Origin of the sequence: Amycolatopsis panacis, assembly GCF_003600245.1 — a bacterium.
GTDB classification, from domain to species: domain Bacteria; phylum Actinomycetota; class Actinomycetes; order Mycobacteriales; family Pseudonocardiaceae; genus Amycolatopsis; species Amycolatopsis sulphurea.
Genome location: NZ_QZFV01000076.1, coordinates 1 through 115,343 on the forward strand (window position 1 = coordinate 1; position 115,343 = coordinate 115,343).

At 68.7% G+C, this 115,343-nt stretch carries 32 protein-coding genes, 1 tRNA gene and 1 pseudogene (1 of these 34 running past the window's edge); 23 read left to right on the top strand and 11 right to left on the bottom strand.

Going from position 1 to position 115,343, the window contains the following annotated elements; genetic code table 11:
* Positions 1-281 precede the first annotated feature (281 nt).
* Positions 282-1,115, bottom strand: coding sequence for an alpha/beta fold hydrolase (locus D5S19_RS12660; protein ID WP_120023660.1), 834 nt, complete (start codon positions 1,113-1,115; stop codon positions 282-284).
* Positions 1,116-1,466: 351 nt separating this feature from the next.
* Between D5S19_RS12660 and D5S19_RS12665 the strand changes: the two genes are divergently transcribed.
* From D5S19_RS12665 to D5S19_RS12730, 14 genes are all read left to right on the top strand, one after another.
* Positions 1,467-1,805 (top strand): WXG100 family type VII secretion target, encoded by a 339-nt coding sequence (locus D5S19_RS12665; RefSeq protein WP_120023553.1) that lies wholly within the window; start codon positions 1,467-1,469, stop codon positions 1,803-1,805.
* A gap of 33 nt (positions 1,806-1,838) precedes the next feature.
* On the top strand, positions 1,839-2,138 hold the full coding sequence (locus D5S19_RS12670; RefSeq protein ID WP_098512683.1) for a WXG100 family type VII secretion target: 300 nt from the start codon (positions 1,839-1,841) through the stop codon (positions 2,136-2,138).
* A 70-nt stretch (positions 2,139-2,208) separates the two neighbouring features.
* Positions 2,209-2,754, top strand: a complete 546-nt coding sequence (locus tag D5S19_RS12675; protein WP_199730469.1) for a hypothetical protein — start codon at positions 2,209-2,211, stop codon at positions 2,752-2,754.
* A gap of 52 nt (positions 2,755-2,806) precedes the next feature.
* Positions 2,807-6,901: a hypothetical protein gene (locus D5S19_RS12680; protein WP_120023554.1), complete on the top strand. Its 4,095-nt coding sequence runs from the start codon at positions 2,807-2,809 to the stop codon at positions 6,899-6,901.
* Positions 6,902-6,929: 28 nt separating this feature from the next.
* A complete protein-coding gene (gene eccCa, locus D5S19_RS12685) occupies positions 6,930-10,943 on the top strand; it encodes a type VII secretion protein EccCa (RefSeq protein WP_120023555.1) in 4,014 nt (1,337 codons plus the stop codon).
* A gap of 16 nt (positions 10,944-10,959) precedes the next feature.
* A complete protein-coding gene (eccD, locus tag D5S19_RS12690; RefSeq protein ID WP_120023556.1) occupies positions 10,960-12,345 on the top strand; it encodes a type VII secretion integral membrane protein EccD in 1,386 nt (461 codons plus the stop codon).
* Positions 12,346-12,365: 20 nt separating this feature from the next.
* Positions 12,366-12,605 carry a type VII secretion protein EccB gene (locus D5S19_RS12695; protein ID WP_120023557.1) on the top strand — a complete coding sequence of 80 codons (240 nt, stop codon included), beginning with the start codon at positions 12,366-12,368 and terminating at the stop codon, positions 12,603-12,605.
* Between the two features lie 16 nt (positions 12,606-12,621).
* Complete coding sequence (locus D5S19_RS12700) at positions 12,622-15,279, top strand: hypothetical protein (RefSeq protein ID WP_199730470.1); 2,658 nt, start codon at positions 12,622-12,624, stop codon at positions 15,277-15,279.
* A gap of 19 nt (positions 15,280-15,298) precedes the next feature.
* On the top strand, positions 15,299-18,619 hold the full coding sequence (locus tag D5S19_RS12705; RefSeq protein ID WP_120023558.1) for a right-handed parallel beta-helix repeat-containing protein: 3,321 nt from the start codon (positions 15,299-15,301) through the stop codon (positions 18,617-18,619).
* A 17-nt stretch (positions 18,620-18,636) separates the two neighbouring features.
* Positions 18,637-19,035 (top strand): YbaB/EbfC family nucleoid-associated protein, encoded by a 399-nt coding sequence (locus D5S19_RS12710; RefSeq protein ID WP_120023559.1) that lies wholly within the window; start codon positions 18,637-18,639, stop codon positions 19,033-19,035.
* Positions 19,032-19,874: a hypothetical protein gene (locus D5S19_RS12715; RefSeq protein ID WP_120023560.1), complete on the top strand. Its 843-nt coding sequence runs from the start codon at positions 19,032-19,034 to the stop codon at positions 19,872-19,874. The genes D5S19_RS12710 and D5S19_RS12715 overlap by 4 nt, the downstream gene beginning before the upstream one ends.
* Before the next feature lie 160 nt (positions 19,875-20,034).
* On the top strand, positions 20,035-97,257 hold the full coding sequence (locus D5S19_RS12720) for a scabin-related ADP-ribosyltransferase (RefSeq protein ID WP_147397378.1): 77,223 nt from the start codon (positions 20,035-20,037) through the stop codon (positions 97,255-97,257).
* A gap of 26 nt (positions 97,258-97,283) precedes the next feature.
* Positions 97,284-98,168 carry a type VII secretion system-associated protein gene (locus D5S19_RS12725; RefSeq protein WP_325050263.1) on the top strand — a complete coding sequence of 295 codons (885 nt, stop codon included), beginning with the start codon at positions 97,284-97,286 and terminating at the stop codon, positions 98,166-98,168.
* A gap of 195 nt (positions 98,169-98,363) precedes the next feature.
* Positions 98,364-98,885: a type VII secretion system-associated protein gene (locus tag D5S19_RS12730; protein ID WP_120023562.1), complete on the top strand. Its 522-nt coding sequence runs from the start codon at positions 98,364-98,366 to the stop codon at positions 98,883-98,885.
* A 385-nt stretch (positions 98,886-99,270) separates the two neighbouring features.
* Here D5S19_RS12730 and D5S19_RS12740 read toward each other — a convergent pair whose 3' ends face one another.
* Positions 99,271-99,735 carry a prevent-host-death protein gene (locus D5S19_RS12740; protein ID WP_120023564.1) on the bottom strand — a complete coding sequence of 155 codons (465 nt, stop codon included), beginning with the start codon at positions 99,733-99,735 and terminating at the stop codon, positions 99,271-99,273.
* Between the two features lie 152 nt (positions 99,736-99,887).
* Positions 99,888-101,033 carry a tRNA dihydrouridine synthase DusB gene (gene dusB / locus D5S19_RS12745; protein WP_120023565.1) on the bottom strand — a complete coding sequence of 382 codons (1,146 nt, stop codon included), beginning with the start codon at positions 101,031-101,033 and terminating at the stop codon, positions 99,888-99,890.
* A gap of 105 nt (positions 101,034-101,138) precedes the next feature.
* On the opposite strand from dusB, the gene D5S19_RS12750 reads away from it, so the two are divergent.
* Together D5S19_RS12750 and D5S19_RS12755 are read left to right on the top strand one after the other, a co-directional pair.
* Positions 101,139-101,435: a hypothetical protein gene (locus tag D5S19_RS12750; protein WP_120023566.1), complete on the top strand. Its 297-nt coding sequence runs from the start codon at positions 101,139-101,141 to the stop codon at positions 101,433-101,435.
* Positions 101,432-101,740 (top strand): hypothetical protein, encoded by a 309-nt coding sequence (locus D5S19_RS12755; RefSeq protein WP_120023567.1) that lies wholly within the window; start codon positions 101,432-101,434, stop codon positions 101,738-101,740. Before D5S19_RS12750 ends, D5S19_RS12755 begins: the two co-directional genes overlap by 4 nt.
* 18 nt (positions 101,741-101,758) lie before the next feature.
* Here the strand turns inward: D5S19_RS12755 and D5S19_RS33085 are convergent.
* From D5S19_RS33085 to D5S19_RS12770, 3 genes and pseudogenes are all read right to left on the bottom strand, one after another.
* Positions 101,759-101,892, bottom strand: a pseudogene (locus D5S19_RS33085) (tRNA dihydrouridine synthase DusB); the annotation flags it as partial.
* 148 nt (positions 101,893-102,040) lie between these two features.
* On the bottom strand, positions 102,041-102,169 hold the full coding sequence (locus D5S19_RS33560) for a hypothetical protein (protein ID WP_267901105.1): 129 nt from the start codon (positions 102,167-102,169) through the stop codon (positions 102,041-102,043).
* A gap of 200 nt (positions 102,170-102,369) precedes the next feature.
* A complete protein-coding gene (locus tag D5S19_RS12770) occupies positions 102,370-102,858 on the bottom strand; it encodes an Lrp/AsnC family transcriptional regulator (protein WP_120023569.1) in 489 nt (162 codons plus the stop codon).
* 199 nt (positions 102,859-103,057) lie between these two features.
* On the opposite strand from D5S19_RS12770, the gene D5S19_RS12775 reads away from it, so the two are divergent.
* Positions 103,058-104,584, top strand: a complete 1,527-nt coding sequence (locus D5S19_RS12775) for an APC family permease (protein WP_120023570.1) — start codon at positions 103,058-103,060, stop codon at positions 104,582-104,584.
* Here D5S19_RS12775 and lysA read toward each other — a convergent pair.
* Positions 104,581-105,918 carry a diaminopimelate decarboxylase gene (gene lysA / locus D5S19_RS12780; protein WP_120023571.1) on the bottom strand — a complete coding sequence of 446 codons (1,338 nt, stop codon included), beginning with the start codon at positions 105,916-105,918 and terminating at the stop codon, positions 104,581-104,583. The genes D5S19_RS12775 and lysA overlap by 4 nt on opposite strands.
* A 379-nt stretch (positions 105,919-106,297) precedes the next feature.
* Between lysA and D5S19_RS12785 the strand changes: the two genes are divergently transcribed.
* Positions 106,298-108,370: a phosphocholine-specific phospholipase C gene (locus tag D5S19_RS12785; protein WP_120023572.1), complete on the top strand. Its 2,073-nt coding sequence runs from the start codon at positions 106,298-106,300 to the stop codon at positions 108,368-108,370.
* Positions 108,371-108,444: 74 nt separating this feature from the next.
* Here D5S19_RS12785 and D5S19_RS12790 read toward each other — a convergent pair whose 3' ends face one another.
* Positions 108,445-109,677, bottom strand: coding sequence for a M20 metallopeptidase family protein (locus D5S19_RS12790; RefSeq protein ID WP_120023573.1), 1,233 nt, complete (start codon positions 109,675-109,677; stop codon positions 108,445-108,447).
* A 76-nt stretch (positions 109,678-109,753) separates the two neighbouring features.
* On the opposite strand from D5S19_RS12790, the gene D5S19_RS12795 reads away from it, so the two are divergent.
* From D5S19_RS12795 to D5S19_RS12810, 4 genes are all read left to right on the top strand, one after another.
* A complete protein-coding gene (locus D5S19_RS12795; protein ID WP_120023574.1) occupies positions 109,754-110,236 on the top strand; it encodes a tRNA adenosine deaminase-associated protein in 483 nt (160 codons plus the stop codon).
* A 23-nt stretch (positions 110,237-110,259) separates the two neighbouring features.
* Positions 110,260-110,700 carry a nucleoside deaminase gene (locus D5S19_RS12800; protein ID WP_120023575.1) on the top strand — a complete coding sequence of 147 codons (441 nt, stop codon included), beginning with the start codon at positions 110,260-110,262 and terminating at the stop codon, positions 110,698-110,700.
* Between the two features lie 43 nt (positions 110,701-110,743).
* Positions 110,744-110,830 (top strand) — tRNA-Ser (locus D5S19_RS12805).
* A 234-nt stretch (positions 110,831-111,064) separates the two neighbouring features.
* Complete coding sequence (locus D5S19_RS12810; RefSeq protein WP_120023576.1) at positions 111,065-111,871, top strand: SAM-dependent methyltransferase; 807 nt, start codon at positions 111,065-111,067, stop codon at positions 111,869-111,871.
* A 208-nt stretch (positions 111,872-112,079) separates the two neighbouring features.
* Here D5S19_RS12810 and D5S19_RS12815 read toward each other — a convergent pair whose 3' ends face one another.
* Positions 112,080-112,649: a hypothetical protein gene (locus D5S19_RS12815; protein WP_120023662.1), complete on the bottom strand. Its 570-nt coding sequence runs from the start codon at positions 112,647-112,649 to the stop codon at positions 112,080-112,082.
* A gap of 4 nt (positions 112,650-112,653) precedes the next feature.
* Positions 112,654-112,935 carry a hypothetical protein gene (locus D5S19_RS12820; RefSeq protein ID WP_120023577.1) on the bottom strand — a complete coding sequence of 94 codons (282 nt, stop codon included), beginning with the start codon at positions 112,933-112,935 and terminating at the stop codon, positions 112,654-112,656.
* Between the two features lie 219 nt (positions 112,936-113,154).
* Between D5S19_RS12820 and D5S19_RS12825 the strand changes: the two genes are divergently transcribed.
* Entirely contained in the window at positions 113,155-114,081 is a 927-nt protein-coding gene (locus D5S19_RS12825; RefSeq protein WP_120023578.1) for a TauD/TfdA dioxygenase family protein, read from the top strand.
* Positions 114,082-114,760: 679 nt separating this feature from the next.
* Here the strand turns inward: D5S19_RS12825 and D5S19_RS12830 are convergent.
* On the bottom strand, positions 114,761-115,343 hold the 3' portion of the coding sequence (locus D5S19_RS12830; protein WP_120023579.1) for a CapA family protein. Its footprint extends 485 nt past the window's final position; only the last 583 of its 1,068 coding nucleotides appear in the window; its start codon lies beyond the right edge, outside the window; it ends in the stop codon at positions 114,761-114,763.

The window sequence follows — 115,343 nt, forward strand, 5'->3', positions numbered from 1 at the left end:
CGGACTCTGAGTCTGTGAAGGGTCCCTTCACAGACCCGAAACCGGTCCGGCGCACCCTACGAGGTGGTCGCACACACCTCCGCATCGCCCACTGCCGGGTCCCCGACGAACTTTGCCGACACCCTGGGAAGATGGTGTGTGCGAAAGCGAGAAAAGACAATACCGCTGCCTGAGGCGATCCCCGCTTTTCAGTGCTGGAAAATGACCAATCGGCTCAACGGGCAAGGGACTCCTCGGGTGGCTATTCCGAGTTGGACAGTCCACTTCGGATAAGGCAGGAATCAATGCCCGCCGAGATGTTCGACGAGCAACGAGGTGACCGCTTCCGGTGCCTCCTCCACGGCCCAATGCGAGACGTCTTCCAGCATCTCGAACCGGTACGGCCCGGTGCACCACTGCTCGGTGGCCAGCGCCGCGGCAGAGCCGAACGCAACGTCCTCTGTAGACCACAGATACAGGGTGGGCACCGTGATCCGGCCGATCTTCCCGCCCGGGCGGCCGGCCCGGTACCAGTTGAGCGCGGCGGTCAGCGCGCCCGGCTCGGTGAGCCGCCCGACGTACTCGTCGACCTTGCTCGGCGGGATCCGGCGGTCGAAGATCTCCCGCAGCGCCTTGGCGTTGTCGGCCAGCATTCGCCGCTCGGTGGCCGGGGTCTGCCGCCATTCGGTCATGTACCCCGAACGCAGGTGCTGGTCCTCGTCGGTGCGCATGGCCTCGGCGAGTGCGCCGGGGTGCGGAGTGGACACCACGGCGAGGCTGCGCAGCCGGTGCGGGTGCTCGTCTGCGGTCCACCACGCCACCGCGCCGCCCCAGTCGTGACCGATCAAGTCGAACCGCTGCCAGCCAAGGGCATCGGCCATGGTGACCACATCGGACACCAGGGTCGCGATGCCGTACTCGGCGGGCTGCTGCGGGCGCACGCCGGGGGAGTAACCGCGCTGGTCCGGCGCCACCGCACGGTAGCCGAGCACCCCGAGCGTGGCCACTTGGTGTTCCCACTCGACCGAGGCCTCGGGGAAGCCGTGCAGCAGCAGCACCGGGCGGCCGTCCGCGGGGCCGGCGGCGATCGCGTCGAAGGATCCGGCCTCGGTCGGGATGCTCAGTTGCTCGATCACCTGCCGCACTCTAGCGCCGGGGCGCGCCCCGGCGCACTCAGGCAAAGGCAGTGGCCAACCGGGCAAGGGTGGTGGCTGAAGAGGCAACCGCGGGTAATAACGGCCGGGGCTTCGTTGTCCCGGTTAGCGGATACCCGAGAAGAACGGAAGGTAACCAGTTGCCCCGCCGTCCGTGACCTGGTGGTCAGAAGGGAACAACGCGGCGACAACGCATAGATCAGGCACTTACCGTAAGACTGCAGGCTCCCCCTGCCCTCCGTACCGGCCGAACGAAGGGCAGTTGCGGAGACCTCGGACCGGCCTGATGCATCGGGCCGGTGTTTCTCGGAAGAACCGACTAGAGGAGAAAGCATGGCTTCGCAGGACGGCGCCCTCGTCGATACCAACGTCATGCGCAAGGGTGCGCAGACGATCAGTGACACCGGGCAGAACATCACTGGTGTGAACCAGCGGGTCGACGGCACCATGCAGTCGCTGTTCGGCACTTGGCGGGCGGACTCGGCCACGGTGTTCAGCCAGGCCATGACGCAGTTCGACTCGACGTGCCGCAAGATCGTGCAGAAGCTGGAGGAGCTCTCGCAGAACGTGCAGACCTCGGCCAGCGACTACGACACCCGCGACTCGGACAACACCTCGGCCGCGCGCAACAACTCCGCCGTCATCGGCGGCGGCGGCCTCCAGGGCTTCTGATCCCCCTTCCCCTTCACGAAAGGACCACATCCCATGGCTTTGGGTCAGTTCCAGATCAGCTTCGCCCAGATGCAGGACACCGTCGGGCAGGCGAAGCAGCAGTCCAACCAGATCACCGAGCTGCTGGACCAGATGAAGGCCGTCATCGACGGTCAGCGTGAGCAGTGGACCGGTGTCGCCGCCGACATGTTCAACGAGACGTACACCTTCTGCCACCAGGCGGCACTCACCCTGCCGCAGGCGCTCGACGCCGCCTCGCAGACCCTCGGCTCGATCAACGAGGGCACCTCGACCACCGAGGGCAACAACGCCAAGCGGTTCGCCGCGCACTGATCCCGTTCTCCTGTGGTGCGGCATCCGGTGCCGCACCACAGGAGAGTTCCGGAAAGGAGGGAGTACGACAGTGGATGGCAACGGCAACGGAGAAAACAAGAGCGCGCTTTCGGGCGACATGTCGGACTCGGAGAAGCCGAAGTTCCACAGCCCTGGCGACCAGAAGCCGCCGGATCCGCAGCACGAGTGGATTCCGCCGGGCAACGTCGGCAAGCCGCCGCCCGTGCCGGGTGGTTCGGACCACCCGGGCAAGGGTGTGACGGCGGTCAACACCGAGGCCATGCGGACGTTCGCGAAGAACCTGCAGTCGCTCGCCGACGGCCCGATCAAGAGCCTGCCGGACAAGCTGGAAGGCGTTCAGCTGAAGCCGGGGGTCTTCCTCACCGCGCAGGAGAAGATCGTCAAGCCGATCACCGGCCCGGGCGGTCTGCGGGACACGACGAAGTCCGCGATTCACGACCTGTCCAAGGCGCTCGACGAGGTCGCCGAAGCGGTCATCACGGCCGCCAAGGCCTACGAGAACGCCGACGAGGTGAACAAGATGTCCGCTGACCAGTACAACCAGTACTTCAACCGGGTCAACGGCCACATCACCAACGCAGGCCAGCAGCGCTGACCGCTCGGGCGGCGGTCTCTCCGGGTTCGACTCGATCGAGGGAAGATGTCGGGTGGGTAAGAAGGACGACGAAAACAGCACCAACGGCTTCACCGCGGACGAGACAGGGGTCTGGCCCGACTCGTCGCAGTCGCCCAAGACGAACAGTGGCGGCGACCCGACGAAGGACTTCGAAGGCCTGACTTGGAAGCAGATCGAAGCCGCGGTGCTCGGCGGGGGTTCCATGCAACCCGGCCAGGAAGGTCTGGACCAGGCTTACGGCAACGTGAACTGGCAATCGTTGCAAACCGCCGCCGGGATCTTCCAGGAGACCCAGCAGAACCTCGCGATGATCGCGCAGGCGATCAAGGAGCAGACCGCCGCCCTTGCGGGACCGGACGGGCCGTGGAAGGGCACCGCGGCCACGAACTTCACCACCATGATGACCACGCTCCAGAACAAGTTCCTCGATCTGGCGGACCGGATCGGGGACAACGGCGGCGCGAACAACGTGCCGAACGAGCTGGTCAACTCCGCCGCCTACCTCAAGTGGGCGCAGGACACCATTCGCTACATCGACCGCTTCTACGCCGCGCAGGTGCTCGCCCAGGGAAACAAGTACAAGCTCAACGATGGACGGGCCTACATCTCGCAGTTCGACGAAGCGGTCAAGATGATGACCGACGACATGAAAAAGGTCGCCGGCCAGCTCGCGCAGAAGTACCACGGCGTGACCGTCAACTCGGGACAGAACACCCCGCCGACCACTCCGAGCCCCACCCCGCCTCCGCCGCCCCCGCCTCCGCCACCTCTGCCCAACCCGCCGCCTCTGCCGACTCCTCCGCCGCCCCCGCCGATTACGGCTCCGCCGGGTGGTGGCCCCGGTGGCGGTGGCCCCGGTGCCAACGGCGGGCCTCCGCCGCTCAACAAGCCTCCGGTCCCGTCGCCTCCGGGCGATCTGGGGGGTAAGGGTCTTGGCGGTAATGGCACGCCTTCGCCGCTGAACAACGCGTCGATTCCGTCGCCGCCGGGTGATCTGGCGGGTAAGGGTCTCGGTGGAAACGGTGGTGCGCCGCCGCCGTTGAGTAGTGCGTCGATTCCGTCGCCGCCGGGTGATTTGGGTGGTAAGGGTCTTGGTGGTGAGGGTGGTGCGCCGCCGCCGTTGAGCAGCGCTTCCATCCCGCCGCCGGGCGATCTGGGGGGTAAGGGCCTTGGCGGTAATGGCACGCCTTCGCCGCTGAACAACGCGTCGATTCCGTCGCCGCCGGGTGATCTGGCGGGTAAGGGTCTCGGTGGAAACGGTGGTGCGCCGCCGCCGTTGAGCAGCGCGTCGATTCCGTCGCCGCCCGGCGACCTGGGTGGCAAGGGCGTTGCTCCGCCTCCGGTGGCCAGCAAGTTCTCGATGCCGCCGTTGAGCAGTCCTTCGCTCCCGGCGCCGCCCGGCGCCAACGGGCAGGGGAACAACAGCCTCGGCAACAACCTCAAGTCCCCGAACTCGCTGGGCGGCAACGGTGGCTCGCAGGCCCCGCCGCCGCTCAAGGCGCCGTCGATTCCCCCGCCACCGAGCGACCAGCTCGGCGGGAGCAACCTCCACTCGCCCAACCTGCCGTCGCCGCCGGGAAGTCCGGGCAGCCTCGATAATGGTGGCAACCTCCACTCGCCGAATCTGCCGTCGCCGCCGGGCAGCCCCGGCGACCTCGGGAGCCTGCAGTCGCCGGAGCTCCCGGCGCCGCCGGGAAGCCCGGGCGGTCTCGGTGGCAGCGGGGGGAACCTGCACTCGCCGTCCATCCCGCCGGCGCCCAGCGCCAACGGGCTCGGTGGCAACAACAGCCTGCCCGGCGACGCGCTCAACCACATGCCACCCGGCATGGCCCCGCCGTCGGACAAGACGCCGGGTGGCGGTGGCATGCCGATGATGCCGCCGGGTGGCATGGGTGGCGGCGGTGGCATGAACACGCCGTCCGCGGATCGGTCGGATGCCTCCGGTCTGGTCGGCGGCATGAAGAAGCCGTGGGTGCCCAGCCCGCCCCCGGGTCTCGGCAATCCGGACACGAACATCGAGACGCCGCCGCTTACCTCGGCCAAGTGGGCGCCGCCGCCCAGCGCGGGCGGTGGGCTCGGCGACGGTGTCGGCGGGCCGGGTAGCCACGGTGCCGGCCCGGGCGGCCTCGGCAAGATCCCGGGCGCGCACGGTGGCAGCAGCCCCGACGCGATCAAGGGTCTCGGCGAGAGCAATCTGCCGAAGTTGCCGGAGCCGATCGTTAATCAGGGTGGAAACCACCAACAGCAGCAGGTTCCGGGTGGTCAGCAGCCGATGATGCCGCCGGGTGGCATGGGCGGCGGTGGTGGCGGTATGAACACGCCGTCGGCGGACGGGCCGGATGCCAAGGGTCTGCTGCGCTTGGGGGACGAGCCGTGGGCGAGCAGTACCCCTGATGGAATCGGTGATCCGGCGTCGCATGGGGACACTCCGCCGCTGGAGTCGGCCAAGTGGGCGCCGCCGCCCAGCGCGGGCGGTGGGCTCGGCCACGGCATCGGTGGTCCCGGTGCGGGTGGACACGGGGAGCACGGCTCGCCCGGCGACGGGTTCAAGGGTCTCGGCGAGAGCAATCTGCCGAAGTTGCCGGAGCCGATCGTCAATCAGGGTGGAGACCATCATCAGCAGCAGGTTCCGGGTGGTCAGCAGCCGATGATGCCCCCGGGTGGCATGGGCGGCGGTGGCGGTGGCATGAACACGCCGCCGGCGGATCGGTCGGATGCCAATGGTCTGCTCGTCAACCCTGGCGAGCCGTGGGTCGGCAGTACCCCTGATGGCATCGGTGATCCGGCGTCGCATGGGGCCACTCCGCCGCTGGAGTCCGCCAACTGGGCGACGCCGCCCGGTGGTCCCGCGAACAGCGCTGGTGTCCCGCACGCCGATGTCCCCGGCTCGCCGGGCGAAGGCGTCAAGGGCATCGGTGAGGCCGGCCAGCCGAAGCTGCCGGGCCAGATCGACGAGCAGGTGGAGAACCACCAGCAGCAGCAACAGGTTCCGGGCAACCAGCCGCCGATGATGCCCCCCGGTGGTATGGGCGGCGGCCCCGGCGGCATGAACACGCCGTCGGCGGAACGGCCCGGTTCGTCGGAGCTGCTGGGCAACAACGGGCAGCCGTGGCAGGGCACCACGCCCGACGGCGTCGGCGACCCGTCCTCGTTCGGTGCCACGCCGCCGAGCGACGCGGCGGCATGGGCCACTCCGCCGGACGGCGAGATCAACGGCCAGGAATCGGTGGGGCAGCCGGCTGAGAACGCGGCCGAGCAGCGTCCGCAGCAGAACTCACAGCCGAGTCCCGGCGCGCCGATGGTGCCGCCCGCACTGGGTGGTGCCCCGGGCATCCCGCCGCTGCCCGCGGCGGGGCGGCCAGATTCGGCCGGGCTGGTCGGTCCCGGGCAGGAGCGCTGGGCAACGGCCGCCCCGGAGGGGATCGGGCACGGGGACACCCCGCCGGCCCCCGCGGCACAGTGGGCGAATTCGTCCTCTGTGGACACTCCGGCGCACCCCGGTGCGGCAGTCCCGGTGGTTTCACCGGCGACCGTCCCGCCATCCGTGCCAGAGGCGCCCAAACCGGCCGAGCCCGCCAAGGCGCAGCACCCCGTCGCTGATCAGCAGAGCCCGTCGAACACGGGCTGGGGCACCGGCACGGACCAGAGCGCCGACGAGGCACCGCACGGTGGCGGCGATTTCGTGCGGATCGATGTGGTGCGGCCAGTGGACTCCGAGGACATCTCCGCATGGGACGTCGGCACCGCCGAGTTCCTGCCCGGCTCGCCGACGGGCACGCCGGGCTCGGGCGGTGACCGGGAAGAGGCGACCAGCACCGAGTTCGTGCAGCGCAGTGCCGACCCCTGGCAGCCGCCCGCCGACGAGCCCGCCGACGAACCGATGCTGAGCACCTACCAGCGGGTTCGCGGCGGACCGAGCGAGGTCATCCTCGACGAAATGCCGACCTGTGGCGACCTTCCGGAGGGCCAGCAGCCGGCGGAGCCCGCCAAGGACGCCGAGGACGAGGCGGCCGACGGCGAGAACGAGGAGGAAGAAGAGGAACGCAAGATGGCCGATCTGCTCCGGCAGGACCACTCGGCCTGGGGCGCACCGGTGAGCCGCAGTTCTTCGGGAGTCCTCGAATGAGTACGGTGCGCATGAGTACGGTGCGCCGATGAGCACGGAGACGGTCAAGCGCGGGCCGCGTGCGGTCGGCCCGGAGCTGCCCGAGGGCCAGGAGGAGTTGCAGGAACCGCCGGTGATGGCGGAACCGGCGGTTCGCGACTTCAACTCGCTGCTGATGATGCTGCCGATGGCGATCGGTTCGCTGGTGATGGTGCTGGCCTTTTCCGGCGCCGCGGGCAGTTCTCCCTTCACCTACGTCATCGGCGGCGGCATGGGCGTGTCGATGATGGCGATGAGCCTCGGGCAGCTGGCCAGGCCCGGTTCCGAGCGCAAACGGAAGATGAAGGCCGAGCGCCGGGATTACCTGCGCTACATCAACCAGGTCCGGGAGCGGGCCCGCGGGACCGCGGAGGATCAGCGGCGGGCGGTGGCGTGGAACAACCCGTCGCCGGATTCGCTGTGGTCGCTGTCGATGGGCTCGCGCCTGTGGGAGCGCCGGGTCAGCCACGAGGACTTCGCCCGGGTGCGGATCGGGCTGGGCACCCAGGAGTCGGCGCTGGAGCTGGTGCCGCCGGTGACCAAGCCGATCGAGGACCTGGAACCGCTGTCGGCGATCTCGCTGCGCCGGTTCACCGAGACCTATCGCACGCTGTCGGGAATCCCGATCGCGGTGGGGCTGCGCAGCTTCACCAGCATCGAGTTCGACGGCGATCCGGACGCGGCGGTCGCGCTGGCGCGGGCGATGGTGGCGCAGCTGGTCACCTTCCACTCGCCGGACGAGCTGCGGCTGGCGGTGCTCACCACGGAGTCCGAGCAGGCGCAGTGGGACTGGGTGAAGTGGTTGCCGCACAACAACCATCCGACCCTGCGGGACGCGGCCGGTCCGCTGCGGCTGCTCGCCGCGGACCACGACGAGCTGATGGACATCCTCGGCCCGGACGTGGCCGACCGCGACGATCACGACAAGACCGTCGGCCCGACCACCACCGAACCGTTCGTGGTGGTCGTGGCGCATCTGGCGCCGATCCCGGAGTCCTCGCGGCTGCTCGGCGCGGGCCTGCGCAACGTGGTGCTGCTGGACGTGACCGGCACGCTGCCGGGCGGCCCGAAGGTGCTGCGGCTATCCACAAAGGAGGATCGAATCGAGTTCCCCGCCGGTACCGCGGTGGGGTCGGCGATCCGGGACGAGCTGTCGGTGACCCAGGCCGAGGGGCTGGCCCGGCTGCTCGCGCCCAAACGCACCAGCGGCACGCTGGAGATCGCGGATCAGCCGCTGGAAAGCGATTTCGGGCTGACCGCGCTGCTGGGCATCAAGGACGTACACACCTTCGACATCGCGGCGCAGTGGCGGCCGCGGGCGGTGCAGCGGGCCCGGATGTCGGTGCCGATCGGGGTGACCGAGGACGGCGAGATCGTAGAGCTGGACCTGAAGGAATCCGCGCAGGGCGGGATGGGCCCGCACGGGATGCTGATCGGCGCGACCGGGTCGGGCAAGTCGGAGCTGCTGCGGACGCTGGTGCTCGGGCTGGCCGCCACGCACTCCTCGGAGATCCTGAACTTCGTGCTGGTGGACTTCAAGGGTGGTGCGACGTTCCTCGGGATGGACCGGCTGCCGCACACCTCGGCGACGATCACCAACCTGGCCGACGAGCTGCCGCTGGTCGACCGGATGCAGGACTCGCTCAACGGCGAGATGGTGCGGCGCCAGGAACAGTTGCGCGCCAGCGGTTATCCGTCGTTGTACGAGTACGAAAAAGCACGCGGCGCCGGTGAGCAGCTCGCGCCGATGCCGACGTTGTTCCTGGTAGTGGACGAGTTCTCCGAGCTGCTGAGCGCGAAGCCGGAGTTCATGGAGCTGTTCGTCTCGGTCGGCCGGCTCGGCCGCAGCCTCGGGGTGCACCTGCTGCTCGCCTCGCAGCGGCTGGACGAAGGCAGGATCCACCGGGTCGAGGGCCACCTGTCCTACCGGATCGCGTTGCGGACCTTTTCCTCGATGGAGTCCCGCAGCGTGATCGGCGCGGGCAGCGCGTACGAACTGCCGCCAGAGCCGGGCAACGGGTACCTGAAGATCGACACCACGAACCTGGTGCGGTTCAAGGCGGCCTACGTGTCCGGGCCGGTGCCCGCCGGCAGCGGCGAGAATTCGGCGGTGGCCGCGGCGCGGGCGAGCCGCGAGGTCGTCCCGTTCTTCACGCAGGCCCGCCCGGCCAAGCTGATCGTGCGTGACGACGAGCCCGAACCGGTCGAGAAGAAGTCCGATGTGGAGGCTTTGGAAGCGACGGTGCCGGGTGGACCGACGCTGGCCGACGTGTTCGTCGAGCGGCTGATCGGGACCGGCCCGGCGGCCCGCCAGGTGTGGCTGCCGCCGCTGGCCGAATCGCCCAGTCTCGACTCCCTGCTGCCGAGTGTGCTGCCGGACCCGGCGCGCGGTATGTCGGTGCAGGACCCGGCGCACTGGGGCAGGCTGCGCGTGCCGATGGGGATGATCGACCGGCCGTTCGAGCAGGTGCGCGAGCTGCTGCTGGCCGACCTGTCCTCAGCGGCCGGGCACGTGGCCGTGATCGGCGGGCCGAAGACCGGCAAGTCGACCATGCTGCGCACGCTGGTGCTGGCACTGGCGATGACGCACACCCCGCAGGAGGTCCAGTTCTACGGGCTGGACTTCGGTGGCGGCGGGATCATGTCGCTGTCCGGGCTGCCGCACATCGGCTCCATCGCCACCCGGCTCGAACGCGACCGAGTGGTCCGGACCATTGAAGAGATCTCGCAGGTCATGGAAGGCCGCGAGGCGATGTTCGCCGAGCACGGCATCGAGTCCATGGACGCCTACCGGCAGCTGCGCCGGGCCGGCCGGATCGACGACCCGTTCGGCGACGTGTTCCTGGTGGTGGACGGCTGGTACAGCCTCAAGAACGACTACGAGGACCTGGAACCGAAGATCGGCGAGCTGGCCTCGCGCGGGCTGTCCTTCGGGGTGCACGTGGTGATCGGCGCGACCCGCTGGTCGGAGATCCGCCCGTACCTGCGGGACCTGCTGCAGACCCGGTTCGAGCTGCGCCTGGGTGACCCGATGGAGTCCGAGATCGGCTCGCGCAAGGCGAAGACCGTGCCGAACCAGCCGGGCCGCGGCCTCACCCCGGACGGCCTGCACTTCCTGGCCGGGCTGCCGCGGATGGACGGCAGCGGGAACACCGACGACCTCGCCGCGGCCACCAAGGCGGTCGCCGAAGAGGCGCGGCTGTTCTGGGCGGGTGCCTCGGCACCGGCGGTGCGGCTGCTGCCGGCGAAGCTGCCGATGGCCCAGCTGCCCCCGCCCGACGGCGATCTGCGGGTCGCGCTCGGACAGGACGAGCAGCGGCTGCTGCCGGTGTGGCACGACTTCGCGGCCACCCCGCACCTGCTTGTCTTCGGCGACAACGAAACCGGCAAGACCAACCTGCTGCGGCTGGTGCTGCGCTCGGTCCTGGCGCGTTACCAGCCGAGCGAGGCGAAGATCGTGCTGGCCGACCCGAGCCGGTCACTGGACGCCGAAGTGCCCGAGGAGTACCGCGTCGGCTACGCGACCACCACCGAGGCGTTGCAGGAGCTGGCGAAGCAGGCGAGCGTGTCGCTCACCCCGCGGGTGCCGGACCAGACCATCACCGCGGACCGGCTCAAGCGCCGGGACTGGTGGACCGGTCCGCGGCTGTTCTTCGTGATCGACGACTACCAGCTGCTCACCGGCGGGCTGGGCACCCCGCTGGAACCGCTGTTGTCCTTGCTGTCGCAGGGTTCCTACATCGGCTTCCACCTGATCCTGGCGCGCAGCACCTCGGGTGCGATGCGCGCGCTGGCGGACGCGGTGGTGCGCCGGATCTGGGAGCTGGGCAGCCCGGGCGTGGTCTTCTCCTACCCCAAGGAGGAGGGCAAGTTCCTCGGCGAGGCGGCGCCCCGGCAGCTGCCCGCCGGCCGCGCGCAGCTGGTCACCCGGCGCGGCGTGAAGCTCATGCAGACCGGGTTCATCCCACTGGAACAAGATCGGACCGGCGAGGGCCTGTCCCGGCTGGCGGGGGATCTGCGATGACGGAACGGGGTGTGCGATGAGCACGTTGACCGGCGAACTGTGCCGGATCACGGTGTACGGGCCGCAGGGCCGGGCGGACCTCGCGGTGCCGCTGTCGGTGCCGCTGACCAGCCTGCTGCCGGTGCTGCTGCAGCACACCGGCGGTCCGGTGGAGATGGGCGACTCCTGGGTCCTGCAGCGCCTGGGCGAACCGCCGCTGGACGCGGCCGGCACCCCGGAGTCGCTCGACTGGAAGGAGGGCGAGGAATTCCACCTGCGCCCTCGCGAGGATCCCCTGCCGGAGCTGGACTTCGACGACATCGCGGACGGTATGGCCACCGCGGTGAGCAGGCAGTCCGGCCGCTGGCGCCCGGAGTTCAACCGCGGCCTGTTCCTCGGTTTCGCGATCTTCTCCCTGGTGGTGCTGGCCAGGGTGCTGCTCTACCCGGGTGCGACCGGGCTGACCGCGATCGGCGGCGGGGTGGTCTCGCTCGCGCTGCTGGTCGCGACCGTGGGCACCGCGGTCCGCTCCGAGGACAACACGCTGCTGACCCTGCTGGGGCTCGGCGGCTGCGGATTCGCGTTCCTGTCCGGCGCGGTCGCGGTGGCCGGCACCGGGCCGGTGCTCGATCTGCGGGGTGCGCCGATCCTGACCGGATGCCTGACCTTCGCGCTGGCCGGCAGCCTGCTGATCGGCGGCCGGGCGGCGTGGGCGCCGTCCATCCCGTTCGTGCCCTTCGGCGCGGTGGTGGCGACCGGAGTGGGCGGTGCGCTCACGTTGTGGCTGCACCTCGGCCTTGACCTGACCACCGTGCAGACGGCCGGGCTGGTCACCACCGTGCTGGTCGGGTTCATGGTGTTCGCGCCGCGGGTCGGCATCCGGTTCGCCCGCATCCGCGGCCCGCAGCTGCCGCGTTCGGCGAGCGAGCTGCAGTACGACATCGAGCCGGCGCCTGCCGAACAGATGGTGCGCCAGACCAGGTACGCCGACGGTTACCTGACCATCGCCTGCCTCGCCGCCACGGCGCTGTTCACCGCATGCTTCCCGTTCCTTGTGGACGGTGGGGTGTTCCCGGCGATCCTCGGCGGGCTGGTGACCGTCGCGGTGCTGATGCGGTCCAGGGCGCTGCTCGGTGTGTGGCAGCGGGTGCCGCTCTCGGTGGCCGGTGCGATCGGGCTGGTGCTGGGCGGGCTCTCGCTGATGGAACCGCTGGCGGAGCACTGGCGCGCGGTCTGTCTGGCCGGCCTGTGCGTGGTGTTCTTCTTCCTGCTGCTGGCCATGTTGCGGCCACCGCCGCGGCGGCTGCTGCCGATCTGGGGGCATCTGGCGAACTGGCTGGAAACGCTCAGCGCGGTGGCCATGCTGCCGATCCTGCTGCAGTTGTTCGGCGTCTACTCGTGGGCCATGGGGCTCTCCGACTGAGCGAAGGATGAGGTGATCCGGTGCAGACGCAAAAGGACCACGTCGAGGCGTATTCGTTCCTGATCGGACGGATGACCTCGGCACTGGTGCTCGGGGATGCGAGCCACCTGGACGTGCCGGCCAAGCGGGCCTGGACCGGGTTGCTGATCGGGCTGGTGCTCGGCCTGCTGATCGCGGTCGGGTTCTTCGTGTACGGGCTGATCGCGCACCACACCGGATCGGGGCCGGCGCCGATGCCGAACCCCGGCCACACCATCTGAGCGGAGGAAGGTGACCATGGAGCTCTCCCCGATCCGGCGAGGCAACGCGCAGGCGGCGCGGGCCGAACTGGACAAGAAGACCGTGGGGAACGCGCTGGTGGTGCACCTCGCGGACGGCATGACCGGCGAGGCACAGGCGCTGGCCCTCGGCGTCGCCGAGGACACCGAGCACGATCTGGTGGTCGTGGACCTGCCGGTGGACTCGCCGATCTCGATGTGGGAGTCGGTGGCCAAGGCGCTGCCGCGCCGGCGCCGCGGGGTGCGGCTGGTGATCGGCGGCCGTTCGCGTGAGGCCACCGCCCTGGCCGGGCAGTGGCTTGCCGAGCGGATCAACCGGCCGGTGCTCGCGCCGGACGGCTCGGTCATTCCCAGCGCGGGCGGCGCGTTGTTCGTCCACTCCGGACGCGGCAGCGGCTGGGTGCGCTTCCGGCCGGGCCGCCCGCCCGCCTGGGAGGCCAAGCGGTTTCCGCGCCCGGCTTGGGATTCCGGGATCACCGCCGAGCTGACCTCGACGAGTTCCCGGGGCGTGGCCGAACCGCTGCCGGGTGGTCTCTGGATCCGTCCGGTCGGGTTCGACGCCCCGCAGCGGCACCACCGCCGTGCGCTGATCTCCGGGATGCCCGCCCAGCACGACACGATGACCATCGTGCTCGGCTGCCCCGGCTGTCCGCCGCTGACTCTGGACGACGCGGCCCGGCTTTGGGTGCGGCTGCCCGAGCAGGTGCGGGCCAAGGCCCGCTTCGTGCAGTACGGGCCGATGACGGTGCCCGCGGAGAGCACGCTCGGGCAGGCGCTGGCCGATCTGCTCGGCAAGCCGGTCGCCTTCTACGCCGGGGTGCCGGTCGGCTCCCCGCAGCTGCCCACCCTGCAGACGGTGCTGTTCGACGGCACGCTCGGCTGGCGTCCGTTCGCGGGGGAACTCGGCTACCAGCCGCGCGAATCCGCCGAAGCACCCGCGCCGTTGCCGGAGCTGCTCGCGCACCGGCCGCCGATGCACGGGCTGGAGGAAGTCGCCCCGTCCGTCTACTGGTACGCGCCGGACGCGGTGATCGAGGTCGTGCAGTCCGGTCTGCTGGTGCGTTCGCCGCAGGACGGCCCGAACACCGTCGCGGTCCGCGGGGCCACGCTCGACGCCGCGGTGCACAACCTCACCTTCGACGCTGCCGATCCGCAGTCCGCGCCCCGGATGCGGTTGCTGGCCGAGGATCTGCTGCGCCGCCTGGACGAGCAGACCCGGCGGCTGAGCCGGGTGCTGCCGGCCGCGGCGCTGCTCGCCGAACGGGCTCGTCCGCAGGTCACCACCCGGGCGCTCGCCGAGATCGGGGCGGGCGACCCGGCCCGGCCCGCCGCCGGGCAGGCCGGTGGGGAAGGCCCGGCCCAGCCCGCGCCTTACCGGCCGGCGACGCCCGTGGCCGCTTACCAACCCGCCGCACAGTCGGCGCTGGGCATCGCCCCTCCGGCGGAAGTGCCCGGTGGGGTCGCTGCCCCGGTCGCGCCGCCGATGCGCCGGGGTGCCCCGACGGACCTGGGCGACGCGGGGCCTGCTGCTCCGCCGCGTGAAGCCCCGTCCGCCGTGCCTCCTGCCCAGGTCGGCAAGCCCACGGCCGCCGCGACCGGAATCTCCACCGTTTCCGAGCCCGCCTCGCCGCCTGCGGAGATCCCGACCGTCTCGGCGGCCGGTCCCGCCGCGCCGGAGTCCACTGTGGACTCGTCGCTCGCCCGGCGGCTGAACCCGGGGGCGGCCGTGCCCCCGGCTTCGATGAACGCGCCGGTCACGATCACCTCCGCGAGGCCTCCCACGCCGGTCGACCCGGAATCCTCGCCGGAGCCCGAAGCCGAGCCCGCGAAGGTCCCGGCACAGCTGAACTTCCAGACGACCCCGGGTGCGGAGGCGACCGCCCTGCTGCCCAAGCGCGGGGTGGACAAGGAACGCCAGTGGCTGCGCAAATCGCTCGGCGCGGAATACGGCCTGATGTCGAACTCGGTGGCGCGGATCCTTTCCGAGCACCCGGGATTCCAGGGCGTGCTGTCCACTTCGTCCTCGGCCGAGGTGCTCACCGACGCGGTCGCCGTGCAGCTTTACCTCTCCGTCAAGGGCGCCTCCATCGACGCCGGCCTGCGCGGCGGGGTGAACGGCCCGCACGTGCCGGTCGCCCGGTGCGTGGTGTCCGGGCTGAGCCGGCTGCCCTCGCACCGCGGCACCGCCACGTTCGCCACCGAGCTGCCCGCCAGCGCGTGGCCGCTGCTGGACGGGCGGAAAGTGCTGACCGAGTGGGGATTCCTGAACGCGCTGACCAAGCCGTCGTCGGCAGTGGACGGTGACACCGACGTACTGGTGTGGTCGATCACCGGGCGTCGCACCAAACTGCTGGAGCCGGCCGAATGCGGAGTGGCGAACCGGGTGCTGTTCGTCCCGGGCACCAGCTTCAAGGTGCTCGCGGCGCGTCAACCGGCCGACGGCGCGCGCGGCATGGTGCTGCTGCGGGAGCTGACCGCGAGCGAGATCGACGACTCCGGCCGGGTGGCCGGCGACCGGGCCTCACTGGACGAACTGGCCATGAACTCGCTCCGGCGCACGCTGGAGACCTGGGCGGAGGCGGGCGAGGAGCCGGCCCGCACGGTGATGGACAAGCAGGCGGCGGAGCGGTTCGGCGCGCTCCCGGGCCTGGCCTGAGGGTGGAGAGGCGGAAACGATGAACCGACAGCTGCTCGTGGTGGCCGGCGACCGGCCGGGTGCGTTCGCGACCATCGGCGCGGCGCTGGCCAAGGCGCAACCGGGCGCGACGATCAGCGTGCACCCGGGCCGGTACGAGGAAAACCTTGTGGTGAACCAGATGGTCTCCCTGGTCGCCGAGCAGGGACCGGGCACGGTGGAGATCGTCGCGAACACGGGCAGCGTGCTCGTCGCGAACGCCGAAGCGGTGCAGCTGAGCGGATTCACCCTGACCGGTACCGATGATCAGCTGGTCACCGTCGACGTGGTGCGCGGTGAGGCGGCAATGGACGAGTGCCGGGTCTCCGGGACTTCGTGGGCCACGTTGCTCGCGCGGCTGGAAGGCTCGCTGGCGCTGCGCGGGTGCACGGTGACCAGTACCGGCGGTGCCGGGGTCGTGGTCGCGTCGCCGGCGCAGTCGACCATCGAGGACACCGAGATCGTGGACGCCGCCTCGTCCGGAATCGTGGTCGCGGAGGCCGGTTCGGTGATACTGCGGCGATGCGTGGTGCGGGGCGCGGAGGGCAACGGGATCTGCGTCAACGGCGAAGCGGTCGTGGTCGTCGAGCAGTGCGAGATCGCCGGCGCGCAGAAGCCGGCCATGGTGGTGGAGCAGAAGGGCCGCGCGACGATCACCGGACTGACCGTTCGGGACAGTGCGAACGTCGATCTGTATGTGACCAGCCAGGCCCGGGTCTCCGTGGCCTCCTCGCAGTTCCGGTCCGCGGCGATGCAGGCCGTGCACGTGGCCGCGTCCGGTGCGCCGCTGCTGCGGGAGTGCGTGTTCGCCGATGCCGGGGTGAACGCCTTGCAGGTTGCCGGGTCGGCGGCGCCGCAGTTCGTGGACTGCACCTTCGAGGGCTCGCCGACCACGATCCTGATCGGCGATCAGGCCCGGCCGCGATTCCAACGGGCGACCGTGCGCGGGTCCACCCAGACCGCGATCGCCGTCGACGGGGAGTCCGCGGTCACGATCGGCGGTCTCCGGATGACGCCGGGCAGCGGCGCCGGTATCGTCCTTTCCGGACGGTCCACTCTGGACCTCGCGGACGCGTCGATCGAAACCGGCCGGGAGAGTGGTGTGCAGGTCACCGACGAAGCCCGGCTGAGCGCGACCGACCTCCGGATCACCTCGACCGCGGAGAAGGCGTTGTCGCTGGCCTCCGCCGCCTCGTCCTCGGCGAAGTCCGTGCTGGTGCGCGGTGGCGGGCTGCTCGTCGCCGGTACCGGGGAAACCTCCTTGCGCGACTGCGAAATCGTCGAGTCCGCCACCGACGGCATCACGGTCGCCGCGGGTGCGGTGCTGACCGCTTCGCGATGCCGGGTGCGAGGCGCGCGAGGCAACGGCGTGCACGTCGGCGCGCGGGCCTCGTTCACCGAATGCGAGATCCTCGGTGCCGGGCAGGACGGCTTCCACGTCGAGACGGCCGAGCCGGTCAGCATCCGCGACTGCGTGGTCAACGACGCGGGTGGCGAGCCGATCGGCGGGAGCGAGCAGCCGGACGTGCGGAACCTCAGCACCGACGCCGCGTCCCCGGCCCCCGCTCCCGCCACCGCCGAGCCGATGGGCGCGCTGGACGGGTTCGGCACGCTCGAACCGGCGCCCGAGCAGAGCGTGAGCGAAGCGGCGGGCGAGGTCCTCGACGGACCGCTGGGTGATCTTGAGGCACTGGTCGGGCTGGCCGGGGTGAAGAAGGAGGTCACCGGCCTGATCAACCTGATCAAGATGTCGCAGATGCGCGAGCGGATGGGCCTGCCGATGCCGCCGATGTCGCGGCATCTGGTCTTCGCCGGGCCGCCCGGTACCGGTAAGACGACCGTCGCCCGGTTGTACGGCACGGTGCTCGCGGAGCTGGGCATCCTGTCCAAGGGGCACATGATCGAAGTCGCCCGGCAGGATCTGGTCGGGCAGTACATCGGCTCCACGGCGATCAAGACCACCGAGGTCGTGGAGAAGGCCATCGGCGGCGTCCTGTTCATCGACGAGGCGTACACACTGAGCGCGGCGACCGGCGGCTCCGGCCCGGACTTCGGGCAGGAAGCCATCGACGCGCTGATGAAGATCATGGAAGACCAGCGCGATTCCCTGGTGGTGATCGTCGCGGGCTACTCCGAGCAGATGGACCGGTTCCTGGAGTCGAACCCCGGTCTGGCGTCGCGGTTCACCCGGACCATCGAGTTCCCGAACTACAGCGTGGACGAGCTGGTCACCATCACCACCGGGCTGACCCGCAAGCACTACTACGAGCTGACCGACGACGCGCTGGCTGCGTTGCGGGAGTACTTCGAGCGCGTGCCGAAGAACTCCACGTTCGGTAACGGCCGGGTGGCGCGGAAACTGTTCGAGGCGATGGTGAACAACCAGGCCTCCCGGCTCGCTTTGCGCCCGCCGGCCAAGGACTCCGAGCTGAACCGGCTCACCGCCGAGGATCTGGGTGCCGAGCTGAACCAGCTGCCGACCGCCGCGGAGTCCGCGGTGGCGGTGTCGTCCGATCCGGCCGCCGCGGTCGGCACCAGCACGGTGTGGCAGCGGCTCGGCGGGCTGGTCGGCCAGGCCACCGTGCGGGAGCATGCCCAGCAGATGCTGATCCGGCTCGGCGAACTCAAGCACCAGCGGCAGCCGCTGGGGCAGCACGCGAACCTGGTGATCAGCGGGGTACGCGGTTCCGGGCGGTCGGAGTTCGCGAAGCTGTACGCGCAGAACCTGGCCGAGCTGGGCTTGGTCCCGGTGGGCCAGCTCGTGCACTGCGGAGTCGGCGACGATCTGTACCCGCGCTGGCCGGGGCAGGCCGAACACCTGGTGCGCACCGCGATGAACGACGCGAGCGGTGGCGTGCTGGTGGTCGACCTCGACGGGGAGTGGGAGGCTGCCGCGCACACCCCCGGCGTGGAGGTGCTGGAGGCGCTGGGCGAGGCGATCGGGCGGCGTCCGGCCGATCCGGTCGTGGTGCTCACCGGCGAATTCCGGCGGGTGGGCAGGCTGCTCGGGCTGGTGCCCGCGCTGCGCGACCTGTTCGCGATCGGCTGGGAACTCGGCGAGTACACAGTGGACGAGCTGGCCGAGATCGCGGTACGGCTGCTGGTCCGCCGTGGACACGACGTACCCGACGACGTTCGCGACGCGTTGGCCCATGAACTGGCCGCGTCCGCCGATCACACCGTCCACAACGCACACAAACTTGCCCGGACGCTCTCGGCCGCAGCGGCATCGCGTACGCTGGCAGCAGCCGACCTGCGTGGAATTCGCCCTTCCGAATCCGGTGCGCTGGCGCTCGGCCAGGGCCTGGCTTCGGTCGGCTGACCCAGGAGGTATAGACCATGACTTCACCGCACCGGAAGATGCTGGAAGAGGCGCTCGGCGCCTACCAGCGGCAGCAGGAGAACTACGCGCAAGTCAAAGAGCAGATGGAGAGCATCCGCAGCACCGAGACCTCCGCGCGACGGGAAGTGAGCGCGACGGTCGGGCGCACGGGTGAGCTGCTCGAGCTGACCTTCCCCACCGCCGCGTACAAGCGGATGGCGCCGGCCGAGCTGAGTTCGATCATCATGCGCACCGTCGCGAAGGCCCGGGAGAAGTCCATCGCCGCCGCGGCCGAGGCGATGGCCCCGATGCTGCCGCCCGGCTTCTCCGCACAGGACCTGATGAGCGGCAACGCCGACCCCCGCAAGCTGTTCGCCGGCCGGGTTCCCGGCTTCGAGGAAGGTGACCGGTCATGAGCGACTCGTTCTTCGTCAACGCCGATGGTCTGGACAGCGCGGCCGGTGGCTTCGGGGACAAGGCGGCCGAAATCGAGCGGCTCTCCTCGGTGATCCGGGCCGCGGTCGAACCGGGCCGGGTCGACCACGCGGCCGGGGACGACAAGGCGGGCCGGGAGTTCAGCGAGAACCACCTGAGCGCGGTGACGCCCATCTTCACCGGGATCGCCGCCTGGTCGCAGGCGGTGCAGGGGATCGAGGAAGCGGTCCGGCAGATGGCCTCGGAGTTCCGCGAGGCCGACGAGAACGCCAACCGGGTGTCGAAGAACTTCCACGACCGGCTCAACGAGGTGGGCGACGAGGTCAGCAAAGGTCTCAGCAACGGTGGCGGGAACCAGCAGCCGGAGCAGACCGGCAAGCCCAAGCACCACTTCGAAGGGAACAACTCCCACAACGAGCCGGGGCAGCTGCCGAGCACCCTGATGCCGGAATTCCGTCACGACGACGGCAAGCAGGACAACGGCAAGCAGGACAACCGTAACCAGGACAGTGGCAACCAGGACAGTGGCAACCAGGGCGGGAACCCGCCGTCGGCGTTCGACCGGACTGTGGTGAACCAGCGGATCGATGGCCAGCAGCCGACGCATTTCGTGAAGAGCGAGCGTCCGGGGAACAGCACCGAGGAGGAGCGTATTTACCGGGATCAGGCCCCGGTCCTGCCGGATTCTGTTCCGTTGTCGCCGGCGGTGCGGAGTGCGCCTGGTCCGGATTCTGTTCCGTTGTCGCCGGCGGTGCGGAGTGCGCCTGGTCCGGATTCTGTTCCGTTGTCGCCGGCGGAGCGGAGTGCGCCCGGTCAGTAATCTGTCCCGCTCTCGCCCAACCCAGTCATGGGTTACCGAGGAAGAGGTGGTGCGTCCCGACAGCGTTGCGCCACCTCCGCAGCAGCACCGACGCTGACCACTATTCGGTCGGTGGCACGGAGGAGGTGAACCCGCGTTGAGTTTAATGGTGGACCCGAGTATGGATTGGGTCTTCTACCCTCTTGCGGGTGACGCCTGGCCGAAGGCCGACGAGGACGCGCTGCGGCAGCTGGCCGCCGAATGGGATCAGATCGCGCAGGAGATCGCGACGGCGAGCGCCGGGTTCAACCGGCTCGCCGAGCAGGTCACCGCGAATGTCGGCGGCGACGTGGCGGCTAATTTCACCGAGTTCGTCGGCAAGCTGAGCACGATCGGCAACGGCTACATCGCGCAGGCCCAGCGGCAGGCGGAGGCTCTGCGGCAGTTCGCGCTCGATCAGGAAAATGCCAAGTACAGCATGCTGATCGCGATCGTGGTGACCGCGGCGGACCTGATCTGGGCGGCGTCGAACCCGTTCACCGCACCGCTGATCCCGGCGATCTGGGGGGCTGGACGCGGCGCGGTGCAGGCGGCCGAGAAGACCTTGATGGAGCGTCTGATCAGCCTGGCCGGCCAGCTGGGCCGCGGTGCTGCGATCGAGGCCGCCCAGGAAGCCGCGGAGCAGGCGCTCGCGGACGTCATCCAGATCGCACAGGGCAACCGGCACGGGCTCAGCGACGCGGTCTGGCAGAGCGCGGTGATCGGCGGCGTCGCCGGCCTCTTCGCCCACGCGGCGCACGGCGTGCTGGGCAAGCGCGGCAACACCGCGCTCGGGGCAGGCGGCGTCGAAGCGGCGACCGAAGTTGTGGCCGGAGTGACCGGTGCGCTCGCTTTCGGCGGCGGTTTCGACAGCCTGGGCTGGGGTGCGCTCAATGGTTTCCTGAGTGGTACGGCCACCCATGGTGCCGGTCGTTTCGGCCAGAGCATGCACGACAAGTACTACGGCGACAGCGCCAAGGCGACGGGGCCGGATGCCGGCAGTTCCACCGGTGACGTCAAGAACGACTCGTTCGGCGACATTGAGATTCCGAACGATCCGGCGCCGTCATACGAGGATCGTCTCGGCGACCAGCTGGTGACCGATGAGCTTCCGCCACCGTATTCGGAAAAGCCCGGTGGTGCTCCGAGCAGGCCGCCGTCCTTTACTGGGGAAAGCGCGCCACCACCGTATTCCGAAGCGCCGCCGCCCTATTCGGAATCGCCGAGTGTCCCCAGGGGCGAGCAGAATACGGCTCCTCCAGGGGTGCATACCGGAAACGAAACGCCATCGAGTGGCGCACCCGTGTTCGGAAATGGTGGATCCCTCGCCGGCGGCGGTGGGACTTTCGCCGCGAATGGCGGCCAGCCGGGCACGCGGAACACGCCTGCCGGGCCGGCCCCGTCAGGTCAGCCTCCCACTGGCGGCGGACAGCCCACCTCGACCGGTTCCGCGCCGGGTAAATCCGGCTCGACGCCGGGGAATGCCCCCGGTTCCGTCGCGCCGCCGGTGGCGGGCAGTTCGCCTGGTGTGGTGAATTCGCCGGTTACCGGCAATTCTCCGGTCTCGAGCCACTCGCCGAGTGTGGGCGATTCTTCGAGCGTTGTGGATTCGCCGCTCGGGGAAAACTCGACCGTGTCGCCTGGCCCGGCGGCGGCCAATTCGCCTGCGACCGGCGGCCATTCCGTTGTCACCGACGTCGGATCGCCCGGAACCGGCACCTCTCTCGACGGTGGACTGCCCGGTTTCGGCGACAAGCACAGCGACGACGGCTATGACAGCGGCTACGAGAGCGGCCCTGAGGGCGACGCGGCCGCTGCCGGTCAGGAGCGGCGCCACTCCGAGGGCACCCCGGAGGCGCTGGACGGCACTCCGGGCAGCCAGGCCGGGAACACTTCAGCGGCACCGGGGACGACTCCCGGCAGTCACTTCGATGGCACTCCGGCCGCGCCCAGTAGCACTCCGGGCAGTCACTCCGGCAGCACTCCGACGGAGCCCGGGTCGACCCCCGGCAGCACCACGACGATGCCCGGGACGACTCCGGCCGGCCACCAGGGCAGCATTGGTACGCCGGAGATCTCGCACACCGGGCCGAGCCTTGGCAGCGGCGAGACACACACCTCCGCCCCGGGCCAGGTCTCCGGCACGGGTCCCGTCCCATCGTCGACGAGCGGCCACCCCGGTTCGGTTGCTCCGTCGCCGGTGGGGGAGCATGCTGGTTCGGTTGCTCCGTCGCCGGTAGGCGAGCACCCCGGTTCGGTTGCTCCGTCGCCGGTGGGGGAGCATGCTGGTTCGGTTGCTCCGTCGCCGGTAGGCGAGCACCCCGGTTCGGTTGCTCCGTCGCCGGTGGGGGAGCATGCCGGTTCGGTTGCTCCGCCGTCGGTGGGCGAGCACGCTGGTCCGGCCGTCCCGCCGGGCACCGCGCACACCGTTCCGCCCGCGACCGTCGGCACGCACGACTCGAACGAGGGCGCCACGCCGGGGTCCTACACGGACACCAGCGGTGTCCCGGCTACTTCGCCCGATGCGGGCCGCGGCGGGTCGCACTCGACCCCGGCCCCGAACACGGGATTCACCGGCGACACCGCGGTCGGGCAACACTCGGGTACCACGCCCGACCAGCACTCGGGCTTGCCTGGCGGTACGACTCCGGGGCACCGCGAAGGCGTCAACACCGAGGTCGCCGGTGGTACCATGGCCGACCAGCGCCCGGGCCTCAGCGACGGTACGGCTCCCGGGCGGCACACGGATGACGCGCCTTCCGGACAGCACTCGGTCGCCACGAACGAGACGACCACCGGGCAGGGCTTCACCGGGAACACCGCGACCGGCCCGAACGCGGGCGTCGAGAGCAAGGTGACCGGTGGACAGAACTCCGGTGTCACCAGCCCGTCCACGAACGTCAACCAGCCGAACACGGGCTCCACCACCGGAACCCAGCCCGCGGCCGACACCGGGAGCAAGTCCGGCGTATCCACCGGCGGGCGGGAGCTGTCCGGCGACCGGGCGACGCCGCCGCCGGTTTCGGGGAGTGTCGACGGGGTCAGAACGTCTTCCGGCCCGGTCGATTCCGGTGTCACGCACGAGTCCTCGACAGCGCACGGCGTGCAGACCAGCACTGACCTGCCTGCCTCGTTGCGGCCCGGCAGCGATGTCCCGGCGGATTCGAGCCAGTCGCACGTCGCCGGGGTCCAGCACCACGGCGAGCCCTCCGGCAGGCAGCCGGAAACTCCTGCCACGCATCAGGATCCGGCGAACGAGCGGCCCGGTCAGTCGAGTGTCCACACTGGACTTGAAGAAGTCCGTAATGGACAGTCGGAAACTCCCGGGACCACTCCGGCCGGTCCTGTGCCGGGCCGGAACGTGGACGCCAAAACGGAGTCTGGCACGAAGGGCGACATCCCCGCCAAGGGGACCACGCCATCGTCGACCGACCGGAACCCGGCCGTCTCGGCCGGTAAGCCGAACGAAAAGGACAGGCCGCGCGCAGAACGGACGCCGGATCCGGCGCCGAGCCTGGCCGTGCAGCCGGTTTCCGAGCCGGAGATCCGGGCGGTGGGCGAGCGATTCCTGCAGCGGTACGAGCCGGCGGTCGCCGATTACCCGCACGAGTTCAGCCCGGTGCAGGAAGACCGCCTGCGGACGCTGCTCCAAGGTTCGGATGGGCTGATTCTGGACCGGCAGGCGATCAGCGATCGATACGGCCCGCGGGTCCGCCTGGTCGTGGACCAGCTCCTGCACGCCGAGGCCGGACGGCCGGGGCAGGTCCGGGCCGTGGCCGAGCGGATCGCGCAGGAGCTGGATCTGGCGCGTCCGGAACGTCCGGGGCTCAAGGGTGGTGCGCCTCGCTCGCCCGGGCGTCAGCACCTGGAACCGCCGCCGTCGCCGCATTCCGCCGGGTCGCCGCGGTCCTCCTACGAGGCACCGCCGGACCGGAGCCGGATGCTCGAGGAGCGGCGGCCGTCCTCGCAGTTGTCGCGCGGCAGCGAGCCCTCGCCGCATTCGAGCCTGCGCCGGGCCGGGCCGTTGTCGTCGATCCCGGCCGTGGTCGATCCGGTCAGCCGGGAATGGGTGTTGCAGGCGGAACTGGAGCAGCCGGCGATCGTCGACCGTCCCGACTGGCGGGACCTGCGGCAGCGCATCGCCTCGCTGACCGGATCGGACGGCGCCACGGTGTCCAAAGTGGACGAACTCTCGGACGAGAACCTGGGCGACTTCCCGAAGTCGCTGGCCGGGATCAAGCTGGAGATCGGCGACTTCAAGGTCGATGTCCGGGTCGTCGGTATCCGGGAAGACGATCTGGCGCACGATGCGAGAGAAACGGATTCCTCCTCCTCGCGGCAGGTGTCCTACGAGTCGCAGCCGGATGAGACCTCTTCCACCGATACCAGGGATCGCACGCCGATCAACCTCTCGGGCGTCGCGTCGTCGTTCATCCCGTCCACACCGGGTGGGAAGCCCGGCTTTTCCGTGGAAGGGCTCGGGAAGGAGACGCACGACTCCATCTCGATGAAGAAGACCCGCGGGCACAAGGTGTCGACGTCCGAGGATCTGCGGAGCCGGACCTCGCGGCGCCATGTGACCTACGAGATCACCGCCACCCCGAAGCCGGGCGGACCGTTCAGCCGCAGCCGCAAGTCCGTCTCCTGGGCAATGGAAATGCCGGTGCGGCTGTCCTGGCCGACGCACCACGTGCCGGCCGAGGGGCTGCCGGATCCGGTACTGCTCAGCTATTCCCCGGATTCCTCGCAGCGCAAGTCGGTTCAGCACATCCGGTTCGCCGGGCTGGGCAATGTCTTCGACACCGTGCGGCAGAAGTACGGGCTGGAGAGCACCGACCCGGAGGTCGAGAAGTTCCGCACCTGGTTGAACAACCTCGGCCCGGACTTCGCCGACGAGCTGATCAACGGGCACGTGGCGGAGAAGTCGTTCCGGTTCAACGAGCCCGGCCCGGTCGTGTTCTCGGTCGCGCTCGCGCCGCCGGACGGGGTGGCCGAGCTGCGCACCGTTCCGGTCGGGGTGGGGCTCAAGCGCATCTCGCATCAGCGGAACGTGAGTGGTGAGTACCGCCAGTCCCATGCTTCGAAAGAAAAATGGGGCGGGTCCCTCACGCATTCGGTCGGTGAGGAAGTCCACGGCGTACCCGGTGTGAAAGCCGGCGGAAAGCTGTCGTACACCAAGTCGAACACCGACACGCGTAACGAGACCGAAGCGTACGGGTCGGCGAAGACCTCGGCGGTCGAAGGAAACTTCAACTCGCACGACCTCGCGTTCGACTACGTGTTGACCATGAAGGACCCGGAGAACAACAGGCCGATCGAGCCTGCTGTCCCAGGCCCGGATACCCGGCGCAGCACCGATGCCCCGTCCGCGACGCGGGTGCCCGGCAGGGCAAGGCTGTGGCTGTCCCGGCCGGGCGAGACAGAGTCGGCCCCGCAATCCGATACGGAATCCGAACTCAGCGGCCGCAGGCCCAAGTCCGGCATTCCCCGCGCCGAGGTGGCCGACCAGTTCCATGCCTCGTGGCTGCTGCCGGTCGAGACGCAGGCCAAGCTCATGCGCGAAGTCCTCGGCCCCGCGCTGCACTCCCTTGGCCTCGATCGCGAACTGAGCGGGGTCCAGCACCGCTTCGCGGAATTCCTCAACGAGAACGCGAAAACCCTGTTCGAGCGGGGCGATCCGGTCCGGTTCCCGCTTCCCGGGGACAAGGATCTGTACTTCGACGGAAATACGGACAACGGTGCCGGCGAGTACCGGGGCAAGGTTCCCTGGCGGGAGATCGACCACAAACTCATCGCCAGTGACGCGACCCAGCTCGACAGTCAGCGGATCCGGCAGATCGGCGCGAATCTCAACGCCGAGGGCCAGGTGGCACTGGCCACGCTCGGCGGGGATCTCGGTGTCTCCCAGGAGCGCTCCGACAGTGGGGACGTCTCCCGGACGGTGGAACTCGAACGCTCCCGCGCGGCCGCGCTGCCGGATCCGGATTCGCCGAAGCGCGGGGACGGCGATGTGCACCGGTACCGCTATTCCGCGAACATCCGGGCGCGGCTCGGCCTGGATGTGGATCAGCTGGACTCGCAGGAGTGGAGCACGTCCGCCGAGGTGCAGATCCTCGCCTTGAAGCGGCGGGGCGAAGGTGTGGACGTCCGCCGGGATCCGGCACGCCGGGAGACCGGCTGGGACGAGGTCGATTCCGTCGACCTTTCCCACGCCCGTCCAGGTGAGCTGCCGCTGGATTACGACCTGGAGGCCATCAAGCCGATTCGCCACCTCGGCTCGACCTTCAAGAGCCTGCTGAAGCCGCCGGACGCGCAGGGGCGCCGCGCGAAGGCGGGCGAGGCGATCAAGCAGTTGGCGCTGGGATCCAGGGCGTCGGCACTGGGTGCGCATCGTGGCGATGCGAAGGACAAGGACGTCTCGCACGACGCGGTGGAGCGGTGGGCGGGCTCGGAGGCCCGGCAGGCCCGCATGGAACTCGCCACCCGCTCGTCGGACGTGCTGCCGCTGGAGAGTTACAACGACCAGGGGTTGCTGGGCAGCCGGGACCTCATCGGAACCGGGTCGCTGACGACGCAGTACTTCAACCCGCGGGTCATCGACCGGGAAGAAGCGCACCAATTCAGCCAGACGAGGAGGGTGCGCACCGAGGTCACGACCTCGCATTCCCGCTCGACCGGCGTCAAGGCGACCTTCAGCACCTCCCTGGACACCGGGGGCAAGGCGAGTGTCGGCGCCGAGACCACGGCGGGCTACAGCCGTGGCCCGAGCGCGAAGATGTCCGTCACGGGCAGCACCGAAAGCACCGAGTCCGATGTGGAACGCGGCTACCTGGTCGAGTACGACGCGCACCACCTGCTGGACGTGTCGGTGCACGAGAGCACCACCGGCCCGCTCGGCGACCAGCATCCGCAGACCTCGGCCGACCAGCGCAAGGTCAAGTTCGTGCCGGACGCGGTGCGGGTCTGGGTGCGGGCCGGCGAGCTGTCCACCATCGGCGAGCTGACCGCACACGATCTCACCAATCTGGATCCCGCGGACCGTGAGCGTTACCTGGCCGCCCGCGCTCCGTCTACTGTGGACTCCGAGGTGGCGCAGGAGAAGCGGCCGCGGTCCGAAACGCAACCGGAAACCGAGAAGGAAACCGAGCAGCAGGACCAGATGCGGCCGGAGACCGAGACCGAAACACCGGCCGGCCTGCCGGAGGCGGCCGAGCGCGGTGCCGGGTCGATCGGGCCGGGGCGCCCGGATGTGGTGCGTGACTTCCAGTCCCAGCTGCGCAAGGCCTTGCGCAGCTGGGAATCGACCGTCGCGCAGCCGGAGGCGCGAGAGAAGTACGAGAAGCTGCACGACAGGTTGGTCGCGGACCTGGGCCGCAAGCTGTCGCAGGGCGGTTTCGACGCGATGGTCCGCGAAATGCGCGGCGGCGGCCTGCCGGTGCACGGCGAGCGCATCGGCGATTCCGGCAAGCTGGAGCAGCTGGGGGTGCTGAAGGCGCGGGTCGTCGGCGGGCGGCACCTCGGCGAATCGGCGCAGTACAGCCAGACCGTCACGGTGAAGACCGGGAAGAAGCCGGTCACGGGCAAGCAGTCGAACTGGACCAAGGGCCTGACGGTGAACGTCACGCCGGCGATCCCCGAGATCCCCGGCTTCTCGCTGCTCGACAAGGCGCTGGCGCCGAAGGCGGGGCTGAGCGACAAGAACACCAAGAGCACCGAATCCAGCGATGAGAAGCAGTACACCACCACATTCCGCTGGAGTGGTCCGGCGGAAGTCCACGGCGCCGATCTGGAAATCGAACTGGAACTGTTCCCGCACGCGCGGTCCGGTATGTACCGGCGGTTCATTCCGTTCCTGCGCCGGGAGCCGGTGAACGGTTCCTTCAATGCGGGCAGGTTCACGCTTTCCGAGAACGCGGTGCGCTTCAAGTCGCCGGAATACCTGCCGGTGCGCAGCGAGCCGGTCGCCTCGCAGGCGGAGGGCTCACTGCGCGAATGGTGGGCGCTCCAGGACGAAAGCGGCGTGCACGGCTTCCCCGACGAGGCGGCGATCGTGCCGTTGCCCGCCTCTGCGCCGAAGTTGCACCAGTGGGTGCGTGACCAGGTCGGCGGGCTGAACTCGCGGCGCGCCTACCGGTTGCTGCTCGGTACCGGATCCGTCCAGGTCAACGAGCAGTTCCGGGACACGCTTTCGCCGCACGGCCTGGTGGCCGACGTTCACAGCACGACGGTTTCGTCGGTGTCGATCAAGAGTGACCTCACCAATCTGAAACTGCTGGGCGAGATTCCCGGCGCCACGATCGAGCACGAGTTCGACGAGCCGCACAAGACGGTGGTCAAGGGCAAGAAGGACACCACCGGCGAAGCGCACCTGCTCTCCGAGGCCGTGACCGCTCTCATGACGAAACCGGAAGGGATCAAGAAGGAACTCGGCAGCAAACAGGCCGAGGCGCGTACCGAGACGTCGGCTCCGAAGAAGTCCTCCGGCAAGAGCTACCTGGTCAGCGCGGAACTGAACTGGGACGTCTCGCGGACGAACCGCAATTCCCGCAAGTCCGTCGAGGAGCGTATCGACCAGGACGGCCAGATCTGGCTCCGGGTGAACGAGGCGGGTCTGAAGGCGCTCGGGTTCGACGTGCCGGCGGTGGTCGCCGAGAAGCCCGAAGAGTCCGGACACGACACCTCGGTCAACGAGGACGCGGTGGGGAAGCCGTTCACGGAAAAGGGTTCCGGGCCCAACGACGCCACGGCCAAGGATGCCGAGCCGGACGACCCCGCGGCCAAGGACCCCAAGGACTCCAAGGACCCCAAGGGCACCGCGCGCAACCTGCGCAGTTTCGGTGCCGTCCTCGTGGCCGACGACGGCCCGTCCGTCGCGCCGGCGCGCCCGGCGCCGGGGGTCACGACGGTGTCCAGCCGGCCACGGGACCCGCAGACCGGGGTGGGCATCGATTCCCATCGTGGGCACGAGGCGGTCCGGGAAAGCAATCCGAAAGCCAAGCCGTCCTCGTTCAACCGGGTCCGGCCCCGCTCGCTGACGGGCGAGGAGCAGGCCGCGGTCGACGCCGCCCTTCGGCATTACGCGCCGATCATCGGAGCACAGCGGGAGAATTCCAGCCGTGCCGGTATCGAGCAGGAAGTCCAGAACATCGGCGGGGTGACGCTCGGGCTGGAAAAGGGCCTTCCGTCGCTGGGTATGGGCGGCGAATACATCGGGTCGCACAAGACGGTCAACCTCTACGCGTCCGCCGTGCTCAGCAAGGAATTCGGCGGTGGCGTGCGGGGCCTCGAAGGCACCGTGACCCGCGAACTGTCCCACGGTCTGCTCAGGTACGCGCTGAAGGATTACCAGCGCCACGTCGGCAGCTGGAATGAGGACGGCAGCCCGCTGCGGCGTCCGGAAGCCGAGCCGCCGATCACGCCGCATGTGCGCACTGCCGCGGACGATTTCCGGACGTCGATCATGTGGCACGAACTCGGCCGCGATCGGCTGGCGAGCCGGTCGCCGCGGCGTGCGGCGTTCGTCGCCCGGCTGGAAACCGAGCACCCCGATGTCTTCGTCCGCGGTGAGAAGGAGCCCGCGTCCGCTTTCGCGACGCGCGTCGCCCGTGAACTCGGTGACCACAAGCCGGAATTCAACGAGCACACCGGTTACTGGCACGCCGACGGCTCGCCCGAGTTCGCCGGTGAACGCCCGATCACTCGCTATGGCACGACGAACCCGAGCGAGGACATGGCCGAGACGGCCAAGTACTACTTCCTCGAGCCGGATCGGTTGCGGGAGCAGGCCCCACGGCGGGCCGAGTTCTTCGACCAGCTGGTGGCGAGCTGGACGCCGAAGGGCAAACAGCCCGAAGGCCCGGTGGCGGTGGCTCCGCCGCCGATGGCGGTGCGTACCCTGCTCGGCCGGAGGGGATCGGCCGACTCCGGCGTCGACGTTTCCCTCGAACGGGAAGACGTCGCGCCCGCCCCGAAGCCCCCGGTCGACGACGAGCCGGGCATCGAACTGCAGGACCTGCCGCCGCGGCGGCCTCAGCCGGAGCCGCGGCCGGATCGGAACCTGCCCTCGATCCCGGAAAACGCCGAGCTGACCCAGGACTCCACTCCGCCGGACGACCACGACGAATCCTCCACCGAGGAGCAGGACCGCCGCCCCTTCGCCGAGCGGCTGCCGCAGTTCGTCCGGGACGGGCACGCGCTCGGCTCGGTCGGGCCGGTCGACGTGCGGGGCGGCCCCGCCGTGGGCGCCGCCATCCGCGGGCTCGTCCAGCGGCTGGATCCGCGGCGGGACGCGATGCCGGAGCCGCGCGGTATCGACGCGATCGTGGACACCCTCAGCGGTCCTGGTTTCGAGTCCTTCATGGGCAAGGGCCGCACGTCGATGGTTCGGGTGCACGACAGGTGGTATGAGGTGCACGTCCGGGCCAAGCCCCACCTGGCCGGGGTCGGCGCAAGCCAGGTGCGGCCGGTCACCACGGCGCTGAACACCGATCTCAAGGACGAGGCCAAGACCACCCATTCCCAGGCGAGCAACCTCACCACCGCGTCCCAGATCGGTACCTCCTACTTCGCGGCGTTCCCCGCGCTCGGCCCGTACGCCTCGGTCGCGGTCTCGGCCCAGCTCGCCACGCCGGCGATCGCGCACAAGTCCACCGTCACCGGTACCGACCAGCGGGTGATCCGCTCCGCCGGGGACCAGCAGCGTGCCGATGTCGGGGTCACCTTCGACATCACGGTGCGCACCGAGACCGGCACGATCACCGGGACCTCGGTGGAGGGCGGGGTCGGGCTGGTGCTCTCCACCGACCTGAGCAAGATGACGGTGCCGGAACTCGAGCGGTCCGCCGGCCCCGAGCCGGACTGGGCGAAGAAGATCGAATTCCTGGTTCCGGAAGCCGTGGTGCTGGACGAGCACAGGCTGTTCGAGCGGGTGCGGGAGAATCTGCCGCCTTCGGTGACCGGTTTCAGTGCACCCGGCCGGGCCGTGCTGCGTGATTTCCTGAGCGGCCCGATGGTGCGCGACGCCATCGGCTCCGCGCTGCAGGGCGGCAAGGTGACTTCGAACGACCTGCTGAGCCCGCACGCCGCGCACCGCGACGCCGTCCAGCTGACCGCGAAGCCGACCGATGCCGAGCTGGTCGGGGTCGTCCCGGGGAAGAGCGAACTGCGGTTCAACGATTCTTCGGTGAACGTCGGCAGTTCCGAGGCCGAGTCGAAGTTCGGCATGGATGTGTCCCCCACGTTCGGCGGCGGCGCATACACGCCCGGTGGCCTCGGCGCGGTCGGTGGGATGACCGGTTCGCTGACCCGCAGGCGCGGGGAGACGTCGGTCAGTGGCAGTACCGTCACCAGCAAGTCTTCGGTGAACGTCAAGGGCGACATCGGCTTGTACAAGCTCACCGTCGACGTCGGGATCACCTCCTCCACCGGTGACACGGTCACCGTCCCGGCCACCGTGTACGCGCGGATGGGGCTGCCCGAGGCCAAGGCACAAGGCCTGCCGGTGCCGAAGGGCACCAAAGGCAGGTTCACCTTCACCAGCGCGCGATACGAACCTCCGTACCTGGTCGCCGCGGCCTCGGCCGGGAACGTGCATGCCGGGACCTTCACCCCGGCGACCGAGCTGCAGCCACAGATCGAGAAGGCGTTGCAGGACCAGCCCGGGTACGCGAAGTTCTTCCCGCGCTGGGACAAGCTGCAGCGGGACAACAACACCGGCGCCAGCCGGGAAGTCGGCGAACGGCTGGCGAACCTGCGCAAGCTGACCGCGGCCTTCTCCCCGGCGGCCCTGCGGTCCAAAATGGACAGCCTGCTCGGCCCCGGCGTCTCGGTGCAGTTCAAACGAACCGGGCTGTTCACCGACGAGTACATCAACGTGACGGTCAAGGCGAAGCTCTCCCCGGGCAGGCACCTCGGGCAGGCCGACGGGCGATCGGTACGGGCCAACGCCGAGACGAAGCCGGAGGTGGGCAGCGCCACGAGCACCGAGCGGGGCTGGTCGGTCGCTCTCGAGGGCCGCGTCGGCCTGCCGACCAACACCCCGCTGACCACCCCCGGCCGGCGGATCAACCCGGCGTTCACCCCGGCGCAGTACATAGACAACCGGACCTGGAAGAACTCCGGCGGCCCGACCATGGCCAGCGCGGTGACCGCGGGCGGCCACCCGAACGCGCAGGTGTTCCGGCACGACGTCGAGTTCGAGGTGGAGATCACCCGCTACACCCGCAACCGTCAGTGGGTGAAGCGCCTGACGCCCGGCTCGCCGCTGCGGGTCACGCCCAAGGTGTCCACGATCGCCAGGACCGGTGATCAAGGGCTGCCGAAGATCTCCGGTGAGGTCGATCTGTGGATCAGCGACAGCGCGGCGCTGCGGAAGGACCCGGCGAGGTTCGCGCCGGGCGCGCCGGGGACCACCGTGGTGCGCGAGGACCAGGCGCCGAGCATCGACGAGCTGCTCACCGAGCACTGGGCGAGCCAGCAGGAAACGACGCCGCCGAAGTTCCTGTATGCGGAGGCCATCGCCAACACCGAGCACCTGCGGGACGAGGCGCTGCGGCAGCTGCAGCGCGCGGCGGGCGGGGACGCGGTGCTGGGCCTGCCCGGCGGCGAGGCGCGCAAGCGCGTGGACCGGCTGTTCGAGCCCGAGGCGTTCCGTGCGAATCTGTCCAGGTTCGTGACTCAGGGGGCGCAGAGCGGCGGGTTCCGCTACCACCGGCGGCTGGCCGACCGGGTCGGTGGGCTCGGCATGGCGGTGTCGCTGAGCAAGCCGAAGGTGGTCGCCGTCACCGATGCCGGCTCCGGCAACGAAAGGATGCACGCCGGCGGCACCAAGTCGGCTTACGAGAAGTCGCGCGAGCAGTCGGTCGAAGGCAACGTCCAGGCCGGTTTCAGCGTCCGCCCGGACCAGAGCGGCTCGTCTCCCCAGGGGCAGATCCACGGCGCGATGAGGTGGAGCCCGTGGACGCGCAAGGTGACCACGAATGCGGAGCTGAGCGCCACCGTCGAGCACCTCCGGGGGATGCCGTCCTCCAGCCGCACCGTGCTCGTCCAGTACGACGCCGATGTGCGACTGGCCGCGGAAAGCCGGTGGGAGAGCCTGATCGACGGCAGTACGTCGAGGGCAGGCGCGCACGTCAAGCTGCCCGGCGCGGTGTTCGTCCGGATGAGCGAGGACCAGGCGCGCGAGCAGGGCCTGCTGCCCGGCGTGGAGCAGCGCCCACGGGTGCCCGGCACGATGGCCACGCCCGCGCTCGTGGGCGGGGACTCCAGCTCGCTCGGCGCCGTGGTGGTGGAGCACGCTCCGGACCTGTCGAAGCTGGTCGCCGACGCGCGGGAGAACCTGGGCCGGATCGGCGGGAAGCTGCTGCCGAAGTCGGTGCTGGACGACTCGATGAACAATCTGCAGCGCACGCTCGACCTGGCCGCGCCGGACGCGGTCACCGCGCTGGTGGACGGCGCGCTCGACGGCGGGGCGTCGGTGATCGTGCACGACACGGGAATTCTGTCCACCGACCGCTATCGGCTGGAGCTGAAGGCGACCGTGGTCGGCACCGATTTCGTGGACGTGGTGCACGACGGCGGCACCATCGGGCACACGGTCTCCACGGCCGGGGCCGGCAAGCGGAAGAAGGCCACGGGTTCCTCCTGGGGTGGCCAGGCGCGGGTCGGCGTGAGCGGCCGGTTCGTCGACGACCACGCCAGGACCAACGGCTACATCGGCTCGAACGCGGGCCTGATCGGCACGCGCGCCAAGAACCAGCAGTACGTGGAAAGCTCCACGGTCACCACGAAAAACGGTTCCACCGCCAGTGGCCCGATCGCGCGCTACCAGCACCGGGTGCGGTTCGACCTGGTCGTTCAGCGCGGTGGCCGCGAGTATCCGGTCAGCTCGCAGGAATCCCGCCTGATGGTGCGGGCTTCGGCCGACGACCAGAAGGTCTCCGGCCCACTGGAGCGCCAGGCCAACCTCCACGCGACGCGGTTCACCGAGCTTCGCCCCGCCGCCGCGAACCCGTGGAACCTGGCTTCCTGGCGCGACACCGGTGTCCCCCGGCTGCCGGAGTCCGCACTCGTCGAAGGGGTGCGTGGCGCCGGTGAGGTCCGGGGTGCCGCGGTGCGGGCGATGCGGCTGGCCGGTGCGAGCAACCGCCTGACCGATCCCGACACCGGCGCGTGGAACACGCTTTCCGCGGCGATCAGCAACGAGATGCTGCAGGCGAATCTGCCGCACATGTCCGACGACCCGTTGCGCCCGCCGCGGTTGCACGAATCCTCGCGGTGGGCGAGGAACGGCAGCGCCACCATCGAAGTGCACTCGCGGCTGGTGAAGCCGAAGCTCGTGGCGCTCAGCGATTCGGTGAAGCTGGAACGCTCGGACCAGCTCGCCACCACCGCCGCGGCCGAGTCGGAGAAGACGGTCGGCGGCAAGAACCAGGTCACGGTCGGCACCGGGGGTGTGTCCACGCCGAGCAAGCAGTCGCATTCCTGGGGTGGCGCGGATTTGCGTACCCCGGCCAACGTCTCAGACCCGACGTCGAGCACGGCGGGTACGCCGCGGACGGTGCTCACGCAGCGGGAGGACCGGACCGGGCTGGTCGAGTACGGCGTCGAATACCTCGTGGTGGCCAAGCTCGGCAACGGCGAGCGGGGGGTCGTCAAGGTCACCGTGCCCAAGTCCGCGCGGGTGCGGATGACCGCCGATGACCTGGAAGCCGTGCTCGGTACCAAGCTGCCGGATGCCCTGACGAGGGCGCAGGACGCGGTCAAGGAAGCCGCCGAGAACTGGCGCGACGCCGAAAAGGAACTGGAAGAAGCACAGCACGCCCTCGATGACGCCTGGCTGGCGGAGAACGAGAGCCTGCGGGCGCTGGTCGAGAACGCGAACAATCACAGTGTCAGTGATGGGTGGCTCACCGATTACGAGGACGCGGGGACCCTGGTCGCGGACGAAAGCGCCAGCGTCCGCACCGGTCCCGCCGTAAATCTCCGCCGGGCTCTGGACCAGGCGCAGGACGAAGTTCGCGATGCCGCCACGGAGCTGCACGAGCGACAGGACGAACTGGCGTACTGGGAGTCGATCGGCGACCAGCACCGCGCACTGGCGGTCACCGAATCGGACCCTGTCGAGCGTGACCGCTTCCTCCGGCTCGCCCGCGAGAACCAGGCGGAGGCGGACGGCATCCGCGCCAGGCTGGCCGAGCGGCAGCAGGTGGCGCGTGCCCGGGTCGACTCGATCGCCGATCTGCTGGACCCGTACCGCAACGACCACTCCGAGCACCGCGCGTTGCAGGAGGAAGCACGCACCAGCGCGGAAAACGCCAGGGCGAAAGCGGACGCGGCGCGGCAGCAGTGGTGGAACGCCAAGTCCGAAGTGGACAGCCGGCTGAACGCGCACCGCTGGCCGCTGCGGACGAGCACCCGGGTCGATCCGCGGGTCACCGAAATGCGGCGGCGCGACGCCGTGCTCGTGCATGACTCCGACGACGAGGGGCCGCTGGGGCCGCCACGGCTGGTGGTGGACGAGGTCTCCGGCACGGCGTCCGACGGGGAGCAAGGGTCGTCGAGTCCGCAGCTGCTCCGGCCCGGACCGCCTCGGGTGGACCTGAACACCAGCGAATTCGGCGGTTTCGTATCGTCCTGGATGGACAGTATCGACGCGCTGGTCCCGACGGTGCCGCGCCGGAGTTCCTGGGCGACCATGGTCTCCCAGGACGACGACGAGTCGCTGAGCAGCGAGCGGCTGAACGGCGAGTTCGGCATTTCGCCGCGTAACCAGCGACGGCTGCGCAACTTCGCGGACCGCTTCGGGGTCGTGCTGGAGGTGCGGCCGACCAACCCGGAATCGGTGAAGTGGCTGGAAAAGGGCGCGATGCCCAAGCCGCTGACCATGAAGGCGAAGACGATCAGCTCGATCGATGTGCACCTGGGTGCGCGCGAGGACCAGATCGGACTGGTCGGCTACTTCCGGCCGCAGCTGCCGCCGGCGGAGGTCCTGGACGCGCTCGACGCCGACGTGCGGGACGCAGTGGCGCGCCGGTACGACGCACGGAACACCGAGTACGACGCGCTGGCCGAGAGCATGGACGCCTACGCGGAAAGCGGGCAGTTCCGGGTGGTGGACGGGGTGGTCGAAGGTGCTGTGGGGCGCGACAGGTTCGTGCCCGTCACCGCGGATCTCGACATCTACCACATCCGCCAGCCCGACGATGGGGAATACCTGTCCGAGGAGGCCTACAACAACGTCTACTGGCTGCTGTCCCATCGCGATGTGGGGGTGCAGCACGGCGCGCATATGTACTGGCAGCCCGAAGATGAGTTCCAGCAGAAGATCTTCGACGACATCGTCAACAAGCATCAGGAGGGCGCCCTCGGCGGCGAGCCGTTGATCCGGTTCGCGCCGGGTGAGCCGCCCACGGTGGCCTACGCCGACCGGCTGGAAGACTCCATCGCCTCCCTGGCGCGTCGCGGTTCCGTGCAGGTACAGGACGCGGTCGCGGGGCCCACCGTATTCTCCGGCCTGGACCACGACACCGGTCTGCCCTACCACTTCGACAGCTCCGAGGTCGAGTCGCGCCCGGTCCTGCTCGACGGACAGGTCGTCGCCGTCTCGTTCCTGCCGGAGAGCGAGCACACCGCGGACGTCGAGGCGGACTGGGTCGCGAACAACTCCGGCAAGGTCGGTTCGCTGCCCGAGGGGGTGACCTCGGAGCAGGTCGACCAGCAGCTGGAGCGGGCTGAAACGCACGGCGTCACGCCGGAGCTGGCGGGCCGCCGCTTCGGCGAATGGGCCGACGAGTCCGCCGCCCCCTGGGACAAGAACTCCTTCACCGTCTTCGGGCACGGCCGCCCGAAGACGGTGAAGCTGCGCTTGCTCAGCGGCCGCACGGTGCGGGTCGACGGGGACACGTTCGCGCAGATCGTGGTGAAGACGGCGGCGTACGCCCAGGCGCAGGCGAACACCCGGCCTTCGGTCACCCTCATCGCGTGCAGTACCGGTCAGGGCGACCAGGCGGGCGATTTCGCGCCAGACTTCCGGCGTGCGCTCAGTGATCTCGGCGGACCCGCGATCGTGCACGCGCCCACGAAGCCCACGACCTTCGGCCAGGAGTCCGCGACGCTGGGGAGGGCGGTGGGTGCGAAGGGCGCTTTCACCACGGTCACCGACGGCGGGCGGTTCCGGACCTTCGGCGGCAGGCCCGGCGACGAGGCGATCGTGGGGCTGGTTCGCGAACTCGCCCGCGACCATCCGGTGACCGTCCCGGGCAACGGGCCGATTTCGTTGTCGGACCGCCCGGGCACCGTCGCGCTGGCGTCCACTGTGGAGCGTCAGCTGGCGGACGAGGTGGCCCGCACCGGTGTGTTGCGGCCGAATTCGGTACGCGAGCTCGTCGCGCGGCACGAGCGCCCGGACGTGATCTTCTCCGCCGTGCTGACCCGGCTCGCCGCGCAGCACGGCCCGGCGCTGCACACCCTGGTCGACGCCGAGCGTGATCCGCGCACCGGGGAGTGGGTGCGCACCGAGCTGCCACCGATGGCGCACGGCCTGGTGACCGTGACCGGCAAGGGAACCTGGACCGATACGCAGGTGTCCCGGCCTGCGCGGTTCAACCCGGCCTGGAGCGCCGGTCCGGCCAGGGACACCGCCGCCGCGCCGGTCCGGCCCGATCCCCGCTCCTACGCCGAAACCCTGGTGGAGCACCACTACGACGGGGTCGAGCCGCCGCCGGTCACCGTCCCCGCCGAGCAGGCCCCGCAGTTCAAGGCCGATGTCCTCGCGGAGCTGAGCAAGCTGCCCCGCATCGATTCGCCGATCGCGCCGGAACCCGACGCGGACCTCGACCCGATCGAGCTGTCCCGGGTCGATTCGGGAATCGCACTGGACGAGCTGGTGGTCGCCGACCCGACTCGCCTGACCGGTCACGTCGACGGCGCGCCGGACACGGTCGTCGAGTTCGCCCCGGGCACCGTGGCCAGCACCGGGCTGACGAACCCGGACGGCACCGTCGGTGGCCTGACCTACCTGGCACCGGACCGAGCGCCGTCGGTGCAGGAATGGCTGCACCAGCAGCGCGGGGAGAGCCTGCTCGTGGAGGCAGATCTCGAGCAGGTGCGGGCGTTCGGCGATGCGGCGCGCGCGGATGCCGGCGCGCGGCTGAACGGCCGGGGCCGCGGGATGGGGGGGATCCGGGTTCGCCCGCCGTGGGCGGATGAGCGGACCTTCATGATCACCGGTCCCGCCACCGAAACCCACGCGCGGATCGAGGTTCCCGGACCAGACGGTCAGCCGGTGGGCGTGTGGGTGGACGGGCGGACGCTCGCCGCGCACGTCGTCTCCACCCCCGAATTCCAGGCCGCGCAACCGGATTCGGTCACTTTCCTGAACGCGGCGGGCCACCGTCGCGAACCGGGCGGGCTCGCGTACGACTTCCAGCAGGCGATGGACTCCTTCGGTGGCCCCTCGGTGGTGCACGCCGCCACCGGCGAGGTGCTTGCCCACCACCGCGTGACCACCGAGACGAGCACACCGTTCGGACCGCTCCTCGGCGCGAAGGACGAGGCTTTCACCGCGGTCGCTCGCGGTGGGCACTGGGAAACCTTCGGCCGCCCGGCGGATACCGGCACGGTCGCCGAGGAACTGGCCGGTGCGCTGGACAAGGGCTGGCACTACGCGCGGACCGAGGCGGGCGAAGGACGAATCCCGCTCAGCGATCGGGCGCGCACGCTCGATCTGGCCACCGAGATCGCCGTCGCGACGCGGGAGGGCAGCCAGCCCGCCGTGCTCAACGCGCTGCTCGACCGGCTTGAGCATCCCGGCGTAGTCCTGGCCGCGGTCGATCGCCACCTCGGCCGTCCGGCGCTGTCGGAGACCCAGCGGAACGCGTTGCAGCTCGCGGCCGAGCGCGGCGCGGCCTTCCACGACGAGAACCGGAAGCTCGCGCAACGGCGGGTGGCCGAGCTGAACCGCACCGCGGGCACCCGGTACCCGGTGGACGACCCGGCGGCGATGGACCGCATTCTGGAAGCCGCGCACCTGAACCTGCGCACCATGGACCTGACCCGCAACATCGACTTCACCAGCGTGCCCGCCGGTGTGCCGCGTGAACCCGGCGAGCGGGCACCGAGCTGGGCGGAGCTTCTGACCCGGCAGGACCGGTTCCCCACGTTCTGGGAGTCCGGGTACACCACCGGCACGCCGTCGCGCTCGGGCCGCGGCTGGGTCGAGGAGCAGCTGGGCTACGGCCCGGTGCTGGGCCGCATCAGCGGGGACCCGGCCAACCGGCATGACGAGACCGCCGACTTCGCGCCTACCGCGCCACACGAGACTCCGGTGTACGCGGCGCTGAATTCCAGGCAGCAGCACGGTGGTACCTACAGTTTCGGCGCGAGCGTCCTGTACCTCAAGCCGGAAGTCCGGGAACGGGCGACTTTCACGCCCAGCGACAGCGCCGCTCGTGGCCGTCAGGGTGTCGAACGGATCACCGACACCGATCACCTGTACGGGCTGCTGGCATACGGGCATTTGGACAACGTGCGGCTCGCGCTCGGCAGCGTGACCGGGTTCCGATACGACCCCGAGATGGACGCCGACATCCGGACCGACGGCCATGCCGCGGTCGGGCGCTCCTTCGAGGCGCAGCTGCACGGTGGCCTGTCCTGGCACGAGGTTTCGCGCATCGTGGTCAACTACGGTGACTTCTACGGGAACGCGACGGGGAACCTGACCCAGGACGAGGCCATCGGCCTGGTCGCCTACCTGAACGCGCACCGCGACGAAAAGGGCTACGACTTCACCGTCGAACTCGGCGAGGAGATCGGCGACCCCGACGGGCTCTACCGCGCGGAACAGCAGCGCGTCCTGGACCTGTTCGACATGACCAAGTTCGGTCCGGACGAGCAGCGCACCCTGGCCGAGGTCGACCGGATGGCCAACACCCGGCCGTTCCCCGCCCGGGCCACCCCGGAGGAGATCCTCGGCCTCGCCGGTCAGTTCGGGTTCGACACTGCGGAGCCGGACCGGGCGATGGAACGGCTGTGGGGCCACGTGTATCGGGCGGTGCGGTCGGGCGGGGCCGTCCCGCGACCGCGTACCGAGTCCGGCTTGTCGACCGCCCCGACGTCGGTGCTGGTGGCCGATCGGGAAGGCCCGGTGGCGCCGGAAACCGGGTTGCCCACCCCGCGGGTCACGCCGTTGCCCACCACCGATACGCCGGTACAGGCGCGGAAAGCGAACATGTACGAGTCCGATCCGCCGCAGAGCCGGGCTGTGGTGGACGTCGTCGATGAGGTGCCGGACGAGGGCCAGCTGAAGGCGATCGCGAAACGTGTCGTGGACAAGAGTGAGCCCCGGCTCCGGCGTGCGCAGGAGATGGCGGATTTCCGGTTGCATCTGACCGGCGACGAATCGACGCAGGACGAGTACCGCCGCCTCGTTCTGCCCGCGCTGATAAACGCGGTGCGTGACGAGGCGAGTGAGCGCAACTTGGACCCGGGTGAGCTGGGTCTGAACTTCCCGGTGGTCGAAGTCCAGAGCTGGGACCAGGTCCGCGCCGAAGTGGTGGAGCATTACGCTCCGCGCCACGCGCTGGTGTCCTATGCGGTGATGACGTCGCTGACCGTGCCCTTTGTGCGGGATGGTGATCACCTGTCGGAGGCAGGCCGGCAACGGGGGGAGGCGATGCTCGGTGGTTTCGTCAGGCGGCTGGTCGCGCTGCATAGGGCGGGTACGGACCCGCGCCATCTGCCGAGGTTCTTTGTCGATCAGCGTTCGGGTAAAAAGCAGGAGGCTGCCCGGCTGAAGAATGTCGCCGCGATGGTCAACGCTGTGGTCCGGGCCGAGTTGCCGGCTGATTCGGCACTCACGCCGGAGCAGGTGATCACCGGCTACATCTTGGCGCACCGGTCGAGGCACGCGGGCAACGTGGAAGGCCTTTTCCTCGATGAGGTGGGTCTCGCGCCGGAGGCGCTCAAACTGCCTGCGGCCCACCGCCGCCGGGTGGACACGTCTGCCGAGGCGGTGGTCGGGCAGTGGAGCGGCCATCCTTCTCCGGACCCGGACCGTCCGCGGACGGTGCTGGACGACGAAAAGGAGGAGATGCTGGATGCGATCAAGAGCTTGGCGAATCAGTCGGATGATCGCCGCCGCAAAGACCTGCAGGGACTGGACATTCGGCTGAGTGTCCGCAAGAAGTCGCCGTCCACGCATGGTGTGCGTACCGACCTGCATCAGTGGATGGAGGAGGATCTGCGGGAGGCGCTCGCCGCGCGTGGTGTGGCGCAGGACGAGCTGACGTTCACCTACACGACGACGGTGACGAAGAGTAACGACCCGAACCCGATCACCATCACCTTCGCCTGGTACGAGACGCCGGACCGGTCGTTGGCGGCTTACCGCGACGGTAAGGTGAAGCAGCTGACCGAGCACTTCCTGCAACAACTGCCGGTGTTGTCGGCGGCGGCCGAGCAGCGGGTGACGGAGTACGCCGTGGGGCACTTCCAGCGAGCGCTGGTTGGTCCGGCCAGCGACGAGATGCTGGTGATCGGGGTGGTGGCCAGCGAGAAGGCGACCAAGTTCGGGATCGGGCCGCGGACGCAGCGAGCCAAGGTGCTTGTGTGGGACGCGGCGGCCCGGGCGCTCGCCGAGTCGGGGAATGTCGTCTCCATCGATGCGGTGGCGAAACTGGTGAACGAGCACGCACTGTTCGAGGCTTACGCGAGCGAAAGCAGCAAAAACGGCGTCTTGCTGGTGGATGTGCGTGCCCCGGTCGTCCCGTTGCCTTCGGTGGACCGCTCGGTGCGCCGGCGCCAGGCCGATGCAAAGAACCGGGTCGACCCGGTCATGGCTGAAACGACGATCGTCATTGCCGGGAACGATCCGCGGCAGTTGTCCGATGATGACCGGGAGAAGCTTGATTGCAGCGCGGAGTACGTTGCCTTGGATATCAAGGATGCTCTCGAGGATGATCTGGAAATGCCGGATGTCCGGTTGCATGTCCACGGCACTCCGGAGCAGCGCCGGGAGTTCGGCACCGCGATGGTCGAGTTGTTCAAGGATCGGGTGCGTGCCGCGGCGCGGGAGTGGGGTGTGGATCTCGATGGGCTGACTCTGGATTTCGACGTCATCGAACGCAGGGGCGAAGGGGAGCCGTCTTTCATTGTCACTGTGCACGGGCCGCCGCAGCAGCCCCTGCGCAGTTATCGCGATGCGAACGCGTTGATCGTGAAGTTCCTGGAATGGGGTCCGCTTCCGCGTGCGGCGGTGCGTCGGCTGGACGAGATGATCCTGAGTTTCGTGGGCTCGCTGGCGGGCGCTGATCGTCCGCCGTTCTTGCTCGTCGATCTGGCTGTCGGATTGAAGAATCTGGACTTTCGGACGGAGCAGGCCACGGAGGTGATCAATCAGGCTGTGCGCAAAGCACTCCCGGCGGGTTCTCCGTTGTCGGCCGAGCAGGTGATCCGCGATCACATCGGGTTCTACCGGGACAGCGAGTCCCCCAGCTACAGCTTCCTCAACCTGGACATCATCAGGAGCGACGAGGACTGGGCGCTCAAGCCGCAACTTCGGCGAATCGACGGGCCTGGGAGGACCGCGAACACCGGGCGGCCCAAGGAAACCTTGCGGGCCTCCGAGCCGTTCCACCGGCTGGGCGTCGACAGTCAGCGGCTCACTGACGACGGTGAGCAGGCCATCGCGCGGTATGGCCAGGACCTGGGGTCCTGGGTTCGTGGGCTGGATCCGGATGTCGAACCGCCGGATGTGCGGGTTTCCGTCCGGTTCCGAACCTCGCCTGATGCGCGAAAGGTCGTGCGGCGGCCGGGGTTGCCGCACGTGGCGGAGGGGCCAACGGTTCGGGAACAGACGCGGACGTATCTCAGTGGGCTGCTGCACGGTGGTATGCGTGCGGCGGGGGTTGGCGATGAGACCTTGTCTCGCCTGCCGATCACCTGGATCGAGAACCGGGGCCGTGGCGGGAATGAGGGCCGTGTGGTGATGCACGCCTATGACACGCCCGGGAGGACCGCGGGCTACTACCGTACGGCCGATGTGGTGGAGTTCAGATTCCTGCCCGGCCAGGGCGGTTTGGGCGGCCGGATGTCGGCGGCTGCCGAGCAGCGGCTGGGGTGGAAGCTGGAGGGGGATGTCGCCCGTTTCCTGCTCAGTTCCCAGGACCGGCGTCCTGGGCTCCTGATCGAGGTCAAGAGGGACGACAACATTCCGCCGGTGCGTGAACTGGTGAAGAAGAAGCTCGGCGACGCATTGGCCGCTGAAGGGGATCATTCGGTCGATGTCCGGACTCTGCTGGGGCAGGTGCGGTTCAAGCATGTTCCGGGTCTTGACCACGGTGTGCGGGTCAGCAGTGTCGCTGCCGATTCCGATTCCGGCAGCCGGCACTCCGACACGGAGATGGCGGATGCGCTCGGCGACGGGCAGCACTTGCCGATGTCCCAGTCGTGGGATTCGCTTGAGTCGCAGTTCGGCTCCGACGTGGAATTGATGAACCAGGACGATTTCGATCTTCGGACACCGGGCCGGGTGGCGGGCACCGAGCCCGAGCCAGGGGAAGCCGAACCGTCTTGGCTGGAAGAAATTCCGGCGGAGGCGCTCGGCGATCAGTTCGACTTCAGCTTCGGGCAATTCGGCGAGATGGTTGCCGAGATCGACTCCGGCCGGCAGACCCGAGCTTTGCCGACGCCTCGCGCGGGGTCCGTGGTGCCTGCCGAACAGTCCCGGGATGACGGGCTGGTGGTGGAGGGTGAGTTCGTTGCGGGGCAGTGGCCGGTGATGTCGGATGGGGATCGTGAGGTGCTGGGTGGGGTCGCGAGGCGGGTTGTCGAGTTGGTTGGGCAGGGCCATCGTGGGTTCAGTCTGTGGGTGTCGTTGTATGGGCCGGATGAGTTGGCTGGTGCGCATGGGGTGATGTTGGAGGCGATCAGTGGTGAGCTTCGGACTGCGGTGGATAAGGTGCTGGGTGTTGGGGAGGCTGATCGGCTGAACTGGTCGACCGGCGGTGATGTGTTGACCGATGCGCCGGAGAGGAACCATTTACGGTGGGGGCTGCGGCTGCGGCTGCAGCCGGCCCAGCCGGTTGGCCCTGCCCCTGTGGTGGATCCGGTTCCGTTGGGTGATGTGGTTTTGGGTTGGCTGGGTTCGGGTGTTCTGCGTGGTGTGAGTGTGGTGCGTTTGGTGGATGGGGGTGGTCGTGATGCGGGGGTGTTTTTCCCGGACCCGAATGCGGATGTGGATGAGGCGGAGGTGGTGCGGGCTGCGTTTCTTGCGAAGCGGGGTGGTCAGGGTGGGTATTCGATTGTTGCGCATCGTGATGAGCAGGGTTTGCGTTATTGGCGGGATGGTAGGGAGGTTCGGGTTGATGATGCTGGGTTCTTGAATTTGCTGGTTGCTGCTGGGGCGCCGGATGGGCCGGGGTGGCGGCAGTCGAAGGCGTTGGTGTGGCTGAGTTGCTGGGAGGCTGACTGGGGCGTGGGCGGTCCGTTGGAGGGGTTGAATGTGCTGGTCCGGGGTAGGGCGCGCTATACGGGTGTGGTGCTGGTGCCGGAATCCGGGGTGAAGGTGTGGGAGGACGGGACTATTCAGTCGGGCCCGTTCGTCGCGGTTGATCAGTATGGGAGGCGGGCCCGTCTGGCCGGCCATCCCTCTGAGGGTAAGGGCCGGGGGGTGGTGCTTGGGCCGGATTCTTCGCGGTCCACTGTGGATCAGCCGATGGGTGGTGCGGAAACCGGGTCGCCCACCCCGTCGGTCATTGCGTTGCCCATCGCCGAGAAGTCGGCGAGAGGGTTGACCGGAGTAATCGAGGAATCCGATTTGCCGTTGGCCCGGTATGTGGTGGACGTCGTCAACAAGGCGCCGGATCAGGGCCAGCTGGCGGCGATCGCGGAACGTGTCGTGGGCGAGATCGAGGAGCGGGGCGAGCGTGCGCAGGAGATGGCGGATTTCCGGCTGGAGCTGACTGGCTCTCCGGGGTGGTGCGCTCCGGAGGACTGGGCCACGACCCTGGCCGAGATCCGGGGCAATGTTGTGCGGGGGTTGAGGGCCGCGGTGGTTGCCGCGGCGAAGGAGCGCGGGTTGAAACCGGACGCGCTGGACCCGGACGCGCTGGACCCGTACGCGGCTCCGGGCGAGGTGGCCTCGGGCGAGGTGGACCCGCTGGATGTGCTGGGTCGGTATGTCGATGTTGTCGAGCGTGTGACCGGGGATCCGCTTCGTGTTGCGGTGGTGGAGCATCGTGATCCGCGGCATGCGCTGGAGTCCTATGAGGGGATGACGTCGCTGACGGTGCCTTTTGTGCGTGGTGCTGGTCGTATTCCGGTGGCTGCCCGTCCCCGGTTGGCGAGGGGGATCCGTGGGTTCACGCGGCGGCTGATTCGGCTGCGCGAGGAGGGTGTCGCTCCGACTGCTCTGCCGGTGCTGCTGGCCGACCAGCGTTCGACGGTGGACGCGGGCTGGATCACCATGCTGGTCAACCAGGTTGTGCGGGAAGAGTTGCCGTCCGACTCAGGGCTGACGGTGGAGGAGGTGATCAAGAATCACTTCCGGTTGTACCAACAGAGGGCGGTCAAGAGTGCGCAAGGACTGTTCCTTGATGAGCTGGGGGCTGCCCTGCCGGAGATCCAGCGGCTGCCGGAAGGCGGGTCCGCCCGGGTCAAGAAGGCTGTCGAGGAAGCTGAAGCCGAGGTGGAGATCGATCGGTGGAGCGGGCGCTACGACAGGGACTCGGAGAAGCTGCTGGGTGGGGACGATGCGCTGGCGGAGATGCGGGAGGCGGCCGGCCGGTTCGCTGACGAGGCTCGCGGAAAGAATCAGGTGGATATTCGGCTGATCGTCTACACGAAAACGCAGAAGGCGGCTGGTCTGTGTACGAGTCCGCACCTGCTTATGGAGGATGAGCTGCGGGCGGCGTTCACCGCGCGTGGTGTGGCGCAGGACGACCTGAGGTTCACCTACTTGACGCTGCGGCCGCAGGGCGGGCAGGACGGGACCGTCGTCAGCTTCGTCATGTACCCGACGCCGGACGTGTCACTAATGGACTACGGCGACAGCGTGAAGGAGCTGACCGAGCGCTTCCTGAACAAGTTGCCGCTGGTGTCGGCGGCGGCTGGGCAGGGGGTCACGCGGTTGGCGCGGTACCTGACCAATCAGAGGCTGGCGGGCACTGACGAGGTCTTGACGGTAAGAGTGGTGATGGTGCGCCAGAAGGGAGAACCTGGAGAATCCGCACTCCGAACGCGTTTAGGGCGTTTGCGGCAGGCCGACACGCTTGTCCGGGATGGTGTGGCCTGGGCGCTGGCCGAGTCGGGCCGGGCCGATGTCACGGTCCAGCAAGTGCTGGACGAGGGAGCGCGGTTCAGGTTCAGTTACGGTTCCCATGCGGCGTTGCTGGTCGATATCGGCCCGCGGGTCGTCGAGGTCCCGTCCGGCCTGGAGGAGGCGTCGTGGGTGTTCTCCAGGCTGGACGCGGGCGGGCAGCGACTCGTCGATGACGGCAAGGGGATGGTGCGGTACGGCCAGGAGCTGGGTGCCTGGATGCTGAAGCTGCGTCCGGACGTCGCACCGCCGGATGTGCGGATTTCTGTCCATTTCCGGGAGTACCACCGTGGATCGTGGGACAAACTGCCGGCGTTTCAGCAGCAGACCCGGGCAAATCTGAAAGGGTTTCTGAACCAGGGTCTGCGTGCGGCCGAGGTCGGCGGCCTGAGTCTGTCCGGCGAGGCCGTGGACAGCCTTCCGATCACCTTGCAGAAGTACCGGTACCGGGGCGAGCATGCGGGCAAGGTGACGGTCCGGAACTATGGCACGTCCGGGCTGACCCCGGCTGACTACCGTGAGGCCCGCCAGGTCACCTTCGGATTCGACACCAGCAGCGACGACGGTGTGGCCCGGATTCCGGTGGCTGTGGGGCAGCGGCTGGGGTGGAAGCTGGAGGGGGATGTCGCTCGTTTCGTGGCCAGTTCGCAGGACCGGCGTCCTGGGCTCCTGATCGAGTTCAGCAGGGACGTCAACGAGAAGTCGATGCGTGAGCTGGTGGAGAAGAAGCTTGACGGGTTGCTCGCCGTGGGGCGTCGTCCGGCCGATGTCCAGCCGCTGCGCCAGGCTCTGCTGGGGCATGTGCGGTACGAGCCTGTTCCGGATCTTGAGCACGGTGTGCGGGTCAGCAGTGTCGGGGGGGATTCTGATGTGGTGGTGGCGGATCTGGTGGGTGGTGAGCCGCTCGCGTTGGACGGTCTTGCGGATGATGTGCTGGACGAGGAGGATTATGGTCGTGCTTTTGGTGGGGGTTTTGTTGCGGGTCCGGTTGGTGTGGGGGGGTCGAATTCTGGCTTTGAAAATGCGGGGACTGTGGTGGATCCGGTTCCGTTGGCGGAGTTGGTGCCTGCTGAGTTGTTGGATGTGTCTGATGTGTATTTTGTGCCGTTGAGGAATCGGGTGGGGCGGGTGTCGGGGGTGTTGTTCCCGAAGCCGGGTGGTGAGGCTGCGTGGGTGCAGGGGGCGTTTTCTCGTCGTCGTGTTGATGATGGTTCTTATGTGGTTGCGGCGCGTCATGATGAGCAGGGTTTCCTGATGTGGCGGATTTCTGATGGTGTGCAGATCCGGATTGATGAGCACGGGATGGAGCGGTTGTTGCTGAGTGCGGGGTTGCCGGGTGGGCAGGGGTGGCTGCGGGCGCCGGGGCTTGGGTGGCTTAGTTGCCGGGTGTCGGATGGGGAGGGCGGTGGCATGCTGGGGCGGTTGGATGCGATGGTGCGGGGTCTGGGTTACGAGAAGACGGTTTTTGGTCCGGCTACGTTGGCGGAGTTGTTCGGGGACGGGACTATCCGGTTCGGACGTTTCGTGGCGTTCTATAAGGATGGGTCGTGGCTGGCCGGTTCGGGTAATACCAGCGGCGGTCAGGGCGAGCCGGTGGTGTTCGATCCGGAGCCCACTGATCAGCCGATGGGTGGTGCGGAAACCGGGTCGCCCACCCCGGGGGACACGCCGTTGCCGATCACCGATACGCCGGTGCGGCCGAGGGCCGCAAGATTCGAACCCGATTTGCCGTTGGCCCGGTATGCGCTGGACGTCGTCGATGGGAAGCCGGATCAGGGCCAGCTGGAGGCGATCGCCGCGGTTGTCGTGGACAAGTTCAAGGAGCGGCGCAAGCGTGGATTGGAGTCGCCGGATTTCCGGCTGGAACTGACCGGCTCGAAGGCGAAGCGGGACAGTATCCGGAACAAGTTTGTGTCGGGGTTGAGGGACGCGGTGGATACCGAGGCGAAGAATCGCGGGTTGGAACCGCTGGGTCGGTATGTCGATGTTGTGGAGGGTGGGAGCAGGAAGCCGCTTCGTGTTGAGGTGGTGGAGCACGATGATCCGCGGCATGCGCTGGCGTCCTATGAGGGGATGACGTCGCTGGTGGTGCCTTTCATGAGTGGCACTGATCGTATTCCGGTGGTTGCCCTTCCCCGGGTGAAGGGGATGATCGGTGGGTTCGGCCGGCGGCGGCTGGTTCCGCTGCTCAAGGCGGGCGCCGTTGGGGATGATCTGCCGCGGTTGCAGTTCGACCTGCGTTCGCCGAAGGGAAAGAAGGAGGAGGCGGGGGATCGGGGCTGGATCACCAGGCTGGCCAATGAGGTTGCGCGGGAGGTGTTGCGGTCGTCCGGCTCAGGGCTGACGGTGACGGAGTTGGTCGAGAGGTGCTTCCCGTTGCACCTGGGGACAGCTGTGAAGGGACGAGGACTGTTCCTTGATGAGCTGGATGTTGCCCCGCCGGAGATCAAGCGGCTGCCGGAAAGCGGGTCCGCCTGGGTCGAGAAGGCTGTCGAGAAAGCTGAAGCCGAGGTGGAGATCGATCGGTGGAGCGGGAGCTACGACAAGGACTCGGAGGAGTTGCTGGGTGGGGACGATGCGCGGGCGGAGATGCGGGAGGCAGCCGGCCGGTTCGCGGACAGGCTGCACGATCGCGAAGAGCGCTATCGCAAAGCGCTCGATGGCGAAGCGCGCGGCCCGTTGCAGGTGGACATTCGGCTGATCGTCGACCAGAACTCGACGGTCCCGGATGGTGTGCGTACGGGTGGGCACCTGTTGATGGAGGAGGCGCTGCGGGCGGCGTTCACCGAGCGTGGTGTGGCGCAGGATGAGCTGAGGTTCACCTACTTGGCGGGGATCATCGCGCACGGGACCGTCGTCAGCTTCGCCATGTATGAGACGCCGGACGTGTCACTGGAGAAGTACGGCAGTGCCGTGACGGAGCTGACCGTGCGCTTCCCGAGCGGAAAGCCGATGGTGTCGGCGGTGGCTGGGCAGGGGGTCACGCGGTTGGCGCGGTGGCTGACCACGCAGAGGCTGGCGGGCAGTGACGAGGTCTTGACGGTACGTGTGGTGGTGATCCGCCAGCGAGAATCTCTCGAGGGCGTATTCGGAAAGCGTTGGCAGCATGCCGACACGCTTGTCCGGGATGGTGTGGCCTGGGCGCTCGCCGAGGCGGGCCCGTCCGATGTCACGGTCCAGCAGGTGCTGGACGAGGGAGTGCTGTTCGAGGTTCACTACGGTCCCTTTGCGGCGTTGCTGGTCGATATCGGCCCGCGGGTCGTCGAGGCCCCGTCCGGCCTGAAGGAGGCGTCGTGGGTGTTCTCCAGGCTGGACGCGGGCGGGCTGCGGCTCGTCGATGACGGCAAGGGGATGGTGCGGTACGGCCGGGAGCTGGGTGCCTGGATGCTGAAGCTGCATCCGGACGTCGCACCGCCGGACGTGCGGATTTCAGTCGAGTTCCGGGAGTACCACAGTGGATCGTGGGACGAACAGCCGGCGATTCAGCAGCAGACCCGGGCAAATCTGCAAGGGTTTCTGAACCAGGGTCTGCGTGAGGCCGAGGTCGACGGCCTGAGTCTGTCCGGCGAGGCCGTGGACAGCCTCCCGATCACCTGGCACAGGTACAAGTACCGGGGCGAGCACGCGGGCCGGGTGACGGTCCGGAACTATGGCACGTCCGGGCTGACCCCGGCTGACTACCGTGAGGCCCGCCAGGTCACCTTCAGACTTGTCACCAAGGGCCCCGGTGCGGGCCGGATTCCGGTGGCTGTGGGGCAGCGGCTGGGGTGGAAGCTGGAGGGGGATGTCGCTCGTTTCGTGGCCAGTTCGGGGGATCGGCGTCCTGGGCTCCTGATCGAGGTCAAGAAGGCCCTCAACATCCCGTCGGTGCGTGAGCTGGTGGAGGCGAAGCTCGGCGACGCGTTGGCCGCTGGAGGGGATTCTTCGGTCGATGTGGGGACTCTGATGGGGCATGTGCGGTTCGAGACTGTTTCGGATCTTGGGGACGGTGTGCGGGTCAGCAGTGTCGGGGGGGATTCCGATGTGGTGGTGGCGGATCTGGTGGGCGAGGGGCCGGGGTCGCTCGCGTTGGACAGTCTTCCGGATGATGTGTGGGGGGAGGTGGAGTTTGATTTCAGCGTTGGCGGGGTGGGCACAGAGGTTGGTTCCGGGTGGGGGGCCGGGGTCGGGCCGGCTGCTCGTGCGGGGTCCGTCGGGGGGGATTCCGATGTGGAGATGGCGGATCTGGTGGGTGGTGAGCCGCTCGCGTTGGACGGTCTTCCGGAGGATGTGTGGGGGGAGGAGGTGGATTATGGTGGAGGTTCTGTCGCGGATCCGGTTGGTGTCGGGGAATCGGACGGGCAGGGTGAGCCCAGGGGCGGGCAAGGCCGGTTGGTGGTGTTCGATCCACAGTCCACTGTGGATCAGTCAGCTGCCGGGCGCGCGGCGTGGGAGGGTGTCACGGAGGCGTGTCGAGTCGCTGGTCGATGGACGTTGGAGCTGACTTCGGGTAGTCCGCCGGAGCTGACCGAGGCCGGTCGTAGTGAGCTGGCCAAGTTCGCGCGACGGTACGCCGGCAACGTCGTAGAGCTCGCCAGGGATCGCCGGGAGCCGCCGGAGGTGCACGCGGAACTCTTTGCCGAGCCGGATTGGCTTCAGAGCCACGGTTCCGCGGCGTTCGACGAGGTAGAGCGGGAGCTGCGGCGGGCGGTCGAGGACCGCAATCCCGAGCCGGTCGAGACGGGGCCGCTCATCGACCGGATCGAGCGGCCGTCCCGTGGCGGCGCGAGGATCGAAATCTCCGTGCGTCGGAACGCGTATCGCACGGCGGAGGAGTATCGGGCCACGCGCCGGTTGGTCGAGGCGCCGATCAGCCGGATCAGCCGGTTCTCGCTCGGCACGCGGCGTCGGCTCGGGTGGCAGATCGAGGGTCTCTGGCAACGGGTGCGGGACAACACCGTGCCGGACAACCTGCCGATGCTCATCCTCAACGTGCACAGCTCTTCGTCGCTGATGGAGGAACGCGCGCGGGAGACCACCGCGCTGGTCAGGGAGATCGCGCCCGCGGTGCTGCCCCCTGGTACGGACCCGGACCGCTTCGTCGGAGACCACATTGTCCTGCGCCGGACCGAGATCTCGGGGGGCCTGCGCCCCCACCTGCGTGGCGAGATCACCGGTCCCGGGCACGCGCTGGACAGCGTGCAGCAGTCGCGGCCGATGAGAGTGCGGTGGGCCGACGCGGACGACGTCCCGGCAAACGAGGTGGTTGGCGAGTTCCACACTCTCGACCAGGACGAGGCGAAGTTGTTCGGAGACGCACTGGGCCGCGTCAAGGAGTTGGGGGAGCGGCTGGGGCGTGAAGTCGCTCAGCTGCCGTCGGAGGCCGAGCTGCCGGATGTCCGGATCTTCGTACGGTCGCAGGTGGGGCCGGATGTTCCTCCTGGCGGTCGGTACGAGTGGAACGACCCGGACCCGCAGGCACCGACGGTCCGGAAGACAGCGACGGCCTACCTCACCCAATTGCTGCGCGAGGCCGGGGTCGACAAGGCCACCGTGGAACGCCTGCCGATCACCTGGTTGTTCAAGCAAGGGGCGGGCGGTCTTGCCGGCCGTCTGAGGATCCAGTACACGAGTGCGTCCGGCCTGAGCAAGGACCACTACCGGGATGCCCGCGAACTGCATGCCCGCTTCATGCCCCGGCAACGCGCGATGTTGCCGACGATCCACCAGCAGCGGATGTTCTCGGCGGCGGAGGGTTTCGTCGCGCGGTGCCCGGCAGATCCGGCCGCTCCGTTTCCGACGCTTGTGGTGGACATCGGCCGTCCCTCCGAGTTCACCCATGACCGGGAGGAGCTGGTCGGGAAATTCATGCAGCAGGCGATCACTGACGCCTGGCATGCGGACACGCGGCGGGGCAAACCGCCGCTGGAGACCGTGCTGGACCACTTGAAGGTCGGGGCCGATCCGGATCTTCGTGAGGATCTTCGGCTGCTGGAGACCTTGCCCGGGGAGACGGGGCCCACCTCGGCTTCGCCGGTGCGGGTGGCCTCGCCGGCTCGGGATGACTCCGACATGGAGATGAACGCCGAAGGGCCGTCGTTCGGTAGTCCGGTCCGGGACGAGGAGATGCCGGACGCTCCGGACGACGCGGCCGTCGCGGATTCCGGGGAGTCCGGAGCCCGCTCCGAGCCTGACTCCGATTCCGACTCCGAATTGGAGGAGGTGTTCGCGGATCTCCCCGTGCCGCTGCCCGCGGCCGGGCCCGGAGAGCCGATGAGTCCGTTCACCCGGCAGCTGATAGCCGACCTCGCGGGCGACCATCCGGCCGATGCTCTTACCCGTGATTCCGACGCGGGTGACGAGCGCGCACCCGAGCCGGTGGACGAGGACCTGCCGTCCGGCCCGACCGGCTATGACTTCGGCCAGGAAATGGTGGGGTCCGAGTACCAGGAAGGCGATTTCGGCGACCTTGTCGCCGGGTTCGACTCCGCCCCGATTCCGGGCACACCGGCCCCGGTCGAGGCATCTCCCGAACCGTTCGCGGGTCTCGAAGAGCAGCTGGACCTCGACTCCCCCGGGGACATCGCGGGCCTGCTGGACGGCATGGTGACCCCCCATGGGGGCCTGGCGGACGACCGCGATCCGGCGGACTTCGATCACCAGGTGGCCGGTGCGTTGGATGAATTGCGGGGCTTGCGGGAACAGATCGCCGAGATCGAGTCCGTACTGGACCGCGCCGAGCGGCGGGACGATGACCAGGTGGTCGGCGCGTTGGATGATCTGCGGGGCTTGCGGGAACAGATCGCCGAGATCGAGTCCGCGCTGGACGGTGCCCAGCGGCGGGACGATCACGGTGCGGGCTCGCGGCCGGAGCCGTCCCCCGTGCCGCGGCAGCCGGCCGACTCGGAAAGCCTGTATGACGCCACCCCGCGGATGCGGCCGAGCGAGCTGCACGCCTCGGCTTTGGTGGTGGAGGGTGAGTTCGTTGCGGGGCAGTGGCCGGTGATGTCGGATGGGGATCGTGAGGTGCTGGGTGGGGTCGCGAGGCGGGTTGTCGAGTTGGTTGGGCAGGGCCATCGTGGGTTCAGTCTGTGGGTGTCGTTGTATGGGCCGGATGAGTTGGCTGGTGCGCATGGGGTGATGTTGGAGGCGATCAGTGGTGAGCTTCGGACTGCGGTGGATAAGGTGCTGGGTGTTGGGGAGGCTGATCGGCTGAACTGGTCGACCGGCGGTGATGTGTTGACCGATGCGCCGGAGAGGAACCATTTCCGGTGGGGGCTGCGGCTGCAGCCGGCCCAGCCGGTTGGCCCTGCCCCTGTGGTGGATCCGGTTCCGTTGGTGGATTTGGTGTCTGCTGAGTCGCTGAATCTGTCTGATGTGCACTTTGTGTCTCTGGTGGACCGTGACGGCCGGGTGGCGGGGGTGTTTTTCCCGGGGCCGCGTGTGGACGTGGATGAGGCCGAGGTGGTGCGGGCGGCGTTCGCTCGGACGCCGAGTCATGGTTCTTATACGGTTGCGGGACACCGTGGTGGGGATGGGTTCCGGCTCTGGCGGCGGTCGGATGGTGCGCTGGTCCGGGTCGAGGCGGCCTGGGTGACGTGGATGCTTGCCAGCGGCGTGTTGCCGGGTGGGCAGGGATGGCGGCAGTCGAGTGGTCTTGTGTGGTTGCGTTGCGGGGTGGCGGATTGGCGGGTCGGCACGTTGGCGCGGCTGGACGTGTGGGCGCGGGGCCAGAGTTACAAGGGTTCGGTGCTGGGGCCTGTATCCGAGGTGGAGGTGTTTAAGGACGGGACCATCCGGTTCGATTCGTTCGTTTCGTTCGAGGCGGACGGGTCATCGAGTACTGGACCTGGCCAGCCCTATGCCGGGGAGGGCCCGTCGGTGGTGCTCGGGCCGGATTCTCCGCGGTCCACTGTGGATCATCCGATGGGTGGTGTGGAAACCGGGTTGCCCACCCCGCCGGTCACACCGTTGCCCACCACCGATACGCCGGTGCGGAAGCGGAACAGCGTCGCCCACCTGCCGTATCCGGCTCTGCGTCAGTTCGAGGCGGAGATCGACGGCTCTCCGCCGGAGATGACGGAGCTGGATCAGCAGCGGCTGAACGAGATGATGTCGAACGAGATCATGCGGCAGACCGTGCGTGAGATCGAGCGTCGTGCCATGCGTGGTCAGGTGATGCAGTCGTTGCGGCTGTCTGTCACTGCTCCGGCGCAGCGGTTGGCTCAGGACGGTCCGGCGCTTTTCGCCGTGCTGGAGAACGTGGTCCGCACCGCGGTCCGGAACCGGGGATTGGATCCGGACAAGCTGGGCCTGGAATTCGACCACATCGAGCAGGAGACCGAGTCCGAGACCACCACCGTCGGCATCTTCGAGCACCAGACACCGCGGCATTCGCCGGCCGCGTATGCGGCGATGACTTCGCTGGACGTGCACTTCTCGATCCCGGGTGGCCGGCTCCCGGCGGCCGATCGGCTTCAGCTCAGGTCGATGGTGGGTGGGTTCGCGCGGAGCCTGCAGCCCGGCTCCCCGCTGCAGCTGGTGCTGGACCTGCGTTCGCCGTCGGCGCTGTTCCCAGGCCGGGCCGCCGAGATCGCGAGAGAGGTCCGTTCGGCGGTGCGGGACGCGTTGCCGCCGGGTTCGGCCATGACGGCGGAACAGGTTATTGACGGGCACATCCGGTTTTACCGGGGTGAGCACAGCCACCTGGTGAATGGGCTCTTCGCCGATGTGATCCGCCCGGCACGCGAGTTCGGCCCGCCGCCCGGCATGATCGTCCGGGGGCGCAACCGAAGGATTACGACAGAGACGATTCTCTGGACCGGGCCGATCGAGGACGCCACGGAGGAGGTCCCGGCGGGGTTGCGGGCCGCAGCCAAGCGGATCGCTCGCGATGTGCATGCCCGGGCGGCGGCCGGCGAGCGGCAATCGGACGTGCGGCTGCAGATTCGCCAGAAATCCGTCGAACCCCACGATGTGCGTATGGACGCGCACCGGTGGGTGGAAGACGTGGTGCGCCAGGAGATCGCGAAGCTCCGCCCCGTGCCGGAGGGGCCGAATTTCACCTATCTCACCAACAATGTGCGCAAGGCCGACGATCCGGCGACCATCCAGCTCAGCGTGCACGAGACACCGGCGCCGGAGCCGGTCGACGGTGTCCAGCGGCTCGACGTGCCCTTCCTGAATAGCCTGCCGGTGCTCGCGGAGGGGACCAGGGAGCAGGTCATCACCGCGGCCGAGCGCTTCGGCCGGGATCTGCTCGAAAATCCGGAGGACGACCGGGCCCTGACGATCAACGTGCTGGACACGGGCGGCGGCCGCATGGCGGACTTGCGGACCCAGGAGGCCCGCACCCTCGTCCTCGACGGTTTTGCGCGGGCGTTCGCCGGTTCGTCGAACCCCTGGACGACGATTGAGGCCCTGCTGGCACAATCGGTGCGGATCAACACTTACGTCGGCAAAAAGGCCCTCCCCACCCTGTCGCTGGAAGTCGCGGAACGGGCGGTGGACCGGCCGACGCCGGTGGATTACACCGAACTGGTCCGGCAGTTGCCCGTGGATCTGGCGCGGCGGTTCAAACAGGAGGCGTCCAGCTCGCCCGTAACCTGGGAAGGTCGGCTGGATCCGAACGAGTTGAGGCTCGCCGCCGACGACGACCGGCGGAAGCTGGATGAGCTCGCGGTCAAGTTCGCCGAGGTGGTCGCCGAGCGCTACGTGGCGGACGAGGAGCAGCTGGATGTGCGGCTGACCGTCATGGCGGTCGGTCAGCTGGCTGTCCATGGCGCCCGCACGGAAACGCACCAGTGGCTTGAGGACGTGTTGCGTGGCGCGGTCGAGCTGCGGCTGGGCCATGTGCCGGACGGGCTGCGGTTCACCTACCTCACCCATTCGGCCGCCAGGGCTGGGACGGCTGTCCGGATCTCGATCTTCCCGACGCCGCGTGGCACCGCGCAGGATTACCGTGACGCGACCACGCTGACCGAGTACTTCGTGACGACCTTCGGTGTGCTGTCCGCTTCGGCGCGGTGGCGGGTGACCTTGATGGCCTGGGGCCAGGCCTACCGGGTGTTCACGGATCCGGTCTACACCGACGTGCTGATCGCCAGAGTGGTCAGTTCGGGCTTGGCGAATGTGAACGCGCAAGTGCGCGAGGTCGAGTCGCTGATCCGGGCGGCCATCGCCGCGGTCCGCGCGGAGCACGGTGACCCGGCCGCCCGGTCGGTCGACGACATCATGCGGGAATTCGTTGTGATCCACCCGTACGTGTTGCGCAACCGGAACGCAGTGCTGCTCGACACGGGCCCGTTGACCGCGAATCCGGAAGAAGCCGGGAACGAGCATGGCGGATTGTCCTCTGCCGGTCGCGCGGCGCAGGGGGGTGTCACGCGGGCGGATCGGGTCGCCGGTCGATGGACGCTGCCGCACGAGGTGACCGAACCGGCAAACGAGGTGACTGGCATATTCCACACCCTCGACCAGGACACGGCGACGTTGTCCGGTGACGTCCAGCTCCGCGTCGAGAAGCTGGGGCAGCGGCTGGCGGGCGAAGTCGCTCAGCTGCCGTCGGACGCCGAGCTGCCGGACGTCCGGATCTTCGTACGGTCGCAGGTGGGGCCGGACGTCCCTCCTGGCGGTCGGAACGAGTGGAACGACCCGGACCCGCAGGCACCGACGGTCCGGAAGACAGCGACGGCCTACCTCACCGAATTGCTGCACCAGCAGCTGGACGCGGCCGACGTCGACAAGGCCACCGTGGACCGCCTGCCGATCACCTGGTTGTTCAAGCAAGGGGCGGACGGTTACGACGGCCGCCTGAGCATCCGGTACACGAGTGCGTCCGGCCTGAGCAAGGACCACTACCGGGATGCCCGCGAACTGCATGCCCGCTTCGTGCCCCGGCGACGCGCGATGTTGCCGACGATCCACCAGCAGCAGATGTTCTCGGCGGCGGAGGGTTTCGTCGCGCGGTGCCCGGCAGATCCGGCCGCTCAGTTTCCGACGCTTTTGGTGGACATCGGCCGTCCCTCCGAGTTCACCCATGACCGGGTGGAGCTGGTCGGGGAATTCCTGCGGCAGGCGATCACTGCCGCCTGGCATGCGGACACGCGGCGGGGCAAACCGCCGCTGGAGACCGTGCTGGACCACTTGAAGGTCGGGGCAGATCCGGATCTTCGTGAGGATCTTCGGCTGCTGGAGACCTTGCCCGGGGAGACGGGGCCCACCTCGGCTTCGCCGGTGCGGGTGGCCTCGCCGGCTCGGGATGACTCCGACATGGAGATGAACGCCGAAGGGCCGTCGTTCGGCAGTCCGGTCCGGGACGAGGAGATGCCGGACGCTCCGGACGACGCGGTCGGCTCGGATTCCGGGGAGTCCGAAGCCCGCTCCCAGCCTGACTCCGATTCCGACTCCGAAGCCCGCTCCGAGCCTGACTCCGATTCCGACTCCGAAGCCCGCTCCGAGCCTGACTCCGATTCCGACTCCGAATTGGAGGAGGTGTTCGCGGATCTCCCCGTGCCGCTGCCCGCGGCCGGGCCCGGAGAGCCGATGAGTCCGTTCACCCGGCAGCTGATAGCCGACCTCGCGGGCGACCATCCGGCCGATGCTCTTACCCGGAATTCCGACGTGAGCGACGAGCGGCCGGATTCCCCGGCGCCGGATACGGGTTCCGGCGAAGCCGCGATGCTTGCGCCGAATCAGGCGTTCGCCGGGCCCGCGGGTCCAGCTTCCCCGGGCAGCTCGCAGGTTGCCCCCTCCCCCAGGGAAACCGGGCCGTCCACTCGCGACGATGCTCTGCTCCCGTCGACCGGCAACCCGCCGCAGATGAAGTCGCGGATCCGGACTACCGGATGGTCCCAGCCGGATTCGGTCCAGCGCCGGTTCGAAGCCAAGGTCGTCGGCTCCCCGCCGCAAATGGCGGACTCCGATCAGCTACTGCTCGGCAGAGCCGTGGCGCAGATTGCCGCGGACATCGCCCGGCGTGCCGCGCGTGCGCAGGAGATGCCGCCGGTGCGGTTGTCGATCGTCGGCCCGAGCGACCGGCTGACCGAAGACGGTCCGCGGATCTTCGAGGTCCTAGCGGACGCGGTGCGCACTGCGGTCCGGCGGCGCGGACTGGATCCCCGAGAGCTGGGGCTGGACTTCGATCGGGTCGAGCAGGAGACCGAGTCCGAGACCCCGGTCACCGTCGTGGGCATTTCCCTGCTCGCGGGTCCGCGGCATGCCCCGGCCACGTATGCGGCGATGACCTCGCTGGAACTGCCTTTGACGCCCGGGAGCGACCGGCTTCCGGTGTCCGTCGTGCGTCAGCTGAAGCCGATGGTGCGCGGGTTCGCCCGGAGTCTGCTGTCCGGTTTCGATCCGGCTCACCCGCCGCGGCTGGAGCTCGCGCTGTTTTCGGCGGCCCCGCTGGCCCGGGACCTGGCGGTGGTCGTTCGTTCGGCGGTGCGGGAGGCGTTGCCTGCCGGTTCGGCCAGGGACCAGGCGCAGGTGATCGACGGGCACATCCGGCTCGATCAGGATGAGCAATCCGGCGGCTCGGACGTGCTCTTCGCCGAGGTGACCCGTCCGGTACCTCCGCCCGGCCGGGCGCCCGTCAAGCTTGCTCGCCGCGTCACCAAGGCATCTGCCGCGCGTCGGCACGAGGAGACCAGTCACTGGACCGGGCCGCTCGTCACCGCATCGCCGGGGATCCCGGAAGGACTGCTGCGAGAAGCCCGCACCATCGCCCGCGACGTGCATGCCCGCGTGGCGAGTGAAAAACCGATGCCGGACCTGTGGCTGCATGTTCGGAAAGACGCCCCGAGCACTTACGGGGTGCGGACGCACGCGCATCGACTCATGGAAGGTGTGGTGCGCAGGGAGATCGCGAAGCTGGGCCCGGTGCCGGAGAACCTGCACTTCACCTACCTAGGGACCAAAACGAGCGAGAAGGAGCGGCCGACCATCCGGCTCGGCGTGCATGAGATCGCCGCGCCGACGCTGGACGACGGTGTCTGGCACCTCAACGAGTTCTTCGTGGAGTACGCGCATGCGCTCTCGGAAGCGGCCAGGAATCAGGTCGTCGAGATGGCCGAGCGGTTCGGCCGGGAACTGGAGGCGAACCCGGACGACGCCCGGATCCTGCTGGCCGATGTGGTGAGCCTGCGTGCGTCATCGGCGGAACTGCGGATTCAGGAGGCCCGCACCCTGATCAGTGACGGCTTCGCGCGCGCGTTCGCCGGTTCGCCGAACCTGGAGCTGAAGATCGAGGCCACGCTGGCCCGCTCGGTGCGGATCAACAGCTACGTCCACGCCCGGGCGGCCGCCGCTGCCCTGCTGCTGAGCGTGCCGCAAGCGGCGGCTCCGGAGGACTCCGATGCGGAGATGGAAACCGGAAGCCCGTCGTCCCCCGGCTCGGTTTCGGATGGCTCGGTTTCGGACGAGGAGATGTCCGAGGTCCAGGGTGCGCCGGTCGATTCGGCGGGCGAGGAGTCCGGCTCGGAGCTGGACGAGATTATGGGGGACCTCCCCGGCCCGGGTCCCCGGGCCGAGCCGGAAACGTCGATGAGCCCGTTCGCCCAGCAGTTGCTGGCCGACCTCGCGGGTGCGCGGCGCGCCGATGATTCCGCCGCCGGATCGGAGGGAGCCACCGAGCCGGAGGCGGGCGTGGTGGACGGCCAGGACGAATTCGACATCTTCGAGTTCATCCACGACGCCGAGTGGTCCGCGGATCCGGGCAGCGATTTCGACTTCGCCGCGCCGACGGCCGAAGCCGGCCTCGATGGGGAAACCGGTATTCCGGAGCGGGTCGCGGAATCCCCTGACCCGTTAGCGGGCCTCGGTGATCAGCTGAACTACGAAACGTCCGCCGAGCAGGAAGCTCTGCTGGAGATCTACCACCCTCCGGTGGGTGACCACGAACCGCTGAGCCCCGAGCACCAGCGCGCGCCGGACCTGCCGGACATGCGGGAGCGGATCGTCGAGATCGAGTCCGAAATCGACGATGCCCAGCTGCCGGGTGAGCGGCCGGCGGAGGATTCACCGGCTTCGCCCCGCGAGCACGAGGTGCCCGCCTGGCGGTCCGTGCCCATCCGGCAGGTGGCCGAGGGCGAGTTCAGCGCTGCGGCTGGGCCGGTGCTGTCCGACTCCGATCGAGCTGAGCTGGCGAAGGCCGCGTTGTCGGTGCACGACGCCGTCCGGCAGGACGGGCACGGCGAGTTCTTCTTCCAGTTGCTGTTGAACGGCCCGCGGGAGGTCATGGCCAATGCGCATGCCCTGATGGCCGAGGCCGTCGCCAACGGACTCACCGACAAGATCAACGAGATACTGGGTCCGGGTGCGACCGACCGGCTGAGGATTTTCAGTGAGCTTGAAGCACGGCCGGATGCGCCGGCAGCCGATTACGGCAAGTGGGAATTGTGGCTGCGGTCGCGGCCGGAATCGCCGGCCCCGCCTCCTTCGATCCCGGCGGCGGACCGGTCGGTTGGCGGGGACGACCTGTATGACGCGACGCCGCGGCCGGAGCCGGCGGCGACGCCGAGCGTGGCCGCGGCCCCGGCGGCCCGTCCGGACGCTACCGCGGTGGGGGAGCCGGAAACGGCGCGACGGACGCGGCTGTCCGGTAGCCCGGCTCTGGCGTCCGGGAAGTTCGCCGATCCGCTCGTCCCGCTGCTGTCCGCGGACGACGCCACGGAGATCCTGGGAGCCGCCCAGTGGATCGCCGACCTCACCCGGCAGGGCCACACCTCGGTCGACGTGCTGCTCACCCTGCACGATTCGCCGTCGAGGCCGGGGGACCACGATGCCGAGTCGACGGCGATCGGCCGTGCGTTGCGGGAGTCGGTCGACGAGCTGCTGCGTGGTGACGATGAGCTGCCGTTGTCCAATGTCGACGAGCTCACCTGGCATGTGGCACACCGGATGGTGGCGGAGGCGCCGGCGGCCGATAGCGGCCGGTGGGAGCTGCGGGTGCAGCCGACCGTGCCGTCCGGTCCGGATCCTGCGCCGGAGACCGGGGTGCCCGGACCGGATTCGGCGGAGCCGGTCGCCGGGCACCGGCCGTTGCCCGATGCGGGGACCGAGTCACTCATTAAGCTGCCCGTCACCGATCATTCCGAGCGGTCGCGGTCCGCGCGGATAGATGTGTCCGATCCGCCGCTGAGCCGGGTCGTGGTGGAGGTTGTGGAGGTTCGTGATGGCGTGTCGGATCAGGATGCGCTGGCCGAATTCAAGGCCCGGATCAAGGATCACCCTGCGCTGGCCGAATTCGCGGCCCGGATCGTGGTCGATGTCGAGCATCGGTTCCGGCTCGGGCAGGAGAAGGCGGATGGCCGGCTGCACCTGACCGGGCCCATCGAGAAGCTGCGCGGGTATCGGGACGTGGTCCTGCCCGTGCTGAAGGCCGCGGTGCGCAAGGCGGTGAGTGACCGTAAACTGGATCCGGATGTCGTGGGCCCGCACCTCTCGGTGGTGGAGAAACCTGACACCGGGCCGGTCGTCATTGAGGTGATCGAGCATCAGGCGCCGTCGAATGCGCTGGCGGCGTATGCGGTGATGACGTCCTTGAGCCTGCCTTTCGCGCCGCACGGCGATGACCTTCAGGAGGCTGCGCTTCCTCGGGCAGCGGCCAGGATCGGCGGTTTCGTCCGATCGCTGGCGGCGCAGTATGCGGCCGGTGTCCCCCGGAAGAATTTGTCGACGCTCCTTCTCGACCAGCGTTCGTCGAAGGGACGGGCGGTCGTCCGGGCGAAGAATCTCACCGTCCTGGTCAATACCGTGGTGCGAGCCGAGTTGCCTGCTGATTCGGGGTTGACGCCGGAACAGGTGATCAGCGGCCACTTCCGGCTGCACCTGGCGTACCGCGACACCAATCCGGGTCTTTTCCTCGACGAGGTGGGCCCACTGCCGGAGATCGGCATCCTGCCCAAGGAGGTCAGCGCCCGGATCAGTGCGCAAGACAACCACCTGATCCGGACCTGGCAAGGCCGGCTGGATCCGGCATGGCAAGACCGGCTGGAGCAGGCACGGCAAGGCCGGCTGGAGCCGGCACGGCCGCGGGTGTTGCTGAGTCCCGACGACGAAGAGATGGGGCACGCGATCGAGCAGTTCGCGGCTAGCCAGGCTGATCGTGCGAAGAAGGGCCTGCAATTAGGGGATATCCGCCAGACTGTTCGCCGATCGGATCCGGCCGTAACCTATGGTGTGCGCTCTGATCTGCATCAGTGGATCGAGGAGCGCTTCCGGGCCGCGCTGGCCGCGCGTGGGGTGGATTCGACCGGACTGGCGCTCACCTATCAGACGCTCCGGACGAGTCGAAAAGCCCCGGCTGCGGCCACCATCGGCCTGGACCTGTATCCGGCGCCGGAGCGGAAGCTGGCGGATTACCGCAGCGGCGTGGTGAAGCAGCTGACCGAGGGGTTCCTGACACTGGTGCCGATTTTGTCGGCGACGGCCGAGCAGCGGGTGATGGAGCTCGTGCAGGGGGTTGTCGAGCGGGAAGTGGCCAATCCGGGCAACGGCGACATCTTGGCGTTCGGGGTGGTGGGCCGGGAGGACGAGGTCGAGAAGACGCACGGGATCGGACCGTGCTTGCAGCTGGCTCGAGTGCTGGCGCGGAATGCGGCGGCCCGGGCGCTTGCCGGATCGGTGAAGCCGTCGGATCTGACCAGCGCCGTCGAGGAAATGCTGGATCGCGCTGTACGGTTCAAGCCGTACTACAGCTTTCAACGCGGATTGCTGGCCGATCTGCGCACGTCGGCCGATTCCGGTCCGGCCGAGAGCGCGCCGAGCGCAGCCGAGGATCGGCCGGTCGGCGCTGCCGGGGATCGACCGCCGGGTCCGGACCCGGCGAGGGTGGGCCGGCCGAAGTCGAGGCAGGTGGCGGCAGGCCAGTTCGGCGGGCCGAAGAGTATCGAGCTGTCTCCGGCGGACGTGGCGGCACTCGCTTCGGGCGCCAAGGAGATCGTGGACCACGCCATGGCGGGGCCGAACGCCGGGTACGAAGGGCTCGACCTGCGGTTCGACCTTCAGGTGGCCCCGGGCCATGGGAATCAAGATCGGTTCCTGCGCTGGCGCGACGCGCTGGAACGAGAGGCAACGCAGGCGCTGCAGCGGGAGCTGAACTCGCGTTATCCGGCTGATCAGTACCCCGATCGGCCCACTCGGTGGCAGTTCACCGTCAGCAAGATGTCCGGTACCCGGCACACCTCCGGAAGCTGGCAGCTCTCCCGGTCCGACAGTCCCCGTCGGAGCATCGATTCCTATCGCGCGCAGGCCGCTTTGGCCATGCGGCTTACCAGCATGAACCAGATGTCGCTGGCAGACGCCGACCGGGTCTCATGGCTGGCCGAAGGTTTCGTCGACGATGCAAAGCATGCCGCGGCCGATCAGCTGCCCGGCTTCAGCCTGACCGCGTATCAGCTGTTGCCCGGCTCGGTCGAGGATTCCCGCTGGAGCCACCCGCACCAGGAGCTGCTCGAGAACGCGGTGCGGCGTAGGTACGCGGAAGATACGGAGGGCTCGTTCGACGTATCGGTCGAGCAGCTGCTCGAGCGGGTATCCGTGGCGATCGAACGGGTTGCGCGGGTGAACGACCCGCGCTTCGGGGTAGTCGTGGTGCAGCGTTGGCAGGCCGGGTCATCCGGGCCGAACCCGACGGTGGATCGTCCGGAGCCTGCTGGGGAACCGGCTGCATCGGCCGCACTGGCCGCACCGGCTGATCGAGGCCGCATCGCACTCTCCGCGGCTCCCCCGGATTTCACCCCCCTGTCGGTCCGTGACAGTGATACCGACAGCTCGGCCGATTCCGGTCCGGCCGAAAACCCGGCTTCCCGGACGCGCCGTGGCCACAGCGTCGTCACGCGTTCTTCGGCGGCCCAGAACCTCACCTGGCCGTCGGACAGTGACAGCGATAGTGACAGCGATACCAGCAGCGTTGCTTCGACGGTTCGCCCCGGCAGCGTGGTGGGCGGGCCGAGTGGTGCTCCCGGCGGGACCGGCGCATCGCTTGACGGGTCGGTGCGCACCTTCGGCATCCACGATCCCCATCTGGTGGACAAGATTCACGAGCTGGCGGACGCACTGAAAGCCTCGATCCAGTCACAGCGGGCCGTGGGACTGCCGGTTCCGCTGGTCGATATCGAAGGCCCGCGCCAGGACGCGGAATTCATCGCTGACATGCTGCGTACCGTCCTTGGCGGCATTCCGGCACTGGAGCTGCCGGACATCGACCTCACATCGGCCTCGTCGGGTCCGGTCACCGTCGAAGTGTCCGTGCCCGTGCGGCCGAACGGTCTGCTCCGGCCGCCGACGGCCAACGCTGCCGGTGGGTTCGCCATCTACGGAAGCAACGGCCGGCCCCCGGCGGCCTGGCAAGCGGAGCAAGCCGCGTTCTACGCCGCCCTCCCGCAGCCGACGCTGCATGCGCTGCCGTTCTATGTCGTCATCGACGAGATGCAGGGCATGCGGTTTCTGGTCAACGGGGTGCTGATCGACGGGGCGCAGCTCGCCGGGCACCTCCGCAACACACCGCATTTCCAGCAGTACGCGGGTCACCACAAGGTGCCAGTGGTACTGGTGATCCCCGGCAGCCCCGGCCTGGACCCAGACGCGATCGCGGCTGTGCAGGAGTTCGCCGAGGCCTTGCGTGGCAACGGCCCGTTCCGTTCCGTGGTCATCGGGTACGACCTGGTGGAAGCGGACGCCGCGACGGGCTACCTTGTACCGGGGCCGGCTCCGGTGTACACGCTGGCGGCCAAGGTCCGGCCGGAGGACGTCGCGTGGATGCCGTTCGTGGGGGCCGACGGCCGCCTTTTCGGTATGGGCTTCGCCACGAAAGCCCGGCTCAACCGGTCGAATGGGGCCTACGCCGGATATCCGCGATCGGCGACCGACCAGAGCAGGCGGGCGCTGTACGAGATGCAGAGCGATGGTTCCTCGCGGGCCAGGCCTGTGGACTGGGCAGCCGAGACCGGTGGCGCTGGGATAGGCCCCGTCGAGTTCGAGCTGGACAGCGTCGGTACGAACTTCTCCGTTCCCCACGAGGATGGGTCGAGCTGGCCCACGTTGCCGGAGGACACCGCGGACCAGATGGTGAATTCCCCGTGGTATCAGCAGCTCATCAACGGCCCGATCCGCCCGAAGGCGATCATCTACAGCTCGGACCCGAAGGCCAAGCCGGACGTGCCGAGCCAGGCCAACGCCAGGCTGCTGGCGAAGCTGAGGGAACTGAGCGGTCCGTTGCGCAGCCACGACTACGCCGGCCCGCTCCGCCGGGAAATCTTCGTGCCCAGCGCAATCGTGGCGAAGGGCGCGAAATTCACCGCGACCGCGCTTGATTTCCACAACCTGGTAAGTCCGAGACTGTCCGACGTGATCGGGTTCCCGGTGCCGGGTGCGGCGCGGAATCCGGCGGACGAGGACGCGGTGCTGCGGAAATTCCAGGACGCATTGCGGAATGGTTCTGCCGACCTGAGCGGGGTGCCGTTGAAACACCCGGCGAAACGGCCGTTGGTCATTTCGGTAGATTCGGTCGACGGCACCTTCGGCCGGGTCGCGGACTCGACCGGCCCGGTGCATGAACTGGGCGGCGATGAAATCGGTTCCGGGCTGCTGGCCACCGATACCTTGCGTTTCCTGCGGTCGGATCCGGAACGGGAGGCGGTGCTGGTCGCGCGGAATGGCGGCAAGCGGGTGAACTTCGGCGGGCTGGGATTCGATTTCGCCGGGGCGCTCCGCAGGGAAGGAATCTTCAACAGAGTTTATGCGCCGACGGGGGACGCGCACATCGAAGAAGATCGGATCGAGCTCGGCGCCGATTCGGAATTCGTGCTGGTGTCCACGCTGCGGGCAGGAGATCTGCGCACGAGCGTACTGAAGAACGGGGACGGCGAGTCGTTCACGGTGTACGTGCATTCTCGGCACGACAACAACTACGAGGCAGCCAAACGGTGGGCCGGGAACGCGACTGCCGATCGGCTGCGCACCTACCGGATCGACGGTGATACCAGCTCGACCGAGGTGAAGTCGCCGTGGCCGTCGGGCACGGTTCCGGTGTTCATCCTCGTCGACGGTGATGTCGGCATCGGCCAGGACGGCCAGGATGTGCCTCTCAACTCGGCCCTGGTCGGGTGGATCATGCGTACTGAACCGCAGGTGCGGGAAATGCTGGGCGACGACACGGAGCGGGGACTCGTGCTGGCCTGGCTGGGCGGAAAGATCACCGAGAGTGCGGGATTCTTCCGGTCCTTCAGCGGCGGTGGGTACGATCGGGTGCTGTACGCGCCGGAGAATACGTTCTACCTGTCCGACGACGGCAGAATTACCTTGCAGAACAAGGGTTTTGTTCAGCATGATCCATCGCTGCCGGACCCGGAGGCTTACTTCGCCTACCCCAAAGCCAACGAACGGCTGGGCACCTACGGGATCTTCTTCCCACGCGATGTGGCGGACCTGCACGCCATGACTGCGCCTTCGTACTCCGAGACGGGCGTGCGGCAGCAGTACTACTTCCGGGAGATCATCACCGGTACCGACGCAGCCGGCCGGCCGGTCAAGCGGTTGGTGGCTTATGTCACTCCGTGGGCGGGGATTCCACTGGACAAGCGGTTCGCCATCGACGGGCACGGCAGCAGCGAGGGTTTCGCACTCGCCCTCAAGACCGACCGGCCGTGGGAGTTCGGTGACATCGTGGTGGCCGGCGGCCGCGACATGGCCCACATCATCACCGCACTCGATCTCTATCTGCAGGCAGGGGTCGATCCCGCCGCGATAAGGGTTGGTCAGTGCCTGGTAAGAGCCAAGGGCCCGGGCGGGACCATCGAGGCGGCGGAACTTTCCGCGGCACTGCGCAAGGTTGTCGGCAACCCGCTATTGGTGTTCTCTGCTGACAACGAGGTCTCGGTGTCTCCAACCAACGCGGCCGTCAAGGCCTGGAACGGTGGCTCGTTCGCCGAGGCGACGCAGGGACCGGATGGGCCCGCGCCAGAGGTCATGTTCGGCGAGCTGTCGACAGGCCGGATCGAACCAGTGTCGATCCGGTTCTCCGAGAAGAGCAAGACGGTCGAGGGCCACGAGGTCGACAACATCCGTGCGATCGTCCGGCAGACGGTTCGCGCCGGGGCCTGGCGCCGGGCCAACAACGCCGGCCTGCCCGTGCTCTACCTCGCCGGCTACAGCAGCAACTACGTGACCGGTCAGCAGCGCGCGGACGCCGTGGAAGCGGTGGCCAAGAGCGAGGTGCGCGAGGAGATAGTGCGGTTGCGCAGGCTCTTGCTCGGGTTCGAGATCCAGCCGGAGGACATCGTCATCCGGACCTTCGATTCCGGAACACACGGTGACTCGGTGTTCATCGAAGTCGACCTGCCCCGTGCCGAACTCGGCGAACAGGCGCTGAGGGATGCCGAGGCCAGTCTCGAGCCGACGGACGCGAGCATCGCCGCGCTCGACAAGGCGTTCGCGAAGTTGCTGCCCGATTCCGTGGCACCTCAGCAGGGTTCGAACGAGGCTGCGGTGGCTGCGCTCGGTGCGGCTTTCGCGCAGTTGCGACCCAGTTCGCCTCAGCAGGGCTCGAACAGGCCTTCAGTGGTCACGCGGGGCGATCGGACCGGCTCCGGCTCGCAGCCCCCGGCGAAGCGGCCGCGAATCACCTCGTCCGAGACGGAACTGCCTCCCACCGCGCACGTTTCCGGTGGTCGCGCGATTTTCGGCAGCGAAATCTTCACGGAGGCCGGCGGCAGCGATCGGATCCTGCTCGGTCAGTGCATGACCAACGGGTCGGTGCCGGGGGGTTTCTCGGTCGCCTACCACATGAAGCGGACCTGGGAGCGGGAGTTCGGACCGGTCACGGTCGGGGGTGCCGACGCGGACACCAGGCTGGCTGTCACCGGCCGGCGGATCGTGACCGACAGCGGCCGGTTCTCCGAGGTCGACGACCTCAACCCCGCCGAGCCGGTGGAGGTACCGGACGCCCAGCCGAGCACCTCCGGCGCGACGGTCACCAAGAGCGGGCGGTCCGTGACGGCCCGGCCGGTGCCACCCGCGCCCGAGTTGACCGACGACCTGCGCCGCGGCATCGGTATGAACATGGCCCAGCAGCAGGGCGAACTGACCAACGCCAGGGCGCTGGACGCGGCGCTGGACGCCTTGCTGCCCGCGGGTGCGCGGCAAGGAGTGGACGAGTTCGCCGCCGCGCTGCGGTCCAACGTGAACAAGTTCCGCGGCATGGGACACGTCGAGGACGTCAAGATCGACGGCAAGCACTACGAACTGCACGGCTGGGCGCACTACGACTGGAACGCCGCGGAATTCGGGCCGGAGCCCGAGGCAGGCACGTCCACTGATCTCGCCGGGCCTGCGGGCAGCGCAGCGCTGGCGACGAAGGCCGGGGCGAGCCAGGGCAACTCGGCGATGGCGCTGATCATCGTCCCGGTCAGTCCCGGGTTCATGGCGCTGGGCTTCGTGCAGTTCTCCACCGACGCGAGCAACGCGGTGAACACGAGTGCGAGCAGTGAGGCCGGCCGCGAGCACGCGTTGAGCGTGCTGGTGCCGATGCGGGCGGTCCGGGTTCCGGTCCGGATCGAACTCAGCCTGCGGGGCAAGCGTCAGCGTCCGGTGGGCGAGCCGGTGGTCGTGGGCGGGCGTCGCCGTCCGGCCGTGAATCTTCTCGTGCCGAGCGGTCTCGGCGTCCGCCCGGCCGGCGCCGAAGTGGCCACGGGCAGGTCCTACGTCGAGTCGGTGGAGGTCGTCGGCCAGCGCGCGGGCAGCTACAAGGACCGTACGCTGCCGCCGACCGCCGACGGCGAGCACCGGCTGTTCGACAAGGTCGCCGGCGCGTTGCCGAAGGCTCTGGTGAAGCCGGGCCGGGTGGGCCGCCGGACGCTGCGGGAATTCCTGGACGACGGGGCATTCGCGAAGCACTACCACCAGATGGCGGTCACCCCCGAGGAAGCCGCGAAGGGCCGCGGCTGGGTCCGGTCGGACATCCTGTTCACCGGCAAGCACCCGTTCATCTCCTGGATCAACACGCCGAGCGCGGTGGAGATGCGGCTGGTCGAACGCAGCGAGCCGGAGGTGCTCGACACCGTCGACACCGCGACGTTCGGAACCGTCGATTCGTTGTCCGCCAGCGCCTCCGACGTCGGTGCCGCGGGCAGGGCGGCCAACACCAAGATCATGGGTGGCCCCAGCTTCGACACCGGCGCGATGGGCGTCACCGTCGGCCCGATGGTGGGCGGCGGCGCCGAGCGTGGGCGGGAGCAGGGTCTTTCGCACAGCGGGAGCGAGGTACACCAGAGCAGCCGGGAGGCACCGGCCCAGCGCCTCCTGCGCCGCTTCGATCTGCAGGTACGGGTTCCGGGCAAGTCGCCGATGACCTTCGCCGACGCCGTGCGGGCCACCGAATGGCGCGAGGTGCGTCCGGCTGTCGAGGACCGGAGTTCGTCCGAGACCACGGACACGACCACCTCGGGCACGACCACTGGTACGACGATCACCGACATGACGGTGCCGGACACCGCTGCATCCGAGACCACTGCGCCGGATCCGGCTGAGTCCACGCACGACACCACCAAGCCGGTCACGTCCACGTCGCCGGCCACCACCGCCGAGTCGGTCACCGCCGAGTCCGAGACCACCGAGTCCGAGACCACCACGCCGGAACCCGTGCCCGTGCCCGCCCGGCGGCTCTACGGTCCGGAGGCGCTGGAATCCGGCCGGGCGCTGGCCGGTGCCACGCTCGAAGTGTCCAAAGTGGCCGATCAGGTCCTCGACCTGATCGAGAACTCGGTGCGCACCGTTCCGGGACACAAGTGGTGGTACCTCAGCAGCGACCGGTTCCTCGTCCAGTTCGACGACAAGGCCGCGGGCCGCAAGATCCGCCGCAAGCTGCAGGAGGGGCTGGAGCGTCGGCAGGCGTTGCGGGACCTGCTCACCGACCGCGAGCTGTCGCTGCTCGCCGACCGCGCGCTGTCCGAGGACGGGCTGCGGATTCCGCTGGCGCCCAAGAACGGCTGGGGGCACGACTACCACGCGTCGTTCACCCTGAAGGCCAAGATCTCCGATCTGCGGGACACCGGCGAGGTCACCCGGCTTTCCGCGCCGGCGGTCGTCTCGACCTCGGATGCCGCGGGTACGGCGCACACCACGAAACGCGCGAAGACCACCGGCATCGGTGTCGCGTCGCGGATCACCACGGCGCTGTCCGAGCGGGCCGTGGTGTTCGTGAACTCGGTCTACGCCGCGTTCACCTGGACCAAGTCGGGTCTCGCCGAGTCCACCGTGAAGCGCACCGACGAGCGCGAGACCGGGACCGCTCTGGACGCCGCGGGCAAGCTCGTTCCCGAGCCACGCCACCGGTTCACCGCGAACGTCGACTGGACGCTCACCGGCACGACCTACAAGCGGCACAACGCGATGGTGCGCGGGCTCAGTTTCGGCCGCCGCGGATTGCACACGCCCCAAGCGAAGCCGATCCCCATCGTGGACCCGGAAACCGGAGTCGCTTCGCCTGAAGTGGCCATCCGGGTGGCTGCGGACATCCAGGTCCCGTCCACCTACGTGACTCCCGACCGGCCCGAGCCGCTGACCGTCACGCGCACCGAGGGACGCGAGCTGCCCGGTCTCACGCTGCGCCCGGACCCGGAGGCGCCGGTCTCCGACGACGCGCTGCGCCGCGGCCTGTCCTCGGACTTCGACGGCATCCGGGTGGTCAGCTTCGCCGGGCTCGAACACGTCCGTGCCGCGGTGAAGAACGGCCTCACCCGGGCGTCCGGTGACCCGGTCTTCTCCTTCCCGGAGAGCGATTCCAGCGTCCACATCGACAACGTCCTCTCGCCGGACGCGATCCGGGCCAATCGCCGGTTGTTCAGCCGTACCACCGGTTTCCGCGGCCTGAACTGGGCGCGGCGGCGGCTGACGCAGTACGGCGCGGCCGAGGTCTCGTTCATGCCGCGCAACGTCGAGGTGCTGTCCGGCAAGCAGTGGCAGCAGCCGACCCTCACGTCGGGCACCGAGTCGAAGACCGGCACCGGCGACGCGCTGAACTGGTCGGTCACCATGGCCGCGGACATGACGAGCTTCGGCTACTACCACAACGCGGCGCCTGAAGGCAGCGACAAGTCGGTGCGCCCCGGTGCGCTCACCGTGTTCGAGATCAACCCGATGGTGCTGGAGGGCAGCAAGTCCACCGACGTATCGACCGGTGTGGCCACCAGCACGACGATCGGCAAGCAGCCCGAGCAGTGGCATCTGGTGCGCTTCGACGTGCGGGTCACCGAAGCGGCCGAGGTGCGCTCGCGGCGGTGGCGCAATGCGTGGGGCTTCATCCGGCCGGGCGAGCCCGGGGCCGCGAACGAGCAGTTCGACCTGCCGAAGGCGGTCGTCGCCTGGGCCACCACCAAGCAGATCGACGCCATCCGGGCCAAGCAAGCCGAAGAAGACGCCCGCGTGCGCGACCTGCCCGAGCTGCTGGTTCGCGAGCCGGACGCCCGGGAGATCCCCGCGCCCGGGGCCATGCGCCCCGGCGAGTCGCTGTCGGTCGGGATCGGCGCTGTGGACGGCAAGGTCGACCTCAAATCCGTGCTGCCGCAGTTGCGTCGCGAACTCGCCCGGTCCCTGGGTAAAGCGCGCGCCCGCCAGCTGATCCCGTCTTCACCGCTGAGCACCGGGCACGACAACTACGCGGCGATCACGTCGTGGCTCGCCGAGGCGCAGACCTCGCTGGAGCATTCGCCGCACGGCGTGCCGCGTCCGCTGCGCCTGGAGGGCCGGCTCAAGGGCGAGACCTACGACGTCGTGATCACCAACGAGCTGCTGGCCGCTCCGGAGTTCACCGGCCTGACCCACAGCCGGCTTAAGCAGACCGTGACGACCACCTCGCTGGGCACCAAGGTGCGGTCCTGGACCCGAACCGCGTTGCGGATGGAGCCGATCGCCCTGCCTTCGGTCGAGGTCGGCGGGGCGCCGCCGAACGAGCACGTGTCCGAGAGCCGGCCCTACGGACTGATTGGCGGCGGGCTCATCGGCGACGTGGTGATCGGGCGCAAGCAGCGGACGGAGAAGGAGTCCCGCAGCACCGTCCACCAGCGCGCGGCCGAGGTCTCCGGTGCGCTGGCCGGCTACCGGGCGAACGTCGGGTTCACCGTCGCGATCGAACGGAACGGCAGGCGGATCGCGGAAGCCGAAGCCCAGCGCACCGTCGATTTCCTGCACCTGCCCGAGGATTCGGCCCCCGAGGGGCTGGCAGACCTGCCCGCCTCGGTGACGGAGCCGCAGCTGCGGACCGAGGACCAGGCGAGCCCCGAAGCGCTCCGGACCTGGCATGGCGCTCCGCAGAGCGACAACACGTGGGTCAGCCACGTGAAGTTCGATGTGGACAGTGCGGTGGACGCGGCGGCGCTGGCCTACCGGGAGAGCACCCGCTCCGATGAGGTGCCCTCGGAGGTCTGGCGCGCCCTGCGGACCGCGATCACCAGCCCGCGGTTCAAGGCGAGGTTCCCGATCTACGCCGCCGCCGGCGTGCCGCTGGACATCCCGGTCGGCTCCGGGATCACCCTCGAACTGCACGTCCGCACGCCCGGCCTGCCCACCCTCACCGGGGTTTCCGCCCGCACCAGGATTTCCGGCAAGTACACCGAGGGGCCGGTGGAGAAGACGCTGGCCGAGGCCTCGGTGGCCGAGCTCGGCTTGGTGGCCGCCCCGCTGCTCGGCCTCGGTGGCAAGCAGCCGCACGGCCACGAGGCGCTGGGCCACCGCGAGCAGTTCGGCGGGGGCGGGGGCCACATCCTGCCGATGAACCCGTTGGGTGGCGTCGGCTCCGAATCCGAACGCGAGGCCGAACACCACGAGGGCACCGGGATCGAGCGGTCCACCGCCTCCGCGGACCTCATCGGGTTCTGGCTGAACGACGCCGACCTGAGGTTCGTCGCCCGGCCGACCGGCCTGATCACCCGCAAGCGAACCGCCGTGGTCGATCTGCCGATCCGCAACGCACTGGTCCTGGCGAACGACTCCCGCCAGGACGCGATCCCCGTGCCGCTGGCCGAGGCCGCGCGGACCTTCGCCGACGCGGACGTCGCGTGGTCGGCCGTAGTGCCGCGGCTGGCGGGCGCGCGGGACGCGGCCGAACGCGGCGACGAGGGCGCCGCGGAAGCACTGACGGCCGTCGAGACCGAGTACGAGGACGCGACCGACGCGTGGTGGAACGCCTTCCACGGTTACCAGGCCCGCTTGGCGGAGACCACCGGCCACTTCGACCTGCGTGCGCCCGCCGAGGCGCACACCCTGCCGCCGCTGCGGCTGGAGTCCGAAGTGGACTGGACCGCGCCGGTGCTGGCGGAATACGGTGCGCCACCACCAGATCCCGATCCCGATCCCGATCCACCCGTCGTTTTCCCGCCACCGGTCCGGGTCGCCCCGGGACGGCCGCTCTTCGTGACCGATCCGCGCCCGCCGCGGACCGTGCTCGCCGAAGGCTTCCCCGCCGAAGGCACCGAGCTGGACCTGTACTCCTACGTCGAATCGACCGACCCGGAAGCGACCTCCGGGTTCGTCAGCGCGTCGTTGGACCCTGAAACGGCCCTCGCGAAGCGGGATGGCCGGTATGTGTACGTGGTCGACGCACCGGGCGGGGTGGACGTCTCGGCGACCCTCGCCCGCTACGAAGGCACGGACCGCGGCCTTGTGGACCCGGCCGATGTGGTGCTCCCCGGTGAGGTGGCCCCGCGCCACGTCACCGGGTGGTTCCAGATCGGCACGGGTCCCGATGGCGAGCCGGTGCTGGGTGCGCGGACCGACAGCCGTCCGGCCGAATCCTCGGACATCGAACTCGCCGGCCCCGCCGATCTAGATCTGACCGTGCCCGAAGAGGCGAGCGTCCTGCCGCTTGCCGATCGGGTCCTGGTCGAGCGCTTCATGGGGAGCTTCGCGGAGTCCGATGAGGACACTTCGTCCGAGGTGACCGTGCGGGCGCGGGGCGACGTGACCGGCGATGGGCCGCGGAACGCCATTTCCTTGGTACAGGCGCAGATCGGCCGGGCCGCCGGCCGTTCCGGCTCGGTGTCGCCGACGATCCGTCCGGAGATCGAGCACGTCCAGGGGCGCGGCGACGTGCAGGTCGAGATCTGGCGCCCGCCCGCGCCGGTGGCCCCCGCGGTCGAGCCCATGCTGGCCAGGCGGCTGGAGCGGGGCGACGCGGTGGCCGGCAAGATCCCGGCGCACGAATACGATGAGCTGCTCGAACAGGCCCGCCGGATCGTGGCCGAGGTGGCGGATCGGCACGGCTGGAGCGCGGCGGCCCGGAGCCGGCAAGAGGACGTCGCGAAGGTCGTCCTGGCCGAGATGCGGCGCACCGACGAGGAGTCGGCCACGCAGGTCGCCACCGAAATCGGTGCGGAACTCGACGGCCGTGGCCCGCTCGTGCTGGCCGATCCGCCCGCCTTCCAGGTGTCGCGGCAGCACGGCCTGCTGCACTTCCCCGCGGAACCCGGGGCCTCCACCATTACCGCCGGCCTCGATCCGGACCGGCCGCTCACCGGCTATGTGGTCCGCGGTCGATCGGGCGAGCAGGCCGAAATCGTGCCGCACTATTCGGCGGACGCGACCGTCCTGGTGGTGGACGCCGTGCGGCCCGACGTGGTGCAGTCCGTGATCGGCTCCGCGCTGATGCGCTGGCTGGCCGGTCGTGATCCGAAGGCACCGGTGGTGCTGGTCGGGCTGGAGTCGAACGAGAACAGCGCGAGGGCCGTCGCCCGCTTCCTGCACGCCGCCGGCTACCTCCGCACGGTCGTCTACGCCGACGGCCCGTCCGGAGTGCTTCCTGCGGAAGGGAAGTACTGGCTCGGCAACGAGGACACCTCGTTCAAGGTCCTGCCGCCCCCCGCTGCCGAGCGGCAGCCGTGGTCGATGCACGCCACGGAGTTCACCACCGAGCAGCAGCGGACGACCAGGCGCTTTGTGGTGCTGCCTTCCAACGTGGGTGACCTTGACGGGCTTGGCCCCGCGTCCGCGCTCAAGGACGCGGACCTGGACTCCTACGGCGTCTTCGACGAGGCAGAGCACGCCACGACCCCGGGCACCGAGCGAACGCGATACGGTGAGTCGATCACCAAGGTGCGGCCGCTGCCCGCGACCGGCGGGGATCGGCTGTACCTGGTCGTGCACGGCGGCGAGAACGGGCTGAAGGTCTCACTCGAGGACCCGGAACCCGGCACGTTCACCCGGGACTCGTTCGACACGTCGGCGTGGATCGCGACCGCCAAGGCGTACGCACGTGGCGCGTTCGAGGGGCTGAGCCCAGATCTCGACGTGGTGCTGCTCGCGTGCAACGGAGCGGCTCCCGATGGCAGCCGCAACGTCGCAACCGCGCTCGCCGGCCAGGACCACGCGGTGCGCGTACAGCTGGCGGCGATGGTCCTCGGCCTGCGGCCCACCGTGCTCGGCTGGCGGAGCCCGGTGCGGCTGGTGCCCCCGGGGCAGGCGGACGGCGTTCCGCTGGTCAACAGCTACGAGCGGGAATTCAGTGGTACGGAACGGGATCCCGCCGTCGTCGTGCACGGCTATCCGGGCCGGCCAGGCATGGATCCCGGCTACTCCGTGCCGGTCGCCGGCCTGTTGCAGTTCGCGAAGCGGGTCGCCGACGCGACCCAGCTGCGGGTGCTGGCCGCGCTCGACAGCGGTCTGTCGTGGGACGAGGCGCTTGATCGTGGTGTCCTGCCGCGGGTCTTCGTGCCGGCCTCGGAGGTCTCCGCGGTCACCGCGGCGTTGCTGGAACCAATGCACAGCGCACTCGGTGAGTTCCCCGGGGCTCCGTCTGAGTGGGCCGTCGTGCATCACATGGTCTCGCCGGCGTCGGAAGCCGAGACGAACCTGGTGGTCATTTTCCCGCGCACGCCGATCAAGGGGGGTGGCCCCGGGCCACGTCCGCTCGGTGACGCCGAGCCGGACTCCCCTGTGGATCCGGTACTGGCGTACGAGCCGTCTTCCGGCGAATCGTCCGTGGACTCCGTGATGGCGTACGAGTCGTCGAGCGAAGCCGGCTCGACGGCGGAGACAACTGCCGTGGCCTACGAACCCAGCGCCAACACGCTGGGCGCGGTGGCCCTGGTGTCGGATCTTGTCCACGCCGAGGGCTGGCCGCGGCGGATGTACGAGGCACACTCCGCTCAGACACCGGAGCGTGGCGAGGAACCGGTGTACGCCTACCTCGAGGCCGATGAGGACGGGTTCCTCGCCGGGGACGATTACCAGCTGGACCCGGACGAGGCAGTCGAAGCGTTCCGGGCGAAAGCGCCCGCGATCCTGGCCGAACAGCCGACCCCGCTCCGGATCGTGGTGCTGGACCACTACGGCGCGGACGACGGCTGGCAGCAGGCGAAGAAGTTCGCCGAAGTGTTCCGGGGAGACGGCCCGTACCGGGAGGTGCACGCGGCGGTCGTGACCACCACGCACCAGGATCCGCCGGGCAAGGACGATTTCCGGTTGGTGTCCACGCCGCGGCCTGGGGACGCGAACGTGACGGTACTGACCAATGCCGAGGACCGGGAGTACGGATTCGATCTCTCGGCAAGCTCGTGGGTTCGTGCCAAAGCCAGGGATTCCACCGCGAGCGCCGAGCGGGTGGCGATTTTCTCTTACTCGGACTTGACCCGGAGTGTGGTCCGGGAAGGTTTCGTGCCGTCCTACTGGCGGATGGAGGAAGGCCAGACCCCGCTGCTGTGGATCTACCTGGAAGTGGCCCCGTCCGGGGATTACCACGTCGAGTACTCCGGTGGCTCGCGCGGTGAGCTGACGCCGGAGCGGGCCGCGGGCGAGCTGTACGCGAGCCCGAAGTTCCGTGCGGCGATCAAGGGTCCGGTGCGGCCCGCGTTGAGCGTGGTGATCCGGGACAACTCGCCGGAGGCGGCGCAGCGGACGCACCGTGCGCGGTTCCTGGCGGAGTTGTTCCGGCTCAGCGGTGGCCAGTGGGAGTCCAGCAGCTATGTGGGCAGTGCCAGAGTCACCCCTTGGGGACCACTGTCCCTCGAACTGCGGAGCGGGTTCCTGACCCAGCCGACGCCGTATGAGCAGGCTGAGGTGTTCCATTCGGGTTCGGTGTTCGGTTTCCCGTCGCCCGGCGGCTGGTCGCGGGCGGAGATGGCGGCGTTCGCGGAGCAGGTCCGCCACGGTCGGGTGCGCAGCGAGATATGGGGTGAAGCGGACCCGATCTTCGTGCTGGCATCCGGTTCCGGCCCAGGCACCCAGGTCGCGCACGAGGGTGGTTTCGTCACCGAGGAGAATGGCCACTGGGCGTTGAACGCGCTGGCGACGCGGCCCGAGTTCACTGATCGCCTGCGCGGCAACCACGAACTGGCGGGCCAGGGCCGCCCGATCGTCCTGGTGAAGCCGCGCAGCGGGGATCGCTGGGAGTATGGCGGCTTCGGCTTCGACTTCACCTCCGCGCAGCACTACTTCGGCGATTTCCGGCCGGTGTACGCGGTGCTCGGCGATATCAGTCCACAGTGGAATGCCGATGCCCCGCCGTCGCTGGCGTTGGTGTCGATGCCGCGCGGCGACAACGATCTGGATCTGATGGCGTTTTACGCGCCGAATGGTTCGTCGCGGCTGCTGCTGGTGCGTTCGCCGGGTGACGAGCAACTGGTCGAGGAGCTGAAGGAATGGGTGACCAATAGCTCTGACGACGGGCTGATGTCGATCCGCCTGCCGGATGGAGTCGCCTGGACACCGTGGCGGCACGGCAGGAAGAAGAAACCGCCGGTGTCGGAGGAATCACCGGTGTTGGAGGAATCACCGGTGTCGGAGGAATCACCGGTGTCGGAGAAACCGCCGGTGTTCGTGGTGTTCCGGGTGGTGGATGGCCACTATCAGGGTCAGTGGCGTGGTGTACCGGTCCCGCTGAACCCGAATGGGCTGACCGATGGAATCCGTCATTCACAGACGCTCCGGGATTTGCTCGGCCGGGGCGACACGGACGTGGATCTTTCACGTGGGCAGGAGCCGTCGCTCGTGCTGGCGCCGTACGGGGGGCCGTTGCTGGGTCGTGCGGTCATAGTGGCGGGCATTGCCGCCAGTGGGTATTCGCGGACGGTTCATTCCTCCGATGGGGAGTTCGCGTTCCACGCGGATGGCACGATTTCGTCCACCGAGGCACGCTTCATTTCCTCGCCGCCGGCTGATCCGGAGCCGGACCAGGTCGTCAGGTACCCCGTGATCGTGAAGGGAAAGATCGTCGGGGAGTCCTTCCCGTCCGCCGAAGGCGACGAGCCCGCGGACGCCAAAATGATGGTGACCGGAAAGCCGGAAAGCCTCCGGACCTACCGGCGGCAGATCGTCGACAAGGAGACCGGCCACACGCATGACGTCGAGCTGCTGGCCCCGCTTGCCGAGAACTACTGGCGGTGGCTAGGGCACGGCCTGCGGCAGGGGATGGTCTTCGCGTTGCGGGCTCCGGGGCTGCGGGCCAAGGGCGACTTCGTGATGTTGACCGGGCTGCCCGCGCAACGGGTCCTCGCCGGTGGCTCGTTCTTCCGTGCGGCGAATCCGGATCGCACGCCGTCGATGGCCTTCGACGTCTGCCACGTGAACCGGCCCTACGTGCCGGCCGACCGTGGCGGGCGGTCGGTTGCCGCGTCCATTGTGGACGCATGGCGGCTCGAATCGGCCCACCCGGTACCGGCGGCGATCGCCCCGAGCAACGTGCTGGAGCTGTGCCCCGGCGGCGTGCGCAGGGTGACGGCCGGGGGCACCCTCGGCGAGGCCGGCGTACCTCAGGAGGAGCAGCTCCAGATCGAGATCTCTGCTCTCTCGGCCGAGTCCATCGAGGACTACCGGCTGGAGTTCGAGCCCGGTCAGGACACCATTTCCGAACAGCAGCGCAAGGACCTGAAGCCGAGCATGCGGAAGACCGCGATCGCCGCGGCAGGCCGCGCTCTGCCAGGGGCCGAGGGCGGGCCGCCGTCGGTGACGATCGTGGCCGGTCCTGCGGCGGTCGTCCTCGCCGAGTCCGTCCGCGACGTGTTCAGCCGGTTCATCGAGTCCGATGCCCTGGATATGGAGCGGATCTTCGGCCTGCGGTTCGACCCGGCGTCGGTGGCGATCCGGGTGATCGAGACCGACGACCCGACCGCGGCCGGCTCGGTGACGGTCCAGGTGCACCTGCCGAAGATGACGAAACGGCCGAAGATCGGCGGCGGCCGGCCATCGGGACCCAGCGTCACCAAGGCGCCTTCGAGCCGCACCAAACTGACGCCTGCCGAAGAAGTCGCGGCCCTGCTGGCGCGTCCTGAAGGGCTTGCCGCCGATTCCGACCATAGTGTCGACAGTTCCGGCGACGAGGGTTCGGTTTCGGATGCCGGGTCTGCCGCGGTCAGTGATTCCGCGCGGTATCTCGCGGCCGGTGGGGTCCGGCCGGCTGCCGGTGCCGCTTCCTCTGGCACGAGCAGCAGGCCGTCTTCGACGGTGGGTTCTGGTTCCGATGCGGGTCGGCTGGATCGTGCGCGGGTCGATACGGAGTTGGGCCGGTCGTGGACGGTTGATCCGGCTGATCCTTCGGCGGAGGGGGAGATCCGGTCGCTGGCGGAGATGTTGCGGGCGTCGGTTCGGTTCCAGCTTGAGGATGCGTTGGATGTGCCCGAGGTCGGGGTCACCGGTCCGCAGCCGGATGCAGACCGGGTGGCCGCCATGTTGCGGACCGAACTCGGCAATGACCCGGTGCAGGCGGCCATCACGGTGATCCCGGGTGGGCCGGGTCCGGTCGTGCTCGATGTGTCTGTGCCGGTGGTTCCGCGCAGTATGTCGGAGTTCGGTCCCACCGCGAGTGTGTCGGGGGCGGTTGGTTTCGACTCCGGCACTGTTTCGGAGCGGGATAGCTGGGCGCGGTTTGTTGCCGCGTTGTCTCCGTCGAAGAGGGCGAAGCAGCCGTTCTACATTTTTGCGCGCGGCGATCGGGACGGGTTCTTGGTTGGTGGGGTTCGGGTCGATGCGGCGACGCTGGCTCGGCATGTCCGCAATTCACCGGCGTACCGCCAGCATGCGGCTGATGATCCCGAGGTGCTGGTTTACCTGGCCGCTGCGGATCCCGCGCATCCGGGCGAGTCGATCCGGGCCGACGAGGAGTTCTCGGCCGAACTGCGGGCTGATGGGCCGTTCCGTTCGGTGTATGCGGCGACGGATCTGCTGGAGTTGAATTGGGCGGGCCGGGCCGTCCTGGCCAACGGCGGCGAATTCTCGATGGTGGCCGAGGTCCGGCCGGACGACGTGAAGTGGGAGCGGCTGGTCGGCGCGGACGGGCGTCCGTTCGGGATGGGCTATGTTTCGCCGAACTTCACGCCCGGCCCCGCGATCAGCACGCTGCTGCGTGGCGCGACGAGGCATAGCGCGCGGTTCGTGTACGAGATCTATCAGGACGACCAGGGCAAGCAGCAGACGCGGGAGGTGCTGACGCCCTATGCGCCGGAGTTGGACGGCGTCCGGACCCCGCCGCTGGAGATCTATCTGTCCACTGACCTGGGCAAGATTCTGCTCCTCCTGACGAATAACGACGTGGTGGGTTTTGCTCCGGCAGTGACGGGCGAGTTGATACTGAAGTCCTCGATCTTCGGGATGCTCACCGCCGGTCCCGTTCGTCCGTCGCTGGCCCTGTTCACCGCGAGCATCATCACGCAGCCCGCCGCGGCCGGCGACGTCAATGACAAGCTGCTGCGCCGGCTGAACGAGCTGCGCGGCCCCTGGTCCACTTCGGACTACGCAGGTCGGTTCGGCTTCCTCAAGGAGGTCCCCGTTCGGCGAGTGCCCGAGGGCGCGGTGTTCCGGGAGGGCGCACCGTTGTTGATGGACGAGGTGGTGCACGTTTCGGCCGGCCTGGTGTTCGGTTTCCCGCTCTCCGGTGGCACGGAGAGCGTCGCGCAGCAGCGAGCCGTGCTGGAGGCGCTGGGTGCCTGGCTCACGGCCCAGGCCGCGGCCGGTAAGCGGGTGCCGGTGGTCGTTGTGGCGGATTCCCCGGACGGGACCTTCGTCCGCGTCGAGGCCGACCGTAACGGTGTGGTGCTGGAGCGGGGCGGCCGGCAGCTTGGGCAGATGTTGTGGGCCTTCCCGCCGTTCCGCCGGCAGCTGGAGGCAGACCCGCGTCGGAGGGTGGTGCTGGTCGCGCGGAATGGTGCGGTCCGGGTGAATTTCGGTGGTCTTGGTTTCGATTTCGCTGGTGCGTTGCGTGCCAAGCGTTTCTATAGGGACGTTTTGTCGGTTTCCGGTGATGCTGTTGTCCGGCCGGACGGGATTGAGTTGTCCGATGGTGCGAAGTATGTAGTGGTATCGGTTTTGCGGGCGGGTGATCTGCGCTTCAGCGTGCTGCGGAACCGTGATGGTGTCGTGGTCGGGTTGCATTTGCGGACGCCGGGGGACGGCGAGCAGCACGAGCGGGTCACGGCGTGGGCCGAGAACGTGACCGTCGATCGGCTCCGGCGGCACCAGGTGATCGTCGATGGGGTCGAGAGCACGGTGGATTCGTCCTGGACTGTGCTTCCGTTCTTCATGCTGGTGAATGTGGGCGATCACGGTTTCTTGGGCGAGCGGCTCGATGGAGAGGTGGAAGATGTCGTCCAGCCGGTGCTCGGCCGGGTTTTGCGTGCTGAGGCAGTCGTTCGGGACGGCCTCGGCCAAGATGGCGGCTTCCGGCAGCGGGCAGTTGTCTGGGGTTCGCTGAATGGACGACCGCTCGCCGATCAGGGCGTGGTCGACAGTTTCGCTGCGGGTGGCTACCAGCGGTTGAATTACCTGGGCATGGTCACGCTCGCCGATGATGGCGGAATCACCGTTCAGGGCCCGGATTTCGTCGCTTCCATGCCGAGGCCCCCCAGGCCGGAAGACTACGTCTCGCACGCCATGGCCAACCGGCGGATGGGTACTTTCGGGGTGTACTTTCCGCTGAACAACGCTGACGCGCATAACATGGAGCGTCACTCGCTCACTCGGAACAAGGTACGAATCCGGTACTTCTACCACGAAAGCATTATTTGCAATCCCGCGAGCGGTGATTCGTTAGAGCGATCGGCTGCTCAGGTAATGCCGCTGGGGCCGAGCGGTGTGCCGATTTGGGTGACGGCCGGGCATGGCTCGAACGCCGGTTTCGGCCGCGTCTTGAAGACTGATGATCCGCTGCGGCATGGAGATTTCTTGGTGCTGGACGGACGCCAGGCGGCCATGATCACCTTTGTCAGCGATGCTTATCGCGGGTCGAACTACTCGCCTGATGCCCCGATCCTGATCACCGAGTGCTTGGTGAGCGGCCCGGTGCCAGGGCGGGACGACACGCCGGCCGGCGACTACCTGCTGCAGTGGCGAACGCTCGTCGGCCGGCAGGTCGAGGGCGTCGCCGCGACGGACGAGGTGTGGCTTCCCCACGACGTCGGAACTCTCGGGGTGCGCGACGGCGGGTCCTTCGTCAGTGCTTTGCCGTCGGCCGGTACACCCGCGCGGAGGGTTCTCCTTGCCGATTTCGTGCCCAGCCGGATCGAGCCGCTGACGATCGGTTTCGCCCCGCGCAGTACGACGATTGCCGGCGACCAGGTGGGGCCGGTGCTGGAACTCGGCTGGCGTATTGCTCTGGCAGCAGCGGGACGTGGACTGTTCGGCGCGGACCAGCTCAAGATCCTGGTCATCGGTCGCGGTCGTGGCGGTCGGGTACAGCAGCGGGTCGACGCGGTGATGGCGTTGCTGGAGGACGCGGCGACCGAGGGCCTGGCACGGCTGGCTCGTGGCGCTCGGCCACAGCAACGTGCGTATGCGGTGGTGGGGCTGCTGGAGGACGCGGCGACCGGGGGCCTGGCACGGCGGGGTCGTGGCGTTCGGACACAGCAACGTGCGGTGGGGGCGTTGCTGGACTACGCGGTGATCGAGAGCCTGGCACGGCTGGGCCGCCTGGGGGAGGCTGTCCGGTTCGACGACCTCACTTCGCATCTGGAAACCCGCGAGGGCGCCGGTTCCGAGGTGACGATCGAGGTTGTGCTGCCCCCGTCCGCGCGAGTGGCCGAGGCGCGCGACGCGCTGGAGCGATTCCACCGCCTTGACGGACGCAGCAACGACGGTCCGGAAGTGACGCGCGCGCTCGAAACGGCGTTCGCCTGGCTCGCTCCCGACGCGTCCACTGCCTTGCCCGCGGACGACGAGACCGTGCCGGAATCCGGCGTCCGTTCCCGCAATGATTCGGGCGAGGACGCCGTCGGATTCGTGCAGTCCGGACTCCCCACCCGAATCCACACCGAGGGACAGCCCCAGCGGACGCACGCAGCGGACTCCACGCAGACACCAGAGCGTGGCGGGGAATCGCTGCGTTCTCACCTCGAAGCCGACGAGAACGGGTTCCCCACCGGAGGCGCCCAGCCATCAAGCCCCACCGCCGCCAGGGCGCCTTCGAGCCGGGCCACGCTGACTCCTGCCGAAGAAGTCGCGGCCCTGCTGGCGCCCGAGGAAGGGCTTGCCGCCGATTCCGACCGTAGCGTCGACAGTTCCAGCGACGAGGATTCGGTTTCGGATGCCGGGTCTGCCGTGGTCAGTGATTCCGCGCTGTACTCAGCGGTGGGTGGGGTGCGGCCGGCTGCCGGTGCCGCTTCCTCTGGCACGAGCAGCAGGCCGTCTTCGACGGTGGGTTCTGGTTCCGATGCGGGTCGGCCGGATCGTGCGCAGGTCGGCGCGGAGCTGAGCCGGTCGCGGACGGTTGATCCGGCTGATCCTTTGGCTGTGGAGGAGATCCGGTCGCTGGCCGAGACGTTGCGGTCGTCGGTCCGGTTCCAGCTTGAGGATGCGCTGGATGTGCCCGAGGTCGGGGTCACCGGTCCGCAGCCGGATGCGGACCGGGTGGCCGCCATGTTGCGGACCGAACTCGGCAATGACCCGGTGCTGCCGGCCATCACAGTGATCCCGGGCGGGCCGGGTCCGGTCGTGCTCGACGTGTCGGTGCCAGTGGTTCCGCGCAGTATGTCGGAGTTCGGTCCTGGTGCGAGTGTGTCGGGGGCGGTCGGTTTTGACTCCGGCACGGTTTCGGAACGGGACAGCTGGGCGCGGGTTATTGCTGCGCTGTCCCCGTCCAAGAAGTCGAAACAGCCGTTCTACGTTTTTGCGCGCGGTGACCGGGACGGGTTCTTGGTTGGTGGGGTTCGGGTCGATGCGGCGACGCTGGCTCGGCATGTCCGCAATTCACCGGCGTACCGCCAGCATGCGGCTGATGATCCCGAGGTGCCGGTTTACCTGGTTGCTGCGGATCCGGCGTATCCGGCTGAGTCGATCCGGGCCGACGAGGAGTTCTCGACCGAACTGCGGGCTGACGGGCCGTTCCGTTCGGTGTATGCGGCGACGGTTCCGCCGGAGTTCGACGCGTCGGGCCGGACCGCCCTGGCCAACCGTGACGCATTCTCGATGGTGGCCGAGGTCCGGCCGGACGACGTGAAGTGGGAGCGGCTGACTCAGGCGGACGGACGCCGGTTCGGCATGGGCTATGTTTCGCCGATTTTCATGCCGGACATGACAATCGGGCAATTCCGGAGCGGCGCGACGAAATACAGTTCGCGGTTTGTCTACCAGACCTATCGGGACAGTCAGGGCAAGGAACAGACACGGGAGGTGCTGACGCCCTACGCGGCGGAGCTGGACGGCAACCGGACCCCGCCGGTCGAGATCGTCCTGTCCGTCATTGCCGGCCGGGCCGTCCTTCGGCTGACGGATAATACGGAGTTGGGCTTCCTTCCGGCGAGGACGGGCGAGTTGATACTGGGGTCCTCGCTCTTCGTGATGCTCGCCACCGGTCCCGTTCGTCCGTCGCTGGCCCTGTTCAACCGGGACAACCGCACGCAGCCCGGTGCCTACAGCGACTTCAATGCCGATCTGCTGCGCCGGATAAACGAGCTGGACGGCCCGTGGCCCGCTTGGGACTATGCGGGCGATTCCACCTACCGGCGGAATTTGCCCGTTCGGGGAGTGCCCGAGGGCGCGGTGTTCCGGGAGAGCGCACCGTTGTTGATGGACGAGGTGGTGCACGTTTCGGCCGGCTCGGTGTTCGGCTTCCCGCTCTCTGGTGGTACGCGGAGTGTCGGGCAGCAGCGGGCGGTGCTGGAGGCGCTGGGTGCCTGGCTCGCGGCCAAGGCTGCGGCCGGTGAGCGGGTGCCGGTGGTCGTTGTGGTGGATTCCCCGGACGGGACCTTCGCCAGGGTTGAGGCGGACCGTAATGGTGTGGTGCTGGAGCGGGGCGGCCGGCAGCTTGGGCAGATGTTGTGGGATTTCCCGCCGTTCCGCAGGCAACTGGAGGCAGACCCGCGTCGGAGGGTGGTGCTGGTCGCGCGGAATGGTGCGGTCCGGGTGAATTTCGGTGGTCTTGGTTTCGATTTCGGTGGTGCGTTGCGTGCCAAGCGTTTCTATGGGGATGTTTTCTCGGTTTCCGGTGATGCTGCTGTCCGGCCGGACGGGATCGAGTTGTCCGATGGTGCGAAGTACGTGTCGGTATCGGTTTTGCGGGCAGGTGATCTGCGCTTCAGCGCGCTGTGGAACCGCGATGGTCTTTCTGTCGGGTTGCATTTGCGGAAGCCTGGGGACGACGTACAGCATGAGCGGGTCAAGGCGTGGGCCTGGCACGCGACCGCCGATCGGCTGCGGACACACCAGGTGCTCGTCGATGGGGTCGAGAGCACGGTGGATTCGACCTGGACTGTGCTTCCCTTCTTCATCCTGGGGAATGTGGGCGATCGCGGTTTCCTGGGCGAGCGGCTCGACGGTCGGCCGGTCAAGCCCCTCCAGCCGGCCCTCGGCCGGGTTTTGCGTGCTGAGGCAGTCGTTCGGGACGGCCTCGGCCAGAACGGCGGCTTCCGTCAGCGGGCACTTGTCTGGGGGTCGCTGAACGGTCGGCCGCTCGTTGATCGGGGTATTGTCGACAGTTTTGCCGCGGGTGGTTACCAGCGGGTGAATTACCTGGGCGCGGTCACGCTCGCCGACGATGGTGGAATCGCCGTCCAGGGCGCGGATTTCGCCGCCTCCATACCGAGGCCCCCCAAACCGGAAGACCACATTTCGCACGCCATCGCCAACCGGCGGATGGGTACTTTCGGGGCGTACTTTCCGCTGAACAACGCTGACGCGCATGACATGGAACGTGCTGCGTGGACCCGAAACGAGATCGGGCTGTACTACTTCTCTCAAGGAGTTTCCGGAACTACCGGGGGTCGCTGGCGCCGGGTGCGGTACGGTCCTTACCTCATGCCGTCGGCGTTGAGTGGAAATCCGATCTGGATGACCGACGGCCACGGTAATAACAAAGGTTTCCTTCGTGCGTTGAAGAGCGATCATCCGTTGCAATACGGGGATTCTCTCCTGCTGGACGGCAGGTCCGCGGCCCGGGTCGATTTCGCCGGCGAGGTCTATGGACGCGCGAATTACCGTCGCGACGCGCAGATCCTGCACGGTGAGTGCTCGGTGAGACGCCCCCTCCCGGAGACGGGGAACTCGCCCGCCGGTGACTACCTGCTGGAGTGGCGAACGCTCGTCGTGCGGCAGGTCGAGGGTATGGGCGCGACGAAACAGGTATCACCTACCCGCACCATCGGTGACCTCAGCGTGCTCGACGGCGGGTCCTTCGTCAGTGCTTCGCCGGACGCCGACACTTCCGCTCCGAACCTCCGGCTTGCCGATTTCGTGCCCAGCCGGATCGAACCGCTGACGATCGGGTTCGCCCCGAGCAGTACGGCGATCCTCGGTGACCAGGTGAAGTCGGTGCTGAAACTCGGCCGGCGCATCGCCCTGGCGGCTGCGGGGCGTGGCTGGTTCAAGGCCGACCAGCTGGAGATCACCGCCACCGGTAGCGGCCGCGGCGGGCAGGCGCAGCAACGGGTCGACGCGGTGGTGGAGCTGCTGGAGGAGGCGGTCAGCGAGGGCTTGACACGGCTGGGCCGGCTGCGGGCCGACGTCCTGGTCGATGACCTTATTCTGGATATCGAAACCCGTGGCGGTGCCGATTCCGAGGTGACGATCGAGGTCGTGCTGCCTCCGGACGAGTGGGTGGCCCGGGCGCGGGAGGCGGTGGAGCGATTCGACGGCTCCGAATTCGCCGAGGACGTCGTGGAAATCACGCGCGCGCTCGAAGCAGCGTTCGCCTGGCTTGCTCCGGGCACCACCGGCACGTTTGCCGGCCTGCCTGCGGACGTCGGGACCGAGACGGAATCCGATAGTGACTCCGGCAGCGACTCCGACGATGACAGCGACGCCCGGCTTTCGCCGGAGGCGGAGGAGATCGTTGGTTCGCCGGTCCGCAGCGCACCGCCGACGTTGGGCCGGTTCATCGATCCCGACGTGCCGGTCGGCGACAGCCAGGATGCCGTCCGTGAGCTGGAAAGGCTGTTCAGCCGGCTTGCGCCCGCGCGGCCGGACGAACCCGATACCGACGACACCGGCACCAACCCGGACGACAGCGACGACGACACCGACCCAGACGGCACCGGGATCGACAGCGGCCCCGATGACGACAGCGACCCGGACGACAACGGGCCGAACCGCCCCAGCAGCTCCGAAAACGCCGCACCCGAGGACAGCGCGGACGAGAAGTCCCCGGCCGGCTCGACACAGTCGCGCGCCCCGGTGGTCCGCAGCGTGCCGGTTTCGACACGTGCTGACGATTCGGCGAGCGGCGCCACCGTGAGCCCGGCACCCCCGTCACCGGCTATCACCGGGCCAGTACCCGCGGACCAGGTCGCGGCGGACGACATCGCGTGGCTGCCGCTGAAGAACGCGCACGGCAGGGAAAGCGTGCTGAGCCTGCCGATCGGAGACGACAGCGAGCAGCATCTCACCGGCGAAGTCGGCAAGTACACCGATCTCGGCGAGCGGCTGTATGCGGTGGAGTACACCGACGAAAACGGTGTGACCACGCATCGCGAGGTGGACGCCGGGTGGGCCGACGACCCCAACGTCGTGCGATTCATGTTCTCGGCAGCCGACGGGAAGTTCCAGGTTCCTCTCAACGACGGCCGCTACGCACTGCTCACGCCCCGGGAATTGGCCGACCGGTTCGTGGCCAGTCGGCAGGTGCAGCGGATGGTCGCCGGACCGGTCCGTCCGACTCTGGTCGTGGTCACCGACGATCTCCCGGCCGAGCTGGGCGACCCGTCGCCGAACGAGGAGTTCCGGGAGCGGTTGTTCGAACTGACCGGGTACTGGCGGTTCTTCCACTACGCCGGAAACATCAGCCACCACTCCTCCGGCGTGCTGTCGGTCAACACCGAGTTCACCGAAGGCCCGGCGCCCGCGCTCGCGAATGTCCGCAGCGCCTCGTGGGGGGCCGGCATCAGCTTCGCCCCCCTGATCCCGGCCGTCGTCGGGGGAGCGAACCCGATCGTCGTGGGGATGCAGGGCACCGATCGTTTCGCCACGCTCGAACTGGCCGATCGCCCGGTTGAGCTGGGCGGCGGACGCGTCGAGCTGTCCGGTGCGCTGGTAGGAGACCTGGCGTTGAGCGACCCCGGCTTTCTTGCGCTGCTCGCCCAACAGCCGGACCGGCCGGTCGTGCTGGACACGGACGTGGCCGAGGTGCTGGTCAACTACGGTGGGTTCGGGTTCGATTTCGCCGGTGCGTTGCGCGCGAAGGGATTCTTCAACGACGTTTACCTTCGCACGGCGGATGGCACGCTGACCCTGGTTTCGGTGTTGCGCGCGGGCGACCTGCGGACAGAGGTGATCAGGGACTCCCTCGGCATGCCGGTCGGGCTGTTCGTTCGCTACCCCGGCGACGAGGGCATGCTCAACCTGGTGCGGCAGTGGGCGCGCTCCGGCGGAGCCGGCGCCCAGGGGTTCACGGTTGGCGGGCGGTGGGCTTCGGTCACCTGGCCCGGCCGTCCGGTATGGCTCTTCGCTCGCCGCACTGCCACCGGGTATGAGGGCATTCGCGCTGATGGCGAGAGACTCGACCTGGTCTCGCCGGCCCTCTCTCAGGCGCTGCGCGATGAGCCGGTCGTCCGCGAGATCGCGGGCACTGCCGGCGTCGGCACCAGTGACGAGTCCACGTCGCGGCCATTCCTCTTCGCGAGCCTCGGCGGCCCGGTGATCGGGCTGGACGAGTTCGCCGCAGGGTTCGTGCCGGCGGGCTACTCGCGGGCGTTCTACGGTCCGCAGGGTGAGTTGGTTTTCGACCCCATGGGGCGGTTCGGGATGCACGGCGCCGTGGGCTTCGAGCGGATCGCCCCGGCCGTACCCGGGCCGGAGAACCTGGCCGATTACGACCGGGCGAACGGCAAGCTGGGCCTGCAGGGCCGTTTCTATCCCTCGAAAGCTTTCGACCGCGCGGATTTCAGCCTCGTCGCCGCGCGGGACGAGCCGATCAACAACCGGATCTACTTCTCCGCAAAGATCGATACTGCTCCGAACGGCGAGCGCAGAATCGTTGCCTTTGCTGCCTATCTTGCTCCGGTAAGCGGTGACAAGACGTGGACTGTCGACATGCATGGGGGCGCTCGTGGGTTCAGGTTCTCGATGGCCACGAATCGTCGAAACCGCCTAGGCGACAAAGTCTCGTTGCTCGGGCCACCGAGCGCTGCGGTGATTTACGGCAGCCAGGCGTTCCGTAATGCCCTGCCCGGCGGGGATGCCGAGCTGATTCTGCTCAGCTGCTCTTCGGATGCGGTCCCGGCCGACGGTCAGGAAAGCCCTGCATACCGGCTCCTGAATAGCCGGGACCGGGAAAGGATGCTGCGGAAGACCGTTGCCTTTACAGAAAAGTTCTCGCCGCCCCAACAAGGACGGCCAATCCGCCTCGTGGAGAATTGGGGTCACCTCCGCGAAGTACGTGCGCCGGGTGCACCGCAACCGGAACCGATTCCACTGAGCGACCTCGCCGCGAACCAGCTCCAGCCGACCTGGTTCGACGGTGGCGACGAGTCGAAGCTGCGGTCGACCGCCCGCAAGTTCGCGCGAGCGACCGCGTGGCGGCAGCGGCGCAACGTCGAGCTGCCGCAGGCCCGGAGTACCGGCTATGGCACCGACCAGGCGGTCGCCGAGAATGCGGCAGCCCGGACCGCGGCGATCTTCCGCGAGGAGTACGACCGCGAGGCGGCTCGTCTGGCGGAGTTGGGCCTGCCGGTGCCGCAGGACCCGGCGTTGACCATCGCCGCCGTGGTGGACCCGCGAGGCCGGGTCGCGGGTCTGGTGCAGACCAGCTTCGTCTGGCACGAGCTGGGGCAGGCCGCGCTGGATACGGGCGACGTCGAAGCGATCACCCGCGCGTTCGCCGCGCTCGAATCGGGGCCGGTTGGGTACGCGGCGAATACCGTCGCGCCCCAGGGCGGGCCGGTCGGTTTGTCGCCGCGTGGGGAATGGTCATCGGTGCATCAGGTCGGTCCGGATGTGTGGGTGATCTCCATGGCGAGCTTCCTGACAGAGGAGGGTGCACGCGATTTCATGCGGGTCTACCTTCCGCTGGTGCTGAAAGTGAACCCGAACCTGGACGACGATGCTTTCCTGGAAAACTGCGGAAACTGTGTGGTGGCGGTATACAACACCATTGTACAGGGCCGCGTTTTTGTCGCGAATCCGGATGATTTCGGCCGGTATGGGGAAGACCTGGAACGCGCATTCAGATCACAGTTCGTCCAGCGTGGTGGCTTCGACGAAATAACCCGGTTCTTGTTGACGGTACCGCCGGACACGCATGGCGTGCTGCACTACTTGACCTTGGCTGATCCCCTGGACAATTATTCCAAGGCGACGATTTCGCATTATGTGAACGTGTATCGGGATCCGGATGGTGTGGTCATCTTCATCGATGGCCAGACCGGGTTGCCCGCGTCCTTGCCGATGGAAACGAACAACTTCTGGTTGATGATGATCCCGCCGGCGAGGCCCGGTGACCCGCCGATCGCCTTCTTGGACGATGACGCGCTCAACGAGGTCAACGCGGTCCGCGATCCGTACCGGCTTGAGCAGGACGACGATGCGGAGCCGGCGCACGTCTCCGGCGAAAGCGGGAACGCCCGGGGTTCCGTCGCTCTCAACCCGGCGGCGCGACCGTTCCAGATCGGGGCGCCCGAAGCCGGGGGACCGGCAGGCCGAGCGCGGCCGAACGCGGCCCACGAGTCGGGAGCACCCGCCCGAGGGGGCGCTCGGCCCGGCCGGGGCCTAGGCGATATCGGTGCCCCGCCGACCGTCCCGTCCAGGCCGGACGGGCTGCTGAACCAGTTGTCCGACGAGGTCGCGCAGATCAACCGGCATCTCGCGGCGCTGCCTGCCGAGTCCCATCCCGAATTGCGCGCGCAGGGCCGGGGGTGGACCGACCTGCTGGACCAGCTGCGTTCGGCCGCGGCGCGGCACCCCGGGGTAGCGCTGCCGCTGCAGACCTACGCCGACCCCGCCGTGCCGGGGAGCACCCCGTTGCACCCGGCGCCGCTCCTGCGGCCGGGTGACGCCGTACCCGCGGAGCAGGTCGCCCCGCAGGACATCAGCTGGCTGCCGTTGACGAACGCGGACGGCTTGGAGACCGTGCTGACCGTGACCCCTGGCGGGGAGCATGCCGATTACGTTTCCAGTGAGGTCGAGCGGTACACCAAACTCAGCGAGCGGTTGTACGCGCTGGTGACCACGTCCGCCCATGGCGACGTCCAGCTCCGCGAGGTGACGGCCGAGTGGGCTGATGACGCCCGGCTGGTACGCCTGATGTTCGATCTGCACAACGGAGTCATCCCGGTGCCGTTGGCCGATGGCCGGCACACCTGGCCGACTCCGGCGCAGCTGGCCGAAAAGGTCGCCGTCAGTGCGATGTTCGGGCGGCTGACCGCCGGGCCGGTACGTCCGACCTTGCTGGTGATGTTCAACGACATGGCTGCCGGGCAGCCCGACCACCGGGTCGCCGAGGAGTTCCTGACGCGGTTGTTCGAGCTGACCGGACACTGGAATTCGTTCCACTACGTCGGAAAGATCGGCCATCGGATCAACGGCGTGGTACAGGTGGACCACGAGTTCGCCCGCGGCCCGGTAGCCAACCTGGCCGACGTCCGGCACACCGTGTTCAGCCGGGCGATCGCGTTCACCGAATGGCAGCCGGACTCCTTCGAGGTGGACGAGTCGTTCACCGTGGCGGTGCGGGCCCGGCCTCGTGGTGTGCTGATCACCCTGTCCAACGGCGCGGGTCTCGCGTTGAACGGCACCAGGCTGGGTGAGCTGGCGCTGCGCGATCCCGGGTTCCAGCGATCGCTGATCGAGGATCAGAACCTGCCGGTGGTGCTGGACACCGACTTGACGACGGTGCGGGTCGACTACGGCGGGGTGGGTTTCGACTTCGCGGGTGTGTTGCGCGCCAAGAGCTTCTTCAACGACGTCTACGTCAGGTCCGCGGACGGCACCCTGACCCTCGTTTCGGTCCCGCGCGCCGGAGACTTGCGTACGGTGATGGTCAGCGGCCCCGACGGCGGGCATGTCGGCGAGTTCGTGCGGTACCCGGGCGACGAACCGGTCCTCGCCGAGGTTCAGCGCTGGGCCACCGCCGGCGGGGCCACCGCCGACAGTTACTTCTTCCTGCGCGATGGAGTACAGCACCTGGTCGCGTTGCCGTGGCGGCGCGGCCCGGGGTTCCTGTTCGCCCGCCGCACTGCCACCGGCTACCTCGCGCTCCGCGCCGACGGCCGGGAACTCGACCTGGTTCCGGCCGAACTCCCCCGGTACCTGCGCGATGGGCCGGAACTTCGGGTGATGATGGGGAACACGGGCTCGGAAAGCGGGTTGGCGGATGCCGAGATGGCGTTCGTGCTGGCGAGCATCGGTGGCCCGGCGATCGGATTGCCGGAGTTCGCGGCCGGGTTCGCGCCCGCGGGTTACCTCCGGGCAGTCTACGGTGCGCTGGGCGAGCTGACCTTCGGTGCGGACGGCCTGCTCCGCATGCACGGGGACCGGCCGGTCTTCGAGCGGATCGCACCGGGCGCGCCCGACCCGGCGCGGGTGGCGAACTACGCGTATGCGAACGCGCTGCTCGGCATGCGTGGTGAATTCGTTCCCGCAGCTCAATTCGACCGCGCCTTCTTCGCACTGGCCGCCGCGCGGGAGGAACCACTGGACAACCGGATCTACTTCTCCTCCAGCGAAGTCCCGGACGGTCACGGTGGCAGCCGGACGGAACTCACCGCCTACCTCAGTCAGGCTTGGGCCGATGAGTCCCGCACCTGGTCCTTCCGCGCGCACGGCACGGTCGGGAAGGGATTCAAGTTCGCCATGGCGGCCGCCCGTCCGCACCACCTCGGTGATGTGGTCACGATCGGCGGTCCGCTCAGTGCCATGATCATCGGCAGCCAGGCGTTCCGCCGGGCATTCCCTTCCGGCGGCGCCGAATTGTGGTTAATCAGCTGCATGGCGGACGCAGATCCCGGAACAGCGGCGGGCAGTTCTGCTTATCAGATGCTGCGGCACTGGGATTCGCAAATGCCGCCGCGGCGAGTCATCGCCGCTGCCTCGATAGTGGCCAGCGACGGGTACGCAAGGCATCGCATGGTCAACGATGCCGATCATTTCCGCGAGGTTCGTGCGCCGGGCGAGCTGTCCGCGGAACCGATTCCGCTGAGCGACTTCGCGGCGAACGACATCCCGCCGACCTGGTACGACGGCTTTGACAAAACAGCCTTGGTCTCCTCCGCCCAGTCCGTCGCGAGGTCTGCGATGTGGCGGCTCCACCACAACGTCGCGCAGCCCGTGGTCAAGATCGTCGGGTACTACGCGGAACCGAACATGGCCCAGGTGATGGCGACCATGACGGCTTCCGACTTCACCGCCCATGCCACGCGACATCTGGGAGAGCTGGCGGCACTCGGCCTACCGGTGCCGCCGGGTATCCAGGTACGCACCACGGCCCGCGTTGATGCTCAGCTGGCCGGCGCCGAGGTGCGGGTCGAGCTGGTTCCGTACGAGCTGGGACTGGCGGCGCTGAGAACGAACGATCCGGGCATGGTCAAGAGGGCCTTCGTCGGGCTTTCTTCCCGCTCGGGCCACCAGCCGGCACCCGCCGGCCGGTCGCTGGCCCCGAGGCAGTTGCAGACCTTCGGCGGCGGTCCCGCCACCGCCGTCGCGGGGACCGCGGTACACGGCCCGTTCGGCGATCACGTGCACGCGGACGACAGCCGGTGGCTGACGCCGAAGAACGCCGAGGGCCGGGAGAACACGCTGAGCGTGGCCACCGACGGTGCCGAGCACAGCCGGCCGTGGTCGGAATCCCGCCTGCACGTCGAGGCCCAGGAAGTGAAGGGGAGCTTCGGCGACTACGAAACGCGGATCGCGGAGGAAATGCTCGACCGTGCCGCGCAGCCGTATCTCGCGGGCGGGCAGCAGCGCAACGGCGCACAGGAGAAGTTCTGGCAGTACTTCCCTGGTTCGGCCGCCCGGCACGAGGCGATGGCCGTGCTCGCCGACGTCGTGCGTCGTGTTCCGGAGTCGGCCGAGGCACTGGCCACGCGGATCGTGAGCGATCTGGATGCCGAAGCGGCGGGCCGCTACCGGAGCGGGCTGCCCGGGGGAACCGGCGGGCCTGATCGGCATGACGTGCGTGAGCTGGTCGAGTGGGCAGTCGCGGAAGGGGCGGACAGCGCGACTGCCGGACTGGCCATAGTGCGCAACGGCGGCCGCCGGGTCGGTACCAAAGAATTCCGCGCGGCATGGCGCGAATACAGTGGCGGCTCGGAAAGAATGGCAGTAGAGCGTTCCACGCACTCGGCCGAGCAGTTGCTCGCCATGGCCGACTGGGCACGCTCCACCGGGGTTGAAAAAGAGCAGGAAGCACTGCGGCTGGTCCTTGCCGAACGTGCTGGGGAAAATGCCCATATCACCGTGCCTGCCTGGGCTCAGGCGTGGGCGAAATCCGCGTCGGCGAGGTCTCGTCGCGGAGCGATTTCACCGGAGGAGATGCTCGTCTGGGTTGCGCGGGCGACGGCGGCTGGTAAGAACAGCGTTTTCAGGGTGTCCAAGTTCTTGCGGCGCAACGGCTACGCGGCGCCCCAGGAGTCGGTGAAGGAGGCTCTGGGCAACATCATCGAATGGGATTCCCGCAACCTCGGGGTGACTTCCTGTCAATGGGACGCGCTGCTCTCGCTTGAGTTGGACCGGGCCCATGTCGCACCTGGTGGCGACAGTCTCTTCGCGGCCGCGTTGATGGCGGTTCCGGCCTTGCGGCACCGTTTCGGCACAACGGCGGGCCTGCGGGCGGCGGTGGCCGACGACCTGGCCGGTCGGGAGACGGAGTTCCCCGGTCATTCGGGTGGCTACGCCGAGGCGGTCGACCAGATCCGCCGGATCGGCGACCGGCCGAAGTGGCTGGAGATCGGGGTGTTGCGGGCGATCGGGCGGATTGCCGAAGCCCGGCTGATCGTGATGGACGAGGCCGGTGTGGGACATGCGGTCGTGCCGGAGGTCCCCGCGGGAACCCCGGACGCGACGTTGCTTTACCGCGAGACAGACGGCGGGCACTACCTGGGCACGGTGCCGAAGGTGACGGCACAGCGGCCGTCTGAGCCTGCGGAAAGCAGTGCCGGGGCGAGGCGGCCGCACGACGACGACGGCGACGATCGCAGCGCGAAGCGGCACCAGACCACCGCGCCGTCCGAGGCGGCGCCGCCCTCGGCAGCTCCGGCCGCGGAGCCCGTTGCCGAGCAGGTTCCGTTGCTGCGAGAGGGTGAACCCGGGGTCCACCGGCGGCTGGTGGAGCAGGGGATTTCCGAGTTCTCCCGGGCGGGCGAGGAGCCCTCCGGTGATCTGCTGGTGCAGCGGGTGCTGCAGCACCACCGGATGGCGCCCATCCCGGAGCTGGACGACGCGGTGCCGTGGCGTGCCGCGGATGATCCGCTGCATCGGGTCTACCGGCTGCTGGCGGACGAGAACGGGAATGTCCATCCCGAGGTGGCGAGGCGGGCCGACGAGGTCAGGGTGAAAATGGTGGGGACCAAGAGCCTGCTGAAGAAGCTCGCGCGAGATCCGCGTGATGCCCGGCTGCCCGAAAGCTCCGCGCGGGACCTGCCCGCGGTGTGGCCGGTGCTGGAGGAACACGTGGCCGCCGAAGTACGGCGGGTGCTTCGGGGCGAGCGACTGTCCACTCCGGACGTTCGCACCGGAGAGGTGCGTGCCCATCACGTTCGCTGGTTCGAGCATGCCGTGGTGGGGCAGCAGGGATTGTTCCTGGCCAAGCCGCCTGCCGAGCAGCCCCGCCGCGAGCGGCCGTCGTTGCTGAACGGGCGGATTCTGCGGCCGTTGTACATGGGCGCGGTGCTGGAGGGCGAAGCGGCCGAGAAGGAATGGGCGGAGCGGCATCCGGAATTCCCGGGTTACGCGATGGATCTTTACCCGGCCGAGGACGACGACGGAAAGAAGGCGACGGCCAAGAACAAGCCGCGGCCGTTCTTCACGATGGCTGCCGAAGGCGCGGCCAGCTCCAGCGCGTTCGCCAACACCGCGTTGACCGACCCCACCGAACTCCCGGTGCGGTTGCGGCGTTCGGACGACAGCCGGCTGGAGATCGACCAATCCGCCGTCAACGCGCGGTTCGTCAATTTCGAGGTCCGGGTCCCGGTGCCCGGCGGCAGCGTGCGGCGGCTGCGGATCGCCGCCTTGGTGGCGTTCGAGAACGCTTTCGACCCGGAGATCAACCCGCACGGGCTGGTCATCGCGGACTACAGCGACAAGTACGTCAGCAGGTTCGACAACGACGACGCGCGGATCAAGCCGGAGCCGGCCGAGAACGTGCCGGCCGAGGATGACCTGCCGGTGCACCGGATGCTCGCGTTGCTGCCGGTGAACTGGCGGAAGTTCCGGGAAGCGGAGAGGCTCACCGACGGCACCGTGGAGCGTTTGCGGAGCGAGGCCGGTGAGCTGGTGAGCGAGTTCCTGGCCGTGCCCGCGGCCGGGGACGGCCGATCGCGGCAGCAGGACGCCTTCGACCTGGTAGTGGACCAGGTCGCGGTGCGGCTGTGGCAGCTATCGCTTTCGGACACGCCGGCGGCCACGGCACGGGAGCTGGCCGCCGGATTGGCCGGGACACTGGCCGGACGGGTCCGCGCCGCCGGCCTGGCCGTGACACTGGGCGCGTTTCCTGCCCCGATGACTCCGCGGCAAAGCGACTGAAAGAGTAAGGCACCATCATGGACATCATGACTGAAACGACTGAGAACGCCGGACCCATGGAGAACTGGTTCCTGCTGATGGATCCGGAGTGGAGCCCCTCGTCCGAGAACGAGGCGCCGCCGATCGAGGCCATCGTCGGCCTGTGGCCGGTGGAGGAAGGGAAACTCGGCAAGTTCCGGGCGAACCCGGAGTACCTGCCGGCCGACGAGAACTCGCCGTCGGACCCGGTGGACGCGGTGCTGCGCCTGGTCCTGCAGGGCCGTGCCGAAGCCGAGCACATTCAGCTGATGCTGCGTGATTCCCTGTTCGACATCGCGATGAACGGGGATGGCCGCCCGCTGGTCACCAAGTCCCCCGACGACATCCCGTGTGTCGTGGTGGCCACCGGCGAACAGCACCGCAGGCGCATCAACTCGCCCGACTGGCGCCGCATCGACCTGGACGAGCTGGTCGTGCTCCTGGCCGACGGCGTGGACGTCCTGTTCAACCCGGGCGGCCCGGCCTCGGTCCGCCTCACCGGCGACTTCATGCGCGAAACCCTGATGATGGACGACGAGGAGGTGGCCGAGCTTTACCAGAACCACCAGGATGCGACCGGCCTGAAGATCATCCCGTGGGATGGCACCGGACCCGATGACGGTGACGATGCCGGAGCCGATGATCGTGACGCCGGTGAGGTTGCCGCGGATGCTGCTGGGGATGGCGCCGCCGAGCCCGATTCGGCTGGCACCGACTCCGGCGCACCCGCGGCTCCCGCTCCGAGCGGGGTATCCGCCACCGGCGGGATCTCGGTGTCGAGCGAAGCCCCCGTTCCCGGCGGGAAACCAGACCCCGGCCCGACCCCCGCGCCCGCCTCCGGCGAGACGCCCGCCTCCGGCGGACCAGCCACCCCCGACGAGCCGAATCAGTGACCTCTTCGCCTGTCCACCCCCGGCGATCCAGCGCTCGGTTTCCCGGGTCTCGGCTCTCCGCCACCCCGCTGCCAGGTGCCCTGTTGCCCGGCGCCCTGTTGCCAGGTGCCCGGCTCACGGGTACCCCGGCGCTTGATGCCTGTCGGCGCTCGGCGAGCAGCACCCCGCCGGTCCCGGCCCGAAACGGAGCTCACCATGGCCGATGACCAGTGGTTGCTGCTCGTCGACCCCGCCTGGCAGCCTTCTTCGACGGTCGACGGTGCCGAGGTGGCGGCCCCACCCCCCGAGGCAGTGGTCGGCGGCTGGCTCGCCCGCGAGGACGGGTCGGTCGGCCACTTCAAGGCGAACCCGTCCTACGAGCCGGCCGGCCCGGACTCCCCGACCGACCCACTCGACGCGGTCCTCCGCCTGATCACCCGCGGCGAGGCCGACTTCGACCAGCTCGCGTCGGTGTTCCGCGAAACAACGTTCGCCCTCGCGCTGGACAATGCCGGGGAACCGCTCGTCGCCCCGTCACCGGACAACATTCCGTGTCTGCTCGTGACCACGGCCTTCGCCCATCGCCGCCGGGTGCGTGCCGCGGACTGGCAGATGACCTCGCCGGCCGACCTCGTTGCCCTCCTCGGTCAGTACAACGGCACAGACCTGCTGCTCAACCCGGGTGCACTGGGTTGTCTCCGCCTGCTGTCCCACACCGCCCGGGAGTTCATCGCCTGATCCATCCCCCTTGAGAGCCGCGATCCTTCCTGCACAGGCGGACACCCGGCAGGGTCGATTCCCACCGGCTACCTGCCCGGCCAGGTTTCCCACAAGGCCTGTGGATAACTTCCGTCAAGCTGGGGACAGCTCAGCCTCTGCCCAGGCCAGACGCTTGGGGACAACCACTCGCAAGTGGCTGCTTCACCCACCCGAGTGCATGTCTTCGGCGTCGTGGACAGGGAAATGAGGGTCAGGAAGTCCCACGTCTCGGTCATGGCGTTGCGGATGGTGGCGACGAGGTCCCTCCACCCCTTCCGCGCGTCGGCGGTGGCAAAGCGGATCTCGTACTCGATCTTCTTCAGAGGACGAGGGACCAGCTCGCCCTTCTTCGCGGCCGCCACGATCAGGGTCGCTCCACGGTCTCGGCGGCATCGTCTTCGAGCCACTCGACGTCAGCGCCGCCAAGCCCCGCAGCGACCGCCGTGGCCGTCTCCTTCCAGGACGTCAGCTCGGCGATCGCGAGGTGTGGCTGGTCGGTGGAGAACGAGGCGCGCGCCGCGTCGACGAGATCCTGCGCGCAGGACTCCCGGTCCGCGGGCGACAGCGCGAGCATCCAGGGGAAAGCCTTGGACATGCGCTCGGCGAGCGAGCCACGGTCATCGAGGGTGACGGTGATGAGCTGTGCGGCGAAATCCAGCAGCCGGGCGCGACCATCGGCCTCGCGCTGCGACATGAGCACAAGTGCCTCGCCGTCGCGGCGTGTCACCGTGACGGGGTGGTCCTCGGCCTCGGCGAAGACGTCGGCCGAGTGCTTGCTCAGGTCCGAGGAGCGCCGCGTCCGTGCAGGGAGGTCAGCTGCGATGGCCATACACCCACTCTATTCGGAACGTATTCGGAAGTCCAGCGAGGAGTGAGGAGCACCCGCGCACTTGACCGCTGTCACTGTTGCTCCTGCACTACCCGCACGATGCCGACCGTGCTTGCGCAATGTCGGCGGGCTAGGTCGGTTTGCGAGTGGGTTCAGCCGCCGGAGTGCATGTCTTCGGCTTCGGGAACGCAGTCGTCGTCGGGGTCGTCGAGCCAGCCGTGCGGCAGGGTCACCTTGCCCGGCGAACCCTGTCGCCCGCGCGGCCCGGTCGCCGCCTCGGGGAAGGGGGCGTCATGGTCGAGCTGGGCGATGAGTTCGTCCAGCCGATCGAGGCTCGACACCATGGCGAATCCGCGCCGCAGCTCGGAGCCGACGGGGAAACCCATCAGGTACCAGGCCATGTGCTTACGGATGTCGCGCATGGCTTTGTCGTGGCCGTCGTGCTCGACAAGAAGCTCGGTGTGGCGACGGAGTACGCGGGCGACCTCGCCGAGGTTCGGCGGGGTCGGGATTTCGCGTCCTTGGAAGGCGGCTTCGAGTTCGCCGAACAGCCACGGGCGGCCGAGGCAGCCGCGGCCGACGACCACGCCGTCGCAACCGGTTTCGGCGACCATGCGCAGGGCGTCGTCGGCGGTGAAGATGTCGCCGTTGCCGAGCACCGGAATGCTGGTCACGGCCTCCTTGAGGGCGGCGATCTTGGTCCAGTCGGCCTGGCCCGAGTAGCGCTGCGCGGCAGTACGCGCGTGCAGGCTGACGGCGGCGGCGCCCTCGGCCTCGGCGATCCGCCCGGCGTCGAGGAACGTCGGGTGCTCGTCGTCGATACCGACCCGGAACTTCACCGTGAACGGGACGCCCGCCTCGCCCGCCGCCTTCGCCGATTCACGCACGATGTCCGCGAACAGCCGCCGCTTGAACGGCAACGCCGCGCCACCGCCCTTGCGCGTCACCTTCGCGACCGGACAGCCGAAGTTCGAGTCGATGTGGTCGGCGAGTCCTTCGCCGGCGATGATGCGGACGGCTTCGGCCATGGTCTTGGGGTCGACCCCGTAGAGCTGCATGGACCTGGGTTTTTCGTGCTCGCCGAAGGTCATCATGTGCATGGTGCCCGGGTGCCGTTCGACGACGGCGCGGGCGGTGATCATTTCGCACACGTAGATGCCTGCACCGTACTCGGCGCACAGCTGCCGGAAGGCGACGTTGGTGATCCCGGCCATCGGAGCGAGCACGACTGGGGGATCGACCTGGTAGGGGCCGATCTTCAGGGCGGGCTTGGGCAGGGTGGCGGTCACGTCCTCCATTGTCGCTGGTGACGCGAGGCTCGTGCACCCGGGCGGGGTGGGTATTGCCCACTTGCCCACTTGCTCATACTCTGTAGCTACATGGTTTGACTGAAGGGAGGCGACATGACGACCTTGGAGGGTTTCAGCCCAGTTGCCGAGGTGACCGCTGACGAGCGCGCCAGGGTTGCGGTCGGCAAGGCCGGCGCGCGCAAGAACGACCGTTACGCCGTGTCAATGAACGCTGATGGCGCCATCCTGCTCGTCCCCCTGGCCAGCATTCCCAAGCGCGAGCTGCTCGTCTGGGAAAACGACGAGTTGCGGGCCTCGCTGTTCCGCGGTCTCGCCGACGCTGCTGAAGGCAACGCGCGTCCCTTGGACTGGGTAACCGCAGACGATGACGAGGATGACGACGACGCGTGAGCGCTCCACCGTTCGTGCTGCTTTACACCCGTGAGGCCGAGAAGGTCATCCTGGATCTTGGGGCGAAGCAGCAGTATGCGACAAAGCTGAAGAAGGTGCGAAAGGCTCTTCGCCTGCTGGAGCAGACTGGTCCGAGACATCCCGGCCTGCAGTCGCACGAGTATCAATCGGTGCCTGGGCCAGGTGGCGTCACGCTGTGGGAGTCCTATGTGGACAACAGGACGCCCTCAGCGTGGCGCATGTGGTGGATCTACGGTCCTGACGATGGTCAGCTCACGATCGTCACGATTGGTCCGCATCCTTAATTGTCGTTGTGTTGACTTTGGGTATCCGAAGTTCGAGTCGATGTGGTCGGCGAGTCCTTCGCCGACGATGATGCGGACGGCTTCGGCCGTTGCATGGACCTGGGCTTTTCGTGGGCGGCGAAGGTCATCATGTGCATGGTGACGGGGTGTCGCAGGGTGTCGGCAAAGTTGGTCGGGGACCCGGCAGTGGGCGATGCGGAGGTGTGTGCGACCACCTCGTAGGGTGCGCCGGACCGGTTTCGGGTCTGTGAAGGGTCCCTTCACAGACTCAGAGTCCGTGAAGGGACCCTTCACGGACCTCTACACCGACTTTGCCGGAACCCTGGCGGGGTGTCGTTCGACGACGGCGCGGGCGGTGATCATTTCGCAGACGTAGATGCCTTCGTCGCTGCGTAGCTCTTCGATGATCTCGGTGAGGTCGCTCGTCATCACTGCGACGTCCTTGTACCGAAGAGCCTGGGTGGACCGGCCCGGCTTCACGAACTCGAATCAGCCAGAATTTCCCGTCCCGCGTCACATCGGCGTGGTGGGGCTTCATTTCTTCCACCATCCTTTGCTCAGGACGTACTCCGGACACGGGCAGGGCGGCGGCCACGACCCAAGCCGATCGTGGCCCACCCGCCCCCGGTTCACACCATCAGCTTCCCCCGCACGAAATCCTGCTTGGCCAGTCCCAAGTACACGAACAACTCCGTCGAAGCGACTCCCGGCACCGTGCGGATCTCGTCGGCCAGCACGGCCAGCAGGTGGTCGTCGTCGCGGCAGAGGAGTTCGGCGAGCAGGTCGAAGCGGCCCGAGCAGAGGGCCACCTGGTGCACGTGCGGGATCTTCGCGAGTTGCCGGGCGGTCTCGCGCGGGTCGCCGTCGATGGTGATGCCGACCATGGCCTGGCGGGTCCGGTCGAGGCGTTCCGGGGCGGTCACCGCGACGATGCGCACCATGTCGTCGCGCATCAGGCGTTGCACGCGCTGGCGGACGGCGCCCTCGGACAGGCCCACGGACTTCGCCAGCGTGGTGAACGAAGCGCGGCCGTCGTCCTGGAGCAGGGCGATCAGCCTTCGGTCGGTGTTGTCCAGCGCTCTCGGTACGCGAGGCTCCTCGGCAGTTACGTTACCCATGCCGTCCCTCCCTGTGTTTCGGCATGTGATGATCACAGCGCGCAGCGTATCCGCCATGGCCTTCGAACAGGAGGCCTTTTCCGAATTCGCCCGGCGAGGCGGCGGATGTGCGGCGGGGCACAACGGGTGCCGTAGCGGCAGGGGAACGGGTACCGTCTGGCGGCCCTGGAAAGCCCCCACGTCCGAGGAGAACCGGGTAATGACCGAAGCCGCAGTACTCCCGGTGCCGGCCAAGGGACTGCGGTCCCACGCGCTGGGCATGGTCTCGTCCACCGTCATCGGGATGTCCTCGACCGCCCCGGCCTACTCCATCGCCGCGACGCTCGGATTCGTCGTGCTCGCCGGGACCGGGTTCAAGGCGGCCGCATTCATCCTGTTCGCGTTCATCCCGGTGCTGTTCGTCGCGCTCGCGTTCCGGGAGCTCAATGCCGCCGAACCCGACTGTGGCACGAATTTCACCTGGGCCACGCGCGCGTTCGGCAGCCGCGCGGGCTGGCTGACCGGCTGGGTGGTGACGGTGGCCCAGCTGCTGGTGATGAGCAGCCAGTCAGCGCTGACCGGCAAGTACACGCTGTTGCTGTTCGGGCTGTCCGATCTTGCCGACAACCGTGCGGTGACTACGGCGATCGGGTGCGGTTGGTTGCTCCTGCTGTGCTGGCTGTGTTATCGCGGCATCGAGGTGTCCGCGCGTACGCAGTGGATCCTGCTCAGCATCGAGCTGATCGTGCTGGTGATCTTCTCCATTGTCGCCCTGACGCGCGTGTACGAGGGCAGCGCCGGACCGCAGGCCAGCGTCCCGCAGTGGAGCTGGCTGTGGCCCAGCGACGTCGGCTTCGGCACCGCTGTGTCGGCTGTCCTGCTGGCAGTCTTCATCTACTGGGGCTGGGAGAGTTCGCTTTCAGTGAACGAGGAATCGGCCGACCCGCGGCATGCACCGGGCCGGGCCGCGGTCCTCTCGACGGTGCTGCTGGTGCTCAACTACCTCTTGGTGACGGTGGCGGCGCTGGCTTTCGCAGGGGTTGGTGAGGAGGGCATCGGCCTCGGCAACGAAGCGAACGCCGAAGACGTGCTTGCGGGTCTTGGCGGTGCAGTCTTCGGTACGTCCGGTTCCGGCAAGGTCATGGGCGTGCTGCTCATCATCTCGGTGCTTACGAGCGGCGCTGCCACGAGCCAGGCGACGATCATGCCTGCTGCGCGCACCACGCTGTCGATGGCGAGCCACGGTGCGCTGCCGAAGGTGTTCGCTCGCGTACACCCGAAGTACCAGACGCCGTGGGTGTCGACCTGGGCGTTCGGGCTTGTCTCGCTCGGGCTGTACGTGCTGCTGGCGGCGTTGAGCAGGAACATCCTGTTGGACTCTGTCGACGCAGTCGGTCTCACTATCGCCATCGAGTACACGATGACGGCTCTCGCGTGTGCATGGGTGTTCCGGCGGACTCTGTTCACCAGTGTGCGCAACTTCTTCCTACGCGGGTTGCTGCCGTTTCTCGGTGGGGTGTTCTTCCTGGCGGTACTGGTGTTCGCCGTCATCGAGTACGCGAAGCCGGACGCAGGGGAGACCACGTTCTTCGGCATCGGTGGGGTGGCGGTGATCGGCGTGGTGTCGATCCTCGTCGGGATACCGCTGATGTTCGCCGTACAGCGTGCCTGCCGGGACTTCTTCGCGGGCCGCCGGCTGCGGCGAGGCTCGGTCGCGCGCCATGGCGAGGTGATCGAGTCCGCTTAGCAGCGGCGTAGCAAGTCTTCCTCGGTTTCGCGGGGTACGAGGAGCGTCGCGTTGCCCTCGCGGACGCTGACGAGGGGCGGGCGGCCGACGAGGTTGTAGTTGGACGCGAGTGCGTGGTGGTACGCACCAGTGCACGGTACGGCGATCAGGTCACCGGCGTGAATGTCGTCGGGGAGACGGATGCCAGCTGCCAGTACATCGCCGGACTCGCAGTGTCGGCCGACGATTGTCATCGGTGTACGCGCGGCCTTTGTACGTCGTCCGACGAGCCTTGCGGTGTACTGGGCGCCGTACAGCGAGGGCCGTGCGTTGTCGCTCATGCCGCCGTCGACAGCGACGAAGGTGCGCGTGCCGCGTTTTACCGCGCACACGCGATAGACCGTAATTCCAGCTGCGCCGACGATTGCACGGCCAGGCTCGATCGTTAAGCGTGGCAAGGGGAAGTCGTGCGACGAGCATTCGTACGCGAGTGCGACGCGAAGCCGTTGGGCGTACCCGTCGAGATCAAAAGAGGCGTCGCTGTTGACGTACGGCACTGCGTGACCGCCGCCGAGGTCAAGTTCGCCCAGCGTAACCCCGTGGGTCTCACGGACGTGTACGAGCACTTCGATCATCCGTCGAGCAGCTTCCTCGTATCGGTCCACACGGGACACTTGCGAGCCGATGTGACAGTGCATCCCCACGAGACGCAGGCTTGGTTGCGCAAGCACCGCGGCCACAGCGCGGTCGACGTTGTCGCGTACGTCGCTTCGCAGAGAAAAGCCGAACTTCTGACCTTCGGTACCCGTGGTGATCGCTTCGTGGGTTTCGCCGCTGACGCCGGGCGTCACGCGGATAAGCACACGTTGTGCGTTGTGCGCGACGGAACCAAGCTGTTCGATTTCGTCGAGTGAGTCGAGCACAATCCGGCCGACGCCGTACTCCAGGGCCGCTTTGACGTCTTCGGGTGTCTTCGCGTTGCCGTGCAGCAGAATGCGCTCCGCAGGAAAACCGACTGCGCGCGCCACGGCGATCTCACCCGCGGAGCAGGTGTCGAGTGAGAGACCTTCTTCGGCAATCCAGCGCAGCACAGCGCGCGTACAGAGCGACTTGCTCGCGAAGGCGACTTCGGCCTCCGGAAGTGCATGACGGTAAGCGCGTGCCGCGTCGCGCACCTGTGCTTCGTCGATGAGGTACGCGGGTGTGCCGAACCGCGCGGCCAGATGGCTGACCGGAGCACCGGCGAAAAGCAGCTCGCCACCTTCGCCGAGCTGGGTGCGCTGTGGCCAGAGCCCCGGTTCGAGCTGGTCGGCGGCCTCACAGCCGAGGCTGGGGAGCAGTTCGCTGAGCGTCACGGTTACCTCCGTGCGATGCGGTCGGGGGTGGACTTCCCCAGCTGACTGCGCCGCCGCCCCGCGCGCCTCACCCGCCAACAGCCCTTTGATGTTCCGGCCGAGGGCGCTGACGTGCTCTTGACGCGCAAGTAACCGCGGTCACACGCGCCGGACAGGGATAGGTCGAGTGTCCTGAATATCAGGTCGGATGACCTGACCGGTGGCCGACCCAGCCGAGCCCGCCATGTCGGCGGGGAGGGCGGTTCCGGGCTGGAGGTCCGCTCATTGAGCAAGGCCGTTGCCGAATTGTTCCGGTGTTCGGTCGGGGTTCACATCCGTCACCTTGTGATCGTTTCCGGCGTCGGCAAGGCTGCGGTGCACAGCGATGGGAGGTAGGCGGATGGGGCAGGCAGAAGGACGGCTGAGCCGGCGCGCGATGCTCGGCAGCGCGGCGGCGGCCGGTGCGGTGGGCGCGGTGGGCGCAGGGCTCGGCGGTGCGCTGGCCGAGGCGGCGACCGGCTCGCGACGGCGGGGCAGCCTCGACGACGTCGAACACGTCGTCGTGCTGATGCAGGAGAATCGGTCGTTCGACCACTACTACGGCACCATGGCCGGCGTACGCGGGTACGGCGATCGTGCCCGGCTGCGCCTGCCTGGTGGTGCCGACGTGTACCACCAGCCCGACGCCAAGCGCACCGATGGTGGGCACATGCTGCCGTTCCACGTGGACACTGCGCTGGTCGACGGCCAGGACCTCGGCGAACTCCCGCACGACTGGGCCACCACTCACCAGGCTTGGGCGAACGGCACGTACAACGCGTGGATCGCGGCCAAGGGTGAGATGACGATGAGTTATTTCAACCACGAGGACCTGCCGTTCCACCGGGCGCTGGCCAGTGCGTTCACGTTGTGTGACAACTACTTCTGCTCGATCCAGGGGCCGACCACCCCCAACCGGCTCTACCACCTGACCGGCACCATCGATCCGGACGGCCGCCTCGGCGGGCCGGCCACCTGGAACCCGGCCGACTACAAGCCGGTCTATCGGTGGACGACCTACCCGGAACGACTGCAGGCCGCCGGGATCTCCTGGCAGGTCTACGCGAACGACGAGATCGGCGACGGCGCGAACGGGTATCTCGGCGACTACGGCGACAATCCGCTGTGGCTGTTCCAGGCGTACCACGACGCGCTGGGGTCGTCCGACCCGAAAAGGCGGCAGCTCGCCGAACGGGCCAGCCTGCGGGCGCAGTGGAAGCCGGACTCGGGCAAGGGCAAGGACGTCGACCACGTGCTGCAGCAGTTCATCGCGGACTGCAAGGCGGACAAGCTGCCGGCGGTGTCCTGGGTGGTGGCGCCGTACGCCTACTGCGAGCATCCGGCGGCCCGTCCGGTGGACGGGGCGGCGTATACCCAGCGGGTGCTGAAAGCGTTGTGGGACAACCCGAAACTGTGGGAATCCACGGTCGTATTGATCAACTACGACGAGAACGACGGGTTCTTCGATCACCTCGTCCCGCCTGCTGCCGCGCCCGGCACCCCCGGCGAGCTGGTGCCGGTGAATCAGCCGAATGGCCCCGGCACAAGCACCGGCCCGCTCACTCCGATCGGCCTCGGTCCGCGCGTGCCGATGACGGTGATTTCGCCGTGGAGCCGCGGTGGCTGGGTGAATTCGCAGGTCTTCGACCACACGTCGGTGCTGCGGTTCCTGGAGGTCTGGACCGGGGTGAAGGAGCCGAACATCTCCGCGTGGCGGCGCGCCATCTGCGGCGACCTGACGAGCTGCTTCGACTTCTCGCGCCGTGACCGGTCGATCCCGAAGCTGCCCGACGCGAACGCGTTGCGGGCTGAAGCCGATCGTACGCAGTCGAAGCTGCCGAAGCCGACGACGCCACCTGTCGGACAGCAGGCTATGCCGGCGCAGGAACCGGGTACGGCGCAGGCGCGCGCCCTGCCGTATCAGCCGACCGCGTACGTGACTGTCGGTGCGAAGGCGCTCGATCTGCATGCCTCGAACCAGGGCGCGGCTGCGTTGCAGGTTTCTGCGTACGCGTACCACGCCGACGGTGCTTCGCAGCGCTTCGACGTCGGGCCGCGCGCCTCTGTCGCCGGGAAGATTCCGTACTCGTCGGGGTACGACGTTGCCGTACACGGTCCGAACGGCTTCCTCGTCGAGGCTTCCGGAGACACGTCGACAGCCGGCGTCGACGTGGCCGCCGCGGTGTACGGGGCCCCCTCGCACCCGGTTTTCGCGCTGACAGTGACCAACACCTCACCGCGCCCGGCAACTATCACGGTACGGGGACGCCCGGGTTTCGTAGTAGCCCCAAGGGGAACGCACCGAGTGACCTTCGACGCGCTCACCGGTTCGCACGGCTGGTACGACGTGACGCTGGCACTGGTCGGCCACCCTGCCTGGCACCGACGTTTCGCCGGTCACCTGGAGAACGGACGCCCCAGCCGAACCTCCTGACCGGCCACGGACAAATGCTGTGAAGGGTCCCTTCACGGACTCAGAGTCCGTGAAGGGACCCTTCACAGCGCGCGTCAGTCTCGGAGGGAGTCCAGGGCGAAGGCGGCGTAGAGGGCGACTCCGGACGGCAAGGCCGCCTCGTCGAAGACCACCCGATTCGAGTGGTTGCCCGGCGCGTCCTCCGGCGAGCAGTCTGGCGGGCACCCGCCCAGGAACGCGAAGGTGCCGGGAACCCGTTGCAGCACATACGAAAAGTCTTCCGCCCCCATGATCGGGGTGGGCAGGTCCTCGGCATTGGGCGAGCCGAGGACGTCGGCGGCCAGGGAGAGCACATCGGCAGCGACCGCGGGGTCGTTGACGGTCGGGGGATAGCCGGGGTTGACCTCGGCGTAGGCCCGGCAGCTGTGCGCCGTGGCGACAGCTTCGCAGACCTTCGGGATCTCCTCGCGGAGCTGGGCGCGGGTTCGTTCCGACAGGGTCCGGATCGTGCCTTCCAGCACCGCCGTCTCCGGGATGATGTTCGTCGTCGTGCCCGCTTCGATGCGGGTCACCGAGAGCACTGCCGGGTCGAAGACGTTGATCCGGCGCGTCACCATGGTCTGCAGCGCCCCTACCATTGCCGCGGCGGCGGGGACCGGGTCGATGGCGTCGTGCGGAGCGGAGCCGTGGCCGCCGCGGCCGATCACTTCGACCCGGAAGGTGTCCGCGGACGCCATGATCGGGCCGCCGCGTACTTGCAAGACGCCGCTCTGCACGTTCGCGATCGTGTGCAACCCGAACGCCCTCGACACCCGCGTACCGGCAGCGTCCAGCACGCCTTCGTGAATCATGTGCCGAGAGCCGTGGTCGCCCTCTTCGCCGGGCTGGAACATGAACACCACAGAACCGGCGAGGTCGGCCACGCGTTCAGAGAGCAGCCGCGCCGCAGACGCGAGCATGGCGACGTGCGTGTCATGGCCGCAGGCGTGCATCACGCCGTCGATTTCTGACGCGAAGTCGAGCCCCGTGTCCTCGTTGAGCGGCAGTGCGTCCATGTCTGCGCGAAGCAGTACTGCCGGTCCAGGACGTGCGCCACGCAGTACGCCGGTCAAAGACGTCGTGGAACGGCCGTCGGTGAGTTCGATCGGCAGGTCCGCCAGCGCCGCGCGGATCGCGTCGCGGGTGTGTGGGAGCTGCAGTCCCAGCTCCGGCCGACGGTGGATCGTGCGGCGAAGTTCGACAGTCCGGTCTTGGAGCGCGCGCGCCGCGTCGAGCAACCCGGCGTGCCGGTTGCCGGGAAGCGTGGGGAGGTCGGTGGGTCCCGTCATGGCTCGATAGTGGCACCCGCGGGGTTTCCGGCGCACCGTGCGTGCGTTCCCCCGCCCGGCGGAATACGGTGTGCGCATGGCGGTGCAAGAGCCGGTCACGGGCTTCGCGGTGGCGGTGGTCCGGGAAGACGGACAGTGGCGGTGCAGTGCGCTCGACTCCGCGGCTCTGACGGAGCTGGACGCGGCGATCACCGAGCTGGGCAAACTCCGCTCGACCGGTGCCGCGTTCGGCCTGCTCGCGGTGGACGACGAGTTCTTCGTGATCGTCCGGCCCAGCCCGCGCGGGCCGTCGTTGCTGCTGTCGGACGCGGCGGCCGCGCTCGACTACGACATCGCCGCGGACGTGCTGGACGTGCTGCGCGTGGAGCCGCCGGACGAGGACGACGACGCGGTCTGGCCCGAGGGCGATCTGGAAATACTGGCCGATCTGGGCTTGCCCGGAGCCGAGCTGGAGGTCATCGTCTCAGAGGTGGATCTTTACCCGGACGAGCAGCTCCAGATGATCGCGCAGAGATGCGGGTTCGATGCGGGCTTCTCAAAGCTGCTGGACCAGCTCTGAGCCGGCCGGCCGACACCGAAGCCGTGCGCGCGGCGCTGGAGGCCGCGCGCGGGCCCGGCGCCGATGTCCCCATCGGTGCCGTGGTGTTCGGCCCGGACGGACGCCCGCTCGCCGCGGCCCGCAACGCCCGCGTCGAACTGGGCGACCCAACCGCCCACGCCGAAATCCTGGCGTTGCGCGCAGCCGCCCGCGTACACGGCGACGGCTGGCGGCTGGAGGGCTGTACGCTCGCCGTCACCCTCGAACCGTGCACGATGTGCGCGGGCGCACTGGTCCTCGCCAGGATCGCGCGGCTGGTGTTCGGCGCGTGGGAGCCGAAAACAGGTGCCGTAACGTCGTTATGGGACGTCGTACGCGATCGGCGGCTGAACCACCGGCCCGAGGTGCACGGCGGAGTCCTCGCCGGCGAGTGCGCGGCCCTGCTCGAGACTTATTTCGCCACCCGGCGGCCTTCGGCGGGCTGACCCCCGCGGCAGTGGGGGATCCGGCTCCGGTATTGTTCTCGGCGGTGGCGTGTCCGAGCGGCCGAAGGAGCACGACTCGAAATCGTGTGACGGGTAAAACCGTCCGTGGGTTCAAATCCCACCGCCACCGCTCGCGAGTGGGCGAGCCATGTCGACGGAAAGCGTCGACGTGGCTCGCTCGCCGTGTTTCTGGGGGTGCAACCCCCAGACCCCGCCCGGAGGGCTTCGCCCCCGGACCCCCGATGGTGGTCACCTCGGGGGGCGACCGTTTTAGGGGTATTCCGGTAGGTTTTCCTTTTGGACGGCCGAATCGGTGTTGCCTCGACGCGGCGTGCCGGGTCTTCGGGTGGCTAGGCTGGGGAGCGTGAGCCGAGAGCCCGCGCAGTTGTCACCCGTCAGCCGGACCGCGGTCGGGGTCGCGGGGCTCCGGGCGCTGGAGAACGGGCGGCCGGACCGGCTGTTCGAGGATCCCTACGCCGGTGCGTTCTTCCACGCCGGGCGGGAGCTGTTCGAGAATGCCCCGCGGCGCAGCCTCGGCCCGGTGTTCGCGCATCAGGTGGCGGTTCGCACGCGGTACTACGACGAGTTCGTCGCGGACGCCGGGCAGGTGGTGATCCTCGCCGCCGGGCTCGACGCGCGAGCGTTCCGGCTGCCGTGGGCGGAGGGGGTCCGCGTGTTCGAACTGGATCTGCCCGAGGTGCTCGAATTCAAGGATCGCGTACTGGCTCAGCAGGGCGCGCGGGCGCGGTGCCTGCGGACCGTCGTGCCAGTGGACCTGCGCGAGGACTGGACCGGGCCGTTGCGGGAAGCGGGTTTCGACCCGAACCGGCCGGCCGCGTGGGTCGTGGAGGGGTTGCTGGTCTACCTCAGCCACGACGAGGCGGAGCGGCTCCTGCTGGCGGTCACCGAGTTGTCCGCGCCGGGCAGCCGGATCTCGTTCGAACACCGGCCGGATGGCGTCAACGACGGGTTGCTGCGACAGGCACGCGCGATCGGCGGCGAGGTCACGGAGCTGTGGCAGGGCGGGCTCGGGACGAAGGCCCCGGAGTGGCTGGCAGCCCACGGCTGGACCCCGGAAACGGCGACGATCGCCGACCTTGCCGTCCGGTACGGCCGGGAGCCGGAGGACACCGGGCGCGGCGGGTTCGTCGCGGCAACCCGGGTGGGTTGAGCGCTGGACAGAGGCGAGTGGAAGCGGCTCCGGCACTGGGGTCTGTACGCGCCCCTTGGATGCGTGGTGCGCGAGAACAAGCGTTCGGCAACAAGGTCCATACGCGCCTGTGTGCCGCCGACGTGGAACCGGGACCCGTACGCGCCCCGCGCGCGGAAACCGTTCTGGCCACACAACAACCAGCCCCGGCGAGCTGGCCGGGACAGTCTCAGCCCGGCAGGACCGGGGTGGTGAACGGGTCCAGGTACGACGTCGCCTCGGTAATCGTCGCCACGCCCCTGAACACCCCTTCGGTGATGGCTGTACAGGCGGTACGGACGAGGTACGCAGCTTCGGCGGTGTGCTCTCCGGCCAGGATGTCGTCGGTGGCGGGGGCGGCGGTTTGCGCGGTCCGGACCACCTGTGCCGCGGTCTGCCGGGCGAGTCGGTCCAGCAAGTCGGCCAGGTCGAGGCCGACCGCGGCGGTGCGGGCGGCGACTTCCGCAGCCTGGCGGTAATGCACGTCCAGTTCATCAGCGCGGGCGCGGAAGTGCGCGGCAGGCTCGCCGCCCCAGCGGCGTTCCGCGCGATGGGCGCCGCGCTCGAATTCCAAGCGGGCGGTGACCAGAACGTCGCGTCCGGTCGACAGGGTGCGGGCGGAATCGCGGATCGCCTGCGGCGAGCAGTCGATCTGACGCAGGGCGGCGACCGGGTCGGGGGCACCGACCCGAGCGGCGGCGGCACGCAGCGGGGACAGTGCGGCGGCGGCGGCATCGAGGTCTGGATGGAGAAACGGCATGGTGTCAGCCGGGCAGCGCGGCCGGGCGTGCACGACCGTACGCGGCCATCCGGAGTTCGCCGGCCAGGTCCGACGTCGCGTCGCCGAGTACACGGGCGTCCACGTCGCGGGCGGCGAGCGCGGCTTCCCAGCGGGCGGCGATTTCCCGCGCCGGGGACGAGATGCCCCACGGGGTCGGCTCCAGCCGGCCCTGTGCGAACCGGCCGGCGGCGCGGTCCGCGTCCGCGGCTGCCCGGTCCAGCGCGTCCGCGGCGTTCCGCAGTCGCTCGCTGGTGGAACCTGACATGAACCCTCCGCACTCCCGGAACTCGCGTGTAGGGATCTAACCCCATCAGCGGTGTTTCGTCACTCGGCCGGGCGTGGGACAAATTCCACGAAGTGGTCGTGCTTGACCGGTTGACCGGCCCACAGCGACCCTCGCAGCAAGCCACGCTTGTCCGCCACCGCCGGGGCGCGGCCGCGTTCTTCCGCTCAACCAAGCCGAACTCACTGGCAGGAGAGACTGTTGTCGATCGAACTGCCGGCCCGTCCGCGGTCGGCGAGCACCCCGTCCGACGGCATCCTGGAAGGCCCCCGGGTGCTGCGGCGGCTGCCCGAGGGGGTGCCGGAACGGCCGTACGAGTTGTTCGCACTGCGTCCCCTCGGCCGGGTGATCGGCGCGGAAATCGCCGGAGTCGACCTCGGAGAGTCACTGACTCCGCGGCTGCGCGCGGAGCTGAACCGGGCGTTGCTGGAATGGAAGGTGCTGTTCTTCCGGGAACAGCGGATCAGCCCGCAGCAGCAGCGCGCGTTCGCCCGGAACTGGGGTGCGCTGGAGACGAACCCGTTCATCCCGCAGGGCGATTCGGCCGACGTGGTCCGGTTCTCGCGCAGCGCGGCGATGCCCGGATTCGAGAACATCTGGCACACCGACGTCACCTGGCGGCCGGAACCCGCGCTGGGCTCGGTGCTGCGGCTGATCGAGGTCCCGCCCACCGGCGGCGACACGATGTGGGCGGACATGGCCGCGGCCTACGACAATCTGCCCCAGCACGTCCGCGAACGGATCGACGGCGCCACCGCCGTGCACGACTTCGTCCCCGGATTCGCCCGGTTCACCGACCCGGACCTGCTGACCCGCTGGCAGGATCGGTTCCCGCCGGTCGAGCACCCGGTGGTGCGCACGCATCCGGAGACCGGACGGCGCACGCTGTTCGTGAACCAGGCGTTCACCACGCACCTGACCGGCTTCGACCCGCAGGAGAGCGACCGGCTGCTGCGGTACCTGTTCCTGCAGGCGCACACCCCGGAGTTCCAGGTCCGGTTCCGCTGGACCCGCGATTCCGTCGCGTTCTGGGACAACCGCGCCACCCAGCACTACGCGGTGAACGACTATCACCCACACACCCGGATCGCGGAACGCGTCGCGATCGTCGGCGACCGGCCGTACTGAGCACCTTGCCCGGGTCGGGGGCCTTGGCGGACGCGGACCGTCCTGAGCTGCGCACCGGGTGACGGAGTGTGCGGGCGCGTGGGTTTGGCCGGGGCGAGAGGGCCGTTCGCGGTTTCTGAGTGGGGTAGGTCGTTTGGCTCCGTCCGGAGCGAGGGTGCCGTTTATCGCCCCGAGAGGGCGAGTCAAGGACGCAGAGCACCCGAGCGCGAGCGTGATTCACCCGGTTGCGAGGAGCGTCTTTCGACACGACGGGCCCGTGATGGGCAACAGCCCGTGAACCCCGCACCCGCTCCGCGCACTGAGCGCGAGCCCCCAGCCACCGTCCGCCGCACCGCGAAGCCACCGGGGTAACCGCTCGTGAGCGGCGAGACCTCGGACGCCGGCCACCTCCCCGTGGCGTCGCACCGCCGTCTCGCCGCTCACGAGACTTCCCCGGGGCGAACCCGTAGTGCCCCGCGCGTGGGTGGTGCGGCACCGCTCCCACGCCCGCGGCTTCCCCCGGACTGCATCGCGAAATGCGCACTCCGGCTCCGATCGACCCCCACTTGATCGGGCCGCCTCCCCCGCGCTTCGCGGTGCAGAGCGCCCGGGGTGGCTCGAAAGTGGTCTGGGCCACTTCGGTCGCTCTCCGGTAAGGTACTCCGGCTGGCCGCCCCCGTAGGCAAGGCTTGATGTGCATTTAAGGCAGATCGGCCGTCCGGGTGACAGGCAGGCGGGCCGCGGACGGCTGCTCCGCGCCGAGCCCTTCGACTGCGCCGATTCCGTCGCCGACGGTGATCCGGGTGCCCCTGCGGGCGGACAGGGTGGCGAGCCGGTGCAGCGCGGCCGAGGCCTCGTCGCCGGTCAGCGGCGAGCACTCGTTGTGTTGGTCGCGGCGGATCGGGATGAGTTCGAGCCGCGGACGTTCGTCGAGAGCGAAACCGGCGAGCAGGCCGTCCAGGTGCTTGCCGCGCATGGCCGGCCAGTCGAACACGAGATTGCCCAAGCTGTAGAGGATCGGCCGGCCGCGGTACACCTCGACCGCCTGGACGGTGTGCGATCCGTGGCCAACGATCAGGTCGGCGCCGGCGTCGATGATCGCGTGCGCGTAGCCGACCTGGTACTCGGCCAGGTGGTCGCCGGGCAGCCCCCAGTGCATCGACACGATGACGTGGTCGGCGGTGGTTCGCGCGCGGCGTACGTCGGAGACGAGACGCGTCAGATCCTCCGGCACCGGTGTGGTTCGGACGATCGGTGGGCGGCCGGGGATGTCGAGTACGCGG

Coding starts and splice junctions, on each gene's coding strand:
- D5S19_RS12770 (WP_120023569.1), bottom strand. CDS start 102,858: ATGGGTAACGTAACTGCCGAGGAGCCTCGCGTACCGAGAGCGCTGGAC.
- D5S19_RS12820 (WP_120023577.1), bottom strand. CDS start 112,935: ATGTCAGGTTCCACCAGCGAGCGACTGCGGAACGCCGCGGACGCGCTG.
- D5S19_RS12730 (WP_120023562.1), top strand. CDS start 98,364: ATGGCCGATGACCAGTGGTTGCTGCTCGTCGACCCCGCCTGGCAGCCT.
- D5S19_RS12775 (WP_120023570.1), top strand. CDS start 103,058: ATGACCGAAGCCGCAGTACTCCCGGTGCCGGCCAAGGGACTGCGGTCC.
- D5S19_RS12815 (WP_120023662.1), bottom strand. CDS start 112,649: ATGCCGTTTCTCCATCCAGACCTCGATGCCGCCGCCGCCGCACTGTCC.
- D5S19_RS12665 (WP_120023553.1), top strand. CDS start 1,467: ATGGCTTCGCAGGACGGCGCCCTCGTCGATACCAACGTCATGCGCAAG.
- dusB (WP_120023565.1), bottom strand. CDS start 101,033: ATGGAGGACGTGACCGCCACCCTGCCCAAGCCCGCCCTGAAGATCGGC.
- D5S19_RS12705 (WP_120023558.1), top strand. CDS start 15,299: ATGAACCGACAGCTGCTCGTGGTGGCCGGCGACCGGCCGGGTGCGTTC.
- D5S19_RS12740 (WP_120023564.1), bottom strand. CDS start 99,735: ATGGCCATCGCAGCTGACCTCCCTGCACGGACGCGGCGCTCCTCGGAC.
- eccD (WP_120023556.1), top strand. CDS start 10,960: ATGAGCACGTTGACCGGCGAACTGTGCCGGATCACGGTGTACGGGCCG.
- D5S19_RS12700 (WP_199730470.1), top strand. CDS start 12,622: ATGGAGCTCTCCCCGATCCGGCGAGGCAACGCGCAGGCGGCGCGGGCC.
- D5S19_RS12670 (WP_098512683.1), top strand. CDS start 1,839: ATGGCTTTGGGTCAGTTCCAGATCAGCTTCGCCCAGATGCAGGACACC.
- eccCa (WP_120023555.1), top strand. CDS start 6,930: ATGAGCACGGAGACGGTCAAGCGCGGGCCGCGTGCGGTCGGCCCGGAG.
- D5S19_RS12710 (WP_120023559.1), top strand. CDS start 18,637: ATGACTTCACCGCACCGGAAGATGCTGGAAGAGGCGCTCGGCGCCTAC.
- D5S19_RS12795 (WP_120023574.1), top strand. CDS start 109,754: ATGGCGGTGCAAGAGCCGGTCACGGGCTTCGCGGTGGCGGTGGTCCGG.
- D5S19_RS12725 (WP_325050263.1), top strand. CDS start 97,284: ATGACTGAAACGACTGAGAACGCCGGACCCATGGAGAACTGGTTCCTG.
- D5S19_RS12720 (WP_147397378.1), top strand. CDS start 20,035: ATGGATTGGGTCTTCTACCCTCTTGCGGGTGACGCCTGGCCGAAGGCC.
- D5S19_RS12790 (WP_120023573.1), bottom strand. CDS start 109,677: ATGACGGGACCCACCGACCTCCCCACGCTTCCCGGCAACCGGCACGCC.
- D5S19_RS33560 (WP_267901105.1), bottom strand. CDS start 102,169: ATGACGAGCGACCTCACCGAGATCATCGAAGAGCTACGCAGCGACGAA.
- D5S19_RS12715 (WP_120023560.1), top strand. CDS start 19,032: ATGAGCGACTCGTTCTTCGTCAACGCCGATGGTCTGGACAGCGCGGCC.
- D5S19_RS12785 (WP_120023572.1), top strand. CDS start 106,298: ATGGGGCAGGCAGAAGGACGGCTGAGCCGGCGCGCGATGCTCGGCAGC.
- D5S19_RS12750 (WP_120023566.1), top strand. CDS start 101,139: ATGACGACCTTGGAGGGTTTCAGCCCAGTTGCCGAGGTGACCGCTGAC.